The following is a 115343-nucleotide window of genomic DNA, read 5'->3' as shown; positions in this document are numbered from 1 at the left end:
AATGCTAAAGGTGAAGTAGATCGATGGGGTTCAAAATATGAGTTAATCATATTGCCATTCATTGGAATGTTTGTTTTATTGTTAACATCTCTTTTTGAAAAAGCTCCCCATATGTATAATTATCCGGAAAGAATCAATGAATCAAATGCAGAAAAATTTTATTTAAATAGCCGAAAGATGTTAAATATTATAAAAAATATTTGCATGATCCTTTTTGCATTGATTAATTTTCAAATTGTACAAATCGCATTAGGTAAAACCGAATTTCTTTGGATTTGGTTTATTCCGGGGATTATCGTTTCCCTCATTATTACAATAGGTATTGGTATATATAAACAATCCAAAATTAAATAATCATTTTCCACACTTCTATACCGAATGACACGAAATGTTGAAATATGGGAGTTGATTTGATTGGAAATACGGAAAGAACTATTAGAACTGTCTGAACAGAAGTATCAATTGTTTCAAAAAACATTAATACCGAATCAAGAAAATATTCTTGGGGTTCGCATTCCGAAGTTAAGAGCATTAGCAAAAGAAATTTCAAAAAGCGACTGGGAAGATTTTTTATTGAATGGAACAGAGGAATATTTTGAAGAAATTATGCTAAAAGGCATGGTGATCGGGCAAGTAAACATTCCATTAGAGGAAAGGCTCAAGTGGATTAAGTGGTTTGTACCTAAAATAGATAATTGGTCTGTATGTGATAGTTTTTGTGTCGGATTAAAATTTACAAAAAAGCATCGGGAAGAAGTGTGGAATATCCTTTCCTCCTATTTCCATTCAGAAAACGAATTTGAAATACGTTTTGCCATCGTGATGTCCCTTAGTTATTTTATTGAAGAAAAGTATATTGAAGAATTATTTCAAATATGGGATGACATCAAGCATGACGGCTATTATGTTAAAATGGCAGTCGCTTGGGCGATATCCGTTGCCTATTTAAAGTTTCCCAAAGAAACAACATCATTTTTACAAAAAAATTCTTTAGATGATTTTACTTATAATAAAGCGTTACAAAAAATAATTGAGTCTCATCGTATCAGCAAAGAAGTGAAGGAAAGCATACGAAAAATGAAAAGATCAATAAGGAATACCTTCTAAATCTAATAATCGTTTTTTTTCATCCAGTCCACCGCTATAACCAGTAAGACTTCCGTTTTTACCTATGACGCGGTGGCAAGGGATGACGATGGATAATGGATTGCTTCCAATTGCTCCTCCTACTGCACGGACTGCTTTTGGATTTCCAATATTCGTTGCCACTTCAGAATAGGTAGCAGTTTTGCCAAATGGAATTTTACATAATTCATTCCACACTTGTAGTTGGAAAGGAGTTCCAGAAATATCAAATGGTAATGTAAATTGTTTGCGTTTACCATCTAAATATTCAATCAATTGGGAAGAATAGGGCGAAATGAATAGATCATTTTCAACTACTTCACAATGTGGATATTGTTTTTGGCAATACTGTTTTAATTCTTCCATAGAAGAATGTTGAGCCCCTACAAAAACTAAACCTTTGTCCGATGCGGCAATATATAAGTCCATATATGAATGGTTGATGGATGATGCGTAAATGCTTTTTTGTTTCATAACATAACCCCTTTCTCGTTTTCCTAAATGAAATACTAAATTAAGTAAACTGTAACATACTTTTTCTTCCGATTCTTCATCTGAAAAAAATAAAGTATTTAAATTAATATTATAATAAAAAGATAAATCAAAATAGCGATGTATTATAGGAATAAATTTAATAGTTAAAAATATTGTTACTTTTCTTTATATATTCAATTATTATAATATTAAAATACTAATAAAGGTGGATAAATGGGGGAAGAACATTGATACAGTTAAAAAATGTAACAGTGAAACGAAATGGCAAAATCCTTTTGAAAGAGATTAATTGGAATATAGATAAAGGGGAGCATTGGTCCATTATCGGATTAAACGGAGCGGGTAAAACTTCATTGCTCAATATCATCACCGGCTATCTATACCCTACTTCAGGAACAGTAAAAGTGTTAGGTCAAGAATTTGGAAAAACAAATATTCCTGAATTGCGTAAAGAAATTGGCTTTATCAGTTCTTCTTTAAAAGAGCAGTTAAGAGAATTTGATTCTGTGTTAAGCATTGTGCTAAGCGGAAAATTCGCATCGATCGGTCTATATGAACCGGTAGAAAAAAAAGATGTGGAAATCGCACATATGCTTATGAAACAATTAGGAATTGAATATTTGGAAAGTTCCCAATATGGCCTGCTATCTCAAGGTGAAAAACAAAGGGTGTTAATTGCTAGAGCATTAATGACCAATCCGAAAATATTAATATTAGACGAACCTTGTAATGGATTAGATGTTATTGCAAGAGAGGAATTTCTAGCGTTTTTAGGGAATCTTGCACGACAGGAATATTGTCCAACATTAATCTATGTCACTCATCATGTAGAAGAAATATTGCCTTGTTTTTCTCATACTTTGTTGCTAAAAGATGGGGAAGTATATGCAAAAGGATTAGCAAATGATCTATTAACCGAGCAAAACTTATCTCAATTTTTTGGTCGCGATCTATCCGTACAAGAACAGCAGAATCGTACATGGATTGCATTTAAATAATTGGACAATTTTAAGTCGTTTACGAGGAGCAGGATAAATGAAGGGAAATAACATTCGGAAAGAATTGCTATCTTGGTTTTTTGTTTTCGTTTCGGGAATTACCATTGCTTTAATCTGTAGGGAATATATTTTTTCTCCCGTTGTTGTAAATGGTGCTTCAATGTCACCTACATATGAAAATGAAGATGTCATTATTGTTAGCAAAATAAGTAAAATCCAACGATTTGATCACATTGTTTTTAAAGCACCTTATGAAGATGAATATTATATTAAACGGGTCATAGGATTGCCTGGAGATACGGTTGAAATGAAAGATGATGTATTAATTATCAATGGAAAAGAATTTGAAGAACCATATGTAAAACGAAATGCTGAGTATCAAATTCGCATGACTGAAAATTTTACATTGGAAGATTTGACGGGTGAAAAGAAAGTGCCAGATGGCTATATATTTGTATTAGGAGATAATCGTTTGAATAGTTATGACAGTCGGCATTATGGTTTAATACCAATAGAGGATGTTTTTGGAGAATCTAAATTGAGAATTTATCCACTACAAAACATGAAATATTTTTCTAATCCATATGAATAAACATGTTGCAAAATAAATCTTAAACATTATTAAGAAGAAGAGAGGGTGTTTAGAAAGCTTTCGACTTTCTAAACACCCTTTTTCAACAACTTTCCAATTATGATAATGCAAATACAATAAAAAATTAGTCATTACGTAGGAAAGATAAGAATACAGTATATTAAAAATTCAAAATGCCTCAACAGGTATTATATGGTTGCTCTATTTTTATTTGATGATTGTTTTGACGTTTTTTTAGTTCTTCTCGAATTTCATTTGTCCACACACCTTCTTCTAAATGATTTGCAATTTCTATTAATATTTCAACATCATGAAAGGAATATTTTCGAATACCTGTTTTTGATCTTTCGGGGAAAATTAATTTTCTAGATTCATAATAACGTATCTGCCTATGGGACAAACCTGTAAGCTCACTAACAGTGCCGATTGATATAACCTTTTTATATTTATATGCATGATTTTGTAGAGGCATCAAGCATTACCCACTTTCCGATAGTCTTATATGTTTAACTCTATATCTATTTATTAAACCGCTCGAAAAAAAATACCAAACTAACATCATATTTATAGTGAATGTTTCTACAAGAAATCTCATTAATCGACATGTAAAAAAGTTGCAAGTTTAATAAAAAAAGTATGTAAGGAGTTCTTACAAAGATGATGTTCACAAAATTGTAAAAAAATATACTAAAATTAGCATTATTTTCAAGAGAACAATTTATCAAAAGGAGGAGATGTATGAAAAAATTACTTGTTGTTTTTGCCAGCGCTTTATTGTTGGTAATCCTTTCAGCCTGTTCACAAAGTTCCAGTAATCAATCCGGTCAACAAACAACAACAGAACAAACTGGAGCTAATTCCAATGTTATAAAAATTGCAACCCATACACCGTTATCCGGTGGTAATGCAATCATTGGTGAAGCCATTAAACTTGGTGCTCAAATGAAATTGGAAGAAGAAGCATCACGATTTGAAGAAATGGGCTTTACACTGCAATTGGAACCTTATGATGACCAAGCAGATCCAAAAAAAGGCGTATCGAATGCCAACTTAATAGGAGCAGATGATGCAATTTATGGAGTAATTGGTCACTTTAACTCAGGGGTTACGATTCCTTCTTCAGAAATATACGAGAAATACAACATAACAATGGTGAATCCTGGAAGTACTGCGACAGATGTAACGGATCGTGGGCTAAAAACTGTGAATCGTATTGTTGCCCGTGATGATTTCCAAGGACCAGCTGGTGCTCAATTTGCAGTCAATGAATTAGGAGCAAAAAGAATTTTCGTGATTCAAGATAAAACAGCCTATGGTACAGGAATTGCTGATGCGTTTGTTGCAGAAGCGGAAAAATTAGGTGCTGAAATCGTTGGATATGAAGGAATTACAGTTGGTGAAAAAGACTACAATGGTGTCATCAATCAAGCATTAAATAAAAAACCTGATTTAATTTTCTTTGGAGGCATTTATAGTGAAGGTGGAATTATTATAAAACAAGCACGTGATAAAGGAATAAATGTACCAATTATGGGTGGCGATGGAATGGACTCCTCAGGTTTAGTTGATATTGCTGGGGAAGCAGTGAAGAATGTGTACATTACATCGGTTGCTGGAGATACAAGTTCAACCCCTGAAGGAAAAAAATTCATGGATGATTATAAAGCAAAATTCAATAAAGAAGCAGAAGCATTTTCGGCTTATGGATATGATGCAATGGGCGTATTTTTACAAGGTTTAGAGAATGCTATTAAAGCAAATGGGGGCAAACTTCCTCCGAAAGAAGCAGTTGTAGAAGCTGTAAGAGCAATAACTGATTATCAAGGAGTCATCACAGATGTTTCTTTCGATGAAAAAGGAGACAACAAGAATGCAAAAGTATATTTATATAAATTTGAGGAAGCAAAATATCCAGCATCGTATGTAGGTGAAGTAAGCCAATAAGCTGACAGAAAGGGGATGTCTAGAAAGCCGGACACTAGACATCCTTCCTATCTAATAATAAAAATTATTGCTACTATGGTTCTCAATATAATTTGTCACTAACCTCGTCGAAGGAGGACGTCTTAAATTGCCTTTACAGACGTCTCTTTTTTTCTAAAAGAGAGGGAATAAAACAGCACGAGTTTAATTTACAACGGATTGGAGGAATTTTATGTTTCAAGAGATGCTCCAAACTTTACCTCAAGTGATAATTGATGGTTTAACACTCGGAAGCGTTTATGCTGTTGTAGCACTAGGGTATACGATGGTTTATGGCATTTTACAATTAATCAATTTTGCTCACGGTGAAATTTTTATGACGGGTGCTTATATTGGAACAGCTGTTCTGCTCATCATTCTTGGAATGGGATTTGGTTCATCGATACCGAGTCTTTTATTATTAATCATTGCATTAGTTATAACAGCACTATGTACAGGTTTACTTGGAATGGGTATTGAAAGAGTTGCCTATCGTCCGGTGAGACGAGCCCCTCGATTAGTTGCCTTAATTACAGCTGTCGGTGTATCTTTCATTCTTCAAGATGTTGTTCGAATAGTTGCTGAAATCTTGACTGGAAATTATATTGTGACAGGACCGTCTTTATTTTCCAAACAAATTACAATACCAGTATCATCATTTTTATCAGTTTTTAATGATGCAAGTTTAAAAGTTTCATTTTTTATAGTGCTCATTTGTGCCATTGGTATGATGATTTCTCTAGATTTCTTTGTCAATAAGACGAAATGGGGAACTGCGATTCGTGCCGTTTCAATGGATCGGGAAACAGCAGCTCTAATGTCTATTAATGTAAATAAAGTGATCGCCATTACCTTCTTTATTGGTTCTTCATTAGGAGGAGCAACAGGAGTGCTTTTTGCCATACAATACGGTACGATTGACCCTTACATTGGATTTATTTTAGGGATTAAAGCTTTTATAGCCGCAGTAATGGGTGGAATTGGAAATATTCGTGGAGCGATGTTTGGAGGCTTTTTATTAGGATTAATCGAAATGTTTGCTTCTGCAAATCTTTCTTTATTAACAGGTGGCATTTTTGGAGCAGAATATAAAGATGTATTTGCTTTTGCAATTTTAATTTTAGTACTGCTCTTCAAGCCTGAGGGATTGTTAGGAAAAGCAGCAACAGAGAAAGTGTAGGTGATGGAAATGAAAGAAAAATTATCGATGTTATTGCAAAAGAAATCTGTTCAAATTACTTTGTTTACCCTTTTCATCATCGTGACTTCATCCGCATTATACTTCTCTCAAAAATCCGTTGTTTCATTCTTATTATTACTGTCTTCACTATTAATTCTCTATTATATGAATTTAAAGGTCGTGACGAAATGGTTAATAGCGTTAGGGTTATTATTCATTCTTATACCATTTGCGTCTAGCGGTGGACCAGCCTTCCATTCTTATATGGAAGTAGCAACAATGGTGGGTATTTATATAGCGATGGCGCTTGGATTAAATATCGTCGTTGGGATGGCGGGATTATTAGATCTTGGCTTTGTTGCGTTCTTCGCGGTTGGCGCGTATTCGTATAGTATTTTTGCAACTTCACAGGCATCCAACTTTATGCCCTTCGGTGAATATCCATTAAGTGGTAGTACTTTCTGGGGTTTTTTAATTATCGGTGGTATTATGGCAGCAATTGCCGGAGTGTTAATTGGTGTTCCTGTGCTACGGGTAAAAGGAGATTATTTAGCTATAGTTACTCTTGCTTTTGGTGAGATCATCCGAATTATTTTCAATAATTTAGATAGACCAATTAACTTTACGAACGGTGCTATGGGGATTGCATCCATCACACCACCAAATCTGTTTGGATTGGAAATTATTTATCCAAATCAATACTACTTTATTGTCCTCTTCATCTTACTATTTACGATTTTTGCAGTAAATCGTTTGGAACATTCAAAAATAGGTCGTGCATGGAAGGCTGTTAGAGAAAACGAAATTGCTGCACAAGCGATGGGTATTCCGTTAGTGAAAACAAAATTACTCGCCTTTGCCTTAGGTGCTTCTTTTTCGGGTATCATGGGCGTTGTATTTGCAGCTAAGCAACAATTTATAGATCCAACAAGTTTTACACTACTAGAATCATTTACGATTTTAGTAATGGTTGTATTAGGTGGAATGGGTAGTGTTCCGGGAGCCATTTTAGGGGCAGCATTAGTAACAATTTTAAATTTGCAAGTATTAACGGAGTTGACGAATTGGCTGAATCAATTAAGTTTACAAGGTGTGATTACAATTCCTGATGCATTAACACCTGCAAAACTTCAACGATTCATTTTTGGGGTGCTACTAGTTATTTTTGCTATCTATCGAACAAAGGGATTAATTCCTGCAAAGAATAAAAAGTTTGACGTAGAACAAATAAAAGAAAGAGCTCAGAAAAAAGCTGCAATATCCAATATAGGTTCGAATGATACAGATCGAGTGCAAGCCTAGGGGGTGTAGCAATGAATATATTAGAAGTTTCCAATTTAACTAAGAAGTTTGGTGGATTAACGGCCAATTCCAATATTTCAATGGCTGTTAAACAAGGTTCCATTACAGCGGTAATTGGTCCAAACGGTGCTGGAAAAACGACATTTTTTAATATGATTACAGGAGTTTATCAACCTACTGAAGGGGAAATTTTACTAGAAGGCAAGTCTATTGTTGGATTAAAGCCAGATCAGGTTGCTAAACGTGGTATCTCCAGAACCTTCCAAAATATCCGTCTTTTCGGGGAAATGACGGTCATCGAAAATGTATTAGTTGGAATGCATACCCATTTAAGAGGAAATCTATTAGGAATTTTTCTTAATCTACCTAATACAAGAAAAGAAGAGTCAGAGGCGGAAGTGGAAGCTTATCGACTTTTGGAATATTTTAATCTGGAACCATTTATAAACGAAAAAGCGAGCAGTCTAAGTTATGGGAACCAAAGAAAGTTGGAAATTGCTCGTGCTTTAGCAACGAAACCGAAATTACTTTTACTGGATGAACCAGCAGCAGGAATGAACCCAAGAGAAACGCGGGAATTAACCGAAGTAATTCAACGGATGGGAAAAGAATTCAATGTAACGGTCATTTTAATTGAACATGATATGAAATTAGTTATGGAAATTTCTGAGCATATTGTCGTTCTTGACCATGGCGAAAAAATTGCGGAAGGTAATCCAGATGAAATAAGATCGAATCCAAAAGTGATAGAAGCCTATTTAGGAAAAGCTGCTTTGGAACTACAAAAGAGGTGAGTGGAATGACTGTTTTGGAAGTGAACAATATTGAAACCTACTACGGAGCAATTCAGGCATTAAAAGGGGTAAGTTTTCAAGTAGAACGTGGAGAAATCGTTACTTTAATAGGGAGCAATGGTGCGGGAAAATCAACGACATTAAAATCAATAAGTGGTTTAGCAAAAGTGAAAAAAGGAGCGATACTCTACAATGGACAAGATATCACAAACAAACAAGCCCATGAAACAACATTGATGGGAATTAGTCACGTACCAGAAGGTAGAAGAATTTTTGCCAATTTAACAGTGAAAGAAAATTTGCTTATGGGAGCATTTTCTGTAAAAGGAAAAGCAGTAATCGAAGAACGTATGGAAAATGTCTTTACTTACTTTCCAAGATTAAAAGAACGAATAAATCAGAAGGGTGGAACAATGAGTGGGGGCGAGCAACAAATGCTTGCAATCGGTCGAGCATTGATGATGCAGCCTAATTTATTAATGCTTGATGAACCTTCTATGGGACTTGCTCCAATTGTCGTTGAACAAATATTTGAAATCATACTTCAATTGAATGAGATGGGCATTACAATTTTGTTAGTCGAACAAAATGCATATCAGGCATTAAGCATTGCACACCGAGGTTACGTTATTCAAAATGGTGAAATTGTCTTAACGGGAACAGGAAAAGAACTTGCTGAAAATGAAGAGGTAAAAGAAGCATATCTTGCATAAATAAAGATAGTTATTAGTTCAAAAATACATCATTTTTCAATAAAGAAAAATGGTGTATTTTTATATTTAATAATGAATTTTAGGTTATAGTAATAAACAAAATTTAAAAGAATGATTATATAACAGAGGAGGTCAATCATGTATTATCCAATCATGATGAATATAAAAGGTAAAAATGTTGTCGTAATCGGTGGGGGACGTGTTGCTTATCAAAAACTAATAGGATTAGAGGGAACAGAAGCAAACTTAACGATAATTAGTCCAACCATTATTCCAGAAATTAAGGAATGGATGGAACATAATAACGCGAAATGGATTGAAAAAACTTTTGAACCTATAGATATTGAACAGGCAAATATCATTATTGCTACAACAAATGATTCAGCTACAAATCATGAAATACGAATCCATAAAAAAGAACATCAACTTTTGTTGCTTGCAGATAATCCGAAAGATAGTGACTTTATTACACCAGCAACCATAAAGAGAGGGAAACTTAACATCTCCATTTCTACTGGCGGTGCTAGTCCTAGTTTAGCAAAAAAAATTAAAAAAGATCTCGAACAACAATTTGATGAAAAATTTGAGGATTATATAGAATTTTTAGATTACGCTCGTCATATCGTTTTAAATCAAATTGCTGATCGTTCATTAAGGAAAAAACTTTTAACCCAATTATTGGATTCTAAATTTTACAATCTTACGGTTGAAGGAGATGTAATAAAAAGAAATGAAATATTTAAGGAAATGTTGCAGCAAGTAAAAGGACAATCGTTTTAATATAGAAATAAATATATTATGTAAACTAACTAACAAGTTTCAGGTTGTTCTAAACCAATAGTAGACAGACTTGATTGATTAAACATTTATTTTACATGAGTTGCTCTCTAAAGATTTCTTAAATAGCCCACACAGCCAATTAACTGAATAGAAGCATACAATGGGGTAAGAAAGGGGGCAAATCGTGTTTGAAAAAATAAAATATTTAATCGGTCAGCCCATCGGTGTTTCGTTTAAAAATGGATTAAGTGTCTCAGGGGTATTATGCAGTGCAAATGAGCATGAAATCTCCTTAATGGAATACTTATATCAAGAAAAATTTATACAAAGACATTATGATTTTCATATGATACAAGGAATATATATGTTCCCAAGCTGTTCGGATGAATATCTAAATTAAACAATCCTCTAGAGATTTTCTAGAGGATTTTATTTTTTGTAGCAACGATTCAGAACCTTTTTTTGAACTAAGCAATTTTCTGATACTAGCCCTTTCTCTCATTTTATCAACTAGTTTGAAAGCTGTATTATTTAATTTTTATCAAATTATGAATAAAAATGTAAATATTTGGACAATACTTAGTTCGTATTAACAAAAAGTGAATTGCAAGTTTGTTTGTTAAGGAGGACTAAGTATGAAAAAAATTGTAGCATATATGCTTTTATGTTTGACATTGTTTACAACATCATTGACATATGCAAAAGAAACATCAGTGGAAAAAGGGGAAATCGACTTTGTCACCAACATTTTAGGTAATGGAGTGGTGGAAGATGCAATTACTCGCCAACTTGCTTTTATGAAAGCCCCACTATTTACTATATACACTGTGAAGGAAGGGGACAACTTGTTCCGCATTGCATTAAATCATGAAGTACCATTAGATTTATTAATGGAATGGAACGATTTAGATAATACATTGATTCATCCAGGTAAGAAATTGATTATTTACAATGACGAAAAATACAAAAAAGAATACAAACCGATTTCTATTGTAGCTGACACAACGGGAGGCTTCTTGCCGAAAAGAGAAACGAAAGCATCACCTACTACCACTCAGCAAGTGATAAAAGAAGATGAACCGTCATCATTAAAAGAAATGACTGTTACAGCAACAGCATATACCGCATACTGTGAAGGATGTTCTGGTACTACTGCTTATGGGATAAATTTACGAGAAAATCCACATATGAAAGTAATTGCTGTTGATCCTAACATTATCCCACTCGGTACAAAAGTATGGGTGGAAGGCTACGGTTATGCAATTGCTGGTGATACTGGAGGAGCCATTAAAGGAAATAAAATTGATGTATTCATCCCTTCCCATGATCAAGCAATGCAGTGGGGAGTAAAAAAGGTAAAAATTAAAATTTTAGATTAACATTTCATATCATGATGAAAAAGTAACTCATAAAAAATACACTTCACTTTCAATTATTTTAGAAAATGAAGTGTATTTTTTATTATATTGTCAATCAAATAAATTATAACAATTGGTCGACTTTTATCCCCTTAAAGTCATGTTCATTGATTGCATAAAGATGATAAAATAGCACTTCTTATAATAAAGAAAAATCTGCCGAAATTAAAAATGTAAAATAGCAATTAGTTCGTACGAAAATGTTTTATCTAAATAATATTTCTATTATTATACAAAAAGTAACATGGAAAACACTTCTTTTGCTTTTTAAACCTATTTCAGCTATATTAAAAAAGGCAAAGATTAATTCCTATTAATAAAATAGGAATTTTAAATAGATTTAGTTGAATTAGGTGATGAATATTGAAAAATCTACTATTAAATAAGAATGACATTTTGCTTAAAAAAATGCAGTTAATTTCATATAAAGAAAATGAGCAAATTTGTCTTGTTGGCCCAGTAAAACTCCCTGTAAAACAAGATAATTTTGAAGCCACATTCCAGTGGTATACTTGGTTGAAGCTAGATGAACCCATTTCAACAAAGGAAGAAGTGTTAAATTATATTTTAAGTGCGAACTTGCAAGAATCTCAACAATCATCTGTATTGGTTTACGGAGATTTTGAAAATGATGAGGAAGCGCTTATTCGTATGCACAGCATTTGTCATACTGGAGATATTTTCGGAAGTCAACGGTGTGATTGCGGTTATCAATTACATGAATCGATGAAAATGATTGTTGAACATGGATGTGGTGCAATCTTTTATTTAGCGAATCATGAGGGCCGTGGGATTGGATTATTTTCAAAATCATTAGCTTACTTATTGCAAGAAGAAGGTTATGATACAGTAGAAGCCAACCATGCACTTGGTTTTGAAGATGATACAAGGTCCTATGAAGAAGCAATTAAAGTATTAGAGACTCTTCGCAATAAACCTGTAACTTTAATTACAAACAACCCTAAAAAACTGGAAGCGTTAAAACATCATGGTCTATTAGCTGATAAACATATTCCACTTTGGGGCGGCTTAACTGAAACAAATCGTTATTATTTAGAAACGAAAATTAAAAAGGCAGGTCACATACCAGAGAAACAATTGTTTTAGGAGGGGTCATTGTGTTAACGGATCGTGATTACATGGAATTAGCATTAAATTTAGCGCGAACGGCAAAGGGCAAAACAAATCCAAATCCTGTTGTTGGGGCGGTCATAGTAAAAGATGGGGTTATCGTAGGAACAGGAATACATCGTAAAGCTGGAGAAGCCCATGCAGAAGTTCATGCATTTCATATGGCAGGAGAGCATGCAAAAGGTGCCACTTTATATGTCACGCTAGAGCCATGTTCTCATTATGGCAAAACCCCTCCTTGTGCAAATTTAGTGAAAGAGTCTGGTGTTAGCAGAGTGGTAGTGGCGACACTTGATCCAAATCCTCTCGTTGCGGGTAAAGGTGTTGACATCATTCGAAAAGCAGGAATTGAGGTAGAAGTAGGCTTATTAGAAAATGAAGCGAGAAAATTGAATGAACGATTTATTCATAATATGTTGACAAATCGTCCTTTCGTTATTTCAAAATTTGCCATGACATTAGATGGGAAAATCGCAACGCATACTGGACATTCAAAATGGATTTCCGGTGAAGCAGCCCGCCTTGAAGTTCACAAATTACGCAATGAAGTTGATGCGATTTTAGTAGGAATAGGAACCGTTTTAAAAGATAATCCGCTATTGACGACACGATTGCCCAATCAAAAAGGGAAAAACCCAATTCGAGTTATTTTAGATAGTCATTTACAAATTCCGATGGATGCAAATGTTTTAAATGACGAAGCTGAAACAATTATTGTGACAACTACCGGTGCGGATCCAATCAAAATAGCGGAACTTAAAAAGAAAAATGTACATTTTATATACTGTTCTAAAAATCAAAAGGGTATCTGCTTAGATGAAATGTTGGAACAATTATATAAACATGGAATAACAGATGTGTTAGTTGAAGGTGGAGGAGAAATAAACGCCTCGTTTATCAGAGCTGGACTTGTAAATAAATATATTATTTACATTGCACCAAAAATATTAGGAGGGCGCCACTCCATTACCCCGGTAGCTGGTGATGATGTTGATAATATGAATTTAGCGGCAAAAGTAGAAATTGACTCATTCGATAAAGTTGGAGAAGATTTACGAATAATTGCTTATCCAAAACTAGGTGATCAACATGATATTCACTGATATATTGATTGTGGGTGCTGGACCGAGTGGCTCACTACTTGCACTGCTATTAGCAAAGAAGGGGATTTCTGTCACCCTTCTTGAACAACATAAGGAAATTGCAAGGGAATTCCGAGGTGAACATTTGAATGAAGATGGAGAAAATATTTTAAAGAAACATAATCTGTATTCAAAAATTGAAAAACTCGGATTGTTAAAAATGAAAGTTATTGAATATTGGAAAAATGGAAAACTCTTTAAAACAATTCAACCTGAGAAACAAGTTGGCCATTTAGGAATCCATGTTCCGCAAGCACATCTATTATCAGTAATTATCGAAGAAGCAAAAAAATACGAAAATTTTTCTCTCATGACAAATACAAAAGTGATTGATTTACTTAAAGATGAAAATGGTCATTTCATTGGGATTAAAGGGAAAAGAGGTAAGGAAGAAATCCTTATACATAGTTCGATGATTATAGGGGCTGATGGAAGATATTCCACTGTCCGAAAAAAAGCAGGTATTGAAACAATAACACGTAAACATGGCTATGACTTACTTTGGGCAAAAATACCGGCACCAGACAATTGGCAACCATCCATAAAAATGGCTGAAGTAGATGGTTTCCAATTATCATTATTTACCCAAGCTAAGGGTTATGTGCAAATTGGCTGGAACATTGCACAGGGATCCTTTTCGAAAATCCGCAAACAATCTATACAACTGTTTATAGATAAATTGATTCAAGCATTTCCTGAATTAGAAGAATCGGTTCGAAAACATATTACTACTTGGGATGATTTTGTCTTATTAGATGTCTATAGTAATCACACAGAAATATGGAGAAAAGACAATATACTGTTAATAGGTGATGCATGTCATGCGATGACACCAACTGGAGCCTTTGGATTAAACAGTGCTTTAAAAGATGCAGATCGGTTATCTGAATGTATTGATCCCGGAAATATAAATGAATTACGTTTATCCCAATGTGAGAAACAAAGAAAAGAAGAAGTAAAAAAATTACAAAAATTGCAAATAGAAAAGGAAAAAAACTTTTCTACCCAGTTTATTATCATTGGTTAAGAAAGTAGGGGAAAAGTGAAAATCGGTTTTGATATAGATGATACATTGATTAACTTACGAGAACATGCTTTTCATCTTTATAATAAAAAATTAGGAAAACAGATTGATATTGCTCTTTTTTATCAATTAAAAAGAGTGGAAATTCATGAACTTTTCGGGTTAGACGAAGATGAAGGTCATGTAATGTGGAATTCGTTAATGGAAGAAATTTACTTTACAGACTGTCCAGTTTTTGAAGGGGCAATTGATTTTATCCGTAAACTTGAAAAAGAAGGGCATTCCATTTTTTATATCACATCGAGACCGAAAACATATTGTGAAAAAACTCGACAATGGATGAAAAATCGAGGTTTTCCGGTCATTGATGAACATTTTTATTGCGGAATGAAGGATCACGAAAAGATGGAGATCATTCAGAAGCTTAATTTGGATGTTTATTTTGATGATAAACCCGCTGTACTGGAGACATTAACAGATTCCAATACAAAAGTTTATGTAAAGCATCAATCTTATAATGGACATGTTCCTTTCCCTAGAGTATATGATTGGAAAAACTTTAAACTAGAATAATATTTCCTAAAAACATACAATGGAAAATTTTCATTGTATGTTTTTTTATGGTATTTTAATAATAGGTATATACAGTTAAGAAATATTTTGTCGATATTATGAAGTGTATAGGTAAAAACTCACAATTATACACATTTTTGTAACTTTTTCTACTAATATACGTTTAAATAATATAGAAGATATCAATGAAAATGTATCAATACATAAATGAAAAGGGGTAATATAAATGAAATTTAAGAAAAAAATTGCCGCATCCATTGCCGCCTGTTTAATCGCTGCTGGTGCTATGTCCGCCAGTGCTAATGAACTTCCATTTAAGGATATTAAAGCAGATGATTTCTATATTGAGCCACTGAAAAAATTTTTAAAGTTTGATTATGTTAAAGGTTTTGATGACAACACATTCAGACCATATCAAAATGTGAATCGTGCACAAGCAGCTTCTTTCGTTGCGAGAACGATGGGGCTTGATTTGGAAAATGTAAAAGACCCTGGATTTAAAGACGTACCAAAGCAATATGGGGATGTTCCTAATCCTCACTATGGAGCAATAGCAAAATTGACTGAGCTCGGTGTATTTGATAAAGGGAAATATTTTAAACCTGGTGAGGAAATCACTCGTGCTGAAATGGCAAAAATTTTAGTAAAAGCTTATGAATTGGAAGCTCCAACATTAAAACGATTTTCTGATGTTCCAGAAAATGATGAAAACTATTCTTACATTGGAACAATCGGATCATTAGGAATTACAGTTAATGAAGGTTTATTTAAACCGAATGATGGAGTAGGTCGTGCTCATCTAATCACATTTATTGCTCGTACAATCGATTTAAAACGTTCTGATGACAAAGAAGATTATTGGGACACATTAAAAGGTTGGGACGATAACGAAGACTCAAATGAAAACAATGAAGAAAATAATAATGACAATGGAGATCAAGGTGGTAATGAACAAGTAGACGATTATATACAACTAGAAGTTTTGAAAAAAGAGATTGAGTTTCACATTACCGATTTAAGAGATGCGAGAAAAGAAGTAGATAAACAACTAGAAAAACTCAATGAAGTGAAAAAAGATATAGGAGATATTGAAGAAATTGAAGAAGAAATCGAATATTTACAAAAGCAAATAGATAAAAAGAAATCAGAAAAAGAGAAAGAAGAAAAACGGAAAGAAGTAGACAAACAGAAAATTAGAGATATCGAAAGAAAAATTGATGAACTCGAAGATGAATTAGAAGACCTTGAAGATTTAATCGACGAGTATGAAGTACAAAAAAATAAATTATCACAGGCTTTGAAAAATCTAGATTCGATAATGAATAATGCAGAAAAGATATTACAGACTGCTAAAGAAAAATATCAAAAAGAATTAGATCAAACAATTATTTCTTTTGCATATGATATAAATAGAGCTAAAAGGGACCACGCCTCTGCATATGCAAAGACTTTTGATAAAGACTATTACGAAGAATTGGGAAAAAAGACAAAAAAAGATTTGGAAAAAGTAATTGATAAAGGAAAAAAAGTATTGAAATCTAACGTTTCGTTAAACGAGTTGAAAAGCAAACTGATAGATTTAAATGAAGCAATCATGAAAGCAGAAGACGCTTACGATTCTATGAAAGATGCTGGAGTGGACTTAAAAACTTTAGAAAATGAATTAAAGGATTTAATCAAAACGGCAAGAAGTCTTTCCAATGACATTGAAAAGGAAATTGATAAAAAAGAAGATAACCGTGAAGATTATTTTAAAGCTGAATTAAAAGATGCAATTGATGAATTAGAGGATGCAATTAAAGAATTGGAAAGGGCAGTTAAGGATAAAAAAGGCGTTACTAAAGCTCGTGGAAATGTATCCGATGCTATTGAAGACGCGGAAAAAGTGCTGAAAAATTATCGAGATTCTGGACTAAAGAGCTTACAAAAATACGAAGATCAATTAAAAGATTTAATTAAAAAAGGAAATGATCTTTTTAAATCTTCAAAAGAATTACAATAATTAAAAACGAATGGTCAATAATGGCCATTCGTTTTTTACATTTTGAAGGGGTATTTTTAAAAGGTCAAAACCAAATTAAACTAATTTTAATAAATTTGCGTTCAATAAGCGATGTCTAACGAGAATTCCTACCCAAGCAGCAATGACACCTTTCATCATTTCTAACAGTATAAATGGCGCTGCTCCTGCCATGAATGCCGCATACAATGACATATCGGCAACGAATTTTAACCAAATAGTACCAAAGGCAAGCGTGATCATCATTCCCGAAACGTTTGCAATCAAGCCATGGATATAAGTATATCCGAATTTATTTAAATACCATCCCATGAATAAAGCAGTTGGAATAAAGCCAATAATATAGCCACCTGTAGGTCCAACGAGTATTGATAACCCACCAGACATTCCTGTAAATACTGGTAAACCGATAGCGCCTAGTAAACAATAAACAAGTACGCTAAGGGTACCATATTTTAATCCTAATATTGTTACAATAAGCCCGATTGCTAAAGTTTGACCAGTAATTGGAACTAAAGGAAGTGGGATTGTAATTTGAGCTAATACAGCAATGATTGCTGCACCAAAAGCTGTTAATACAAGTCCATAAGTTTTTGTTGAAGTCACCGTCTTCTCCCCTTTGTTAACCTGTTTATATAATTGGTTTACAAAAAGAATAACCAACATTATTACAAAAGTCAATACGAATTTATCTATGAAAATAATAATTTAAAGTGAAATATAAGAAAAAGAGGAATGGAATAGTTTATGATAAAATATTGCAGAAAGGAATATCTTTGGAGGTGAGATAATTTGGCAAGAGTGATTTTTCATGTTGATATGAATAGCTTTTATGCTTCAGTTGAACAAGCCTATCATCCTGAACTGAAAGGAAAACCCATTGCCATCGCTGGCAATCCGAAAGAACGGCGCGGCATTATTGTAACTAGTTCCTATGAAGCGAGAGCAAAGGGGATTTATACGACGATGAATGTAGCTGAAGCATTAAAAACTTGTCCAGAGCTAATCATCTTACCTCCAGATTTTCCAAAATATCGTGAAGCCTCCAAAGCAATATTTACGATTTTAAAAAGTTATACAAATCTTGTTGAACCGGTTTCAATTGATGAAGGATATATGGATGTAACAGAAGTTTCGAAGGAACGGCATCCATTAGAACTCGCAAAAGAGATTCAACTTCGAATTTTCAATGAGTTAGATTTGCCATGTTCCATCGGCATAGCGCCAAATAAATTCTTAGCAAAAACAGCTTCAGACATGAAAAAACCCATGGGCATTACGGTATTAAGAAAAAGAGAAGTACGAGAAAAATTGTGGCCTTTACCCGTATTAAAAATGCATGGGATAGGGGAGAGTACCGCTAAAAAACTCCATACACTCAATATTTATACAATTGGAGACTTAGCAAAAGCCGATGAAAGGTTACTAAAACAAAAATTGGGTAAAAATGGAGTTAGACTAATAAGAAGAGCAAATGGGATTGACACAAGGGAAGTGGATCCAAATGCAATTTATGATACAAAAAGCGTTGGAAATTCCACTACATTACCATATGACATCATCGAAATGAAAGATATCGAAACAACTTTTCTTAAACTATCTGAAAAAGTTGCAGAAAGATTGGAAGCAAAAAATTTATGCGGTTCCACTATTACGATTCAAATTCGGGACTGCCATTGGAAAAATCAATCGAAAAGTAAAACTGTACAAAATCCAATTTATTTAGAAAAAGATATTTTCCGCGAAGCAATGGAATTATTCTCGAAAGCATGGGATGGTACACCAATCCGCCTTCTTGGAGTGACCGTGTCTAACGTAATCGATAAAAAACATTTTGCTGAACAACTGTCCATATTTAATTTTGAACAATTTGCAAAAGAAGAGCCTATTTATGAAATTATTCATTCAATGGAAAAGAAGTTCGGAAAAGGTATTGTACAAAAAGGGATTGATGTCAAGAAAAAAAGTTATGCATCCAAAACAAGTTTTAGCAAAGATTTCTTTGACGATTTAATCGATAAATAGTAGGAATGGAGATTCAACATGGAATTACAGTTTTTAGGTACAGGGGCGGGAATGCCTTCAAAAGAGCGAAACACAAGTTCTCTTGCATTAAAATTATTTGAAGAAAGAGGAACGATTTGGTTGTTTGATTGTGGAGAAGCAACGCAACACCAAATTTTACATACAACTATTAAACCAAGGAAAGTTGAAAAAATTTTTATTACCCATTTACATGGAGATCATATTTTTGGTTTACCAGGTTTTCTTAGTTCCCGTTCCTTTCTAGGAGGAGAGGAAACTTCACCGTTGACCCTTTACGGACCCTGTGGATTAAAAGATTGGGTTATATTCACGTTGCAACTAACAAAAACGCATTTAAACTATCCTTTACATTTTGTAGAAATTCATGAAGGGATAATATTTGAAGATGATCAATTTATTGTGACTGCAAAACAACTTGAGCATGTCATACCATGCTATGGTTTTCGTGTTGAACAAAAACCGCTACCTGGTGAGCTATTAGTTGAAAAGGCATTAAAACTTGGAGTTCCAAAAGGTCCGATGCTTGGAAAATTGAAAAGTGGGGAAGATGTCACATTAGAAGATGGAACGATTGTTTATAGTAAAGACGTAACTGCACCACCCAAAAAAGGCTTTGTTGTGACAGTCTTAGGTGATACGAAATATTGTCATCAATCGATTGAATTAAGCAAAGATGCGGATATCGTGATACATGAAGCGACTTTCGATTATTCTACGAAAAAACTTGCAGCAGATTATGGGCATTCGACGAATGTGGATGCTGCGAATATTGCAAAAGAGGCTGCTGCAAAGTATCTAATTTTAAACCATATCAGCGCAAGATTTTTACCACATGATTTAGATAAGATTATAAAAGAATCAAAAAATATTTTCCCTAACGTATTTGTAGCAAATGATTTTTCTCTTTTTCATTGGAAAAATGGAAGGTTAACAGAAGGAAATGAAGATAAATAATCACCTAAAATTTCAGAAAATAATAGAATGATTGAGGATAATTATTGTATGATGTTGTTGGGAGGGGAGAGTATGAATCAACCAAAAATAAATCCGGGGTTACTGCGTTTATTTGTTGTCTTTCCTAACTTATTAGCTTGGTGCTTAATGATTGGAATCATATTTTTTGTCATTACAAACTTTGAAGAATTAAAAGCAGCTGAGGCTTTATCTTTTTGGATTATTCTATTAGCGATTTTTTTACCTATTACAATGTATACATCTTATTCGATTTTAAAACGTATTAAAAGCGGTGCGTTATAAGAAACTTGGCTATCTAGAAAGAAAAATTCTTTCTTGGTAGCCAAATTTTTTTATGTAGAATTCTGCTCTGTTACTACTCCAAAATTTCGTACTAATCCTTGTCAATAGTCTTAAGTAGCATACTCGCAATTTCATGGTAAAATGCACTTTAGTAGGTGATAAAACCCAAGTTTAAATGTCTAAATTCTTTTTGGAACCTTACATATTTCGAAGTAAATAGTCAAAAATATATATTTCGACAACATAAAATAGCAAAAAAATACATTTCCTAGGAAATAATTGATAAAAGGTTGATATTCTTTAAATATTATAAAATGCTCCGTAATCGGAGCATTTACAATGTTGATAAAGTTTGAATTTTCTTTCAATATTAACTGTAAAGTCAACTAATGGAAACGACGGAGATTTCTTTTCTAGTCAAGGGATTTTTTGATATTTTCCCAAGAAAGAATAGAACAAAAATTACTCACCCCTTGCGAGTTCTCGAGATCTTGCTTCGGCACTTTTAATACAAGCATAAATGGCTTCGTTAAATCGGAAGTTTTCCAATGCTTTTATTCCAGCTTCAGTTGTTCCACCAGGACTTGTCACTTTTCTGCGAAGAACTTCAGGTTCTTCTTTAACTTTTTGAAGCATCATTGCTGAACCAGCAATCGTTTGAACCATTAATTTTCTAACCGTTTCTTTTGATAAGCCAAATTCTACTCCAATTTTTTCCCACGCTTCTAGTAAATAATATAGATAAGCAGGGCCACTTCCCGAAAGAGCCGTGATAGCATGAAGTTTATCTTCTTCCACTTCAATGACAATGCCAATTGCTTCTAACAATTGTAGATAAATAGACTTTTGTGAATCTGTTACATATTCATTAAATGCAATCCCACTGGCTGCCATACCGATTGCTGCTGAAGTATTGGGCATGACCCTTGCAATTGGTCGAACCCCTAGAGCTTTCTCAATTGTTTCAATTGCAATTCCAGCAAGAACAGAAAGGATTGCAGTATTTTCGGAAAGATAAGGAGCAATCGATTCAAAAGCAACTTTTGCATCTTTGGGCTTCATCGCTAAAATAACTAAATCGGCATCTTTAATTTCTTCTAATTGTTCAATAATGTGAACTCCATATATATTTTTTAATTCGTGTAATCTTTCAACGTTAGAACGATTTTTTACATAAATTTGGTTAGCAGGAACAACTTCATTTTTGATCCACCCATGAATTAATGCTTCTGCCATTGATCCTGCACCCATAAATACAATTTTTTGCATTCCTTTTCCCTCCGATATATTTTATCCATAATGAACAATAAAAAATGCGTTTTCATCCTTCATTAAAAAGGACGAAAACGCATGTTTCCGCGGTACCACCTTCGTTTGCTAAAAATAGCACACCTCTAGCCCTTATTATCGCTAAGGGAAACGGTCATGTTTTCATGACTGCTCAGAAGTAGGTTCAATGAATTGAGAGGACTATGCTACTCTCACCAAATGCAGCACTCTCTGAAGTCATCAATTCATTTACTTGGCTTCATCATCGCAATACTTTGTTCAATTATTACAGAAATTATATGCATTTCGATAAAATATGTCAACTAAGTGACGTGGACTAATTAAAAAAAAAGAAGTAAAATAAAATGAATAAGTATTCATTCAGAGAGATAGAGAAACAAGGGGGAACAGACATGGAAATAACAAAAATTATCATACCTACTCCCTATGATGTTGGAGATGTCAATGCTTTTTTAGTTAAAGGTGAGGCGCTTTCTATTTTTGATGTTGGTACGAAAACACCAACTGCGTACGAAGCACTCGTTCATGGAATAAAAAATGCAGGATATCAATTAAGTGATATTGAACAAGTGATTTTGACTCACCACCATCCTGATCATGCTGGATGGATTGAGGCTTTTCCAAATGCGAGAATACTAGGGCATGAATATATCGATTATTGGATAAATAAAGAGGAATTATTATCATATCGCGATGACTTTTATGAATTGTATTTAAAAAAGCAAGCAGTTCCAGAAGAATTTATTCAAAAAATTATTCAAATCCGAAGAAGAATGGATTTATATGGGAACACGCCATTAACTCAATTTATAAAAGATCGAGATGAAATACCAGGACATCCAGGTTTAATTGCTTATTATACTCCTGGCCATGCTCAAAGCCATTTTATTTTTTATAATCAAAAATCACAAGAAGTCATAGGTGGGGATTTGTTATTAGAGAAAATCGCATCCAACCCACTTATTGAACCACCGGTGGATTTATCTTTTGATAGACCAAAATCACTTATTCAGTATCATGAATCATTAAAATTTTTAACTTCTTTAGATATAACTAAATTATATTCCGGTCACGGTAATGACATTGTTGATGTTAAAGAATTAGTCGATGTGAGAATCCAAAAAGACTTGCTTCGAACAAATCAAGTTTATGAAATTTTACATGAACCAAAAACTGTTTATGAAGTAACGAAAGAATTATACCCAAATGCTAACGATTATCAACTTGGGCTAACTTTATCAAAGACGCAAGGTTATTTAGATCTTTTAGTTAAAAATGAGCGTATTCGATGTGAGCAAGTAGGAGAATATGAGTTGTATTCAAGGCTATAACAAAAGATGTTGCATGAAAAATTGTTATTCAGACCTAGAATAATGATAAGATTACTAGGGTTAAATCATATTTATTATTCTATAAAGTAGTTGAAGTTAACATGATTGGTTTTACATACTAGTCGATTCTTAAATGAATACTGAAAAGGTTAGTAAACAAGAAATATGATGTGATATGGAAGGGGCCGTTTGAAAAGTCATTTTCAAACGGTCTCTTTATGGCAAGTATATTTGTACTCACAGAAGCAAAGATTGAAAAATATTTTAATAAAAACAAATGAGGGTGTCAGAACGTTTTCAACTTTCTAGACACCCACGAATTTATTCTTTGAGATGAATTCGGTTTGATTTGGTGGAAAATGATTTAATATTAAGCTTTGAATGAAAGCCCTGGTCCGAAGAATTCAAAGTGAATACGATCTTCAGAAACACCAAGTTCTCTTACGTATGAAATTACAGTTTCCATAAATGCTTCAGGACCACATATATATACTTCTGTATTTTCTTGAATGTATTTTGATAAATCTTCTTTTGTAATGTATCCTTCTGTATCAGAATATTTCACAAAGTACGAACCTTTTAATTCATTAATTTTCTTTTGAATTTGGTCTTGGAACACAGCTAATTTTTCATTACGAACAGATTGTATAAATGTTACGTTACGGCCAAACTCCATTGAATCAAGCATTGCATAAAGTGGAGTGACGCCAATTCCACCACCTATAAATAATACAGGGTTATCGTTTTGTTGTAGAGTAAATAAACCTGCAGGTGCACTGATTTGTATTGTGCTTCCTTCTTCAACATAATCATGTAAGTAATTTGATACAACACCCTTTGGATTATTTTCCGCTTCTCGTTTTACTGAAATACGATAAACATTTCCATTCGGTGCTTGTGATACAGTGTAATGGCGTAGAGCCGTATACTCTTCTTCAGGTGCTTTTACTTTTACTGTAATATATTGACCTGGTTGATAAGGTGGAAGCGCTTTCCCATCTTCCGGCTCTAAATAGAAGGAAGCAACAAGTTCATTTTCTTGTTCTTTCCTTACTACCTTAAAAGGTTTAAATAAACGCCATCCTCCATTAGCCTCAGCTTGTTGATAAAGCTCTTCTTCCACTTGAATGAAAACATCTGCAATAACACCGTAAGCATCTGCCCAAGCCTCAATAATCTCATCCGTTGCTGCATCACCTAATACTTCTTTAATTGCTGCTAGTAAATTTTCACCTACAATTGGATAGTGTTCGGGCAAGATACCAAGTGCTCTATGTTTATGAGCTATTAAATGCACAACCGGTAAAATGGATTCTAAATTATCAATGTTAGCGGCTGCTGCATACACAGATGCTGCAAGGGCTTGTGGTTGTCTTCCTTCTCTTTGGTTCGATTGGTTAAATACATTTTTTAATTCAGGATGGTTTGTAAACATTCTTTTATAGAAATGCTTCGTGATATCCACCCCATGCTTTTCAAGAACTGGTACTGTTGATTTAACGATGTCGATTGTTTTTTGTGATAACATATTTTCACGTCCTTTCAAGAAACACTATAAACATTAAAAAAAAAATAAGCAATATTTCAGATACATCTTTAACATTTTTGCCACAATTGATGTATATAAAATACATCTTTAAAAACGAATTTTTTTTCTTTTAAACAACTTAATTTATTGAAAAATGGTATAATGTTATGCGAATTATAAAAGGAAAAAGCGTGGTGTATAATTTTGCGGTTAACTTTATATACTGATTATTCCTTAAGGGTTTTAATATATTTAGGTCTAAAAGGGAATGACCAACTATCCACCATTCAAGAGATAGCGGATAGTTATAATATTTCAAAAAATCATCTAATGAAAGTGACTTATGATTTAGGCCAATTAGGTTTAATCGAAACAATTCGCGGTCGGGGTGGAGGAATTCGCTTAAAAGTTGCTCCGAAAGATATTAATATCGGAAAACTTGTAAGACATACAGAAGAAGATTTTCATATAGTTGATTGTTTTAATCGTGAGAATCCTCTTTGTATCATCTCTCCTTCTTGCCAATTAAAACATGTTCTGTATGAAGCCTTGCAAGCTTTTTTAAATGTGTTGGATCGATACACATTAGCAGATTTTCTACATTCGAAAGAAGAATTATCAAATTTACTTCAAATGAAGCTTGATTAATAGGGATTGTCCATTATTGGATATCCCTTTTTGTTTTGCTATTAATCATGAATAGAATACCATCATAAAAAAATTGAACAAATAAGAAAGGAATATACCGATTATGAAGAATAAAAAAATTTTTATTACTGGTGCAACAAGTGGATTAGGGAAAATGATTGCAGAATTATGCTTGAAGAGGGGACACGAAGTATATGCAACAGGCAGAAATGAGGAAGCGCTTAATCATCTTTTAAAACTTGGTGCAAAAGTGATAAAAGGGGATTTAAGCAATAAAGAAGATATTCATCGAATATGCAGCGAACTTCCTGATATCGATGTCGCCATTATCAATGCAGGGGTTGGATTTTTTGAATATGCTTTTAAACTTTCAGAAAAAGAAATTGATGCGATGATAGACATTAATGTTAGAGCTCCAATGTATTTGGTGAAAAATTTATCACCGAAAATGATAAAAAAACGCTCTGGTCACTTTATATTTATTGGTTCTCAAGCTGGGAAAGTAGCAACAAAAAAGGCGAGTATTTATGCAGCAACGAAACACGCAATTACGGGATTTGCAAACGGGTTAAGAATGGAATTAGAACCACACAATGTACAAGTATCGGCTGTTTATCCGGGACCTATTGATACTCCATTTTTAGATAAAGCTTCCTCATCATCAGCTTCATATAGAAATTCTCTAAAAGGGGTATTATTGAGTCCTGAAAAAGTAGCCAAAGAAGTTATAAAATTAATTGATCGGCCATCAAGAGAAATCAATTTGCCTCGAATATTAATTATTACAAGTAAGCTATATGCAGTCGCCCCTAGAATTGTTGAAACATTAGGTAAGAAATTCTTTACAAAAAAATAATTTTAAATCTTGCAAAAATTTAAATTTTATACAATTATATTAAGTAATAAAATGTTCTACAAACTTATAAAAATTCACTTGTATTTGAAATTATAATCTGATAACATTCATGTATAAAGTTTTATAAAATTGTATAAAAATACATTCATTATCAAAGGAGTATTTGATATGGCAAATAAAAAAGTAGTTTTAGCTTATTCAGGTGGACTTGATACATCAGTGGCGATTCCTTGGTTAAAAGAACAAGGTTACGACGTCGTAGCTGTTTGTTTAGATGTGGGTGAAGGGAAAGATTTAGAATTTATACAAAAGAAAGCTCTTCAAGTTGGGGCTGTTGAATCATATATTATTGACGCAAAAGATGAATTTGCAGAGGAGTATGCGCTTGTTTCGCTACAAGCACATACTTGGTATGAGCAAAAATATCCATTAGTCTCTGCTTTATCTCGTCCATTAATTGCGAAAAAATTAGTAGAGATTGCAAACAAAACAAACGCGGATGCGGTGGCTCACGGCTGTACGGGTAAAGGAAACGACCAAGTTCGTTTTGAAGTATCTATTAAAGCATTAAATCCGAATTTGGAAGTGTTGGCGCCGGTGCGTGAATGGGCTTGGAGCCGTGATGAAGAAATCGAATATGCAATAAAACATAACGTACCAGTACCTGCAACAATTGATTCGCCATTCTCCATTGACCAAAACCTTTGGGGACGTGCAAATGAAGCAGGAGTTATGGAAGATCCTTGGGTAGCTCCTCCAGAAGAAGCATATGGTTTAACTGTATCAATTGAAAATGCGCCAGATACACCAGAATATGTAGAAATTGAATTTGTTGAAGGTAAACCGGTAGCATTAAATGGCCAAGAAATGAAATTGGCAGATTTAATTCTAGAGTTAAATAAAATCGCTGGCCGACATGGTGTTGGACGCATTGATCATGTTGAAAACCGTTTAGTTGGTATTAAATCGCGTGAAGTGTATGAGATTCCAGGTGCAAAAGTTCTTTTAACAGCTCATAAAGAATTAGAAGATATCACATTAGTAAAAGAATTAGCACACTTTAAACCAATCATTGAACAAAAACTTTCTGAAGTGATTTATGATGGTTTATGGTTTAACCCAATTCGTGAAGCACTTTGTGCCTTTATTAAAGAAACGCAAAAATATGTAAATGGTACAGTTCGCGTTAAATTATTTAAAGGTCATGCAATTGTTGAGGGACGCAAATCTCCAAATTCTTTATACAGTGAAAAATTAGCTACTTACTCTAAAGACGATGCATTTAATCATGCATCAGCAGTTGGATTCATCGAACTTTGGGGTCTTCCAACTGTTGTCGCTTCACAAGTGAACAATAAAGAAGTAAACAGTAAATAATTATGTTGAGTGCGAAGAGGTCTAGGTATGATTATTTTAAGACAGGATTAGAGAAGAAGAGGCTTGTTCTTAAAATAAGTGCTTGAGAATGGTGGTTTCTCAAGCATACCAAGACTACTTCGCTATTCTTTTTCACATGAATTGTAACATTATTTTTAGTAAGGATAGGTGGAACAAATGACAAAACTTTGGGGAGGCCGTTTCCAAAAATCAGCAGAAAGCTGGGTTGATGAATTTGGAGCGTCCATTGGTTTCGATCAGCAATTAGTGATGGAAGATATTGAAGGAAGTCTTGCTCATGTAACAATGCTCGGTGTACAAGGTATTTTACCGGAAGAAGATGTGGAAAAAATTAAATGGGGACTAAATGAATTAAAAAAGCGTGCTGAAAATGGCGAGCTTGAATATAAAATTGAAAATGAAGATATCCATTTAAACATTGAAAAAATGTTGATTGATTTAATTGGTCCTGTTGGCGGGAAATTGCATACTGGCCGAAGCCGCAACGACCAGGTTGCGACAGACGTTCACTTATTTTTAAAGAAACGAGTAAAAGAAGTAATCGAATTAATTGAAACTTTCCAAAAAACAATTTTACAAAAAGCAGAGCAGCATATCGATACAATTGCTCCTGGTTATACGCATATGCAAAGAGCACAACCAATTAGTTTCGCCCATCATTTAATGGCGTATTTTTGGATGTTAGAGCGTGATAAAGAACGATTTAAAGAATCAATGAAGCGTATCGATATTTCACCTTTAGGGGCAGGTGCAATGGCTGGCACAACATTTCCAATTAATCGTCAATTGACTGCAGATTTGTTAGGTTTTAGTAGAATTTATGAAAATTCAATGGATGCGGTAAGTGATCGGGACTTCATTGTAGAATTTTTATCGAATTCATCTATACTGATGACTCATCTTTCCCGTTTTGCAGAAGAAATCATTATATGGTCTACTGATGAATTTAAATTTATCGAATTAGATGATTCCTTTTCTACTGGATCATCCATCATGCCACAGAAGAAAAATCCAGATATGGCAGAATTAATCCGTGGAAAAACGGGTCGTGTATATGGGAATTTAATCGGTTTACTTACGGTGTTAAAGGGAACACCATTAACATATAACAAAGATATGCAAGAAGATAAAGAAGGAATGTTCGATACTCTTCAAACAATTTTAGGATCATTAAAGATCTTTGAAGGAATGGTTCGAACAATGACTGTTAATACGGAACGATTGCACAAAGCGGTACATAGCGATTTTTCAAATGCCACAGAACTTGCAGACTATCTCGCTACAAAAGGAATGCCGTTCCGTAAAGCACATGAAGTGACTGGAAAGTTAGTTTTTACTTGTATTCAAAAAGGTATTTTCTTACAAGACTTGTCCATAGATGAGATGAAGGCGGAAAGTGAACTGATTGAAGAAGATGTTTATGAAGTACTTAAACCTGAAGCGGCTGTTTCTCGTCGTCTCTCTCAAGGTGGGACAGGTTTTGAACAAGTTCGAGTGCAAATCGAAAAAGCAAAAGCATGTTTAAATTAATTTGTTTGGGAGTGTATAGAAAGGTCGAAAATTTTCTATACACTCTCACTATTTATGATCATAATTTCTTATAAATTTGCTCCTGGGATAATCGAAACAACTTTCTATTATCAGCACCGTAAATGGGAGTCTCAATACGATTTTTCAGTGGACTCTTTTTTATGTCATTGTGTTAATGAATAGCCTCCTCAAAATAGAAAACAATAAGGAAAAGGAGGTTACCACATTGAGAATCGTCATTTCTCTTGTCTTAATTGCTTCAACAATCTTTGTTGCCAACATAATGTCCGATTCTCCCGATAGCAATGCCCAACAAACTGCACCTGCTTATGCAAAATGGGGAAGAATCGCTATGGAGAAGGTAAAAGAGAAATATGCACAAGCAAATATTATTGATTATCTCCATATCGGAAGAGAAATTGGAGATCAGACTACTACGGAAAAATTTAAACTTTGGTTAAGAGAAGGCAATCGTGAATTTGGCGTCTATGTTGATATTATTTTCGATAATGAAACGGAAGAGGTCATCGATATTCTCTATAGGGAAACAGATCGTTAAGAATTGGTGCAAAATTCTTCTATAGAATTGGACAAGTCTCCTTGTTATGTTGTTGAATCTGTTGAAAAGAACTTATATATGTCAAAATTGATAAAATAACCTATCAACACTTCATTGTATTGATAGGTTATTTTTATGATGGACTATTTATCCTCTAATTTGACCATTTCCACGTATATAATATTTCGTTGATGTTAAAGCTGGTAATCCCATTGGACCTCTTGCGTGAAGTTTTTGTGTACTAATTCCGATTTCTGCACCGTACCCAAATTCAAATCCATCTGTAAAGCGTGTGGAAGCATTTACATAGACGCTTGTTGCATCAACGCGGTTTAAGAATATTTCAGCACTTTTCTCATCATTTGTGATAATTGCTTCCGAATGTTTCGTACCATAATAATTGATATGATCTATTGCTTCATCAACATTATTCACAATCTTCACACTAATCGTTAAACTTAAATATTCCGTTGCATAATCTTCGTCTGATGCTAGTGTAGCATGTGGTAACACATCGCATACTTTTTCGTCCCCAATAATTTCAACCCCAGCATTTTCTAAGTTTGTTAATAATTTTTTTCCGTGCAGTTTAAACCAATCTTTGTGAATTAATAAGCTTTCTGCTGCATTGCAAACAGAAGGTCTTTGTGTTTTCGCATTGATAATGACTTTTTCAGCAATTTCATAGTCTGCTGATTGATCGACATAGATGTGACAATTTCCAGCTCCTGTCTCAAGCACTGGGACAGAGGCTTCTTTTACAACTAAATCAATTAATTTTTTACCGCCGCGAGGAATTAATACATCAATATATTCTTTTAAATGGAATAATTCAGAAGCTGTTTCATGTCGTGTATCTTCAATCAACTGAACCGCATCAATCGGCAATGCGGATTTTTCTAACGCACGGTGTATACATGAAACAAGAGCTATATTGGAATGTTTAGCGGATGAGCTTCCACGCAACATAACAGCGTTTCCAGTTTTTAAACATAATGTAGCTGCATCAACTGTAACATTTGGACGGGCTTCGTAAATCATGCATACAACTCCAAGCGGCACTCGTCTTTTTTCAATTTTTAATCCATTTTCTTTTGTAAAACTTTCTAACACTTCACCGATTGGATCTGGTAAGGAAATTAATTGAAATATAGCTTCACACATTGCTTGAATGCGTTGTTCATTTAACATGATTCGATCTAGTACTGCATCGGTTAAACCATTTTCTTTTCCGCTTACTAAATCTTTTTTATTTGCTTCAAGAATGGCATCTTTCTCAATAAGCAGCTGTTCCGCAATTTTTGCTAATGCGTCATTTTTTTCTTCTGTTGTTTTTACATTCATTAAATAACTTGCAAATTTCGCTAATTTACCTTTTGTTTTAACTTCGCTACCTACCATAAATTGTGTCATGAAAATACCTCCTTCATTCTAGAAAAATATTATAATTTTACCCATTTATCTCGATGAATGACTTCAATATATCCTGAGTGAAGTTCTTCGGTTTTTTTACCACAAGCAAAAGCCAATTCTTTGCTGGAATAAAGCACTTCTCCTCGACCTAACAGACCTGATTCTCCATAGACTTCCACAACATCACCGCGGTCAAATTCACCTTCAACTCGAAAAATCCCTGCAGGCAATAAACTTTTTCCTCTTAATAACAATGCTTCTTCAGCACCTTTATCGATGAATAATTTTCCTTTTGTTTCTGTAAAAGAAATCCATTGTTTTTGGTTAGGTAGTATAGCTAGATGTTCACGATCAATATACGTTCCATCACCATGACCATTTAAAATATCGAGCAATTTATTTGGTCCACTTCCTTTTCCAATAAATACTTTGACACCAGCTTTTAAAGCGGTGCGAGCAGCTAGCAATTTGGATTGCATGCCTCCCGTTCCCACTTTGGAGCCAGCACCTTTTGCTAGTTGAAGCATGTCATCCGTAATTTCAGTTAGATGACGAATCCGTTTAGCTTTTGGATTTTTTAAAGGATTATCGTCATAGAAACCGTTAATATCCGTCAAAATAATGAGTTGATCTGCATGTACTAACCCGCTTACTAGGGCAGAAAGCATATCATTGTCGCCAAAAGTAAGTTCTGTCACTGAAACAGTGTCATTTTCATTTACGATAGGCAAAATAGAACGTTCTAACAACTCACTAAAAGTTGCAAAAGCATTTTTATAACGCTCTTTATTTGAAAAATCGGTACGTGTTAGAAGCACTTGGGCTGTTGTGATTCCGTATTTTGCAAATTGATCTGCATAAAGTTGAATAAGTAAACTTTGACCAACAGCTGCAGCTGCTTGTTTTCCTTTTAAAGTGACTGGTCGAGTAGGGTAACCTAGTTTTCGAAATCCTGCCGCCACCGCACCAGAAGAAACAAGAAGAACTTCATGGCCTTCTTTGACAACTTGATAGATTGAGTCAACGTGATCTTTCATTTTAACATAGTCAATTTCACCCTTTGAATTTGTAAGCGAACTTGAACCTATTTTAACGACAATTCTTTTCTTCTCCATCAACAACCATCCTTAAAAACTTTCTACTAAAATAAAAAAACCTTTTTCGCCCTTATTTTTAGGGCGAAAAAGGAGTTTCCGCGGTACCACCTAAATTGGATTATGCCAACATAATCCCACTTTACCTCAAATAACGCTTTGAGCATGCGTCTAGTTTTAGCTAGAAGCTAGCGAAGCAGGTTCAGCAGCTCTTATTTGTACGATGTCTTTCAGCCTATGGACATCGCTCTCTTTCCAACAGTGTGCAGCTTACTAATCTTCGTTAAGCTGATTGCTATATAAACATTTAGTGGTATATTTGTTAATTAATATGCATGAAATTTTAAAAAGTGTCAACAATTAAAAAATTTCTAACGAATAAAGTGTTTTATTCATTAAATAATATACAATAATTTATAAAAATTTAAAAAATAAAGGGGCAAACTATCAATGTATATTGAAGTAGGAAATGGAGTAGACATCATAGGAGATATCCATGCATGTTTTGATGAATGGATTCAAATGTTGCATCAATTAGGTTACGAAAAAAATGAACAAGGATTATACGCTCATCCAAAAGGGAGAAAAATTATTTCTCTTGGAGATATCATGAGTAGGGGACCAAAATCGATTGATACGATGAAATTTTTTTTAAAACATTACAATGTAAACACGTATATGATTGATAGTAATCACGGTTGGAAAATTGCCCGTTGGCTAGATGGAAGAAAAGTGCAGTTAAAACATGGTGATGAAAAAGTAGAAGAAGAATTTAATCAATATGAAAAAATACATGGTATAGAAAAAACAAAAAAGTTAAAAAATCAATTCAAAGACTTACTAATGAACGTACCTTCACATTATATCTTAACAGATCAAGGGCATCCAAAAGTCGTTTGTGTGCATGCAGGTATACGAGAAGAATTTATCGGTAAAGAATCCAATAGAATCAAAAATTTTTGCCGCTATGGCGATGTTGCTGGCATGGACGAACAAGGGAAACCAATACGTCGTGAGTGGTATAAGCAATATAAAGGTTCATTGCTTGTTATTTGGGGCCATGAGCCAAAACCAGAGCCGCTAATTATGAATAATACAATTAATATTGATCAAGGAGTTGTTTTTGGAGGGAAGTTAACGGCTTATCGGTATCCTGAAAAAGAATTTGTATTTGTTCAGGCTAAAAGAGACTATTCAGGTGCAAAAGAGAATCCTTTAAAATAAAGAAAAATAATACCCATCAAACCTTATAGAAAAGGTTTTGAAGGGTATTTTTAGAAATATATAATAAACCTATATAAATAACGAATTAACTTAATGGATGATTCCTAAGTTAATAAATTATGCCGCTTGTTTTGTATACTTATTTAGTAAATAGTCTAACTGTTGGCTGCAATTTACTACTTTTGGATGGGTGAATCCTAGTTCTTGTGCTTTTCGATACATATCTTTTCTTTTTATTTCTATTACAACTTTTAACACTTTTTTATACAGCGTGTTAAACATTTTTATTCCTCCAGTAAATATTGTTCATAATTTGATATTTTTCATATATGGTGTTGAAGCTCCTTCATTGTATACTATTTAGATTAAAAAAAATGTCGGATTGTGGAGGAAAAATAGATTTTCACAAATTTGTCACAATTTAATAGGATTAACTAATAGAAAATGGGGTATATATCTTTGTTGTAGGTAATAATATAATTCAATGAAATCTCATCCAAATCCAAAGTTGAAGGGGATGAGATATTGATTATAAGTGATGAATTTAGATTAGAGAAGGGGATTTCTAAATAGGATTGGGCTCTTGAAAAGTTGATTTGAATCGCCTCTCTTTACGACTGATAGCAAAGCATACAAACTTAGAAAAATAGCGACGATTACGTTTGATGTGACCATTAAAAGGGGAAAGAATTATATTTATAAGTAATTGAGCCTGACCAAAAAGTTTTGCTCTTTTTGGCCAGGCTCTCTTTTATTAAATGACTAAATGTAAGAATACTCATTAATTTGTGAATGATAAGATTGCTTTATTTTTATATACTTCAAGTGTACGAATTGCTTCTTCTTTAGAGTCATATTCGAAACAACGGAAAGAGTCTGCATCAAAAACTGTTACAACCCACATAAAAAATGCCTCCTTAATTTACCAAGAAATAATTTATTTATAATCTATTGTCAATGACTATAACTACTCATTATTTTGTATAGGACAAGTACGCTGAATGACCGAATTTTTGAAGTGCTAATGTTGCTTCATTTTTTTCAATAAATTCAAAGATACGATAAGAATTTTTTTCAAATACAGTAAGCACCCACATCTTGGGATCAAACTCCTTCACAAAATAATTTTGTTATATAACAATTTGCTGCTTTCTAATAAACAGTTAAATTGTTATATATCAATTTCAAATTCATTGTACACCTAATATATGAGAAAGAAAATAGAAAGTGAATTATTTCACAAATTGTTCAATATGATGACGTTTTCATCAGAAATTTACAAAAATTTATGAATATACATTTTATTAATAAAATTTACTATTAGTTTAAAATCCAGCGAAAATGTAACAATTCGCTGGATTGTTGTTCAATTTATTCAAGAATTCGTTTATAAAATTCTTTTGGAAATTCAATACCCAAATTTTCGAATTCTTTTTCCGCTTCTTCAACAATTTGTTTCACTTTTTCTTTTGTCTCTTCATCTAATTGTGGTTCTTTTGGCATTTCAACGCCCAATTCCTTTAGTTTTTCTTCTGCTTGCTCTTTCGTAATGGATCCACTTTTCATTTGTTTCATAATTTCCTTTACCTTTTGCTTTGTTCCCTCATCTAGTCCATCGTAAATTTTACATTTCTCATCTTTAGGGGAGATGACGCCTAAATTATACAGTTTTTCATCTGCCTGTTCAGAAGTAATTTTACCTTCTTCTAATTCCTTAATAATTTGTTTTACTTGTTCTTTCGTTTCTTCATCTAATTGAGAATACGTTAGATGTGCATTTAAATGCGGAATTTTCACACCTAAATTCTCTAATTCAGAATGCAAATCATTTAAGATTTTATCCACTTGTTGCTTTTTTTCATTATCTAATTGTTCATATTCCTGTAAAAATTTTGAATGATAATGGGCTTCGGCTCCTAAAGGGAACAATAAAAGTCCAAAGGTTAAAAGGAAAGTGAATAGATAAAATCTTTTTTTCATGTTGATCACCTCACAAAGATTTTAGCTTTCAATATTTTTAACCTTACACTTTTATCGTTCCCAAAATTCGCAAATAAAAAAGTGACGTTTATTGGTATATTCAGCAAGAAAAAGCATAAAAAAAAGGAGCATTATTTGCTCCGAATAATGATTGCTAATATTTATGAAAATGACTTAAGCTACAAGAGTCAAGTTTGTGAAGGAAAGGATTGCTGGCAATTGTAACTCTTCCATAGCTTTAACTGCTTCTTCTTTCGTTTCGAATTCATAAATGCGGAAATTTTCTTCCTCAAATAGTGTGACGACCCACATCATTAACGCCTCCATTATATTTATATATCAACTTTGATTTGATTGTACTCCTTTTCAATCACATAAAGAAACGATTAGTGAAGTATTTCTCATTTTATTCATAAAATATTTTTCACAAAGTTAACAATTATTTTTTTAAATAATTATCAAGGGAAATAATTTTTTCATCTTCTGTAGGAGGCTGTTTTGGCATAACATCTTTAAAAAAATCGAATTTTTCCTTATGACCAATGTACATATTAAAGTTGCGGTGGGACTGGTTCATGAAAATAATTTGATTTTTATTCATTTGATAACCTCCAAATGGACAGGAGAATTAAAAAGAAAGGGTTAAATATTTTTATTTGCTTTTTGAGTTTTATCGTGATTTGTTTTATTGTTTTTATTTTTTACTTTTGAATCGAATTCTTCTGAAATTTCCATTGTTGGATCTTCTGGATTTTCAGCATGACTAGTTGTGTTTTTATGCAAGTGTTTATAAGTTTCAAATGGATTGTGAGTTCTTTCGTTAATCGTTTTCTTATTATTTTTGCTCATATTCTTCACCTCCTAGCCCTAATTTGCTCTTATCGGGTTATTTTATAATTGGAACTTACTCGTAATTTTTTTCTAAAATATAATCCATTTTTTCTAACAATTGTGATTGAATTTCAATATCTTTCTCATATTCATTTTGAAACATCTGAAAGTTCATTACATCTAGATTGGGTGGTGCGTTATACATTTTTTCAAGCAATTTTTTTAACACGTTCAATTGCTGAATAACATTTTCTTTTAATGCAATGGTATCTGGATATTGAACATTAAAATTCATTAATTCACTCTTCAACTCAACTATTTTTTGTTGCATTTCTAAATTTTCTTCCATACCTCCTTCTAATACATAAAACGTTGTAAATTGCAATTGATTCATTTTCTCTTCTGATTTACTAAGGTGATCACTAATACAATCTACTAAAGGAAAAAATTTATCGTCTAATGTTTCATACAATGCTTCAAATTCTTTAGATTGAGAATAATCCGTAAAATATCCAGGAAAAAAAATAATCAAAAGAAATATTCCAATTAAGATGATGAACAACCATTTTTTCATTTCTTTCTCCTCGCTTCTAATTTTTATTTTGCGAAAGGGAAAAATTTTTATCCTAAAATGTTGGTTTATTGGCAATAGAATCATCATATGTTTATAAATTTTGGACAACCTAATGAACAATAAGAGAGGTGAACTGACATGATGATTCAAAAATCCTCAGAATGGAAAGAGGAGTTTGCACGTCGCCTTGAAAAGGGAGGCCCTTGGGATAATTGGATGCTATACAAAATGGCTTATGAGGTCGTAAAAGATCAATTAATTACAGATTTTTCAGGTTTACAAGCTCCGAAATTTTTAACAAACATACAATTTCTCGAACATCAAATAGATGCAGCAAGAACGGTTATTGAAAAAATGAATGGAAAGGCAATATTAGCGGACGAAGTTGGACTTGGAAAAACGATAGAAGCTGGTTTAATTTTGAAGGAATATATTCTAAGAGGACTGGTAAAAAAAGCATTAATCTTAGTGCCGGCATCATTACTTACTCAGTGGGTTGATGAACTGAACGCAAAATTTTTTATTCCTGCCATTGGTTGTCGAAAAAAGAATGTTCCCTTCGAACAATATGATTTTGTTGTCATGAGTATGGATATGGCTAAACGGAGTCCATATCGGGAAAAGATTTACGAACAGAACTATGACATGATTATTATTGATGAAGCTCACAAATTAAAAAACAATAAAACGCAATCATATCAATTTGTACAAGGATTAAAGAAGAAATTTTGTTTATTGCTAACTGCTACACCAATTCAAAATAACATTTTTGAAATTTTTTATCTCGTTTCCTTATTAAAACCTGGTCACTTAGGAAATGTAGAAAGTTTCCAATCATATTTCAAAAAAGGGAAAAATGGCTTACAGGAAGATGAATACTTAAAAGAATTAGTGAATCAAGTGATGATTCGAAATCGTAGGCAAGATACGGGCATTGAGTGGGTTGGCAGACATGTTGAAACAATTCCAATTCAATTTACTGATGAAGAAAAAGAAGTTTACGAAATGATTCAACAATTAAAGGAACGCACAAGTGTATTTGCCAATTCTTTTGCTATGACAACACTATTAAAAGAAATGTGCTCGAGTAAAGAAGCAGCATATTTAACATTAGTGAAAATGAAAGAGAAGATGCAAAGTAGAGATGAAATAGATTATATAGAAGAAATTATAGAGAAAATGTCCAATTTAGAAATCAATTCAAAAGCAGAAAAAACTTATGAAATTATTCAAAAGGCAAAAGATAAAGTCATTATTTTTACCGAATATAGAGCAACACAACACTATTTACAATGGTATTTATATCAAAAAGGAATTAAAAGTGTGTTGTTTAACGGAAAGTTTAGTAAAAATAAGCGAGATTGGATGAGGCAATTATTCAAAGATTACGCTGACGTATTAATAGCAACAGAATCAGGTGGCGAGGGGATTAACCTTCAATTTTGCCATCATGTTGTAAATTTTGATTTACCTTGGAATCCCATGAAAATTGAGCAACGAATTGGCCGGGTACACCGTTTTGGTCAACAATCAGATGTATATATTTACAATTTAGCTATTCAAAATACAATTGAAGATCGCATCATCGACTTATTAACAAATAAAATCGATGTCTTTGAAAAAGTTGTGGGAGAAATAGATGATATCTTATCAAACAAAGTGGAAGAGCCAATATACAATTCTCCAAGTTTTGTGCCAAATTTCCATTTTGAAGATTTCGGGTTAGAAGATCAGTTAGGCTTCACATAAATTTTCCAATGCAAACTTCTCGAATTGGGAGGAGCAAAAGAATGATAGCTGAACAAATCCATCATTATTTACGAACATTTTTTATAGAGACAAATTGTAAAATTGAAGAGGAAACATCCGATTATTTAACTGTTCAATTAACAGCTGATATTGATAAACGTATAATGAATCGTCCTTTTTATTGGCAATTTATTGAAAGTACAAAAGGAGAGCCAAACCCATTAAAAGTAACCTTTATTACGAAACAAAAAGAGAATTTAAACATTCGTGGTGAATATATTCATTATGGGTCGATGCGAATGCATCAAATTTTTCAAGCCACGAAAGACTTAGGCTGTTTTGTTCAAATGTATGAAGATATTGAAGGAGCAAGTTTATTTCCATGGATTGGTGCTAATTTTAAAGTTTCTTATCATACAGACCAAACAAAGGAATTGCTCTTTTCTTTAGGAATTAACTTAATTCATGGCAGCGTCAAAAGTGACTTCCAAGATATATTATGTGCGTTGCAGTTAACGGATGAATTGCCAAAAAACGCATATTGCCTACCTTATATTGTTTCTCCAATGAGGGCGATTGAACGTTTGGAAACAGCAATTGAAAATTATATTGCAAATGATGATTTATCTTGGGCGGATGAGGCAAAAAAACGATGGAAAAGGGAACAAGAAATATTAGATCATTTTTATGAAGATGTAGAAAACAAACCAGAAATTTATGAAATAGAGAAAAAAGCGTTAGAAGAGCGATTTCAACCTCGAATTAAAATTGAAATCGTTAGCGGGGGACTGTTTTACTTAAAATAAATGAAATCATTCTAATTTTCGTAGTACTAACCAAAGCTATGGTAAGTACTACTATTTTTTTGCGGCTTGGACTCTCCGCTCCCCACTCATGCAAGTATGTATTTTTAATCAAGCTCTATTAAGTTTATAAACAAGGGAATGGTGCTATATAGCATGACCGAAGTATAAATCAATCATCTATTTGGTTAAGTTAAATAAAAAATGGAAAAATGGGTGGGGAATATTGATGAAGTTAAACTATTATATTGTGATTTTTTTGCTATCATTGTGCCTTGGTGTAGTTGGTTATCTATCTTATCAAAAATCAACTATTGAACAATCACCAGGAGAAAATGACTATACATTCAAAGAAGTTTCTTATACTGATGAAGAAAAAAAGATTTCAAAAGAATTAGAAGTTCATGCTTGTGAAAAAGGAACAATGCAATCACCTATACAAATTGAATACAAGAATGTACTTCTTAAAGATGCCCCAAGAATCAACATACATTATGAAAAGGAGCCTGTTGTACTAATAAAACAAAAAAATCAGTTTAAAGTAAATTCGAAATCGAATACAAGTTTTATTTCGGTTGATAATGAACAATACAAATTTCATTCCTTCCATTTCCATTTACCAAGTGAACATCAAATCGAAAATCAAAACTATGATATGGAATTACATCTCGTACACGAAAATGAAAAAGGCGACCATGCTGTAATAGCGGTATTTATAAAATCTGGAGAAGAAAACGAAGCAATTAAAGAAATATGGAAGTTTATACAAGATGAAAATATGAATGAAAAAGAAATGGATTCATTCAATTTATTACAATTAATTCCTGAAGTAAGGGAAGGGTATTACTATTCCGGTTCTTTGACGACACCTCCTTGTAAAGAAGGGGTTGACTGGATTGTATTTGAAGAGCCAATCGAATTTTCAATTGAACAAATTACAATGTTTAGAGTTGTTTTCGGTCATACGAATCGACCTATACAACCAACGAATGACAGGAAAATTTTTAAAATAACTATCAATTAAATATCCTAAAGATATTTCCTCAAACCATGTGAACGATTGACATTGAAAAGCACTTTATAAATATGTTGAATATTTTATGGTTTGATTTTTAGAATTTTAAATGGTTAAAGAAAAAGGGGCGGTATCGCTCCTTTTTGTGTTAATTAAGCTCATAAATCGTTTTATGATTACTGTTTTAAAAATGCCTCACGTTATTGAATATTTTTGTTATTAAAGGAAAAAATAACTAAAAAAGTGGTAATTTCCTTCATCCAGTTGCATAGTGAGGTGAATTGAATGATTATTAATATGTTAACTGTAATATTTGTCTTGATTTGTTGTATTGTAAGTTTTCTCCTTATGGTTTTCACAAAAAAAACTTTGTTGTTTCGATATATTCCAATAGTTATCATCACAGTTAGCTTCATCTTTATAACGATTAAATACTTCTTCTATTCATATTACTTGATAGTCACAAAATTATTTGATGGTGTAATCCTTGTTCTTTTCCTTACATTATGGTTCTTCATTATGATTGAACATGTCATTCTCGATTTCATTGAAGATTATTCAAACATCCGCTCATCTTTTCGTATCATGTATAATCGAATTAAGCGATTGAAGTTTCGTTATGTTCGATTACATTTCATAAAAAAAATTAAAAACCAAAGCCTACATTAGTGCACATATCGAATTGTTGAAGTAAACAGGAACAGGGAGGTTATATTCATGAAAATAACCATTGAATGGACGTATCATCATAAAGGATTGGAAACAACTTTTCGATCAGATGAAATGCCGCCAGTTCAAGCCCTATTGATTGCAGAAGAATTAAAGAAAACCGGAAAAGTAAAACATATGACCTTTATTGATCAATATGACAGTACATGGTCTGTTAAAGAAATAAAAAAATATTTAAAGGAAATCGAAACTGAGCCATCCAATGTGACAGTGTATTTTGATGGTGGTTATGATTTAGAAAGTCAAAAAGCCGGTTTAGGATTTGCCATATATTTTGAACAAAACGGAAAATCTTATCGAACTAGAAAAAATTTAATGCAACTTGGCTTAAAATCTAATAATGAAGCGGAATATGCGGCTTTATACGGAAGTATTCTAGAGTTAGAAATGATAGGCGTTCATCATCAAACTGTTCGATTCATTGGTGATTCACAGGTTGTTATTAATCAAATGAGTGGAGAATGGCCTATTTATGAAAAAGAATTAACAAATTGGGCGAATAAAATTGATGAAAAATTAAATCAACTAGGAATCAAATCTGAATTTAAATTAGTTTCGCGAAAAGGGAATGAAGAAGTCGATCGATTAGCAACTCAAGCATTGAATAATACCATAATTGAAGGAAAAATAGAGTTAGATTAATCGAGAAAAACTTGTGACATTCAATCTAGAATTTAAGTGATTTAGCTGTTTTATCTAGCAATCTTTTTAAATTCTATTAAATTATTTGAAAAAATAAAATGAAAATGTGTTATAATTTTCATAACAACAAAAAAATTATTAAATTTTGCAGGGGTGGCCTAAGTGCCTGAGAAGGTGATATCACCTAACCCTTAGAACCTGATGCAGCTAGTACTGCCGTAGGGAGCAAAATACCTTATCGTATGAATTTTATTATGATTATGTGTATTGTTGCTCTCCAAACTTGGAGAGTTTTTTTATTTCATATGATAATTGCAGGGGTGGCCAAGTGCCTGAGAAGGTGATATCACCTAACCCTTAGAACCTGATGCAGTTAGCACTGCCGTAGGGAGCAATGAAAGATTGTGTTCTATTTTCAAAGCTCTTTTGCGCCGTGCAAAGGAGCTTTTTTCTTTACATAAATTTTTACAATTATAGGAGGATATATATGAGCTTAATCAAAATAAGAAAAAAAAATCCATTAATTCATTGTATTACAAATACCGTTGTAACGAATTTTACTGCAAATGGTTTGCTTGCAATTGGAGCTTCACCAGTTATGTCAGATGAGCCATTGGATGTAGAAGACATGGTCGCTATTGCAAACGGATTATTAATTAATATTGGTACATTAAATAAAAATTCAGTAGAAGCAATGATATTAGCTGGCAAAAAAGCAAATGAACTAAACATTCCTGTCGTGCTTGATCCTGTCGGGGCGGGGGCTACAACATATCGTAAAGAAATTACAAAAAATTTATTAAAAGAGATTAAATTTGATTTAATCCGATGTAATGCTGGAGAATTAGCAGCAATTGCGGGAATTAATTGGCAAGCAAAAGGAGTTGATAGTGGAGAAGGAGAAATGGATATTACCCTTGTTGCTAAGGAAACTGCTCAAAAGTATGGTGCAATTGTCGCTGTATCTGGAAAAGAAGATTTCGTGACTGACGGTATAGAACACTATCCAGTTAGTGGTGGCCATGAGTTAATGACTCAAGTTACAGGAACAGGTTGTTTATTAAGTGCTATTTGTGCTGCAGCATTAACGTTGGATGGAGGAAAACTTGAAAATATTCGAAATGTATTAGCTGACTATAAAAAAGTCGCTGAAAATGCTTCGAAAGAAAAATACCTTGGTTCCTTCCAAGTTGAAATATTAAATGGATTACATCAAATTTCAAGAGGTGAATAACTGTGAATATTGTCTTGACAATTGCTGGTTCAGATAGCGGCGGGGGAGCTGGCATTCAAGCGGATTTAAAAACATTTCAGGAGCTAAATGTTTTTGGTACATCTGTCATTACCGCATTGACTGCTCAAAATACATTAGGCGTAGAAGGTATTTATCCTGCAACGTCTGAATTTGTGGAACAACAATTGAATACAGTTTTACAAGATTTTGAAGTGAAAGCATTAAAAACAGGTATGTTATTTTCTGCAGATATTATTAAAACGATTGCAAAAAATTTAATAGATAAAAATATTCAAATAGTCGTTGATCCAGTGATGATTGCAAAAGGTGGGCAAGCGTTATTGCAAGAAGAGGCCGTACAAGCGATGAAAAATGAATTATTGCCAATAGCAACCGTATTAACGCCTAATATTCCAGAAGCTGAGACAATCACAGGTATGAAAATTGAAACAGCAGATGACATTCAACAAGCAGCAGCAAAGATTTTGCAACTTGGTGTTAATTGTGTAGTAATGAAAGGCGGACATTTGGAAGGTCCATCTGCTGTTGATACGGTCTTTTTTCAAGACGGCTCTTTCTTTCAATTAAAATCAAAACGAATTGATACGAAACATACCCATGGAACAGGGTGTACTTTTTCTGCAGCTATTACAGCAAATTTAGGTAAGGGGCTTTCGTTAAAAGAGTCCGTTATCGAAGCGAAAAAATTTGTTCAAATGGCAATTGAAAATCCACTAAATATCGGACGTGGACATGGCCCAACAAATCACTTTGCTCACCGTTTTGGTGCTAAAGTAGAGGTGGAAATTGTTGAATAGAACGGATTTAGCTGTTTACTTCATAATGGGTACGGAAAATTGTAATAATGAGTCCCCGCTATCAGTGCTAGAAGATGCTTTAAAAGCAGGTATTACGATTTTTCAACTAAGGGAAAAAGGAAATGAACCGTTAATGGGAAAAGAATTAGAACAATTTGCAAGAGCATGTCGATCCCTTTGTAAGCAATATGGAGTTCCTTTTATTGTGAATGATGATGTGGATCTTGCATTAAAAATCGACGCAGATGGCATTCACGTTGGTCAAGATGATACACCGATAGAAGAAATTCGCGAAAAGTTTCAACACAAAATAATTGGTGTTTCCGTTCATAATAAAGAAGAAATGGTGAAAGCTGTCGAAGGAGGGGCAGATTATGTAGGGATTGGTCCAATTTTCGAGACGAAATCGAAGCCTGATGCCAAAAAGCCAGCTGGGGTTGATTTTTTAAAGGACGCAAGGAAAATGTATCCGAATTTCCCAATTGTCGGAATTGGAGGGATTACTCCATTCAATGCACATATGGTATTAGAAGCAGGAGCTGACGGAGTAGCAGTCATTTCCGCTATATGCAATAGCAATAATCGCAGTCAGACAGTCCAGCAATTTAAGGGAAAGTAACATCATAACAATAAGTAATTCTATCGTAACTTTTCTCAAAATAGAATAACAAAATTTAAAAATAAACTGAAAAAAAGGAATTTACATAATAATATAATTCGTTTATAATAGTAAACGTATTTGAATATGGAGCAAAACATGGTGGAGTCTGTCAACAAGGCTACCACCATGTCTTTTTTTTGCATCCATCTATTATTACAACAAGGGGGTAACTATTGTGGATGTATTTGAATTTATTTTACAAATTGTACTCGTGTTGCTCGTTGCGAAAATAGCTGGTCAAATCAGCATTCGCCTAGGACAACCATCCGTATTAGGCAAAATCATTGCGGGTATCGTTCTTGGGCCGGCTGTTCTTGGATGGATAGAACAAACGGAATTAATTCATGTGTTCAGTGAAATCGGAGTATTATTATTAATGTTCCTTGCTGGACTTGAAACAGACTTAGAAAGCTTAAATAAAAATGCCAAAGCAGCAACTCTAGTGGCAGTTTTAGGGGTCATTATGCCGATTTTAATGGGATGGGGAGCTGCACCAATATTTGGAATTCCAACTTCTGAAGGGGTCTTTTTAGGATTATTACTCGCAGCAACGAGCGTAAGTATTTCCGTTCAAACATTGCGGGAAATTGGATGGTTAAATAGTAGAGAAGGAGCTACATTACTTGGAGCAGCGGTTCTCGATGATGTAATTGTAGTAATTCTCATTGCTGTTGCAATTGGATTTTTTGTGGGCTCGGATACAAATATCGCATGGGTAATTGCTCAACAAATTATCTTCTTTATTGTCATTTACTTTGTTGGAAAATATCTTGTGCCGAAGTTTATGCATCTCTTTGAAGGATTTAAAATTACTGAACCGATTGTTACTGCGGGGTTAATATTATTGTTTGCCTTCGCTTATTTTGCTGATTTCCTTGGGGTATCAGGCATTATCGGTACATATTTCATGGGGGTTGCTATTAGTAGAACAAAATATGCAAAAGAAGTTGAACACGGTGTTTCACCAATTGCATATGGCATCTTTGTACCGTTCTTCTTTATTAACATTGGTTTACCAATGAGCTTTGATGGAATTGGAGATCAAATTGTATTTATTATTGTATTTTCTATTATTGCCGTGCTTTCAAAATTTATCGGTTGCGGTCTTGGAGCAAAAGTTTGTGGCTTTGGTTGGAAATCCTCCGCAGGTATAGGAGCAGGTATGATTTCCCGAGGAGAAGTTGCATTAATCTTAGCTTCCATTGGACTAACTGGCGGCATATTATCTCAAGAGTTTTATGGCGCAATGATTGTAGTCATCATTATTACGACTTTAGTAACTCCACCATTATTAAAGCTAATCTTCGGTAAACGGGAAGAAGCTCATCAAGTATAATAAATAATGAAATTAAAAAGGAGCTAACTGGTTTAAGTTAGCTCCTTTTATTAGTGCGCCTGGCATGGGTGTAATCTATAGGGTGTAAGTCCCGAACTGTGAAGGCAGAAGTAACAGTTAGCTTAACGCAAGGGTGTCCGTGGTGACGCGGAATCTGAAGGAAGCGAGCGGCAAACTTCCGGTCTGAGGAACACGAACTTCATATAAGGCTAGGTATCATTGGATGAGTTTGCTAAACAAAACAAAGTCCTTTCTGCCAAAGGTGGTACAGAGTAAATGAAGCAGATAGATGGAAGGAAAGATTACATTCTTACCCGGGGAGGTCTGGCGGATATGTGAAGTACGCTTCATAACCTACTTAGTGATAAGTAGCTGAACCGTCAGAAGTCAGCAGAGGTCATAGTATTAGTTGGTTTAGAACTACTAAGAAGGACCGAACAATTAAGAGAGAATAGCCCTTGGCATTCAGTGAGTCATGATGAACACAGAAAACGTAGTACCTCACTTGAGGAAGGAAGCGGTGAATCCCGTGGGAGACCTCTTGGAGGGTGGAGTGACCACTGGCATAAAGAGAACAGCTATTCACGGAAGTTATAAAGACTTGCGTCAATCATCTTAATTGAACCGCCGTATACGGAACCGTACGTACGGTGGTGTGAGAGGACGGGAGTTAATCGCTCCCTCCTACTCGATTTATATTTTAAATCTGCTTACAGTTTGAGATAATTCTTTGCTTAATTCGTTTAGTTCTTCTGAAGCTTCAGCAACAGAATGTATTGCTCTTAATTGCTCATCGCTAGCAGCACTTACTTCCTCACATGCTGCTGCAGTTGATTGTGCTGTCATGGACATTTCCTCAATGGTTTCCACAACTCGATCTTTATATTTTATGATACTATCGATTTCTTCCGTAACAGTTTTAAAAGTATGTTCCATATTTAAAATTAACGATGATAGATTTTGGAATAGTATACTTGTATTTTCAACAACTGTTCCTTGTTCTTTGAATGTATCTTGCATTTCATTCATTTGTTTAACGACGGAAATTGCTTCTTGCTGCAATTCATGTATTGTTGATTTGACATGTTCCGTTGCTTTAGCCGATTGTTCGGCAAGTTTACGTACTTCTTCTGCTACAACAGCAAATCCTTTACCATGTTCGCCTGCACGAGCTGCTTCAATACTTGCGTTTAAAGCGAGTAAATTCGTTTGTTGCGAAATTTCAGAAATTGTATCCATCACAGATTCAATCGCATGAATTTTTTCTTCCAGTGAAGACACAGAGATAGACATATTGTGTAATTCTGATTTCGAATTTTCAAAGGAATTTAATAAATTGTCCATTTTCTCTTGTCCTTCAATATTCAATTCATTCGCTTCATTTGTAATTCCTTTGAGCGCTTTCGATTGCTCAGTCATTTGATTAATTTTGTCTCCTAATTTCCCAGATGATACAGTTACTTGATCTGCGTTTTCACTTGATTGTGTGGCGCCTATAGCTATTTCTCGCACAGCATTTGTTACTTCTACACTGGAAGCATTCGTTTCTTCAGCAAGGGCGCTTAAGTGATGAGAACGATCTTCCACTTGTCTTGAAGATGACTGAACTACTCCAATGATTTTTTTCATTTCTTCAAGCATGTTATTGAAATGATTTGCTAATTCACCAATTTCATCATGTCTCTTCGTATCGATATGTACAGTTAAATCGCCTTGTGCAACTTTTTCCATAGATGTACATAAGGAATAAATTGGTTTGATAATTTTTGAAATGCTGAAATACAGTACGAAAAAGATTGCGATTAAGATGATGAATGTAAATAAAATAATCATATTTTGAATGCTATTTGCTGTACTATGTAATTGTTTTACATTGTAAACAGCACCAACTGTCCATCCTAAAGTCGGAATTTTTTCATAAACAATCACATTTTCTTGATTATCAATTGTCGTTCTTAAAATATTTTTTTGATTTTCGTCATTTAAAATCTTTTCAACAAATTCTAGATTGCTTAAATTCTCCCCCGTTAGTGTCGGGTGAACAATAGCAACTCCCGAAGAATCGAAAATAATTGGATATCCTTCAAAGCCTAAATCGATTTTCGAGATTTCCTCTGTCAAACTTGATAGTAAAATATCTACTCCTAATACACCTAGAACTTTATTTCCTTCCACTACTGCTTTTGAACCTGCAATTGCGTATTCCCCGGTTGAAGCATCTACATACGGAGGGGACCATAACACTTCATTTGGGTTTGCAATTGCTTCAGTATACCATGAACGGGTATTTACATCTAAATCAAAAATTTCATCGAAATGTGGTTCAGTGATAATTTTATTTGCATCTGTAAAGTAAATGGACGAAGCAGAGTTGTAAATGGTTAAATATTTTTTTAATTGTTCCCGAAAAGCTTGATCCGCTTCATCATTAAACGTTGTTGAGTGATTATAATAATCTAATACACCTTGGTCTGAAGCCATTTTTAAAATGCTTTTTTCATAACCATCAATAAAAGTTGAAATGGAATTCGTTAATTCTTTAACTAGTACTTCACTTTGATCGATGACTGCATTTTCGGTTTTAGATGATATTAAGATGGAACTTGCTGTTGATAGGGAACCTAGACCAATTACAATGACGAGAAATACTATCCCAATAATTTTCCATCGAATGGAAATTTTCATTTTTCAACCTCCAATTTACATATTATGACAAACTTTGGATGAAAGATTGTCGAATCTAGTAGTATTTACCGATTATATGAAACCATAAATTAATAAAAAATAATATACTACTTTATTCATATATTTTTTAATAAATTTTGGATATTTTGAAATTTCCCATCATATAATTGATAAAACTATCTTTTTGTTGCAAACATTTCAAAATTTTTACATAGAATTGAATGGGTTGAATTTTGAGAATGTTTAGGAGAATGCTATCAGAATTGTCCAAGAATTTTTAACTATTAAATGATGAAAAAAGTTTTCAAATGTATAACTTTTTAACATTACCTCCGCAAAATTTTTATATAGTAATTGTATTTATTGCTTTAATTTGGTACATTATATTAGAAATAAATATTCGTTTTTCAAATAAAATCCGTTAATATAGCATTCGCTGAGAGCTATATCACCACCTAATGTCTTTAAAAGGAGAAGACGTTTATTGGTTTCATTGAATATCTGAAACGACAAAATATGTCGAATGTTGGTGGGAACTACTATTCAGCGTAAAGGCGTCCTCAATCGGGCATCTTTACGCTATTTTGTTGTAAGGAGGATGACTATGTCGCAACAAACAAACGATTTTACAAAATGGTATATCGACACAATACAAAAAGCAGATTTAATGGATTATACGCCGGTTCGTGGGTGTATCGCATTTAAACCGGATGGCTATGAACTTTGGGAACATATCCAGTCTGAAATGGATAAACGTTTTAAAGAAACGGGTCATCGTAATGCATATTTTCCAATGTTAATACCTGAATCTTTCTTCCAAAAAGAAAAAGATCATATTGAAGGTTTCTCTCCAGAACTACCATGGGTGACAGAAGCTGCCGGTGAAAAGCTAGAAGAACGTTTAGCACTTAGACCAACTTCAGAAACGATGATTGGTCATTTATATTCCAATTGGATTAAATCCTATCGTGATTTGCCAGTACTAATTAACCAATGGGCTAACGTTTTCCGTTGGGAAAAGAAGACTCTTCCATTTATTCGTACTTCTGAGTTTTTATGGCAGGAAGGTCATACAGCTCATGAAGATGAAGAAGATGCTCGCAAAGAAACAATGCAGATGCTTAATATTTATAAAGATGTTGTAGAAAATGTATTGGCCATCCCTGTGTATGATGGACAAAAAACACCGTCTGAACGTTTTGCAGGTGCTGTTGATACGTACTCCATCGAAGCAATGATGAAAGATGGTAAAGCCGTACAAGCAGGTACTAGTCACTATTTGGGAACAAAATTTGCTGAAGCGTTCAACATTAAATACTTAAACCGAGAAAATAAACACGTACACGTCCATACAACATCATGGGGAACATCTACTCGTTTAATCGGTTCTGTTATCATGGTTCATGGTGATGAAAAAGGATTAGTTTTACCGCCAAAAATTGCACCAACACAAGTAATTTTAATTCCTGTTGGACCATGGAAGAAAAATCCTGCAATCATTGAAAAATTAGATGAAATCTTTAAGGCTCTAAAAGATAAAGGGATTCGAGTACGATTAGATGATACTGATCAATCACCAGGATTTAAATTCAATGAGTGGGAGTTAAAAGGAGTACCTGTTCGCATCGAGCTAGGACCACGTGATTTAGAAAACAACCAAGCAATCTTAAAAGCTAGAGATGAAGACGAAAAAATCACAATTTCTCTCGATTCTGTTGTAGAAGCAGTAGAGAAAGAATTACAAACAATGCAAAAACGTCTATACGATAAAGCAAAAGCTTTCCGAGATGCAAATTCTCATTTGCATATTGATACGTTAGATCAATTAAAAGAACATATTGAAAATAGCGAGAAAAACGGAACAATTCCAGGATGGATACTTGCAGGTTGGTGCGGAGATGATGCATGTGAAGCTAAAGTAAAAGAAGAAACAAAATTTACTTCACGCAATATTCCATTCAACCCACCTACAACGAAACACACTTGCATTCATTGTGGAAAAGAAGCAAAACATACAGTATGGTTCGGAAGAGCATATTAATTGCTTACGTAAGTAAAACGAGGCTGTTGAAAATTTACAGCCTCGTTTTTTAGTGCGCCTGGCATGGGTGTAATCTATAGGGTGTAAGTCCCGAACTGTGAAGGCAGAAGTAACAGTTAGCTTAACGCAAGGGTGTCCGTGGTGACGCGGAATCTGAAGGAAGCTGGAGGCAAAACGCCAACTATTTTCTATTTAAACCTGGTTCTAAATAATCCATTGATACGATAACTAATCCTCGCACCAAAAAAACAAAACACCTCAAATTAAAACACGTACTTCCTATAAAGGATTGCTAATATTTACCTGACTTATTTTTTAAAATTTAGAATAGAGGAAGTAAAATAAGTATATAAAAAGCGAATTGAGAAACCGATGTGTTTTCCAATTCGCTTTTTATAATTAATTATTTATTGATGTTTTTTTTGGAATTCGTACATGAAATCGCGTAAAGCTATGCAAGCTTCTATTGGTACGGCATTATATGTAGATGCTCGACAACCACCAACAGAGCGGTGGCCGTTTAACCCGACAAAACCAGCAGCTTTTGCATCAGCTAAAAATTGCTTTTCTAATTCCTCATCAGCTAATCGGAACGTAATATTCATAAGAGAACGGCTATTTGGTTCCGCATGTCCTTTATAAAATCCATTGCTTTCATCAATAACATCATAGATATATTTTGCTTTTTCTTCGTTGCGTTTCTGAATTGTCTCAAGTCCGCCTTGATTTTCAACCCAGTTTAAAACTTCTCCTAACATGTAAATACCAAATGTTGGAGGAGTATTATATAAAGAATTTTTATCCGCATGTGTTTTATATTTTAACATAGTCGGTATTTCTGAATTTGCTTGTTCAATTAAATCTTTGCGAATGATGACTACCGTCACACCAGAAGGTCCTAAATTCTTTTGAGCACCTGCATAAATAATGCCAAACTGATTCACATCGATCGAGCGAGATAAAATGTCGCTTGACATATCTGCAATTAATGGAACATCTCCTGTATTCGGGAATTCTTTCCATTGTGTTCCATAAATTGTATTGTTGGATGTAAGGTGAACATATGCATCGCTTGCATTAAATTGAATATCTTCAATACTTGGAATATTTCGATATTCATTGTCTTTCGTACTAGACGCTACCACTGCATTACCGAATAGTGTTGCCTCTTTCAAAGCTTTTTCTGACCAAGATCCTGTTAAAATATAGCTAGCTGTTTTGTCTTTTGTTAAGAAGTTCATTGGAATCATCGAGAATTGAAGACTTGCTCCACCTTGTAAAAAGAGAATTTCGTAATTATCAGGTATGGAAAGGAGCTTTTTCAAACGGTTGATTGCATTGTTATGAACTTCATCGTAATCTTTACTTCGATGGCTCATTTCCATAATGGACATGCCAGATCCGTTATAGTTTACTAGTTCTTGTTGTGCTTTTTCTAATACTTCTAGGGGTAATGCTGAAGGTCCTGCATTAAAATTGTATGCACGTTTGTTTGTACTCACGATAAACACTCCTTGAAATTGCAATATAGTTTGATTATATACTCTTTTCCATAAAATCGAACAATATTTTTATAAGAAATAGTGAAATATTCCGATATTCATAAAATTTATGTTAAATTGATAAAAATTCTGCAATTTCGAACTTCATTTTCTGCTATGTTATTTTTCTATTACGAATATAAAGGAGCAATTTGAATGACTAGTTATTATGAAAAAAATAAAAATCATTACATGAAGAAATTAAAAGAATTTGCGCCCGAACAGTTTAAAGCCTTTTCTAGATTTGATGGAACGGTTTTTAAACCAGGGGCATTAACGAAAAAAGAAAAGGAAATCATTGCAGTCGCCATTGCCCATGTCACAAAATGTCCCTATTGTATAGATGTTCATACAAAAAAAGCAAAGATTGCAGGAGCATGTCAAGAAGAACTTATAGAGGCAATATTTGTTGTAATGGCAGTTGAAGCAGAGACAACCTTAAATCAACATGAACATTCTTTGAATGATAAAACAGAGTCATTCAAAGCGAAACTTCAACCATACTTTAATTTTTCTCAAGTTGTCATGGGAAAAGGTTTTTTAACTGATGGATTTAAAGAACTGCTTGCTATCGCAGTTGCTCATGCAATCCACTGTACACAAAGCATCAATTCCCACACAAATAATGCAATGAAACTAGGGGTGTCAGAGGAACAAATTGCTGAAGCAATACTAGTTACAGCGGCTTTAAAAGCAGGAAGTGCTTATGCACATTTACTGCATATTTACGAAAGTTATAACGATTAATAAAGTAGTGAAAGGCATCACAATATACAATTTAATCACTAAATAGAAGATAATGGAGATAATATGTTTAGCGTGCCATATAACGTGATAAGAAAATGATATGAGACTCTACACATTTTTCTAATGTAGAGTCTCTTTTTGTAGATTATTGCAAGTTCATAAAAAATATAAAATTTTTGTATTAGAAAATGTAGCATGTGAAATTTATCTTATAAATAATGATAAAAATTCTATTGTTTTATTTCATGACCTATGAAAGAAATCAAAGGAAAGTAGGGGGATTGCTGTGACTATTATTGTATCTATACTCTTTTATGTTATTCCTGCATTATTAATCATTTGGTTTATGGTGAGTGTGGTTTCTGCATTAAGGCATAAAAATAAAATATTAGAAGCAATTTTAGAAGAAATAAAAAAGAAGAACTAATCAATTTTAATTTATAGTAAAATTATAGCTCATGAATGATAAACTATTTTTATAAATAAAATGTTAAAGGGTTGGGAGCATGTGTTTAATACATTTTCATTATCAAGAACATCCAATTTACAAATTAATTGTTGTAGCAAATCGGGATGAGTTTTATGATCGCCCGGCAAAACCTGCACATTTTTGGGAAGACGAACCAGATATTTTGGCAGGTAGAGATCTTCTTCAAATGGGTACATGGCTCGGAGTATCTAGAAATGGTCGTTTTGCAGCTATTACGAATTATCGTAATCCGAGTTTACCTGCAAAGCCTCGTTCACGCGGAGAAATTGTACGAAATTTTTTGAAGGATACGAGGCATCCAAAAGATTTTGTAGATGAGTTAGTAACAACTAAAGATTATTACGGTGGATATAATGTCATTGTTTGGCATGAGGGGCATTTATTGCACTATAATAATATCTTTAATGAAATAAATGAAATACAACCTGGGACTCATAGCATCAGTAATCATACATTAAATACTCCGTGGCCAAAAGTTGTTAAAGGAAGGGCACGCTTAGCAGAATATATACAAAATAATACCGGAAAATTAAATATCGATGAATTATTTGAAATTGTCATGGACCGTGAAATCGCTCCAGATGAGCAGTTACCAAATACAGGTGTTGGGTTAGAGATGGAAAGAAATTTATCATCTGCATTTATTCAATTACCCCATTATGGCACTCGTTGTTCAACCGTCTTATTAATAGATGAGGATGGGAATATAACTTTTGTGGAACGAACATTTGATAAAGGTAATTTTCTTTTCGAAAAAAATTTTCATATTAAAATAGAAAAAATTTAAACATTAATCTATGCACTTGTACCTATCCCATTCATCGTTTCCACATAAACTGGAGTATCGAATGATGAGGGAGGGATATCCATGGGCTATTACGGAGGATGCTATGGTGGCCATTATGGAAATAACTTTGCTTTATTAGTAGTATTATTTATCCTACTTATTATTGTAGGTACACATTTCAAACGTTGGTGTTAATTTTCTAAGAAAGACTGATTCTAAAGAATTTTTACTTTAGAATCAGTTTTTTTATTTCTAAGAAAGTTCTAATCAATTAAGATTAAGAATAAATAGAAAATATTCATTTGATTATTTTGAAATTTCAATAAAGTATCTATTTACATACCTTGTTCTTATTTTGCAAAATAGAAGTAAAGGAGAGTGAACAATGGAACTAAATTTACAAGGTAAAGTTGCCGTCGTCACAGGAGCAAGTAAAGGAATTGGTCTACATACTGCACTTCAATTAGTTAAAGAAGGAGCGAATGTTGCCATATGCGCTCGAAACAAATCGTCATTGGAAGAAGCAAAAACAGTGATAAAAAAGGAAACGGGAAAAGAAGTGCTTGCCATTGTTGCGGACGTTACAAAAGAAGAGGATTGTAAACGCTTAATTGAAGAAACTGTTAAGCAATTTGGCAAATTAAATATTTTGGTGAATAATGCTGGTACTTCTGCTGCCTATTCTTTTGAAGAAGTAGACACTGAACTTTGGGTTGCTGACTTAAATTTAAAATTGTTTGGTGCAATTCATTGTTCAAAATATGCACTTCCATATTTAAAGGAATATGGTGGCTCAATCGTAAACGTTACTGCGTCAATCGCTAAAACTCCAAGTGAAAATAGCCTTCCAACTACTGTTAGTCGTTCAGCAGGGTTTGCATTAACAAAAGCAATGAGTAAAGATTTAGGAAAATATAATATTCGAGTTAACACAGTATGTATCGGGCTTATTCGAAGTAGGCAAATTGAAGAAAAATGGAAAAGAGAAATGCCAAATTCTTCATGGGAGGAATATTCTAAAGAAATTGGAAAATCGATTCCTCTTGGTAGAATTGGCGAAACAGAAGAAGCAGCAAAAGTTATTACATTTCTTGTTTCTGATGCAGCTTCTTATGTAACGGGCACTTCCATAAATATTGACGGTGGTTCAGGAGGAACATTATAAACCTTGTTCTAGAGGTAATCACATCATTCATATGAATTAATTAGTAACTTATAGTAGAAAAGTGGGGAGAAATATGGGAATGTATGATGAACAATTATCTTATTTAGAAAAGCCAAAATTAGAAGAAATACCACCAGAATTACAAGAATATTTTGAAGAGAACATCAAAAAGCAAGAAGAAAAATTAGGAGTAGTAAACAACTTATTTAAAGTTTTGCCGTTAAATGCGATTCAATTTAAAGCCTTTTTAGATTTTAAATATTCGTTGTTTAATACGAAAAATACGTATTTAGATTTAATTGATAAAGAAATGATAGGTCTTGTTGTATCATCGGTGAACTGTTGCAACTATTGCTTGACAACTCATAGCGATACGTTACGAAGACTAACAAACGATCCAGTTTGGGTAGACACGTTAACGTATAATTACCGCAGTGCAAAATTAACAGAAAAACAAAGAGCATTATGTGACTACGCTTTCCGTGCAACGAAATATCCAGACGAAATCACAACAAAAGAAGTAGATTTGTTGAGAGAAGTAGGATTTAACGACCATGAGATTTTAGAAGCGGCTTTTGTGGTAGGTTTCTTTAATTACACCAATCGTTGGGTAAGTACAATTGGCGCAATTCCAAATCCTAAACATAATCAAAACAATCGTTAATCATTCGTAAACCACGTTCAATCAAGAACGTGGTTTTTTGAGCGCATCTTGTCCAATTAACAATTATATTGCTTTGGTTAACGAAATGAAACTTTCGTAATTCTTTAATCGTATGATTACTGTAGAAGTTAGTGTAAACTGTAAATGAAAGAGTAACATACATACAATGAAGAACGGAGGAAAGCCATGTCAGAAATGAAAAACCCTTTATTTGAAGATTTAGATGCAAAATTGAAACAAGAAAACCATGAAATTGTTGAAGCTCCTCCTCAGCTTGTAACAGAAGAAGAAAAGTCACAATTGCGTAAAAGACAGATTGAGTTAAAAAAAGATCCAGCCGTTCGTACTCTTGCTGAAAAAATAGACTGGAAAAATCAAATAGCGGTTTTAGAATTCGGGAAGGAAACCGCCAATGCCATTTCTAAGTTTTCCGATCGGATGCTTGCTTCCATCAAACAAAGTAAATTAGAAAAATCTAGTGAGCTCATCAATCATTTAAATAAAATCATGTCTCGTTTTGATCCGGAAGATTTCAAAGAAGAGAAGAAAGGTTTTCTATCTCGTCTGTTTGGAAAGGGAAAAGAGCAACTTCAAAAAATATTATCGAAATACGATACAATGAATAAAGAAATTGATGTCATTTATCAAGAAATTACGAAATACGAACAGGAATTAAAAAAAAATACGCTCGAACTTGAACAAATGTACGAACAAAACCTTGAATATTTTAAAAGTTTAAGCGAACATATCGCAGCGATTGAAATAAAACTGGAAGATTTAAAACCGGAACTTTCAAAATTAGAAATGCGAGCAAATGAAGGGGATCAAGAAGCAATTATGGATCTCGAATCCTTACAGCGAGCTATCGAATTGTTAGAACAGCGGCGCTATGATTTAGAGATGGCACAACAAGTTTCTTTCCAAGCAGCTCCGCAAATCCGATTAATGCAACAAGGCAATAATCATTTGATTGCAAAAATTAATTCCGCATTTGTAACAACAATCCCAATTTTTAAACAAGGTTTAATCCATGCAGTAACCATTCAACGTCAAAAATTAGTTTCTGACTCTATGCAAGAGCTAGATAAACGAACAAATGAAATGTTGTTGAGAAATGCGGAAAACATTCGTCGTAACAGTGTGGAAATTGCTAGAACTGCAAGCCAACCAAGTATTAAAATTGAAACGATAGAAAATACATGGAAAACAATTTTAGCCGGAATTGAAGAAACGAAACAAATTCAAGCGGAAACAATTCAAAGCCGCGAAGAAGGGAGAAAACGAATTGAACAGCTTCAACTTGAATATGAAAAGTTAAAGAAGATGTAATGAAATAAAAAAACTGCACCTCTTTGCAAGCATTATGCTGCCTTAATAGGGGTGCAGTCATTTATTATGATTTAATATCCAAATCTTCTTTGTAGAGGGAAGTACCTTGGGTTAGGATTTTCAGGGCTACCACATTGCTGAGATGTTTGATAATATTCATTCACTTCTGAATACGTTCTTGGATAATAGTGTTGATGATGATAGATATGTCGATTTACTGTTGTTGTGTGCACTGGATGGAAATGAGGAACTATTGTATTAAATACATTCGTTTTCACAACTTCTTGAGTTGGCGAAACTTGAGCAGGTGCAATTTGTGTTGGCATTACATTTGGTGGACAACAAATAGGTTGCGGTCTCATATGATGATGTTGATGTCTTCGATTAAACATTTATTTTCACCTCCTTAATAGTTATTTACTCATCCATAACATATGGAAGATTTAAAAAATAAACTAGATTAATACCTATGATGAACAAATAAAATTTTGAAATGAAAATTATATTTATTATTAGAGAGCTAGATTGAAAGGGTTTTAAAATTTTCTTCTTTGCTAATTTTGATGGATAGTAGTCATTATTGTGACATAGTGCAGCATACTCCAACTATTTATGTTGATTGAATTAGAATTTCATTGTACAATCAAATCATAGTAATCAAATAAGAATTATAAGAAAAAGGGGTTGATCCTCTATGTCCACCTTATTACCAAACACTATCCGTTATTTAAATGAAACGAATCGCCAAGTTCCGTTATACACAATGAATCCAATTGAAGAAAGATCTAGAAGGGAAAAATTTTTAAGAACAAAATGTACTGAGGGTTTAAGCAATGTAACGAAAAAAGATGTTTCAATTACGGTTAGAGATGGTCATTCAATCACGTTACGAATCTACACACCGAAAGGGAAAGGGCCATTTCCAATTATTGTTTACTATCATGGAGGAGGATGGGTGTTAAATAGCATTGAAACGTGCAATGAAACCTGTGAATTGTTAGCAGAAATAACGAAATCAATTGTGGTTTCAGTCAATTATCGTTTAGCTCCTGAATTTAAATTTCCAACGCCCGTTTTTGATGCTTATGATGCTTTTCTTTGGACAGTTGAAAATAAAAAATTTTTGAATGGAACCAATCAAATTTTAGTAGCAGGAGATAGTGCCGGAGGAAATTTAGCAACTGTCGTCACTTTATTAAACAGAGATTTACAAGGTTCTACAATTCATGCTCAAGTATTATTATATCCTGTAACAGATTTGACGTTCAGCACTGCATCCTATGAAGAATTTGCAGTTGGATATGGTCTTTTAAAAGAAGATATGGCGTGGTTTAAACAACATTATTTAAACAATGAAGATGAAACATATCACCAATATGTCTCTCCATTACTAGCTAAGGACTTGACGAACTTGCCCTCCGCTTTTATTATTGTTGCCGAAAATGATGTATTGAGAGATGAAGGGATTGCTTATGCAAAGAAATTGGAGGATTCAGGGGGAAAAGTCAAATTAAGAATTGCTCAGGGACTTGTGCATAGTTATTTCACAAAAAATGAATATTTCCAAAGTCAAATAAAGGAAACAATTAATGAAATTCAGCTCTTCATTTCATCACTTAGTTCACTAAATGAATAAACACTTCACGATGACTAACTGAATAAAGTTAGTCATTTTTTACTTTTTAAATTTATCAACTATACAGAAACGTTATTAATAAGCTATTCCCTCGAGATAACGAATTGTATTCGTATGATATTACATTTACTTCATTATTTTCCATCGCTATAATTTGTATGTAAGTTAATTCATATCATTGAAAGGTTGATTATCAATATGTTTGAAGAAAGAAAAGGCATGATTAGTGCCATGGCAGCGTATATCATTTGGGGATTCTTTCCTGTTTATTGGAAGTTATTAGAACACGTCAATAGCATTGAAATATTATTAAATCGTATTATTTGGTCGTTTATTTTTACAACTATTTTTATATTTATCATTGGTCAAAAAAGTAAACTTATTGAAGATTTAAAATGGTTATGGCAGGAAAAAAAGACATTTTTCTTACTTTTACTAGCATCCTTTGTCATTTCATGTAACTGGTTCCTATATATTTGGGCAGTAACAAATGAACATGTAGTCGAAACAAGCTTAGGATATTATATAAATCCATTAATCACCGTATTGTTTGGCCTATTCCTTTTTAAAGAGCAATTGTCTAAAGCTCAAATCGTAGCTGTTTTTATAGCATTTATCGGAGTGGCATTGATGACAATTCGTTACGGGAAAATCCCTTGGGTTGCATTGGGGCTTGCTTGTTCATTTGCCGTTTACGGTGCATTAAAGAAAAAAATTCAGCTCGATGCAACAAGGGGATTAGCAATTGAAACATTGTTTATTTTACCTTTCGCACTAGTTTATTACGGTTTTCTTATGTTTACTAACAATACGTCATTTTTGCAATTCGATTGGAAAACAGATGTTTTTCTTATGTTAGGGGGATTGGTAACAGCTTACCCATTGATTTTATTTGCTAAAGGGGCTCAAGCTTTACCACAATCTATATTAGGCTTCATCCAGTACTTTTCTCCAACTATTATTTTAATTTTGGGAACCGTTGTATATAAAGAACCCTTTACAAACATAGAGTTGATTTCTTTCGGTTTTATATGGCTAGCTATATTGCTCTTTAGTTTATCTACGGTTTTGGAAAATCGAAAAAAACGTAAGTTTGCGTAAAAGGAATTATTTAGTTTTTATCGAATTACCATAATGAAGCGTAGATTGGGAATATTTCGATTTTTTTGTTTTTTTAGCTATTGGGAGGGGATTGGTTCATGTTCATAAAAGTTGGGGATCGAGAATATCCTTTTCATCGCATTCGAATTGAACTGATTGAAACCGGCATTCAGGAACTATTTCGTTTGTTTGATAAAAAAACAATTCGTGAACTACTTCAACATAGACGATATGAACATTTAAAAGAAAAGGTTATCAAGGAATATACTGAACTTTTAGATGTTCCGGCTGGAATCGCTATTTATCAGATGAAAAAAAATCATGACCTCTTTTACAAAGAATTTTTAAATAAATATGGAGATTTAACTTATTGCCAATTTATTGTTAAAGGCAACGATTCTTTGCTAAGTAAAAAAGGTGTTTATTTAGTGATTAAGAACGATGAACTAGTTTTTGCAGGGATTTGTAACAATACATTTAAATTAAGATTTAATCAACATATTGGAAATATCTCTCCTAAGTCGTGCTTTCGAGATGGCACTGCAACTCATTGTCATATTAATGCCAATATTGCTGAACATATAAGAAAATCTACTATTTATTTTCAAATATGTCCGTTAACTGATTTAAAGGAAATGAAGCGATTGAAAAATTGGATCATCGATCGTTTTGAACCTCAATGGAACTTAAGATTTGGAAGCGATGTAAATTATTCTTATAATAATAAATAAACAAAATTTTTTCAGCATATATTATTTATTAATAATCATTAACGATGCATCAACATCATGTATTATTATTTGTTAATAATTTTTCAATTTTTAAATTAGTACTTTTTAAGCAACATTTGATATGATAGAAACATCAATTGCTAAGGAGAGACAAAGATGGCAACAAATATTAATATATTATTTGCCTTTGGTGCAGGATTTTTAAGCTTCATATCTCCATGCACATTGCCGTTGTATCCCGTATTTTTATCGTACATAACAGGTATGAGTTATGATGAAATTAAAAATGATAAAGGCATGCTGCAAAAAAGAGCAATTCTTCATACGCTCTTTTTCTTACTAGGATTTTCAATTATTTTCGTCGTTCTAGGTTTTGGTGCAAGATTATTATCAATTGAAAACTTTTTTATTAATTATCAAGATTTAATACGCCAAATTGGTGCTATATTAATTGTTCTTTTCGGACTAATGATCGTTGGATGGCTAAATATCGACTTTTTAATGAAAGATCGAAAAATACAATTTAAAAATAGACCTTCAGGCTACTTAGGTTCATCATTGATTGGCCTTGCCTTTGCTGCGGGATGGACACCATGTACTGGACCGATTTTGGCAGCAATTTTTGCTCTTGCTATGACAAATCCAAATTCGGCAATGGGGTACATGATTGCTTATGTTTTAGGTTTTTCAATTCCGTTTTTTATTCTATCATTCTTCATTTCAAGAATTGGTTGGCTACGAAAATATAGCAATAAAATTGTAAAAATCGGTGGCTACGTAATGATCGCTGTTGGAATATTATTATTCTTCGATGGCATGAATATAATTATTAGAATTTTATCGCCTATATTTGACGGTTTCACTGGTTTCTAGAATGCTGATGAAATAAAGGAGATTTGTCAATGCCTTCTGTATTAATTGTGGATGACGCATTATTTATGAGAACAACAGTAAGAAAACTATTTGTTGAATGGGGTTTTGATGTAGTAGGAGAGGCCACTAACGGTGAAGAAGCCGTAAAACTATTTCACCTCCATCAACCGGACTTAGTGACAATGGATGTGACGATGCCCATCATGTCTGGTATTGAAGCATCTAGAGAAATTCTAAGTAACTTTCCAAACGCTAACATTATTATGGTTACCGCATTAGGACAACAACGCTTGATTGTTGAAGCCCTTGAAATAGGGGTAAAAGATTTTATTACCAAACCATTCGATGCAGCACAATTAAAAATGATTGTTAATAAAGTCTTAGATACATATGAATTATAATAATGTGGTATTATTATGAAGGTACTGCCTGAATGTTAACAGGCAGTTTTTTTAAGCAAATGTGTTGAAGTTGTAATTTCTTCGAGGAGGGATTATATGTTTGAAGCAATACCTTCTCGCTATATCATTATTGCGAGTACGTTAATGGCAATATTTATGGGTACTTTCATCATGATGATGAGATTGCGTTCGCAAAAGAAACCGGTTAATGCAAAAAAAATCCTTATACCGCCCATTGCTATGTCTACGGGTGCATTAATGTTTATATTCGAGGAGTTCCGTGTACCTCCTCTTCAAATATTGGAAGCTGTTATAGTAGGAATTATTTTTTCTATTGTTTTAATTACAACTTCCAAATTTGAAATTCGTAACAATGAAATTTATATGAAACGCTCCAAAGCATTTTTTATTATTTTGGTAAGCTTGTTATTGATACGAATTGCTGGAAAAATTGTATTAACCGATTCTTTTGATCCTGGAGAATTAGCGGGCATGTTTTGGATACTTGCCTTTGCCATGCTCTGGCCATGGCGCATTGCCATGTTCATTCAGTATAAGAAAATCGAAAAATCAAACTTAGTAAATTAAGTAATAGGAAAGGGACCCTTTAGAACGAGAAGGCTCGTTTCGGATCCTTAGAAAGCGTTTCGGAACGGAAATCAATAAAAACATCATTTTCTCTTTTGAGAAAATGATGTTTTTTAGTTTGGTTCCAGCTCATTTTTATACTTCATTATTTGTTCAAAGTTTATTGATGGTTTGTACTATAATAAGGGTATTAAATATCCATCATTTTTTGCTTTCCGCAAAATATTTTTCATAAGGCGTTACATCAATATTCATTTCAGCTAATTTTTTTCGCAAAAACTTGTGATCTCTTTTTGGAGTTGCAATAATATAGCCTCGAATAATTAATTCTTGCGTAATGGTTTTGGCATGCTCTTTTAATGCAAGTTCGCCAATTTTTCCAGCAATCGACTCCTTAGCTTGCTGTCTAAATAATTCGGGAACTGGACTAACAAGTTCATTTAACAATTGCTTTGATTCGTCATTCCATAAATGCAGAGTCTTCTTGATATAGTAATCTTGCCAATCTAAATCTGATTTTCCATCCTTTTTTGGCAATGATTTTAAAAACTTTCGGAACATAAAAAACCCGCCAATGGCCATTAATACAACCATTACAAAACTCCAAAAAACGAGAAACCACATTAACCAACCTTCCAATTTGTTCACCTCTTTTTCCTCTCTAAAACATTATAACAAGGTAAAAAATTTTTTCATTAAGGTTGTCTCTATTTTTTTATGAATTCGATATATGGATAAGTGAAAGGGGGGATAAGTAATGGCAAACTTAACGTTTGAAAATGCAACATTAAAAATCGTTTATGAGACGGGGATTGATGAATATGGTGATGTTGTCTACTCTTCTAGATCTTACAAAAATGTGCGCTCGAATGTAACAGCAGAACAATTAGCAGCTGTTGTACAAGCATTCATTCAACTATCCAATTATCCAGTCGTTCATGCAACTTTGTCTACAACAGAAAAAATCGATTTATAATGAAGGAGGTAACATGTCATGACATCAGTGCTTGAAATGAAATTTGAGGCAGCTAATGGAAAGATTTTAACCCTCTCATTGAACGACCCAAAACCAAATTTAACTTCAACAGATGTATCCAATGCTATGCAAATGATAATTAATCAAGATGTTTTTCATTTGGATGGAGCACCACTTGCGGGCGTTAAACAAGCACGGCTGATTGATAAAACGATAACAGATATTCTTTAATTTTCATGAAAATCGGCAAAGTCCTTACTGGATTTTGTCGATTTTTCTAATCAATATATTAAAAAAGGGGATTATATAGATGGAACAATGGATCACATTAATTCAAGAACTTGGTTTTCCTATTATCATTTCTTTTTATTTGTTACATCGAATCGAAGCTAAGCTTGAAGCCATTTATTCTGTTCTCGTATCATTGAAAAACATCAATGGGGAAAAGTATTTGAACGATAGAAAGTGAAAAATATTTCACAAATTTGTTAAAAACCTTTCAAGCGGAAAAGCTTTTACTATTATACTACTTTCCTATATGATAAACATAGTATTCCAAGGGAGTTGAGGCTTTATGAAGATTATAAAAAAAAGGAATTTTATTATTATTTCTATCATGTTGATTGTTAGTATAGTGTTAAGTGCTTGTAGCAATTATAATTTTAAACCGACAATCGAGTACCAAATTGAAGATTTTAAGATGATTGACCATCGAGGAGAAACAGTTACATTAGACAGCTTAAAGGGACAACCTTGGATTGCTATGTTTATTTTTACAAATTGTAACACGATTTGTCAGCCAATGACGTTAAATATGTCAATCGTACAAGAAAAATTAAAAGAAAAAGGATTAGAGGACTATAAAATCGTTGGGTTTTCAGTAGACCCAGCAAGAGACACTCCAGAAGTGCTTTCGAAGTATTTAAAATTCTTTACTGTACCCGATGAATCAAAATGGCATTTACTAACTGGTTATGATCAAAAATTCATCGAGCAATTTGCATTAAAATCGTTTAAAACTCTAGTAAAAATGCCTGAAGACGGCGATCAAGTAATCCATGGTTCCTCATTTTATTTGGTTGATGAAAATGGTGTAGCTGTAAAATTATATTCAGGTTATTCAGAAGAGGAAAATTCCGGTCAAGCTGTCCCATATGATGAAATAGCAATCGACATTGAGACACTAATTAACAACATGAAAAAGAAGTAATTAAAATTAACCATTAAAAACTCTTGAAAAATTATCTTACGCACAAAACAGATAAAGAAAACCGAACTATTCCGCATCATTTTTTCAAGAATTGAATAGTTCGGTTTTTTGTTGAGCAAAAATTTATTGTTCTTCTCTTAATTGATTAAATACTTGTTTTAAATCTGCAATAATATCTTCTGCATTTTCTAAACCTACGGAAAAACGTAGCAAACAATCATCAACTCCTCGAGCAACACGCTCTTCATAAGGAATGTCAGCATGTGTTTGGGTAGCAGGGTAAGTAATAAAGCTTTCTGGACCGCCTAAACTCTCAGCAAAAGTAATCAGCTTCATTTTTTTTAAAAAAGGATTCACTAAATCCGATTTTTGTAATTTAAATGAAAGCATTCCGCCTTTACCTGTATATAACACATCCGTTACTAAAGGTTCTTCTTTCAAAAATTTAACGACTCTTTTTGCGTTTTCATCATGTTGTTTCATTCGTAGATGTAGTGTTTTTAATCCACGTATTACTAACCAACTATCAAAAGGAGAAAGTACAAGACCCATACTATTTTGAATATATGCTAATTTTTCGCTTAACTCTTTTCCTTTTGAAACAACAAGACCAGCTAATGTATCATTATGTCCAGCAATATATTTTGTACCACTATGCATTACTATATCGGCACCATGTTCTATTGGGCGTTGAAAATAAGGCGAGTAGAACGTATTATCAACAATAAACATTAAATTATGTTTTTTACAAATTTGATTAAAGTAATCTAAATCAAATTCAATCATTAGTGGATTTGTAGGAGTTTCAAGGAAAATGGCTTTTGTTTTTTCATTAATCAACTCTTCTACTTGTTCCGCATTAGAAAAATAAACAGGTCGAATATTATACAACTCGTTATATGATTTCAATAAACGATAAGTGCCTCCATACACATCTTCCGGCAAAATGATTTCATCACCAGGTTTAAATATTGAAAGTATTAATTGGATAGCGGCCATTCCGGAACTACAGGCAAATCCTGCATCTCCACCTTCCAATTCTGCAATTCCATTTTCTAAAATTTCCCGAGTTGGATTTTTTGTGCGAATATAATCATAACCTGTTGATTCTCCAATCCCGGTGTGTTTGTATGCTGTAGATAGATAGATTGGGGGATTTACAGCTCCAGTTCTAGGGTCACTTTGATTTCCTAATTGAACTAATTTTGTTTCGATTGAATTTTTCGTCATGTCTGTCACTCTTTCCTTGAAAATACTAAATAATTTTAGTTATCTAACAATTTAACATGGTCTAAATTTAAAAACAATAGTTTCAGAAATTAACATGATTTTTCTTAGTTATTTAATAGAATTAATTAAATATTTATAAATTTGTTTTCTAACTTTCATCAAACTTTAATGGTTTTTTAAAATTAATTTTTATTATATTTTTAGGATATAATCATTATTTAGGGGAGAAAAAACAACATTATGATTTAGGGGGAAATTATGTCGAAAAAGAAGAAAAAGAAAAGAACATTAATAAGCCCCGGAATGAAGCTATTCCTCATTATATTACTCATTCCTGCATCTATAATCATATATTCCATTGCATATTTAGCTTGGGAAGATTTAAAATCACTATCTTTATTTAATTCTAATGAAACAACTGAAATTGAAAAAATACAAGAGGACTTTGATTTAAAAATTCCAGCAGAATATATACCAATTTATATGAAAGCCGGTGAACAATATAATGTTCCTTGGACATTACTTGCTGCACATCATCGAGTTGAAACGAGATTTTCAACAATGAACACATTAATTTCACCCGTAGGAGCAGAAGGCCATATGCAATTTATGCCATGTACATTTGTAGGATGGAGTCATCCAACTTGTGATGGACTTGGGAAGGGAAATATTCCGGAATCAGAAAAAACCGATCCGAAAGTCATAGAAAAATATGGCGGCTATGGAGTTGATGCAAACGGGGATGGGGTGGCAGATCCATTTGATATTGAAGATGCAATATTTAGTGCTGCCAATTTTTTATCTCAAGCCGGGGTAAGGGAAGGGAAAATGGAAAAAGCGATTTATCATTATAACCATAGCAATGATTATGTGAAGAAAATTTTATATTATTATGAGCAATATGAGCGTGTTAGTCCTCTTTTAGAAAAAGAAGTGATAACAGCCACAAATAGTAATTCAAGCTAAAAAAGTGGTCCATAGTAAAATGATCATCCCTGTATTGGATGATCATTTTACAAGTGAATCAGTATTTTAATCCGTCGCTTTTCTAAACCCTTTCATGATTAAACTTACAATAAATACTAATACAACGGATCCAATCAAAGCTGGAAATACATAAAAGTTTGAAACTTCCCAGCCCCAGTTTCCTAAAAATGCACTACCGATCCATGATCCAACAATGCCGGCTACAATATTTCCGATAATACCACCAGGGATATCTTTGCCGACAATAACCCCAGCCAGCCATCCAATTACTCCACCAATAACTAAATACCAAATAAAATTCATGAATAATTCCACTCCTTTTATGATGCATCTTCATTATGTTAGTGTGCTCAAATGCTTTTGAGATATGCAAACAAACTAGTCTAAATGAAATAACGAAAAAATATTTTTTGAATATTTTGCAAAATGATGAAAAATGTCATATAATGTTCACAAAGAAGACAAAATTAACGGGGGATGGGGTGGATCTATATGAATATGACAAGAAATTTAGATCGACAGGGGATTATATTTGCTATCATTCACACAATCGTATTTTTCAATTTAGCAATCGATTTTGCGATTGTTCCAATAGGTTAATAGAAAAGGGAGGAGTCTGAAAAGTCTTTTGAGGCACTTCCCCTTCGTCTGGTGCTAACGCTTTCATGATGAGGGATAGTTGGATGTGACGACCACAAGAGCAAAAAAACATTAAAATATTGATTTGATTATTTAAACCTGACCAATAAGTTAACTTATTGGTCGGGTCTTTTTTTGTTTTTCATTGAAGAAGTTCTATTTACACCACTTTTCACGAATTACTCAAAATGAAATCCGATTATTATTCCCAATAATAATTGTTGGATCTAAAAAATTTTAATTTTATTAAATTCAGAAAAAAAATGAAAGTATAAGAATAATTCCAACAAAACGTAGAAAGAAAACGTTTGCAATAAAATTGAATTTTTGAAATTTTATAAAAAATTTAAAAAATATGGTTGACGAAAGGGTCATTTATGTACTATTATGACAACAATTTCACCGACACTTTTTCCAAAGAACTTGAACAAATTATTATAATCATTAGTCGGAGAAATGATTATTACCCGTAATCGCTACATTGGAAATATTAGTATTTGTGAGGGGCGTTTGAGAGTATGAGAAGTGATATGATTAAAGTAGGAGTTGATCGTGCTCCTCACCGTAGCTTGCTATATGCTACGGGGAAAGTAAAACCTAAAGACTTAGGTAAACCATTTATCGGTGTTTGTAACTCTTACATCGATATTATTCCTGGTCACGTACACTTACGTGAATTTGCTGAAGAAGTTAAAGAGGCAATCATTGAAGCAGGAGGAATTCCATTTGAATTCAACACAATTGGTGTTGATGATGGAATTGCGATGGGTCATATCGGAATGCGCTACTCTTTACCTAGCCGTGAACTCATTGCTGATTCTGCTGAAACAGTGATTAATGCTCACTGGTTTGATGGCGTCTTTTTCATTCCAAACTGTGACAAAATCACGCCTGGAATGTTAATGGCTGCAGTTCGCACAAACGTTCCTTCAATATTTGTTTCCGGTGGACCAATGGAAGCGGGAAGAAGTTCTACAGGAAAACAACTTTCATTATCTTCAGTATTTGAAGGAGTAGGTGCGTATAAGTCAGGTCAAATGACTGAAGAAGAATTTAAAGATATTGAAATGAATGCTTGCCCAACTTGCGGATCTTGTTCAGGAATGTTTACGGCAAATTCTATGAACTGTTTAATGGAAATGCTCGGAGTTACTCTTCCCGGCAACGGTACAATCGTTGCTACGAGTGAACAAAGAAAAGAACTTATTCGTGAAGCAGCAAGACATTTAATTCGCATGATTGAAGAAGATATTCGTCCTCGCGATATTATTACAAAAGAAGCAATTGACGATGCTTTTGCTTTAGACATGGCTATGGGCGGTTCTACAAATACAGTATTACATACGTTAGCCATTGCTAATGAAGCGGGAATTGATTATAACTTAGAAGACATTAATAAAATTGCTGAACGTGTTCCATATATTGCAAAAATCATGCCAGCATCCGATATTTCGATGGATGACATCAATAAAGCTGGTGGAGTAAGTGCCATCATAAACGAATTAACAAAAATCCCTGGCTGCATTCATCCAAATCGTCCTACAGTTGCAGGCAAAACAATAGGTGAACTAGTTCAAGGCTATGAAATAACAAATACAAATGTAATTCGAACGAAAGATAACCCATATAGTCCGGTTGGCGGTTTATCAATTCTATATGGAAATCTAGCACCTGAAGGCTCTGTCATTAAAGTAGGAGCTGTTGATCCATCAATAAAAGTGTTTACAGGCGAAGCAATTGTTTTTGATTCTCAAGAAGAAGCTTTAGCTGCTATTGATGAAGGCAAGGCAAGGGAAGGGCATGTTGTAGTTATTCGCTATGAAGGACCAAAAGGTGGTCCTGGTATGCCTGAGATGCTTGCTCCAACTTCTGCTATAGTCGGCAGAGGACTTGGAACGAAGGTTGCTCTCATTACAGATGGACGATTTAGTGGTGCATCACGTGGTATTTCCATTGGGCATATTTCACCTGAAGCAGCTGAAGGTGGACCAATTGCTTTAGTTAAAAATGGTGATATAATCGAAATCGATTTACCGAACCGAACAATCAACTTAAAAGTTTCAGAAGAAGAATTAGAAAATCGGCGTAATCAACTAAAACCATTTGAACCAAAAATTAAATCCGGATGGTTAGCAAGATATTCAAAACTTGTGACAAACGCTTCTAAAGGCGGCATTATGAAAATATAATTTTCTTAAAATTGCGATAAATATGAACATTAAAAAATATACAAATAACTGTTTAATTCAATGATGAGGTTAAAGGATATAGAGCATTGTATCTACCAGAGAGTCGGTATTGGTGGAAGCCGATGATACAACTATATCCGACATCCCCTCGGAGTGAGCTATTAAACGCGTAATGCTATTAGATAGCTCCGGGCACTATTTCGTGCACCGTTACCAATGAATAGCTTTCCCATCTAAGTTGCCGTTGAAGATTTATTTCTTCAATGAGATGGGATGTTACAGCTATTCGCAGAGGTAGCGATTTCGCTACGAAAAAGGGTGGTACCATGAAAAGTCTTTTTCATCCCTTCGCAAAAGGTCTTCTTTTGCGTTGGAGAAAAAGGCTTTTTTATTTTAGAGATTTAGAAGGAGGATGTATATACAATGACTGCGAATGCGTCAACAAACGCAAAAATTGATGCCACACCAGCAGAAATGCAAAAAATTGAAAACAAACCTAAAAATGGTGCAGAAATTTTAATTCAAGCATTGCAAGAGCAAGGTGTTGATATCGTCTTTGGCTATCCAGGTGGTGCAGTTTTACATTTATATGATGCAATGTATAAAAATCCGATACGACATATTTTAACTCGTCATGAACAAGGAGCAATCCACGCAGCAGAAGGATATGCGCGTGTTTTAAATAAACCAGGGGTTGTCATCGCAACAAGCGGTCCAGGTGCAACGAATTTAGTAACAGGAATCACCGATGCGATGATTGATTCCATTCCATTAGTCATTTTTACAGGGCAAGTGGCAACAAATGTAATTGGTTCTGATGCATTCCAAGAAGCGGATATTATCGGAATTACAACACCAATTACAAAACATAATTATCAAGTCCAAGATGTTAACGACATTCCACGAATTGTAAAAGAAGCTTTTCATATTGCAAACACAGGTAGAAAAGGGCCAGTGCTCATCGACTTGCCAAAAAATATTTCAAACGCAATTTTTGATGAATCAAAAGCGAATGTGCCAGATGAAGTTTATTTGCCAGGTTATCAGCCAACTTATAAACCGAATTATTTGCAAATTCAGAAAGCTATTCAAGCAATCAGTGAAGCAAAAAAACCAGTTGTTCTTGTTGGAGCAGGGGTACTATTTGCGAACGCTAGTGAAGAACTCGTAGAATTTGTCGAAAAATACAAACTTCCAGTTGTTACTACGCTACTTGGATTAGGAAGTATTCCGGGCAATCATGAGCTAAATTATGGCATGGGTGGAATGCACGGTGCAGTCGTAGCTAACAATGCTATCACGGAGTCAGATTTAATTATTAATATCGGTTCTCGATTTGATGATCGATTAACAGGTGATACATCACGATTTGCTCCGAAAGCAAAAATCATTCATATCGATATCGATCCAGCTGAAATTGGCAAAAACATTCGTACAGACATTCCAATTGTTGCTGATGCAAAAGAAGCATTGAAATCTTTATTGAAAAATGATTTTAAAGCGCCAGATACGGCAGGTTGGATTGACTATTTAAACAATATGAGAACAGAGTATCCATATTGGTATGTGGAAGATGAAAAAGAAATGTTACCACAGCAAGTAATCGAGATGATTCATACCATTACAAATGGTGATGCTATTGTTACGACAGATGTAGGGCAACACCAAATGTGGACTGCTCAATACTATCTTCAAAATCATAGCCATCAATGGGTGACATCTGGCGGCTTAGGAACGATGGGATTCGGTTTCCCAGCTGCTATTGGAGCTCAATTTGCCAAGCCGGATAAAAAAGTAATCTCCATCGTCGGAGATGCCGGTTTCCAAATGACAGCCCAAGAACTTGCATTATTAAAAGAATTCAACCTACCAGTAAAGGTAATTATCATAAACAATGCAGCGCTCGGCATGGTACGTCAATGGCAAGAATTATTCTATGAAAGCCGCTACTCACAAAGTTTAATGCCAGTTCAACCAGACTTTGTTAAACTAGCTGAAGCCTATGGACTAAAAGGATATTGCATTAGAAATATGGATGAAGCAGAAAAAATCTTAACTGAAGCGATTAATTCCGATGAACCGGTGGTTGTTGATTGCCGAGTAAAACAATTAGAAAATGTATATCCAATGGTGCCATCGGGTAAGGCGCTTCATGAAATGGTAGGGGTGAAAAGAATTTGAAACGAGTAATTACTGTAAATGTTATCAATCAAAGCGGCGTACTGAACCGCGTAACAGGATTGTTAATGAAAAGACAATTCAATATTGAATCCATTACAGTTGGTCATACAGAACAGCCAAATATCTCAAAAATGACGCTAGTAGTTAATATTGAAGATGATGTCAAACTGGAACAGCTCATTAAACAATTATCTAAACAAATCGATGTTTTAAAGGTGAATGACATTACTGACAAAGCGATTGTTCTACGCGAATTGGCACTTGTAAAAGTTGTTTCACCGCCGAATTTAAGGCTGGAAATGAATGCAATTGTTGAGCCATTTCGACCTCAAATTGTGGATACCTCTAAAAATGTAGTCACATATCAAGTGATTGGACATCCGGATAAAATCGATGCTTTTATCGAACTTGTTCGACCATATGGCATCAAAGAATTAACTCGAACAGGTGTTACTGCTACAGTACGAGAAGTACAACAAAACTTCTATGATCAACCAACCCTTTCACTTTTAAAATAAAGCGAATAAAGTGGTCTTAACGTCACAATGCAAAGTTAGTTTTCAGAACTATCTTTGACATTGAAATAATATAAATCTTTAGAAAATTAACAATTATTAGGGGGAAATTAAAATGACAAAAATGTACTATCATAACGAAATCGATGAAACAGTATTAAGAGAGAAAAAAATCGCAGTAATCGGATACGGTTCTCAAGGGCATGCACACGCTCAAAACTTAAAAGAATCTGGTTTTGATGTACGCGTAGGTATTCGCCCAGGTAAATCTGCAGAACAAGCAAAAGAAGATGGCTTAGCAGTAAAAACTGTTGCTGAGGCTTCAAAAGAAGCGGATGTCATCATGATTTTGCTTCCAGATGAAGTTCAAAAAGCAGTGTATGAAGCAGAAATTGCTCCAAACTTAGAGCCAGGAAATGCACTAGTATTTGCTCATGGATTTAATATTCACTACCAACAAATCGTACCTCCAGCTGATGTGGACGTATTCTTAGTGGCACCAAAAGGACCTGGTCACTTAGTTCGCCGTACTTACACTGAAGGTGCGGGTGTACCAGCATTAATTGGTGTATATCAAGATGCTACTGGCAATGCGAAAAATCTTGCTCTTGCTTGGGCAAAAGGAATTGGTTCTGCTCGTGCAGGCGTTCTTGAAACAACGTTCAAAGAAGAAACGGAAACTGACTTATTCGGTGAGCAAGCAGTACTTTGCGGTGGGGTAACTCACTTAATTAAAGCTGGTTTTGAGACATTAGTTGAAGCTGGATACCAACCAGAAAGTGCATATTTCGAATGTTTACATGAAATGAAACTAATCGTTGACTTGATTTACGAAGGTGGATTCTCTAACATGCGTTACTCAATTTCAGATACAGCTGAATGGGGTGACTATGTATCAGGTCCACGGGTAATTACCGAAGATGTAAAAGCTAACATGAAAAAAATACTTGAAGATATTCAAAGTGGTAAATTTGCAAAAGAATGGTTAGAAGAAAATGCAAATGGTCGTCCACAATACAACGAATACAAACAAAAAGAGAAAGAGCATCAAATTGAAAAAGTGGGCGCTGAGTTGCGTCAAATGATGCCTTTCATTAACGCTGGAAATCGAAAGGTAGTGATTAAATAGTGAGAAAGATTGATATTTTTGATACAACTTTACGCGATGGTGAACAATCACCTGGCATTAACTTAAATACCGCAGAAAAAATTGAAATTGCAAAACAATTAGAACGCCTTGGGGTAACGATTATAGAAGCAGGTTTTCCTGCTTCTAGCCCCGGTGACTTTGATGCAGTGAACAAAATCGCAAGCACTGTAAAAAACTCAATCGTCACAGGTTTAGCTCGCTGTGTACAACATGATATCGATCGTGCTTGGGAAGCATTGAAAGTTGCTGAACAGCCACATGTACACGTATTCTTAGCAACAAGTCCAATCCATATGGAATACAAATTGAAAAAAACACCTGATCAAGTCGTGGAACAGGCGGTAGAGGCAGTAAAATATGCGAAAAAATTCTTCCCACTTGTAGAATGGTCAGCAGAAGATGGTTTTCGCTCTGATCGTGAATTTTTAGTTCGCATTATAGAAAAAGTTATTGAAGCTGGCGCCACAACAATTAACATTCCCGATACAGTTGGCTATGCTACACCTCAAGAATATGGTGAATTATTCAGATATTTAAAAGAAAATGTTCGAGGTTCAGAGAGAGTAAAATTCTCAGCCCATTGTCATGATGACTTAGGAATGGCTGTTGCCAATTCATTAGCAGCAATGCAAAATGGTGCAGATCAAATCGAATGTACTATTAACGGAATTGGTGAACGTGCAGGAAATGCTTCTTTAGAAGAAATTGCGGTAGCCCTTCATATTCGAAATGATTATTATCAAGCTGAAACGGGCATCAATTTAAAAGAAATAAAAAGAACATCTCAATTAGTTAGTCGTTTAACAGGATTCTTAGTGCCTCCAAATAAAGCGGTTGTTGGTAAAAATGCCTTTGCCCATGAATCTGGAATTCATCAAGATGGCGTGTTAAAACATAAAGAAACGTATGAAATTATATCTCCTGAATTAGTTGGAGAAGGAGAAGTTCCACTTGTTCTCGGTAAACACTCTGGTCGCGCTGCATTCCGTGATCGAGCTGAAAAAATGGGCTTCGAATTATCGGATGAAAAATTAAATAAAGCTTTTGAAGAATTCAAAAAGCTTGCAGATCGCAAGAAAGAGATTACGGAAGAAGATTTAATTACATTACTAACTGAACAATCCGTTTCAATTGAAAATATCGCAAAATTTGAATTAAATAGCGTTCAAGTATCTTATGGTACAGATAATATTCCAACGGCAACTGCTTCTGTCACTACTCCTGAAGGGGAAACTAAGACACTTGCAGCAACAGGAGCCGGATCAGTTGAAGCGATATTTAATACGCTTGAACAATTAGTTGATACAAAAGTAAATGTATTGGATTTCCAAGTAAAATCTGTTAGCAAAGGACGAGATGCTTTAGCAGATGCCGTTGTTAAAATTCGTTATAATGACGTCACTACAACAGGTCGCGACTCAGCTCAAGACGTTCTTGAAGCAACTGCTAATGCATTTATTGACGCAATTAACAGACATATCATTCACGAAAACTTCGTAAAGAAACATGTAGCTCAAATATAAAATTATTAAATCTAGTAATGTATTAACATACATTTCGTACGCCATCAAATAACCAAAAATTTGATGGCGTTTGTTAAACATTGGGTTTTCCTTTACTCTTTAAATCTCTTTATAGAAAGGTGTTTTATAACATGGAAAAGAAAATTACGGTTCTTCCTGGTGATGGTATTGGTCCTGAAGTCGTTGCAGCAGCTGTTCGGGTACTTCAAGCTATCGGGAAAAGATATAAACATGACTTTCAATTAGCTTATGCATCAATCGGAGGATCTGCGATTGATCAATTTAACACTCCACTTCCAGAAGATACGATTGAACTTTGTAAACAAAGCGATGCTATTTTACTTGGTGCTGTAGGTGGTCCGAAATGGGATAACAATCCTCCTGAATTAAGACCAGAAAAAGGATTATTGCAAATTCGCAAAACCTTTGACTTATTTGCAAATTTGCGACCTGTAAAAGCTTTTCCAAGTTTACTTGATTCATCTCCTTTGAAAAGAGAAGTTGCAGATAATGTTGATTTATTGATTGTCCGTGAATTAACTGGGGGAATATACTTCGGAGAAAAGAAACGTACAGAATCAGAAGCAAGTGACTTAAGTATATATACTCGTAAAGAAATTGAACGAATTGTAGATAATGCATTTGAACTTGCAAAATTAAGACGAGGTAAACTTTGCTCGGTAGATAAAGCAAATGTTCTTGAAACATCACGTTTATGGCGTGAAGTGGTTGAGGAGAAAAAGCATCAATATCCAGAAGTTGAAGTGGAACATAACTTAGTAGACTCCGTTGCCATGAAGCTTATCACAAATCCAAGCCATTATGATGTCGTTGTTACGGATAATATGTTTGGAGATATTTTAAGCGATGAGGCATCTGTTATTACCGGATCATTAGGGGTGCTACCATCTGCATCCATCCGGGGAGATTCTTTTGGTCTATACGAGCCGGTTCACGGATCCGCTCCTGAAATCGCAGGTTTAGGTATTGCAAATCCAGCAGCAGCGATTCTTTCAGTGGCAATGATGCTTCAATATTCCTTTGGTTTAAAAGAAGAAGCTGCAGAGATTGAACGTGCAGTAAATGCTGTATTCGAAGATGGTTACTTCACAATGGATTTAGCGAAGGATAAAGAACATGCTTTAACAACTGATGAATGGACTGACAAAGTCATCGCTGAAATCGATACAAGTTTTGTAGCTGATAGTATCATGGAATCATATATTTAAAGGTTGGTGGTTAAGATGGCGAAAAATATTATTGAAAAAGTTTGGGAATCACATGTTGTACATCGAGAAGAAGGGAAACCAGATTTATTATATATCGATCTTCACTTAATACATGAAGTAACTTCTCCACAAGCCTTTGAAGGATTAAGACTTGCTGGTCGAAAAGTTCGTCGTCCAGATTTATGTTTTGCAACGATGGATCACAATGTCCCTACGAAAGATATTTATACAATCAATGACCCTATTGCGAAAAAACAAATTAACACATTAGCAAAAAACTGTGAAGAATTTGGAATTCAACTCGCTGATATCGGCCATCCAGATCAAGGAATTGTTCATGTAATCGGACCTGAACTAGGTTTGACACAACCAGGGAAAACAATCGTTTGCGGCGACTCCCATACTTCCACACATGGTGCGTTTGGCGCATTAGCATTTGGTATCGGTACTTCAGAAGTAGAACATGTTCTTTCAACTCAAACATTATGGCAAAATAAACCAAAAACTTTGGAAGTTCGTGTAAATGGAAAACTAGGTTTTGGTGTCACTGCAAAAGATATCATATTAGCCATTATTGCAAAATGGGGAGTTGGCTTAGGTACAGGTCATATTATTGAATTTACAGGGGAAGCCATCCGTAATCTTTCAATGGAAGAGCGCATGACAATCTGTAATATGTCCATTGAAGCTGGAGCAAAAGCAGGATTAATCTCACCTGACGAAAAAACGATTGAGTATTTACGTGGTCGTCGTTTTGCACCGAAAGAAGAATTTGAAAAAGCAGCTGAATACTGGTTAAGTTTAGCATCTGACCCAGGATGCACCTATGATAAAGTTCTTGAAATTGATGCAAGTAAAATCGAACCGGTTGTAACTTGGGGTACAAATCCATCGATGGGTACAGGTGTAACAAAAAATGTACCGACTGCAGATGATTACGAATCCGAAACAGATAAGCAAGCTTTAAGAAAAGCACTAGAATATATGGGATTAGAAGAAGGGCAACCAATTACATCCATTGAAATTCAGCACGTCTTTATCGGTTCTTGTACAAATTCCCGTTTATCAGATTTGCGCACAGCAGCGAGCATTGTAAAAGGGAAGAAAGTGGCACCGGGCGTTCGAGCAATCGTTGTTCCAGGTTCTCACTCAGTGAAAAAAGCTGCTGAAGCAGAAGGCTTAGATAAAATCTTTATTGAAGCTGGTTTTGAATGGCGCAATTCCGGATGTTCCGCTTGTCTTGGCATGAACGAAGACATCATTCCATCAGGAGAACGTTGTGCATCCACTTCCAACCGAAACTTTGAAGGGCGTCAAGGAGCTGGAGCACGTACGCACTTAGTCAGTCCAGCAATGGCAGCAGCTGCTGCAATCGAAGGTCGTTTCGTCGATGTCCGAGAATATTTGAAACAAAAACAAGAAGCATAGTTGAAAGGCGGGTTAAAAATGGAGCCAATTAATATCATCAAAAGTGTCATAGCACCATTGGATCGAAAAAATGTTGATACAGATCAAATCATTTCAAAGGAATTTTTAAAACGTATTGAACGTACTGGATTTGGTAAATATTTGTTTTACCATTGGCGTTACGACGAAAATGGAAATGAAATTTCAGACTTCGTATTAAATAAACCCGAATATAAAGAAGCAAAAATTCTAGTAGCACAGGATAACTTTGGTTGTGGTTCGTCCCGGGAACACGCACCATGGGCGATATTGGATTACGGATTTAGAGTGATTATCGCTCCAAGCTTTGCAGATATTTTCCATAACAACTGCTTCAAAAATGGAATTTTGCCTGTTAAATTAAAAGAAGTAGAAGTGGACGAAATATTGGAGAAAGGACTCCAAAAACCTTATATAGTGGAAGTAAATCTATCTGAACAAACTGTCACAGGGGAAGATGGAGCAGTTTACCACTTTAACATCGACCCATACTACAAAGAAATGTTGTTAAATGGTTGGGATGAAATTGCTTTAACATTTAAATATGAAGATAAAATTAAAGAATATGAAGAAAAACGAATTGTATTTAAATAAATTTATTAAAAAAGGGCGTCATTTCGGACGCTCTTTTTAATGTAATAAAATACGGTTGAGAATTGTTCTTAAAAAGCTCTAATAAATACACTATATATTCTCGTTTAAACCGTTTATATATTGTCATCAGTCTTTAATGCAGGAGTTTTATCTCGAAAATTTTTCTAATTAATTATATTGATTAATAAGGAAGTGGAAAGTTTTGTTGGCATCCAAAAAACTTCACTATTGGTGTAATTTAAAAAAATGATGCGGCTCCAAAAAAGAGACCGCATAAAACTTCATCTTGTGAATTTTTGTCTCAAATGAGAAAATTCATGAAAGTGCTACAATCGCTACAATATTACCAATGCATGGGAACCTAACTGTTTATAAGTACGGAAAAATGTTTTTTCATCAATTTTCTCGATACCTGTTAATGGATTCATAATCGTCACTTTTCCATTTTGATAACCAGTCAACACTACTGCATGTAAATTCTTATAAACCCCATGCTTTTGATTTGTTCCTTCAATTACCCAATGACTAAATTTGCGTGGTTCTTTCCAATCGATTGTTACCCATGTTAATACAGGAACACCAGATTTAACATAGTCAATTAGTTCTTGTTTCGTGGCATTCGTTATATCTAATGCTCGGAATTCCAAATTGTTTTCTGCTAATACTTTATTTGCAACATCTACCAATGGTGGAGCATATACATAATAACCGCCATCTTTTTCTTTCGGATCCCCAGCATAAGCTTTATTTGGATCTGGCCCATATGTGACGCCATTTTTTGTATATACTTTTGATTTAGGTAAATATTCATTCATTTGAAGCTTATCCATTTTGATGCCATAGTAATTTAAAATGGCAGTCAATGATGTAATTTCACAACCGTTTGGTAATTCAGGATTTTGCAGTACCACTGGCACCTTTAAACTGTCTTTAGGTGAAACATTGAACGTTTCAATTTGTATAATTGGTTTTGAAGGATTAAATACAATACTTTCTCGAGATTGCTCCATCCATTCTCCATGATCCGTAATGCGATAAATAACAATATCATAAAGTACTTCGGGAAATACTTGCTCAAAATGAACCATTCCGTTTTGGTCAACAATTCCTCGCTCAATCTCTTGCTTTGTTTCAAAATCAAATAATGCAACCCCTAATTTGGCCACGCTTTCTTTGCTAGAAAATTCCACCGTTTGAACCGTCAACACTTCTTGTGATTCCATAGAAAGCTGCATTGGGCTATATTGTTGATTGCTCGATAACTTTAATTCTTCACTCTCAATCATACTTCCACAACCAGTTAGTAATGCGATGGACATACCGAATAAAATTGCTGATTGATTTTTTATCTTCATGATGCCACCTCTAATGTAATTCTCAAAAAACGTTATCGCTTTTTTACTATTAATTCCTAAGCGTATTTTCCTACAAAACTTTATATTATTTTTACATTTATCAAAAAAAAAATACTAACATTTCTGTTTTTCCAAAAAACGAATAAGTTCAAATGACTAATTTGTAAAAAAACCGTGAGCATCTTTTCTTATTTTCACTTTAGATACAATTTCCAATAAAAGAAACCATATATAATTATACTATATAAAAGGATAAAGGATTGATTCGATGATTGGAAAAAATAGTTTTTTAACAAAAACCAATAACGGATTCACTGAGAAATTAAAAACACTTTCTTCAAAAGTAGAAAAAAATGCGTATATAAAATATACTTCCAATAAATTAAAACAACTGATTGAAGATGCTGAATCTCCATATATCGTATTATTTATTGGTAAGGAAAAAGCAGGAAAAACTTCACTAATCAATGCACTCATTGGTAGAAATATACTGCCTGAAGGAAACAGAACGCATGTAAATACTTTGATTCGGTACGGAAAAAAAGAAAGAATAAAGGCAATATTTGTAGATGGAACAATTGTTCATTTCGATATGAAACATTTACATCTATTCATTGATACAAATACACTTGTTGGGGATATTCTCCGAAAATATTTGAGTTATATAGAGATTTATATTGACTGTGAAATACTAAAGAACGTCATATTTATTGATTCGGCACCGTTGGAAGCAGGGCAAAAAGGGGATTTATATATATCTGAAACGCTTATACAGCGAGCAGACGATGTGTTTTGGGTATTGAATCATGACACAGTGTTATTACAAGAAGAATTAGATCAATTAAAGAAGATTCATCAAATGGGGAAAAAGCCATTTTTTATTTTGAACACTAGCAAATATGAAGACAAAATTATAGAAGATTTTATCGCATCTGAAAAAAAACGCTACGGTGATTTCGTCGAAGAATTTATTGGTGTTTCCATCCAACAAGCGATGGAGGCAAAAAAATCCCATAATATGCAGCTTTATATTGATAGCCATATTAACGTCTTGCATACTAAAATAAACCATTTATCGAAGCAAAACATAAAAAGGGCTAAAAACATTGCCTTTCGATTTAAACAGTGGATTGAATTATTCGAAAGGGAAGTAAAGTTAATACCGGAACGCGAACCTTATTTGTCCGCTGCAAATTATATGAAAAATCTAGCAACATTCAATAATACGATAGAACGTTCAAGCTATGAAAGAGATTTAAAAATCTTATCTGAATATGAAAAAGAATATGCTCATATTAGCCAAATATTTAAAAATATTCAAACGCTATACCAGTTACTACAAGTTCTTGAATTTGAAAAATATTTAAAAGACGACAGAGTTGATCTATTTGTTACACTTGCAATAAAGTATCATGAAAAAGTGCGAGAATATCGAAAACTTCATAGTGAATATATGCTGGAATATCAATATTTTGAAAAACAAGAAAAGAAGCTTTTACGTAAAAAGTTTGTAAAACCATTAATTCAAGACAATTCTAATGAAATCAATTTATTATTAAAGAAGGCAGAACATCTGAATCAATTACAGTGTAAGTGTAAAGATGCATATAATTCTATTAAAAGACTTGAACTTGATTTACTTAACGATTTATATAATACCCAAGATCATATTAATGATTTAACTCAACAACAACTTGAAAAAATAATGAATAAAGCTCATTTATTAAATAGCAACAGAAAAAAACAGCAGAGGAATATAGAAAAATATGTAAATAAATTAAATGAGTTTCAATGTATACGTGAAATACAAGAATTTCTTCAGCAAGAAATGAAACCATTATTAGAAAATGAATCTTTGCCATATTCACAAGAAGAACTTCATCATGTTTTATCAACAATCGATCATATTTCAAATGTTGATTTTTCAACCGAAGCATTATTATCTAATATTACGATTGACTCAATAGAACAGAATCTCACTATATCTGTAGATTTTGAAGAAAAATATTCATTTTATCCTTTAAATTTAACAGAATCAGATATAGTATCCGAAATTCCTCCAATTCCGATGGCAATCGATTTTCAACAGATTTTGAATTTCGATCATTAATCACAAAATTGTCGGCTGAAAAAGACGGTCCCTTTGTAACTGTGGCGCAACTTTAGTCCAATTTATTTGCGATGAGGATATTAGAAACTTGTTTCGACTACCGCAGAAGCAAAGATTTATGTTCATTAAGTAAAATGGTGTCTAGAAAGCTTTCGACTTTCTAGACACCATTTTTATTTCTTAGCTGAACCACTTTCAAATGTTACATTAGGATAATACATGTTTTTCACAAGCACATTAGGGCCTAAACATTTCACAGCTGGACAATGGCAATTTAATGATTTTGCTAAAGGTGTATCCAACCACTTATCAAAGATTTCTACTAATGAATCTGATTGAATATTTCCAAGAGGAGGAGTGTCACCAAAATCAGTGACAATAACGTCTCCTGTAAAGATATTGACGTTTAAACGAGAACGGCCATCCGGATCATTGCGCAACGTCACATTTTTTGCTTCTTTTAATCGTTTTAACAATGCTAAATCTTCTTCTTTCTTACTGCAATGATAAAACGGAAGTGTACCAAATAGCATCCACGTATTTTCATCTCGAATGTCGAGTAAATGGCGAATGGCATCGCGTGTTTCATCCAATGAAAGACTTGTTAATGACGAAGCGAAATCGGATGGGTACATTGGGTGTATTTCGTGCCTTTTACACTTCATTTCATGAACTACTTGATGATGAATCTGTTCAATGTATGGAACCGTTTTTTTGTTCAACATCGTTTCCGCCGAAACCATGACACCTTGTTCACTTAAAGCGCGAGCATTTTCAATCATACGTTCAAACAATTTCGCTCTCTGTTCATAAGTTGGTTTTCTATCCATCATCGCAAAGCCCGTTTCAACGAATTCATCAATCGTACTCCAATTGTGAGAAATATGGAGCACATCAATATAAGGCGCAATTTCCAAATATCTTTCTAAATCAAGGGTTAAATTCGAATTAATTTGCGTACGAATTCCTCGTTCATGGGCATATTGTAAAATTGGTTTCACATAATGTTGAATTGATTTTTTGCTAAGCATTGGCTCTCCGCCAGTTATACTCAAAGACCTTAATGTTGGAATTTCGTCCAATCGTTTTAACAGTAATTCAAGAGGTAGTGCATCTGGATCTTTTGTTTGTAAAGTGTATCCAACCGCACAATGAGCACAGCGCATATTGCATAAATAAGTTGTTGTAAACTCAATATTCGACAATACAAGTTTTCCGTATTGCATAACATCTAAATAACTTTCCCACGGATCATAATTTGGAGTAATTTTTTCTAAAGTAGTCATATCTTTCGAATCTCTTCCTTTCCAACTAACTATTTTCTCATAGTTTGCTAGTTTCGAAAACTAAAATTGCAGCAAATAGAACATTTTTCATAATATATCAGTAAACATTTAGCTAAACTACAACAAAAAATTCCATCAATAATCGGAATTATTGATGGAACTATTATTTTCGCTATAGTACACATCACCGTATTTATTTTCAACGATGGTTTTGACGATTTCAATTTTTGAATTGTTTAATGCTTGCACATTATAGCGATATTTGTCATTGCGAATAATGCTATTTTCTACATAGATTTTTGATTGATTTTGCGCATGTAAATCTGAATGCGCTCCATCTGTTAATTGCACACTCATGAGCTCTAATATGGATTCGTAATCAATCCAAATTTGAGCTTGTAAATGTTTCGAAATAAAACTTTCTTGAATATACACTTCACTGTGGTTTTGAATAAATAAAGCATTTCGTTTCCCTTGATAAATCTCAGAATTATTCAATATAACGGAACTATCATTGACAACAATTTGAGCTAAATCATGTTGGAAGATTTGACTATGATAGAAAAAGAAGTTTGAATCTTTCAAAACCTTTACTCCATAGGATTTTCCATTATATATTTGGCAATGTTCGAATTTTGCAGTGGAATGATCATTTATTTCAATTTGTACATTCATACTATTATGAAACTTCGTGTGAATTGCGTAAATCTCACAACGATGTAACAGAAATATACTTTTACCACGTTGAAAATCCGAATTGCTTAAATAAATTTTTACCTTTGATTTACATGCAATATGGGGCATTTGGTTGTAATAAAAGTTGCACCCGTCTACTTCCACCAATGAATTTGTCACTGCCAATATTCCGTTTCCGTTATTTTCTGAAATTTCACAGCGGTATACTCTCATGATTCCGCGATCAACATTAATAGCGGAATTGTTGTTTTGCGTAATTTGACATTGGAGGAGCATACACTCAGATTTTTTTTCTACATATATTCCAACGTGTCGGCCATTTACAATTAAACAATCTTTCATAGAACAAAACGACTTTTCGGTGATTGCCACTTGAGCGGATAAATGATCTTTAATAACCGTTTCATTACAATTGACTATAGATTCTTTACTTATTAATAATCCATTTTCATGTCCTGAATGAATTTCACAACGCTCAATTTGCATTTTAGATTTTTTTCTTGCTTGAACATTGATATTATGATGATTTGAAATCTCACAATGGGATAGTGTTCCATCACTATTTTGCAAGATGACACCGCATTCATTTCCATGTTGAATTGTGCATTGCTTTCCATTCAATACACTATTGTCAACAAAGAGTTGAGTAGCATTATGGGAGTAAAGAATGGTTGAATGTAAAAAAACATCTGAAGCTTCTTCGACTACAATTCCAAATCCTTCACCACGTTCAATTGAACTATTAAAATCCATGTATGTTGATCTTTCCACTGAAATTTGTCTTTCTGCGTGATGGTGCAAATGGCATTTCTTTGTTTGCATAAAAGATTGATCTGTGATCCAAAATCCTTTCAAAGCATTTGAACATTCACATGATTCTAAAAAAGCTTTTGAGTTTTTTGCAAAAAGCTGCATTTTTCCATTATGATGAAACTTGCAGTTGATAAATACACCATTACTATTATTTAGGAGTGCGATTCCTACTTCTTTTGCTTTTCTAAAATTGCTATTAACACCTTTTAAATATCCTCCGTTTACTGTAATGAGTACATCCACATTTCCTTCGATGATGCAGTGTTCAAAAATCGCTTCACCCTCAACATATAATTGGGCAGTCGGTGAAACTTTCATTTTTTTAAACGTAATACGAACGTTCTTGGGAATGATAAACATTCCTTCAATAACGGTTTGACCATTCCCATCACCAATGAGTGTCATATCTTTTTCAAATTGAATTGATTCTTTATATTTTTTAGGTAACAGCTGTACTGCTTCACCGTTACTCGCTTTAGCTAATGCACCTTTTAGTGTTTTATATTTTGAAAACATCAAATTGTAAAACAAACGAATTACCATTTAACCCCTCCTAAAAACTTACATATAACTATTCTCACTAAAAAATTGGAATTCTAATCCTTTTTTAATGAAACTAAGTAAAAAAATGATGTCGTTATAAGGGGTCTTCGTTAAAATGGTATAAGGATTTAATTCCTTCTTCAGTAAGGACAGAGGAGTAAAGTGGTCATTTCCTTGAATAAGTGTATAAAAGCCATTTGGGGTTGTGGTGAGAAGTATTGAAATTTAAGTCATAATGGTGAGTACGCTTCATTTTATGAAATGTTAAATTTTTATATTAAAGGTTTTCTCAAATAAGGACGCAATGAAAATTAAAGAAGGGAAGAAAATACATGAGAAGCAGGTTTACAAGGGCGGTATTATTTGCAGCATTAATCATAATTCTGGCCTTTTTGTTCCAACAGATTACAATTCAATTTTCAGGTGAAGGGTTTGACACGCCGCAAGAAGCATTGCCAAAAGATGCAGAGTATGAGTGGATTGAAGGGCCGAAAACAGAAAAAGAACATCGATATTTCTTTTTGTCCAATGGAAACTATTTTGGTACGGGTGTAGTAAAGAAAAATTTGAAAGGATGGTCAAGCGGTAACGGTGTATACGCAAAGCTGCCAAAGCGTTTAAATGAAAATGAAATCACTTCCGCTCATTCTGATGGAAAAATTCTATATGGATTAATAAATAAAGAAGGACAAGTAGAAGTGATCGTAAATGGTGAAAAAGCAACATTGCTCAATCTTTCAACATTACCAAAAGAAACAATTGATTTATATAAGGTAAATGATTATTTCATTTGGTATGTTGATTTGGAAAAACTCCAAGATTCCGAACATTTTCATATAGTAGTCAAAAATGATAAAGATGAAATCTTAAGTGAATTATCAATATAATAACTGACTAGAAATAGGGAATAATTAATAGAAAATCTCTCTTTAATTTTTTTATTGTTAAGTATAAACTATAATTAGCATTATCCAAAATATTCATAGAATTCATGAATGTAGCATTTTTATACACATCGTTGAATTCTTGAATCTTTTGGAATAAAATTTAATTGCCCAAATGGGTCATAAAAATCTCTAATGACAAAACATAATTTTAATGTAATTTACTTATGAAGATAAGTGAGTTATGATTGGTCATGGAGAAAAGAACTAGCAAGCCTTTTCAAAATTTATATAGGGGGATTACATATGACAAAGAGCAACTTACACAACAGTCGTGCTTCTTTTGAGTTAAATGGTAAAACGTATTATTATTACCGTTTAGCTGCTTTAGAAGAAGCAGGCATTGCAAAAGTTTCACGCCTACCTTATTCAATCAAAGTATTATTAGAATCTGTTCTACGTCAATATGATGACTATGTAATCAAAGAAGAACACGTAAATAATCTTGCAAAATGGGCAGAAGGTGCAGATCCAGAAGGAGAAGTACCATTCAAACCTTCTCGCGTAGTTCTACAAGACTTCACTGGAGTACCAGTAGTAGTAGACTTAGCTTCTTTACGTTCTGCTATGAAAGAATTAGGTGGAGACCCATCAAAAATCAATCCAGAAATTCCTGTTGACCTTGTAATTGACCACTCTGTACAAGTTGACAAATACGGTTCTCCAACTGCTTTACAAGCAAACATGGATTTAGAATTTGAACGCAATGCTGAACGTTACAAATTCTTAAAATGGGCTCAAACTGCATTCGATAACTTCCGTGCTGTACCACCTGCAACTGGTATCGTACACCAAGTAAACTTAGAGTATTTAGCACCAGTTATTCACGTTAAAGAAAATGAAGATGGCACATTCGAAGCATTCCCAGATTCAGTAGTTGGTACTGACTCCCACACTACAATGATTAACGGTCTTGGCGTTCTTGGTTGGGGTGTTGGTGGTATCGAAGCTGAAGCTGGTATGCTTGGTCAACCATCTTACTTCACAATTCCAGAAGTTATCGGTGTTAAATTAACTGGTAAACTTCCAAACGGTGCTACTGCAACGGACTTAGCATTAAAAGTAACTCAAGTATTACGTAAACGCGGTGTAGTTGGTAAATTCGTTGAGTTCTTCGGTCCAGGTGTAGCTACATTGCCACTTGCAGACCGTGCAACAATTTCTAACATGGCTCCAGAATATGGTGCAACTTGCGGTTTCTTCGCAATTGACAATGAATCACTAAACTACATGCGTTTAACTGGACGCGATGAAGAACACGTTCAAGTTGTTGAAAAATACTTAAAAGAAAATGATATGTTCTTTGATCCAAACTTCGATCCAGTTTACACAGACGTATTAGAAATCAAATTAGACGAAATCGAACCAAACCTTTCTGGTCCAAAACGTCCACAAGACTTAATCCCGCTTTCTGAAATGAAAAAACGTTATCGTGAAGCGGTTGTAGCTCCAATGGGCGTACAAGGTTTCGGCTTAACAGAAGATGAATTTGCTAAAACTTCAACAATTAAATTTGAAGATGGCGAAGAATTAGAAATGCCTACAGGTGCTGTAGCAATTGCTGCCATCACATCTTGTACAAATACATCAAACCCTTACGTATTAATCGCTGCAGGTCTTGTTGCGAAAAAAGCGGTTGAACTTGGTATTAAACCACCAAGATGGGTAAAAACATCTTTAGCACCTGGTTCTAAAGTTGTAACAGGTTACTTAAAAGATTCTGGTTTACAAGATTACCTTGACCAAATCGGATTCAACACTGTAGGTTACGGATGTACAACATGTATCGGTAACTCTGGTCCATTACTTCCAGAAATCGAAGAAGCAATTAAATCAAAAGACTTATTTGTAACATCTGTTCTTTCTGGTAACCGTAACTTCGAAGGTCGTGTTCATCCATTAGTAAAAGCTAACTACTTAGCATCACCACCACTTGTTGTTGCTTATGCTTTAGCTGGTACTGTAGATATCGACCTACAAAAAGATCCAATTGCGAAAGACAAAGATGGTAAAGATGTTTACTTCAACGACATCTGGCCATCATCTGAAGAAGTATACGGCATCTTAAATAAAGTCGTTACACCTGAATTATTCAAGAAAGAATACGAAACAGTATTCACTGCAAACGAAAAATGGAATGCAATTGAAACATCAACTGAGTCTCTATACACATTTGATGAAAATTCAACTTATATCCAAAACCCACCATTCTTCCAAGGTTTATCTAAAGAACCAGCTCCAATTCAAGAGCTTAAAGGCTTACGCGTAATTGCGAAGTTTGGTGACTCTATTACAACTGACCACATTTCACCAGCTGGTGCAATTGGTAAAGATACACCTGCAGGTAAATACTTACAAGAAAAAGGTGTAGCAATTCGTGACTTCAACTCTTACGGTTCACGCCGTGGTAACCATGAAGTCATGATGCGTGGTACATTTGCAAACATTCGTATCCGCAACCAAGTAGCACCTGGTACAGAAGGTGGATTCACAACTTACTGGCCAACAGGCGAAGTTGAATACATTTATGATGCAGCAATGAAATATCAAGAACAAGGTACTGGCTTAGTAGTTCTTGCTGGCAACGATTACGGTATGGGATCTAGCCGTGACTGGGCTGCAAAAGGTACTTACTTATTAGGTATCAAAACAGTTATCGCACAAAGCTATGAACGTATCCACCGTTCTAACCTAGTAATGATGGGTGTATTACCACTTCAATTCATGCCAGGTGAAAACGCAGATACTCTTGGCTTAACAGGTAGAGAAGAGATCTCTGTAAATATCACTGACGATGTAAAACCTCGTCAAATTTTAACAGTAACTGCTAAATCTGAAGACGGAACAGTGAAAGAATTCCAAGCTTTAGCTCGTTTCGACTCAGAAGTAGAAGTAGACTACTACCGTCATGGCGGTATCCTACAGATGGTATTAAGAAATAAATTGGCTGGTAAATAATTTCTAGCTTAGTAAGCAGGTTGACTTGTTCAACCTGCTTTTTTAATTGACTGTTGGAGAAAGATGCTTTGGCAAATATGTTGTTAAATTCGACTATTATCGCGAAACGTTTGACTATTAATTACTTCACTTTGACTAATATCTTAACTTTCAGCATTTAATTTCAATTAATTGGCTATTAAGTTCATCATGTTGACTATTATTTATAGCAGTTTGACTATTATGAGATTGATTTTGACTATTATCCAATATTTCTGAAACTGTTTTTTTACAGTTGGCAATTATGTTCACAGTTTTGACTATTATCTTTCGTAGAGTGACTATTATGGAGCAAAGGTTGACTAATATCTTAACTCAGAAATAGAAGTAGATAAGTAGGAAAATCACGTCTAAAAAGAGAAGGGGAGGGGTTTTTCAACAAAAAATCATCCAACTACTTCATCGTAGTTGGATGATTAGAGATTAAAAATTTGGTTATCGTAGAATTATAATAGTTCTTTTCTTAAATCTTCTGGAGATTTAGGAGATAGTAAGCCAAATGGAATATCAAACACTGTTTTAGCACCTTTATCTCCATTTTGACTTAATCGATATGCAGCACGTGCATAAGCTACCAGAGCGCTAGAAGTAAACATCGGATTGCTTTCAAGATTCAAACTAAATTCAATAATTTGTTTATGACCTTCGTCGCTTTTACCGCTTCGAATAACAAATCCACCATGAGGCATTCCGCTATGATTCTGCTTTAATTCTTCTTCAGAAATAAAGTGTACAGTTGTATCATATTCATCAAAATAATTTGGCATTGTTTTGATTTCATGCTCTACTTTTGCAGGATCTGCTCCTTCTTCTAATACGACAAAACATTCTCGAGCATGTTTTTCACGTGTTGAAAGTTCAGGATTTTCACCACTGCGCACACGATTTACCGCTTCATCAATAGGAATTGTATATTGTACAGCATTTTTTACACCTTGAATTCGGCGGATTGCATCAGAATGCCCTTGGCTTACACCTTTTCCCCAGAACGTATATGTATTTCCTACAGGTAATACAACTTCACCGAGAAGGCGATTTAAAGAGAATAATCCTGGGTCCCAACCAACTGAAATAATTGCAACTTTTCCGGATTGTTCAGCTGCAGCATTGACAGCATCAAAATAATCAGGAATACGTGCGTGTGTGTCAAAACTATCAATTGTATTAAAATATTGAGCAAAATATGGTCCCTGTTCTGGCAAATCTGTTGCAGAACCACCACATAATATCATCACATCGATTTCATCTTTATAAGATTGTGCATCGTCCACATGAAGAACTTTCACATTTGATTTAACAGCCACTGTTTTTGGATCTCGGCGCGTAAACACCGCCACTAATTCCATATCTGGATTTTGTTGAATCGCCGCTTCTACTCCCCGACCTAAATTTCCGTAACCAACAATCCCAATTCTAATTTTACTCATAACTTCTCCTACCTCCTAAAACAACAAAAAATATATTTTTTATATTACCTCTTTGAACATCATTGTACAATAAATTTTTATACAATTCTTTGCATGAATAATAATCTTATCATTATTGTAATAAAACTATTAAGAAATAATCATTAGGTTTATATAATATTATTATGTATACTAAAATGTAATTATAAAATTAAAATATGTATTTAGTTTGTTCACAATCATGATTTTGATATACTGGTAGTGTATGACATCAATAGATGTAAATAGGAGGATTTAAAATGAAAAAACTTTCAGCCATTGTACTTGCATTTACATTAGTTTTCTCTAATGTTGGTACAGTTGTATTTCACGATAGTGGGGACATCACTGTTGAAGCCAAATCTTACAAATCAGGTAAAAAAGGTTTTAGCGGCAATAATGGTGCAACAAAAAACCGCATGACAAATGATGATGCTAGTACAAATGGTAGCGTTAACAAAGCAACAACAAATAAAAACGACAATAATACAGCTTCTTCCACGAAAAAGGGTGGTTTTTCTTCCGGTGGATTAATGAAAGGTCTTATGATCGGTGGACTTGCTGGATCATTGTTTGGAAGCCTATTTGCTGACATGGGATTACTAGGAAATCTCTTAGGCTTAGTTATTAATCTCGGTGCCATTTTATTGATTGCATATTTAATCATTAAAATTTATTTCATGATTAAACGAAAAAGTGAAAAAGAGGTTACGGAAAATTGGAGAAGATAACGTTATCTGAACAAGAGATCATTGATGCCGTTTGTCTATTCCACGCTAAATTTAAACATGTCAATCCAGAAGATGTGGAAGTAGAGTTGATGTATGATGATGCTAGTGGTTTTACAGCTGAAGCGTATGTAAACGGCGAAATGGAACCTTATAACACTGTTAATTTCATTACAGCAATTCGACTTTACATTGAGGAACAATTGCATCGAGATGCAATGGCAGCCCGAATTGTTTTAGATCTTCACGATGAAGAAGGAATTATTGCAAATATTGATTGGATCGAGTAGGAGGGAGCGATTAACTCCCGTCCTCTCACACCACCGTACGTACGGTTCCGTATACGGCGGTTCAATTAAGATGATTGACGCAAGTCTTTATAACTTCCGTGAATAGCTGTTCTCTTTATGCCAGTGGTCACTCCACCCTCCAAGAGGTCTCCCACGGGATTCACCGCTTCCTTCCTCAAGTGAGGTACTACGTTTTCTGTGTTCATCATGACTCACTGAATGCCAAGGGCTATTCTCTCTTAATTGTTCGGTCCTTCTTAGTAGTTCTAAACCAACTAATACTATGACCTCTGCTGACTTCTGACGGTTCAGCTACTTATCACTAAGTAGGTTATGAAGCGTACTTCACATATCCGCCAGACCTCCCCGGGTAAGAATGTAATCTTTCCTTCCATCTATCTGCTTCATTTACTCTGTACCACCTTTGGCAGAAAGGACTTTGTTTTGTTTAGCAAACTCATCCAATGATACCTAGCCTTATATGAAGTTCGTGTTCCTCAGACCGGAAGTTTGCCGCTCGCTTCCTTCAGATTCCGCGTCACCACGGACACCCTTGCGTTAAGCTAACTGTTACTTCTGCCTTCACAGTTCGGGACTTACACCCTATAGATTACACCCATGCCAGGCGCACTAAAGAAGAAGGCGTCTTGAGAGATTTTTCAAGACGCCTTCTTTTCATAAGTCGCTTTCTCCATTACTCCAAATATATTGGAATGCAAATTGACTTATAAGCAGTAAGCCTGTCCAAAAGTACAATTGTCGGACAGGCCCTTTCAATTTCATGTCGCCAACTAAAAATCCGTATTTTATTAATTTTCATAAAAATCAACTATTTTGTTTTCATTTGTTTTATGTTATGTTCAAAAAGAGATTTGAAATGAAAGTGGGATTCATATGACAATGGATGCTAGAAAAGTGTATAACGGAATTGTTTTACTAACAGGATATCTCCAACGATTATATGTATTTGAAAATATTCACCATGAATTAAACCTTCCTCATGATTCAGAACGAATTCAAAAGGTGAAGGAATTATTTGATGATACCCTTGCAATGTTACCTATTTTTGAACAAGCAAAAGAACTCGCTCCAACCCAAGTTAATAAGTTAAAATCTGTAACTAATGAAGTAGAGAGTTTAATGGCAAGTTATTTTAAAGATGAACCTGTCTCATTTCAAGAAAAGTTGGCTTATGTTGGGTCAAGCCTTTATGCTGAACAACATGTAAATTTAGGAATCATCCGCCTTGGTAAAGTATTTCAGGTGGAAGTGAATAGAGATTTCGAAATGCGTACGAAGTTTTATGAAGAGCGAACTAAATTCATTGATACGATTGTTTCTTTAATTAAGAAAAATCAACAAATTGAAGATAAAGCGATGGAAATCATTGAATCTTGGTATACAAATGTCAAAAACAATAAAGAAAATATTCTCAATGATCTCAAATTGATCAATACATTAATTGGTTTTTAAGACAAAAACTGATGGAAGGATATAGTCCATTCACATCAGTTTTTTCATTTTAATATAATATTTAATTATCCAGAGGCTGCCAATATATCGCATTAGAAGCTTTATATTCATCGTATCTCACTATCCAATTTTTGTAGAGTAGGCAAATCGTATAAGTATCAGTATTATTTCCAAAAAACTCCCCAAATATAGATGGAAAAAATTGATATATCTCGCATCTCTCATTTGCACGATTATTTCATTGAGGTATACTGTTTTAGAGGTGATATCATGTTTTTCAGCGAAAAAGAAGTAGAAATCCGCTATGCGGACACCGATCAAATGGGGGTTGTCTACCATGCAAACTACCTTATTTGGATGGAAATGGGCAGAACCCAACTCATTCGTGATTTAGGGTTTAACTACGCAAAATTAGAAGAAATGGGTTATGTTTCGCCAGTCATCGATTTATCCATCCAGTATAAAAAATCAATGAGATATGGACAAATTGCTAAAGTACGTACATGGGTAGAACAACATGACAAATTGCGGACTACATATGGTTATGAAATTTTACACGAAGATGGTTCTGTTGCCGCAAGTGGCACGACTGTAAATATCTTAGTAAAAAAAGACGATTTCAAACCTGTTCCACTTCGAAAAGTTGATCCTGAATGGGATTCAAAATATAACGAAATTGCTCGAACAAAAAAAGAAAAAACTTCTTAATAAAATGAATGACTAGTTTTATGGCTAGTCATTTTCCTTTTTAACGATAATTCTATATTGGATGAATCATTTTTGATATAATGACGATTGTGAGTAAAAAGGAGGGATGTTCATGGTGCAAACTGTAGAATTAACAAAATGTTTTATCGTCTTAACAAACACAGCCCGAGAAGCGATTAAGGAACATTTTACCGATGAACATGCCTTTTTTAGTTTACAATCATCATTTTTTGTTTTTTTAGAAAAACAATCGATAGAAGAAACATCCCTATCCCTTACGATTTATTTTGACAATCGTCGAAATGAAAAATTATCGAAAAAAATGAACGAACGCGTCGTGATTTTAGACTGTGTATTTGATATAAAAAATGGCCTTATAGCGAAAAGTTTCCGAACAAAGGGTAAACATACACCCGTTGATACAAACAGACGAAAGGGCATGCGAATCCATTTCGTCCCTTCTAGAATCAATGGCCATTCTTACTCAGAGCACTTTATAAAAACCATCGCTCAATTACCTGTAGCACAAGAAAAATACGACTATGTAAATAAACGGATTTCAAGCTGGGAAGGTTATTTAAAAGTTTTATATAAAAATGCCAACATCGATGACATCGAGGCAAATATCCAATCCATTTCTTACAGTTCAGACTTTTCAACGGTTTCATTAAAGGTACGTGGTATTCACGATAAAGAGTGGAAATCGTTAAAAGGGATGAACGCTTATGTTCATGGCATAAAAAATGAAATTGGGGAAATTGTCAAAACAAATATTCAACATCAAACCATCGAAATTGAATTAGCTCCTCAAATAAGTAAATTAGCAAAAGAAAATGTTTTTGATTTTCATACGGATTCCATCACCTTTAGCAATGCCTCGACAAAATCTCAGTTAAATCGTCTTTTAAAAGGCTTCGATCGACTAAAAGAAGGACTTGCCGCAAATCCTAATCTAGAAAACTTTTTATTTGAAGATGTTCCAAACGTAGCACAACGCAATAACCATCTTGATATTGAATTCCATAACAATTTAAACAAATATCAAAGAGAAGCGGTAAGGGGTGCGCTAGAAGCTGAAGATTTATTTGTCATTCAAGGCCCGCCTGGCACAGGTAAAACAACCGTTATTTCTGAAATTTGTTATCAAAACGTCAAAATGGGGCTAAGAACGCTTATTGCCTCCCAATCAAATTTAGCTGTTGATAATGCCCTTGGAAGACTACTAGCAAATAAAGATATTCGAATTTTACGATACGGTCGTACAGAAAGCATTGAAGAAGAAGGCAAAAAATTTATTGAGGAAAATGTTGCAGAATATTGGAAAACACAAACCTTTGATGCCATTTCGAAGGAAATTAACCAACATGAGCATAAAGAAGAATTATTACAAAAAGAAATAGAGGATTACAAAACGCAAATTGAACAGCTAACAGAAAAAGTAGCTCAACTTGAACGTGATATTTTGCGAAAAAAGGAAGCCGAGAAAGAATTAAAAGGTATATTTGAGTCGATTGCTGAGCTAAAGAAACAAATTATCTCTAATAATAAAGAAAAAGAAAAAACCGAAAAATCAATCGAAACATTGCAAAACTCTTTAAACGAACGGACAGAAAAGCTCAGAGAAATCGAAGAAACGATAGCAAGCAAAGGTCTTAATCAAATTCAGCAAGAAATTAAAGACGCACAAAAACACATTCGAGAAAGTGAAAACTTAATCCACTATGTTCATGTGGAACAAAAATTGAATGAAGCACAAGCTGAATGGCAACGAGTAGTAGATGAAATCACAATATTGAAAAGAAAACAAGAGGAATTCAGCGATACGTTTAACCAATTGCAATCTTATAAAAAATTAGAAGAAGTAGAAGGATTTATTGAAACTCATGGAATCAAAAGAGGGTTTGTCATTAATCAGTTGCTGCTTGATATGGACAAAATTTATCAACAAATATTGAAATTAAAACCCGCGAAGCAAATTTCTGAACGGATTGAAAAAGCCATTGAATACAATGAAAAAACATTAAAAATTCAAATAGAGCCCGTTCAGCTGCCGCCAAATCATCAATATTCTTTACATGAAGTGAATGAGTTTCTAGATAAATTAGCGCTTGCTTTTAAACAACAAAAAATCAATCGCCAAAATGGAATTCCTTCTATACGCGGCCTATATATCAGATGGCTTTATGTCAATGAGCTATTATTGCAATTCAAAGGATTAGCAGAAGAATCGAAAAGCGTTTTTGAAAAATTAAAAATGGAAGTTGCGGAACAATATTCACTACAATTAGGGCTTAGCGAACAACATATTCAATCGTTAAGCCAAAAAGAGATGCAACTGCAACAATTGATTCAACAATATCATCAAGAACTAAAGAATTTCCAAATAGAAAACACAGATTTCATACCATCTATTGACGAGTTACAAGTTATCATCGACGCATTAAATGAAAAGATTTCTTCACTAACTGAACAACAAGCCAATTATCAAACATATGAACATGAAAAAGCTCAAATCAATCAAGAGATTGCCACAATTGAAAAAGAACTTTCCAATGGTGGAGAATTATTATCGACCATACATAAAGAATTAAAAGAATTACATCGACAAGGCATTGTTTTAGAGAAAAAAGCTGAACAGTTGCAACAACTCATAAAACAAAATCCTGAGTTCGAACTGGAACAAACGAAAGAAAAAATTAAGGATTTCCAATTAAAAATTGAAAAATTACATCAACAAATTGAACTGTTGCCAATCACAAAGGAAATTCAAAAAGAATGGTTTTCATTACTAAATAATTCTACTGAACACGATTTAGATGAAATCCGAAAACTATATGTGAAACATGCAAATGTGATTGGTACAACTTGTGTTGCTTCCGCAAATAAAGATTTTATGGACAATTATCCTATTTTTGATGTCGTCATTATTGATGAAGTATCAAAAGCAACACCGCCTGAATTATTACTTCCAATGTTAAAAGGGAAAAAAATTATTCTTGTCGGTGACCACCATCAGTTGCCACCATTAATCGGTGACGATACATTTGAAGAAACATTGGAAGTAGTTATGAAAGAAAGCGACACTTTTGAAGAAAAAAGGGAACTCGAGAAGCTTTTGGAAGAATCATTATTTGAACGCCTATATAAAAATTTACCTAGCACAAATAAGAAAATGCTAGGAATTCAATACAGAATGCATGAAAAGATTATGCAAACCATCACTCCATTTTATAGGACCGGCAACGAGTCCTTACATTGTGGTTTAGATAATTCTGATGAAGCAAGAGATCATAAATTAAATGGAAATTATGTAAAACGCCATGAACATTTATTATGGTTCGATCTACCAAACGAGCCACATTACTTTGAAGAAAGAATGAAGGAAGGCGCTAGTTTATTTAACTCTTCCGAACTAGAAACAATACGGAAACTATTAATCGATTTAAACGAAGCAACTGCAAAATCAAAAGAACAAGGCTTACTTGAAAATGATGCTTTAAAATCCGTTGGTGTGATTAGTTTCTATCGAGAGCAAGTAAATCGAGTTAATTTGTTAATAGAAGAGTTGAATTTGTCCCATTTACATATTCGGACAGGCTCTGTCGATAAATTCCAGGGTATGGAAATGGACGTTATACTACTAAGTATGGTTCGAAACAATCCACATGGAGAAATCGGTTTTGCAAAAGATTACCGCCGGTTAAACGTTGCATTATCGAGAGCAAGAGAATTACTGATGATTATTGGCAGCTCAGAAATGTTCATGAATCGACCAAAAGCAAAGAACACTAAAGAAATGTATCAATATCTATATGAAGTAGTGGAAAAACAACAAGGTATTCGAAAAATAACAAAGGAGACGTTCTTAACATAAACATGGAACTCCATCAAATACAGCAACAATTAATAAAAAAGCTTGAAAAAGAAAAATCTGGTTTAATCATTCATACCGATATTTGGTGTATTCCGATGCATACGTATGAAATCACTTATCAGCCAGTTCGAAAGAGGACGATGGATATATTAATGAAAATCTTACTTTTCTCTTGCCAAAAATCAACTTTCGAAAGGGCTGAACAGCTCAGTGAAATTTTACTGGTAGAGCCACTATTTATAGAAGATTTATTACGGAAAATGCAAAAAAATGGGTTGTTGATACGGGAAAATAACTATTATCAACTTACCGAAAAAGGAATGAAACAATTTTCTCTAGGAGTATTTGAAGAGGAATTAGAACCCGTAGCAATAGAGCTACTATATAGCCCTGTACATCATCAAATCGTAGAAGGCGATATTGAGGAAGTATTAGACTTTGATGATTTTCCGGAACAAATCTATCGTTATATACGTAATGAAGAGGGGCCAGTAAGTGCACCTTTTATGATGAAAGCAATACAAAACATGCAAGCGACGGAACTGGAAGAAGATCATCAAGAAATCAAATCCATACTATCAATGGAAAATACTCAAGTAAATGATGTCCCTTGTATCGAATTCATTATTTGGAACGCTGAAAACAAGGAATTATTTATCCGCGTATGGAATACATTATTTAATAGTTGGGATCAACAATTAGAACAAGAATTGAATGAGAAAGAGAGCTCGGAATGGCTAACAAAAATGCAGAGTAAAATAAAATAACCTAATATTGCAAATCCCTATTAAATGTGTTAGGATTATCTTAATTTTATAAGGATTCAAAACTTTCTTATCAAGAGAAGCGGAGGGACTTGGCCCAATGAAGCTTCAGCAACCTCTAACGATTGTTAGAAAGGTGCTAATTCCAGCAAGGCTATGCCTTGGGAGATAAGAGAGTGCGTACATGAAATGTTTGTACCCTCTCATTTCCTATGCTGGAATGAGAGGGTTTTTTAATAATTAAATGTAGAATTGGGGGACATGAGAAATGCCAATTAATATTCCGAAGAATTTACCAGCTGGAGAAATTTTAAGAAATGAAAAGATTTTCGTCATGGAAGAAGACCGTGCGTTATCACAGGAAATCCGACCATTAAATATTTTGGTTTTTAACTTGATGCCTGAAAAAGAAAAAGCAGAATTACAATTATTGCGTTTACTCGGTAACACTCCTTTACAAACAAATGTAACATTTTTAAATACAGCTTCATATGAGCCAAAAAATGTGTCAAAAAGCCATTTAGAGATGTTTTATAAAACTTTTGATGAAATCAAGCATCGCCGTTTTGATGGAATGGTCATTACCGGGGCACCAGTAGAACGGTTGGAATTTGAAGAAGTTAATTATTGGAAAGAATTAACTGAAATTTTAGACTGGGCACAAGACAATGTGACATCGATAATTTATATATGTTGGGCGGCACAAGCAGCACTATATTATCACTTCGGAATAGGGAAATTTGAGTTGCCGAAAAAATGTTCTGGTATCTATTCACACACTATAACAGACTTAACAAACGATTTAGTTCGTGGTTTCAATGATGAATTTGTGGCACCTCATTCTCGATACACGTCAGTTTCCTTAGAGGAAGTGCAACAACATCCTGATTTACAATTGTTGAGCTATTCTGAAGAAGTAGGACCTTTTATCATTCAATCAAAAGATAATAAACACATTATGATTACAGGACACTTGGAATATGATGCAACAACCCTTGCCGAAGAATATGAGCGTGATGTAAAGAAAGGATTACCAATAGACATTCCAGCAAACTATTTTCCTAACAATGACCCAACAAAAAAACCAAAAAATAGTTGGAGAGCACATGCCCACCTATTATTCTATAACTGGTTGAACTACTATGTTTACCAAGAAACACCTTACGACTGGCATTTTGTCGATGGTTACGAACCAATTGATTATCATATTTAATGAAAACTGTAAAAATTCTTCTTCCACGGAAGAATTTTTACAGTTTTTTTATTAATAAAACAATTCATACATATGAATGACAATAGCGAGTGCAAAATGAAGTTCTTGAACAAATAAAGAATTCATAATTGGAAATACTCAATAATATGTAAAGGGGGTAATGAAATGTCCGAACAGCTACATTATGGTGATGATTATAAATTTATTCCCGTCACTTCTATATTAAGTGGGGTAGGGCTAAACATTACAGAGGATTTATATCATTTTACAATCCAAGTAGTCAATGTTTGCTTTATTGGTGATCCAGATAAAGACAATCAATGGGTTTTAGTTGATGCGGGAATGCCGAAATCAGCTAATGCAATCATTGAAGAAGCTGAGCAGCGTTTCGGTCAAAATGCCCGCCCAAAAGCGATTCTTTTAACCCATGGACATTTTGATCATGTTGGCGCAATTGTTGATTTAGTAAAACATTGGAATGTCCCAGTATATGCCCATGAAGAAGAAATCCCATTTTTAATAGGAGAACAAAGCTATCCAAATCCAGATCCTACGGTAGATCGTGGACTCGTTGCGAGAATGTCACCATACTTTCCTAAACAGCCAATACAGTTAGATTCTTTTGTTCATGCACTGCCGAAAAATGGAACAATCCCGATGTTACCTGAATGGAAGTGGATTCCAACACCGGGACATTCACCAGGTCATATCTCTCTTTTTCGTGAACGCGACCGTGCGCTAATTGCTGGTGATGCGTTCGTTACGGTGAAACAAGAGTCTTTGTTTAAAGTTTTTGTACAAGAAAAGGAAATCTCTGGCCCACCTAAATATTTTACAACGAATTGGAAATTAGCAAGAGAAAGCGTTACAAAACTCGCTTATCTTCGTCCAAGAGTGGCACTATGTGGACACGGTGTTCCAATGTCGGGTGAAGAATTGGAAAATGGATTAGCCCAATTAGTTCATCACTTCGATGAATTGGCAATTCCGAAAGATGGAAGATACGTTGATGGTTTTGAACATTAACTCACAAAAGCATATAAATAAAGAAAGAAACCGCAACGTTTGTTATACGGTTTCTTTCTTTATTTATATTAAAAACATCGCAACAATTGTCGTCACAAATAATCCAATTACTACTGGAATTAAGTTTCTTCTAGCCAACTCAAATGGACTGACATTACAGATTGCTGCTGCTGGAATTAAAGCCCATGGTACTAAAGTTCCACCACCAACATAAATGGCTGCAATTTGACCTAATGCTGTAAGAGTAGCAGTTCCTTCACCAATCACTGTACCAAATAGATTAGCAATCGAACCTACTAACGAAATACCAGAAAATCCGGAGCCATCTAACCCTGTAATTGCGCCAACTCCTGCAACTGTCACTGCAGCAATTTCAGCGGTTAAAGGCACAACCGCTGCTAGTGCGACCCCTAAATCATTAATGATGCCTTGAGATCCTTCTGGTAAATGATTGCCGATGATTTGAGTAAATCCAGAATCTCCTAAATAGAAGAATGCGGCAATTGGAATAACAGGACCAAACACTTTAAAACCAAATTGGAAACCTTGAATTAAATAACTTGTCGTTTTTTCTAGTCCAGCATTTTTATGGGCAAACATTGAAAGGAGTAATAGAAGTGCTAACGTTGTTCCACCAATTAATGCTGTCGCATCTCCACCAGTTAAATCAAATATAGACATAGCCACTACATTTAATAAGAAGGCAATTGGTATCAATATCGCAAATATTCGCTTTTGTCTCATCGATAAAAGATTTGTGTCAACCTCTTCTTGTTCCTGAGTTTCACCATCAAAATTTCCAATCATGTCAATCGTACCGCGCTTCATATCCCGTTTTAACAATAGAAATGCTACAACTGTCGTAACAATCCCCATCACAATCACTAGAGGAATGCTTGCAGAAATGACTTCGTGAACCGGAAGTCCAGCTGCATCGGCTGTTAATTTCGGCGCTCCTTGAATAACAAAGTCACCAGAGAGGGCAATACCGTGGCCAAACAAGTTCATTGCCATCGCAACACCTAGAGCGGGGAGTCCAGCACGAATAGCAACAGGCAACAAAACAGCACCAAGTAATGCAACAGCTGGGGAAGGCCAGAAAAACCAAGAAATTAGCATCATTAAAATTCCGATTGTCCAAAACGCTAAAGTTGGATTCTTTATAATTTTTGCAAATGGGGAAACCATCACTTCATTAATGCCCGTTTTCAGTAAAACGCGGCTCATGGCAACAATGACACAAATGATGATGATGGTCGATAATAACTCGGTGATGGCATAAATGAAGCTTGAAAACACTTTGCTGATGGAAGCAACGAAATCTCCGGTTGCTGTAATAGACAGCAAAAAAATACCCACTATACAAATTAATGTAGTGTCCCTGCGTTTCACCATAAAGCCGATAATCAATACAATAAACACAACATAGATCCAATGCAGTGCCGTCAACTCAATTCCCATAGTTCACTTCCCTCAATTTATTTTTTGTCTAGAATATGAGGCAAATGACTAATGGGTGTGTGCTTAGAATATTCATTCGATATATTTTGTCTTATATATGTTTTGTGTAAACAAATTAAATAGAAATGGAATTTATTGATAAGGAATCAATAAATGAGCAGTTAGGATATTGATAACCATTCAGAAAATTTTCATGAATTCTCTTTAGTTTCATTTTTTGTATGACTGTTCTATAATTAAATTATAAGTAAAAAATTGGAACAACAAACATTGAAAATGCCATCATAATCAACTAATAGAATGTAACATTAAATCTAAAGATGAAAACGGTTACATAGCTTTGCAATTAAAAAGGAACTATTAAGGTATTTTTGAATATTATACTGTTTATCATATTACTCCTCTCATAGAAGTTCAGCAATCTCCTAGATCATTAAAAATTGAAAGCATATTATTGTTGTTATGCATATCTTTTTTAAAAACTTCTTGTGGTAAGTTTATGCGAAGTCCATAGTTAGATGTTCAGCAATGTTATTTGGAGTCATAACTAAAAACATTTCACTAAGGAGGAAAACGATGATTTACTATGAGGTAATTTGTTCTAGCTGCAAACAAAAATTTAATTTATATGAGGGGTCTTTAAAATATCAATTATTTAAGGAAAATAAGAGTAAAATTTTCCGCTGCGAAGAATGTGAGAGAAGATTACGAATGGATGCAATAAAATTTATTTATTATTCATAGTAGTAAAATTTTGTGAAGTCATTGCTCCTGCTGTAGAAAGTGAAGGGTGTCTGGAAGTATTCGCCTTTCTAGACACCTCATTCAAAAAATTTCCCAACGTTTTGATTTCTCATCGCTTCTTGCTTTTGCTTATTATTCACGTGCGTATAAATTTGGGTTGTACTCAAGTTTGTATGTCCCATTAATTCTTGTACTGTAACAAGATCAACTCCGCCGCGCACAAGTCTAGTCCCGAAAGTATGCCGCAATTTATGAGATGATAACTTTTTGTTTTGTAAGTAAGTGAAATCAGGTAAACTTTTTAACGAAGCAAAAGTATCTTCTGCAATCATTTGTATTCTTCTTCTTGAAATTCTTTCTCCGCGTTTCGAAACAAAAAAAGCATTTTGATGTTCAGGTTTTGGTAAAGGTCTATACATTCGTTCGTACTCTAAAAGTAAATTAAACAAAGGAGTAGGTAAGGGAATATATCTGGATTTATTTCCTTTTCCTAATACTTTAATCCCTGGCTCATCTTCATCTCGAATAAGATCTGTTGTATTCAGATTATGTATTTCTATGACACGTAATCCAGCTAGACTCATAAGCATTAAAATGCATTTATTGCGTATATAGTATTGATCATGCTTAATACATTTAAAAAGCAGTCGAAGCTCATCATCATTTAAATAGGTAGGAAGAGAATTCTTTTCTGTTTTCGCTAAATCAACTTCTGCTGCTGGGTTTACGGTTAATTCTTCCGCTTTCACAAGAGATTTAAAAAATGTTCGTAAAGACATTAATCTTCGGTTGCGAGTTGTTTTGGCTTTGCCTTTTTGTGTTTTCCTCAAATACGCTTGAATATGCTTCGATCCAACCTCATCGAGTGGAACACATTGATCATCTTTTTCATGAAGAAACAATAGAAAAGATTGTACATCAGACAGATAGCATTTTATCGTGTGAGGCGAATAACCTAAATCCTCCATATACGTATAAAAAATATCTAATTCATCTTCATAATAGTCCAATTGATTTTTTGCTTCCTGTGTATTCATCTTAAAACCTCCTTTCATCTAAAAAATGGAATAGGGAAGAGTAATTAACACGAAATCGTATTCGTTTAAGGCGAATGCGATTTTTTTAAAACGTGCGAATGTACCGATTCAATAAAAATACTTTTTCCATGAAAAAAATCTAACTGCATATAATATACATTATATGCAGTTAAAAGTAAAATAAAGGAATAATTTTCATTATTAAATACGTGCTGTATAAACGATTTACAGCTCATTTTGAAGGGAGTTATTCATTCAATTAGATTTCGATGCGTCTGAGAGTGCATGGTTTTAATGAAAAAATGGGTGAAAATCCAGTAGTATCAACGATTTGAAGTGGATTTATTGCGAAAATTTTCGTCGATGAGGATGATTCCCTTAACTATAGAGATAAATTTGAAATAGTGAGTTTGTTAAGCAGCACAATTTTTTCATGCTAAGTATAGAAACTTGATTTAGTGGCTATACTTAGTTTTTTTCATTTGTCATATCCTTTTATTCATTTGGACATTCTAATTGTACAGTGTATCGATTAGTATGGAGCAATCCATCACAATTATGTCAATGAAAGGAGTGAAGTAATGCCGATTCATTTATATATCGAACAGTACTTCCAACAACATCCGGATGCAAGGAAAACGGGGATTAAAGTAAAAAATCCACCTTTAGAAAAACGTCCAAAAGTATTTCAAGTGGAAGATCGAATTGTTCAAGTAGGGAATTCTGAGATTCCCATTCGCATTTATACACCAAATGAAGCGGAAAAACATCCTATTTTCATTTTTTTCCCCGGAGGAGATTTTATTCCGGGTGGTGTTGAAAGCCATGATGTTAGTTGTCGAATGATTTGTTCTTTAACTGGCTACAAAGTGATTGCAGTCGATTATGATACGAATTCGGATAAAGCATCAATGCTTCAACGTTGTTATAACGTAACAAAATGGATTATAGAACACGCTGAAGAATTAGGAGGCCATTCGGATCATATTGCAATAGGCGGTCCAAGTTTGGGCGCACATTTTGCCATCAGTATTGTTCTTGATTTCACTATTCAGCAAAATTTCCAATTTAAAAAGCAAGTGTTACATTATCCAATTATTCAATTAGACCAACATATAAAGAACAGTCCCCATATTTCAAGAATGCTTTTTAATGGAAAGTACGGAATTGATTTAACATTGCATTCTTTGAATATCTCCAATCTTGAGGATACATCTATTTCCTATTATGCCCCCCTTCACACAAATAATATGTATTTAGCTCAAATGCCACCCACTTTAATTTTTGTTTCGGAATACGATCCTTTATGTGATGAAGGAGAATATTTTGCAGAGATATTAAAAAATACTGGTGTTGATGTAAAACTTGTTCGCTTTGATGGAAACGTTCATGGTTTTATGCAAAGTTTTCCGGGTTCACCAGATTACATGCGGGGATATGAAATAACTGCGGAATTTTTACTACGATGATGAACAAAAGTCTGTGCCTGTTAAGTAATGTTGGCACAGACTTTTAATTATTAACTGAACAAGAGTAGGCTTCATCAGCTCGAACTTGTATGCATCTGCACAAGTGATGTATTTATCTGCACGAGTAATATCTTCATCCGCACAAGGGATATATTTATCTGCACAAGGGATATATTTATCTGCACAAGCGACATATTCATACGAACAAGCGTTTTATCTATCCGCACGAGCAGATATATAAACTGTACGATAAAGCATTTTAATGGATTCACTACTTCCATCGCACTTTTTTATTTTCTTCTTGGAAAATTTATGAGATAAATATTGATAAGGATAAGAGAGAGGAGTGGGGGATTTGAGCCAAATACAAACAGTTGTTGAATGGATTCGTTCATCGAAAAAAACAATTGTATTGACTGGTGCGGGTATGTCAACAGAAAGCGGTGTACCCGATTTTCGTTCTGCATCTGGTTGGTGGACAAAAACTGACCCGCAGCAAGTTGCAACAGTTGACGCTATAGAATCCAATTATCCGTTGTTTCATGAATTTTATTCTATGAGAATTAATTTACTGGACAAATGTTCTCCCCATGAAGGACATTATATTCTTGCGAATTGGGAGAAAAGAGGAATCCTTCAACACATTGCTACTCAAAATGTCGACGGATTCCATTCAAAAGCAGGCAACACCCAAGTAGAAGAGTTGCACGGATCCATCTATACATTTCGTTGCCATTCGTGTGGAAGAAGCGCTTCAAAAGAAGCTTTTTTAGCCAAGGAACATTGTGCTCATTGTCAAGGAAACTTAAGACCAAATGTTGTGTTATTTGGTGAAATGCTTCCTGAAAGAGCATGGCACAATGCATTATTAAATATTCAAAGTGCAGATTTAGTCATCGTTATTGGAACAAGTTTGGAAGTATATCCGGTAAACCAACTTCCTAAGATGACCAAAGGAAAAAAAGTGTACATCAATAAAGAAATTGCACATCATTCAACCTACTTTGATTGTATAATAGAAGGAAAAGCCAAGGAAGTTTTAATCAATTTACAAGAGCGATTAGAAAAAAATTATTAATATTGTTTTATGTACTGGACCCTTCTCCATTGGTTTGAGGTGGGTCCATTCTATTTGAGTTATCATTATAGCAAATAACATAAGGTAGAAAATATGGTGAAAATAAAGAAAATTATTGATTGAAAAATCATTGAAATTTTCAATGTATAGAACCTAAAATAGAATGAATTAAATTTTGCAAGAGGTGCTTACTTATGTGGGTCGGGGCAGCATTGTCTACCATGTTTTGTTTTGGTGCAAATAATATGATTTTTAAATGGAGTACTACTAAAGGGTACTCAAAAATACATATTCAACTTTATTTTTATTTGATTGCTTTTATTTTAACAATGATTTATGGATTAATTGTTGGATTACATAATTTTAACTTTGCTTCGGTTGTACTTGGAGCGATAATCGGAATATTAAATACAAACGGCAATATTCAAATGTCTAAAGCCTTTGAAAAAGGACCAGCAAGCATCACCAGTTCATTAATTAGTATGAATGCAATCATTCCTATTTTAAGCGCAGCATTAATTTTTCATGAACATATTACGCTCCTGCAATGGATTGGCATTATCATCATGATTTGTTCAGCCGTTTTGATTCAATATTCTCCTTCCAATCATATGCATATAGAATATTTACCTTGGATGATGAGAATTAGCTTTGCCATTCTCTCACTTGGTGTTCTCGGTATATTGATGAAAGCATCTACATATTTGCACATTCAGCCACTCAACATGTTAATTTGCATGTACGGCGGAGGTACCGTCTATTTAATGATTAACAGCTTCATTCAAAAAGAGAAATGGCAGACACCGGAAGCAAAAATTGGTTTTGTGGTAGGAATAATTAGTGTAATTGGATATAGTTGTTATTTCTTTGCTTTACAAACGGGAATTGCAAGTATAGTATTTTCCATCGTATCATTAAGCTGCTTAGTCGTAGTTTGTGGAAGTTTTGTCGTATTTCATGAAAAACTAAAATTGTATCAAATCGTTGGGATAATCACGGCATTGATGGGCATTATCTTTACAAAGATATGAATTCAGTGAGGGTCAAATGCGGCCCTCATTTTTCATTTCTATGAACAATTGTTGCTACATTTCAATATATATAAATAGTGGAAACACTAATAGAAAAGAGGTACGGAAGTGGTTACTTATCATTGGGGTGTTGATTCATCACAAAAAGTGACGACAGACCTTTACAATTGTGTTTTAAATAATTATGGGAAACCTGAGTTTTGGGGGAGATATTTAACACGTGTAGAAGGAGCTTCTGACGGTTTAGATCGCGAAGAAATTGAACTGCTCCACAATAGCGGAACAAAGATACTCCCAATATATAACGATTTTAAAAGAGCAGTTGGAGAGAACGAAGGAAGAATGGTTGCAATGTTTGCTTCTTATCATGCAAAACGGCTCGGTATTCGAAAGGGAACTCCGATATTTGCAAATGTTGAACGGTTTTTTGAAGTAGACAGCAATTGGATTCGTGGTTATGTCAATTATTTGTATAACACTGATTTTAAACCGGGCTTTTATCATGATCCGACGGAAGGAAACTTTGCAAATGCTTATTGTCAAGCTGTCAGCGATGATGAACTCGTTGCCAATCAAGCTATATTATGGAGTGCAGAACCAGCACCTGGCGTAACGAAAGCACAATTAGCACCGAAATTCGATCCAACAAAAGTATCATGTAAAGGAAATGTATGGATATGGCAGTATGGTAGAGATTCAAAAGTATGCCCAATCGATACGAATATTGCGGACAGCCGTTTATTTGAAATGTTGTATTAACTTTTATTTATAAAATCGATTGTTAATTTGGTTTACAAAACAATTTATGAACAACATTATTAAAATCATATTCAAATACGTTTGTGTTGTTTATAAGGAGAAAAATCTGCTCAGTGCAGAATTTTCTCCTTTTTTAGAAAATTATGTTAGAATAATAGAAAAAATGAACATAAATTACAACCATTAAATTACTATTAAGTTATTTATTTCTAATCGTTTTAGTTATATAATAAATTGAAAAATCTAAAAATTATATTTATTGGGAGAGGGTTCATTTGGGGGAAATTAAAAGTTTACATGCAAAGTATAGCATTAAAAAGAAGTTTATCGGTTGGTTTTTACTGGTTTCAGTGCTTCCATTAATTCTAGTTTCATTTGTTATTCAAAACATGAATAGTAAAATTACTGTCAAAAAAGAAGAAGAAGCAATGCACAATCTTTTGTTAAGTAAAGCGGAATTTGTCAATCAATGGTTTTCCGCACAGATGGGAGAAATGCAAGTTGCAGCAGAAAGTGATGTTATGAAATCGATGGATTCTGAAAGTATGATTCCATATTTACAAACTCTTGAAGCGCGATCAAAAGTATTTGAAACGATGTTTGTGCTTAATACTGATGGAACCGTTATAGCTCATTCAAAACCTGAAAGTATTGGATCTGATTATTCCGATCGTAGTTATTATCCAATTGCTTTAAAAGGAGAAAGTACATATTCTGAAGTATTAATATCTAAAGCTACCGGTAATCGAATCATCGTAGGGGCGACACCCATTAAAGATGACAACGGTAATATAATAGGAATTATGTGTGGCTCTGCAAATTTTGAAATATTGGTCGACACACTATTAAAAAATGATGAAGATGTTTCTTCTAATTTAGTTTTAATTGACAATTTAGGATATATCCAAGTTGCTAATAATGAAGAAATAATTGGCAAACATATTGATGAGTCTAATCTTGAACAAGAAACAGTCAATATTCTAAAAGAGAGCTTGAATAGTTCGGGCATTTCTTCTCTTCGTATAAATGGTGAACAATACATATTTGCACATGCTCCTATTGAATCAGTTGGCTTTGGATTAATTTTAGAAACGCCGGAAAAAATTGTATTAAATGAAGCGAAAACGATTCAGCATACTGTATATATCATTATTGGAATTTCAGCAATTTTTATTATCTTGTTCAGCATCATGATTGTTCAAACGATTACTAAACCAATATTGCGAGTTGCAGCAGGCATGAACGAAGTTGCAGCAGGGAACTTAAATATCGAAAAAATTCAATGTAAAAATAAAGATGAAATAGGCCAATTAACAGAACATTTCAATGATATGGTTCATAATGTTAAACTTTTAGTAGCAGAAATTAAGAAGGCTACTGAACAAGTACAAGCTTCAAGCGAAGAATTTACAGCAAGCTCAGAAGAAACATTGCTTGCTACAGAACAAATTTCCGCATCCATTCAGACAATTTCAGCTAGTACTGATGAACAAACAAGTTTTATGGAAAGAGGTAACCAACTTATTTCCAATATATCAAATCGTGTTCATGCGATAACAGAAAACATACAACAAACGAATAATAATGTAGATGATGCAGTTATGGCTGCTATGACAGGTACTGAAGTCATTCAAGAAACAATCAACCAAATGAAAGCAATCGAAGGTAAAACAAACACTGCAACAAAGGCAATTAATTTACTTGGGAAAAAATCGAATGAAATTAATGAGATTGTTTCAGTAATCACAGACATTGCAGATCAAACAAATTTATTAGCCTTAAATGCAGCGATAGAAGCAGCTCGAGCAGGTCAATATGGAAAAGGGTTCGCCGTGGTAGCAGATGAAGTTCGAAAACTTGCAGAGCAATCTAGTGATGCTTCTCGACAAATTAGTAAATTAATACAAGAAATTCAAAGCGAAATTTCAGATTCTGTTCTTGCAATGAACGAAGGAAATAATGCGGTTCAGGATGGAATGAAATATGTCGATAAAGCAGGAAATGAGTTTTCGAATATTACGATTGCTGTCAAAAAAGTCTCCACTCAAATGAATAAAATTTTAGATGAAAGTTCAACAATTAAAGAACATGTTGAAAGAATTGTACATCACATTAATGAAGTATTAAATAGCTCAATGCAAACATCAAGCAGCATTCAAGAAATTGCTTCGGCATCAGAACAGCAACATGGTACAATGCAAGAAATTGCTTCGGCAGCAAATGAATTAGCAAAAATGGCAGAAACATTAAACGAAACAGCGCAAAAGTTTAAATTTTAAATAATTTTCCTTGTTTATTTACTTAGGGTGTCGAGAGAAATTCTTGACACCCCTACTTCTTCATAACAATTAACTTATATAAATCTCTCCTCCTCCGACAATCAATGCAAGTTTCCCTCGCTGCAAAATTAATCTGTGACTAAAACGTACATGACAATCAGCCATCCAAAATGATTTTTCAGACTGCTCATTTTTTGTATGAGTCCGTACAAATAGGGAAACATAATTATAAAAATATTGATTAGGTTGTGTTGATAGTTGATGAAGAAGTTATTTGTATTTTTCAGTTTATTAATGTTTCTGAACCAGACTTTTGTGAATGCTTCCACGATTGATTTTCCTTTTTCTAATAATCAATCCATCAACATCGAGATAATTGATCCCGAATCAAAGGAGATAGTCCATTCCTTTCATCCGTATGATTATGACATCGAATTAGACTTAAATATCTTCAAAAGTGAAGTGGAACGATGGATTCATGAAATTGAACCATATTACTACAAAGAAATGTCCCTTGATCGAATTGATGAAGATGGTGAAATTATTAAAGGTTCCCCAAGAATTGAAGTCAATACTACACAGTTGTTAGATGAAATATTAAAGCGCTCATTTACTGGTGGAAAGATTGAAATCCCATTAAAGATTACTGATAGCAACTATCGACTTACTGATGTTCCTCATTTAAAAGAAGTTGTACTCGCTTCCTTTACTACATTCTTTAATCCAAATAAAGCAGGGAGAAGTAAAAACATCGAGATTTCAGCTGCAGCTATTCATAACATCATTGTTGGCAGCGAAGATACATTTTCCTTTAATGCAGTCGTTGGACCTAGAGAAATTGCTTACGGTTATCAAATAGCACCTGAAATCGTGAATGGAAAATTGGTAATGGGAATTGGTGGAGGCATATGTCAAACATCTTCCACATTATTTAATGCTGTTGATCAGCTTCCAATTAAAATTATCGAAAGACATCATCATTCCATGGATGTTGGATACGTTCCAAAAGGAAGAGATGCTACGGTTTCATTTGGAGGCTTAGACTTCCAATTCCAAAATACAACCGGAATCCCTTTTCTCATTCAAGCTTATTACAGACCTGGGGCGATTACGGTTGAAATCAGAACTTCAAAAGAATATGAGGAATTATTGAAAAATGAATTAATGGAATCGGAACCAAATTCTTAAGCAATCCCAGATGCATATTTCATATTATTCGATTCACACTAATACTGAATTTTTTGAAGGAGGAGGAGCATTCAATGGCAAATCGAAAACCGAATCCAGACAATCGTTCAAACAACGTAGAACGATTACAAACAATGGTGAAAAATACAATTAAAAATATTCATGAAGCAGAAGCAAGTATGGAATTTGCAGGTCCTGAAGAAAGAGAAAAAATTAGAGAAAAGAATGAGCGTCGCCGTAAAGCAATCGAAGGTTTCCGTGAAGAAATTAAAGATGAAGCTGCTGTTCGTAAAAGAGGAGAAGTATAAATTCGTGAGAAACTGGCAAAAGGCCAGTTTCTTTTTTATTTGAATATGATTGCTTTTTTTATTTACTTGTACTAGATTTTATGCTATTTACATTTAATTTTGATAAAATAATGAAGTGGATAATAGTTAAGTATGTTGGGGAGGGACATTGCATATGAATATGGTTGAAACGCTCGTAAATCAAAGCCGTAATGTAATGGATCTAATGAAACAATTAAAAAAAATTGCTTCAGTCAAAGGAAAAAAACGTACCGAATTAATTGAAAAATTTACTGCTAACCAGCATTCATTTAATGTTTATACATATGCAAGTGAGGAAGCGAGACAATCGCAACAAGTAGAAACTCTTAAAGTGAAATTAAATGAATTTAGTAGCCAATTTGATGCTGCACGCTATGAGATGGATGGAGAAGTAAATGAAGAACAGGTAAACCTATTATATAATGAAGTGTTAAATGCATATAACGAAATGGTAATAGCACTTGGATACGAAAAAGAAGTTATCGATATAAAAAAATTTTAAGTAAAAAGGAAGTGGATTTTTTGATCCACTTCCTTTTTTTATTTTTTATAGTCGTAAATTAATTCATCCGTTTTTGAATCAATAGAAACATATAAGTCATGATTATTGAAAAACCATTCATCATCTTTTTCAACATAAAAATGGATGCCATCTACAACCGTTTCAACCCCAATATTATGAGGCTTTTCACGGTTCATTCCTAAAGAAAAAGCTTCATGGAAAGGGGAAGAACCACCGTAACGAGCGTAAAACCTTATGTAATCACCTGATTCTACTTCCATTTCTTCTTTGAACCAAGCCAACGCTTCATCCGAAATAATAATTTTCATTTACGCCAAATCCTTTCGAAAAACATTATAACCACTTAACTTTCGGTTCCGTACCTTCTTTGATGCGTTTGATATTGGATTTATGTCGATAAAATATAAAAGTTGCTAAAATCAATACTAAGATAAATAATGCGTAATCACCAGTAAGTAACCAGTAAATAATGCTATAAATCACGGCTATGACAGATACAACCATTGACGATAAACTAACAATTTTCGTCAGTTTTAAACTGATGAAGAAGCCGATGATTAAAATTATAAAAAACGGCCATGAATAACCTAACAATACACCGCCTGATGTTGCCACAGCTTTTCCGCCACGAAAACCTGCAAAGATTGGGAACATATGTCCAACCGCGGCTATTGCTCCTAAAATAAGAGGATGTACTATCGTATCACTGAAAAACGGAAACATTGGTAGTATCGTTGCTACTGTACCTTTTAAAATATCCATGATGGTAACAACCATTCCAGCTTTTTTTCCTAATACGCGGAATGTATTTGTAGCACCTAAGTTACCACTTCCAAATTCTCGAATATCCGTTTTATAAAAAATTTTTCCAATCCATAATCCAGACGGAATCGAACCGATTAAATACGCACAAATGACTGCTATTACATTAATCATACCAAGATTCCTTTCAAAATAAACGTTTTACTATTAGCGATAATCATTTTACACTTTTTCTCTTATAAGAGAAAGGTCATTTTCGCTTTTTTCTATTATTCGCGAAAAAATATAGTACAGTGGAAGGAAATCATATGTTTAATCGTGAATCAAAGAAATGTCTTCATTTATTATATATGTTATCCTTTGTAAAATAAATAAAGCGATTGTGTTGGCAAGTATATTTATTAGGCAATCTTTTATTTTTAAGATGAAAACAGTACAAAGTACACTTTATGAAAAATTTTCTTTTTTCTTTTCAAAAATTTGTTAAAATGAAAAGGATGCTCGAATGTACTAGTGATTGACAGATGGAACGATTCTCTGTACGATTAGTGATACAGAACGGATGTTTGTATTTGGAGGGATTTAATTTGGCAATAAATCAAACAGGGATCACATATGATGCCGATGCCATTCAAGTATTAGAAGGCTTGGATGCTGTACGGAAACGTCCAGGGATGTATATTGGATCCACTGACAGCCGAGGTCTTCATCACTTAGTTTATGAAATTGTAGATAATGCAGTGGATGAAGCCCTTGCTGGATTTGGTTCACATATCATCGTCAAAATCCATAAAGATCATTCCATTAGCGTTCGAGACTACGGTCGTGGAATGCCAACAGGAATGCATAAATTAGGTAAACCAACACCTGAAATAATATTCACTGTGCTTCATGCTGGTGGAAAATTTGGTCAGGGTGGATATAAAACAAGCGGTGGTCTACACGGTGTGGGATCATCCGTTGTAAATGCTCTATCTAAGTTTCTTGAAGTAACGATTTATCGTGATGGTCAAATTCATCGCCAACGCTTTGAAAATGGTGGAAAACCGGTAACAACCCTTGAATTAATTGGGACGACAAAAGAAACTGGAACACTCGTTCACTTTTTACCGGATGATACGATATTTTCCACAACAAAATTTAATTATGATACATTAGCTGAACGATTACGTGAATCAGCTTTTCTCTTAAAAGGTTTGACAATTGAACTGATTGATGAAAGGGAAGAAGGAAAGCGGGAAGTATTTTGCTATGAAAACGGAATTCAAGCATTTGTTGAATATTTAAATGAAGAAAAAGATGTCATCCATCCAGTAAAATATGTGGAAGGCACTCATGATGATATAGAAGTAGAATTTGCCTTCCAATTTAATGATGGGTATTCCGAAACTATTCTTTCCTTCGTCAATAATGTTCGTACTCGAGATGGCGGGACTCATGAAACTGGTGCCAAGTCTGCATTAACTCGTATCTTTAATGAGTACGCACGAAAAGTCGGTTTATTAAAAGAAAAAGATAAAAACCTTGAAGGTACCGATATAAGAGAGGGACTTTCCGCCATCATTTCCGTTCGAATTCCAGAAAGGTTATTACAATTTGAGGGCCAAACAAAAAGTAAACTCGGAACTCCCGAAGCCCGCACTGCTGTAGAATCTGTTTTATCAGAAAAATTGTTATATATTTTAGAAGAAAATGCAGAATTATCCGCATCTCTTGTTCGGAAAGCAATTCGAGCTGGACAGGCAAGGGAAGCAGCGAGAAAAGCTAGGGAAGAAGCACGAAACGGTAAAAAGGGCAAAAAAGCTAAAACAATTCTTTCTGGGAAGTTAACACCTGCCCAATCTCGCAATCCCGAAAAAAATGAATTATACCTCGTGGAAGGTGATTCTGCAGGGGGATCTGCAAAACAAGGTCGCGATCGCAGGTTCCAAGCGATATTGCCACTCCGCGGTAAAGTTATTAATACAGAAAAAGC

At 34.0% G+C, this 115343-nt stretch carries 114 protein-coding genes, 3 riboswitches and 1 other annotated feature (2 of these 118 only partly in view); of the genes, 84 read left to right on the top strand and 30 right to left on the bottom strand.

Annotated features, from left to right (window positions below; translation table 11 throughout):
* A protein-coding gene (locus NST00_RS10785; RefSeq protein WP_340434700.1) for a DUF1648 domain-containing protein crosses the window boundary here: on the top strand, positions 1–354 show its 3' portion. It extends 153 nt beyond the left edge of the window; only the last 354 of its 507 coding nucleotides appear in the window; the start codon falls outside the window, past its left edge; it ends in the stop codon at positions 352–354.
* A 60-nt stretch (positions 355–414) separates the two neighbouring features.
* Positions 415–1107 carry a DNA alkylation repair protein gene (locus NST00_RS10780; protein ID WP_096551017.1) on the top strand — a complete coding sequence of 231 codons (693 nt, stop codon included), beginning with the start codon at positions 415–417 and terminating at the stop codon, positions 1105–1107.
* On the opposite strand, the gene NST00_RS10775 is transcribed toward NST00_RS10780, so the two are convergent.
* The gene (locus tag NST00_RS10775; RefSeq protein WP_340709953.1) at positions 1087–1599 is read right to left on the bottom strand and encodes a methylated-DNA--[protein]-cysteine S-methyltransferase; all 513 of its coding nucleotides are present in this window, start codon (positions 1597–1599) and stop codon (positions 1087–1089) included. The genes NST00_RS10780 and NST00_RS10775 overlap by 21 nt on opposite strands.
* 248 nt (positions 1600–1847) lie before the next feature.
* Between NST00_RS10775 and NST00_RS10770 the strand changes: the two genes are divergently transcribed.
* Complete coding sequence (locus NST00_RS10770; protein WP_016837797.1) at positions 1848–2618, top strand: ABC transporter ATP-binding protein; 771 nt, start codon at positions 1848–1850, stop codon at positions 2616–2618.
* A gap of 37 nt (positions 2619–2655) precedes the next feature.
* A complete protein-coding gene (gene lepB / locus NST00_RS10765; protein WP_016837798.1) occupies positions 2656–3210 on the top strand; it encodes a signal peptidase I in 555 nt (184 codons plus the stop codon).
* Between the two features lie 178 nt (positions 3211–3388).
* On the opposite strand, the gene NST00_RS10760 is transcribed toward lepB, so the two are convergent.
* Entirely contained in the window at positions 3389–3682 is a 294-nt protein-coding gene (locus tag NST00_RS10760) for a MerR family transcriptional regulator (protein WP_016837799.1), read from the bottom strand.
* A gap of 266 nt (positions 3683–3948) precedes the next feature.
* On the opposite strand from NST00_RS10760, the gene NST00_RS10755 reads away from it, so the two are divergent.
* From NST00_RS10755 to NST00_RS10695, 13 genes are all read left to right on the top strand, one after another.
* A complete protein-coding gene (locus NST00_RS10755) occupies positions 3949–5154 on the top strand; it encodes a branched-chain amino acid ABC transporter substrate-binding protein (protein WP_016837800.1) in 1206 nt (401 codons plus the stop codon).
* Between the two features lie 211 nt (positions 5155–5365).
* On the top strand, positions 5366–6352 hold the full coding sequence (locus NST00_RS10750) for a branched-chain amino acid ABC transporter permease (RefSeq protein ID WP_016837801.1): 987 nt from the start codon (positions 5366–5368) through the stop codon (positions 6350–6352).
* 9 nt (positions 6353–6361) lie between these two features.
* A complete protein-coding gene (locus NST00_RS10745; protein ID WP_040764502.1) occupies positions 6362–7654 on the top strand; it encodes a branched-chain amino acid ABC transporter permease in 1293 nt (430 codons plus the stop codon).
* Between the two features lie 11 nt (positions 7655–7665).
* Positions 7666–8448 (top strand): ABC transporter ATP-binding protein, encoded by a 783-nt coding sequence (locus tag NST00_RS10740; RefSeq protein WP_096551023.1) that lies wholly within the window; start codon positions 7666–7668, stop codon positions 8446–8448.
* 5 nt (positions 8449–8453) lie between these two features.
* Positions 8454–9161, top strand: coding sequence for an ABC transporter ATP-binding protein (locus NST00_RS10735; RefSeq protein ID WP_016837804.1), 708 nt, complete (start codon positions 8454–8456; stop codon positions 9159–9161).
* 138 nt (positions 9162–9299) lie between these two features.
* Complete coding sequence (locus NST00_RS10730; protein ID WP_340709952.1) at positions 9300–9941, top strand: precorrin-2 dehydrogenase/sirohydrochlorin ferrochelatase family protein; 642 nt, start codon at positions 9300–9302, stop codon at positions 9939–9941.
* 184 nt (positions 9942–10125) lie between these two features.
* The gene (locus tag NST00_RS10725; protein WP_016837806.1) at positions 10126–10341 is read left to right on the top strand and encodes a hypothetical protein; all 216 of its coding nucleotides are present in this window, start codon (positions 10126–10128) and stop codon (positions 10339–10341) included.
* 235 nt (positions 10342–10576) lie between these two features.
* The gene (locus NST00_RS10720) at positions 10577–11320 is read left to right on the top strand and encodes a 3D domain-containing protein (protein WP_340709951.1); all 744 of its coding nucleotides are present in this window, start codon (positions 10577–10579) and stop codon (positions 11318–11320) included.
* A 447-nt stretch (positions 11321–11767) separates the two neighbouring features.
* Positions 11768–12466, top strand: coding sequence for a GTP cyclohydrolase II (locus tag NST00_RS10715; protein WP_050988840.1), 699 nt, complete (start codon positions 11768–11770; stop codon positions 12464–12466).
* A gap of 11 nt (positions 12467–12477) precedes the next feature.
* Positions 12478–13593 carry a bifunctional diaminohydroxyphosphoribosylaminopyrimidine deaminase/5-amino-6-(5-phosphoribosylamino)uracil reductase RibD gene (ribD, locus tag NST00_RS10710; RefSeq protein WP_016837809.1) on the top strand — a complete coding sequence of 372 codons (1116 nt, stop codon included), beginning with the start codon at positions 12478–12480 and terminating at the stop codon, positions 13591–13593.
* Positions 13580–14659: an FAD-dependent monooxygenase gene (locus tag NST00_RS10705; RefSeq protein ID WP_016837810.1), complete on the top strand. Its 1080-nt coding sequence runs from the start codon at positions 13580–13582 to the stop codon at positions 14657–14659. The genes ribD and NST00_RS10705 overlap by 14 nt, the downstream gene beginning before the upstream one ends.
* A gap of 15 nt (positions 14660–14674) precedes the next feature.
* Positions 14675–15229, top strand: coding sequence for a 5' nucleotidase, NT5C type (locus NST00_RS10700; protein WP_339288527.1), 555 nt, complete (start codon positions 14675–14677; stop codon positions 15227–15229).
* A gap of 226 nt (positions 15230–15455) precedes the next feature.
* Positions 15456–17231 (top strand): S-layer homology domain-containing protein, encoded by a 1776-nt coding sequence (locus tag NST00_RS10695; protein ID WP_340709950.1) that lies wholly within the window; start codon positions 15456–15458, stop codon positions 17229–17231.
* 75 nt (positions 17232–17306) lie between these two features.
* On the opposite strand, the gene NST00_RS10690 is transcribed toward NST00_RS10695, so the two are convergent.
* Complete coding sequence (locus NST00_RS10690) at positions 17307–17855, bottom strand: biotin transporter BioY (RefSeq protein ID WP_016837813.1); 549 nt, start codon at positions 17853–17855, stop codon at positions 17307–17309.
* A 186-nt stretch (positions 17856–18041) separates the two neighbouring features.
* On the opposite strand from NST00_RS10690, the gene NST00_RS10685 reads away from it, so the two are divergent.
* The 3 genes from NST00_RS10685 (at position 18042) to NST00_RS10675 (ending at position 20552) form a co-directional block, all read left to right on the top strand.
* Positions 18042–19274, top strand: coding sequence for a DNA polymerase IV (locus NST00_RS10685; RefSeq protein ID WP_016837814.1), 1233 nt, complete (start codon positions 18042–18044; stop codon positions 19272–19274).
* A gap of 18 nt (positions 19275–19292) precedes the next feature.
* Positions 19293–20249, top strand: a complete 957-nt coding sequence (gene rnz / locus NST00_RS10680; protein WP_168412190.1) for a ribonuclease Z — start codon at positions 19293–19295, stop codon at positions 20247–20249.
* A 72-nt stretch (positions 20250–20321) separates the two neighbouring features.
* On the top strand, positions 20322–20552 hold the full coding sequence (locus NST00_RS10675; RefSeq protein ID WP_340709949.1) for an acyl-phosphate glycerol 3-phosphate acyltransferase: 231 nt from the start codon (positions 20322–20324) through the stop codon (positions 20550–20552).
* A 462-nt stretch (positions 20553–21014) separates the two neighbouring features.
* Here the strand turns inward: NST00_RS10675 and proC are convergent, their stop codons facing one another.
* Complete coding sequence (gene proC / locus NST00_RS10670; protein ID WP_340703975.1) at positions 21015–21821, bottom strand: pyrroline-5-carboxylate reductase; 807 nt, start codon at positions 21819–21821, stop codon at positions 21015–21017.
* Between the two features lie 64 nt (positions 21822–21885).
* Positions 21886–22096 (bottom strand) — a binding site (T-box leader).
* Positions 22097–22234: 138 nt separating this feature from the next.
* On the opposite strand from proC, the gene NST00_RS10665 reads away from it, so the two are divergent.
* Entirely contained in the window at positions 22235–23173 is a 939-nt protein-coding gene (locus NST00_RS10665; protein ID WP_340709948.1) for an MBL fold metallo-hydrolase, read from the top strand.
* A gap of 370 nt (positions 23174–23543) precedes the next feature.
* On the opposite strand, the gene hmpA is transcribed toward NST00_RS10665, so the two are convergent.
* Positions 23544–24701 (bottom strand): NO-inducible flavohemoprotein, encoded by a 1158-nt coding sequence (hmpA, locus tag NST00_RS10660; protein WP_016837819.1) that lies wholly within the window; start codon positions 24699–24701, stop codon positions 23544–23546.
* A 204-nt stretch (positions 24702–24905) separates the two neighbouring features.
* Here hmpA and NST00_RS10655 point away from each other — a divergent pair, with 204 nt between their 5' ends.
* The 5 genes from NST00_RS10655 (at position 24906) to NST00_RS10635 (ending at position 29692) form a co-directional block, all read left to right on the top strand.
* The gene (locus NST00_RS10655) at positions 24906–25349 is read left to right on the top strand and encodes an RrF2 family transcriptional regulator (RefSeq protein ID WP_016837820.1); all 444 of its coding nucleotides are present in this window, start codon (positions 24906–24908) and stop codon (positions 25347–25349) included.
* Positions 25350–25452: 103 nt separating this feature from the next.
* Entirely contained in the window at positions 25453–26205 is a 753-nt protein-coding gene (locus NST00_RS10650; protein WP_096551039.1) for an SDR family NAD(P)-dependent oxidoreductase, read from the top strand.
* Between the two features lie 168 nt (positions 26206–26373).
* Positions 26374–27582 carry an argininosuccinate synthase gene (locus NST00_RS10645; protein ID WP_096551041.1) on the top strand — a complete coding sequence of 403 codons (1209 nt, stop codon included), beginning with the start codon at positions 26374–26376 and terminating at the stop codon, positions 27580–27582.
* A 177-nt stretch (positions 27583–27759) separates the two neighbouring features.
* Positions 27760–29133, top strand: coding sequence for an argininosuccinate lyase (gene argH / locus NST00_RS10640; protein ID WP_016837823.1), 1374 nt, complete (start codon positions 27760–27762; stop codon positions 29131–29133).
* 226 nt (positions 29134–29359) lie between these two features.
* Positions 29360–29692 (top strand): YqzG/YhdC family protein, encoded by a 333-nt coding sequence (locus NST00_RS10635; RefSeq protein ID WP_016837824.1) that lies wholly within the window; start codon positions 29360–29362, stop codon positions 29690–29692.
* A gap of 147 nt (positions 29693–29839) precedes the next feature.
* On the opposite strand, the gene NST00_RS10630 is transcribed toward NST00_RS10635, so the two are convergent.
* Together NST00_RS10630 and proB are read right to left on the bottom strand one after the other, a co-directional pair.
* Positions 29840–31105, bottom strand: coding sequence for a glutamate-5-semialdehyde dehydrogenase (locus NST00_RS10630; protein ID WP_016837825.1), 1266 nt, complete (start codon positions 31103–31105; stop codon positions 29840–29842).
* A 29-nt stretch (positions 31106–31134) separates the two neighbouring features.
* On the bottom strand, positions 31135–32220 hold the full coding sequence (proB, locus tag NST00_RS10625) for a glutamate 5-kinase (RefSeq protein ID WP_096551045.1): 1086 nt from the start codon (positions 32218–32220) through the stop codon (positions 31135–31137).
* A 429-nt stretch (positions 32221–32649) separates the two neighbouring features.
* On the opposite strand from proB, the gene NST00_RS10620 reads away from it, so the two are divergent.
* The gene (locus NST00_RS10620; RefSeq protein WP_016837827.1) at positions 32650–33423 is read left to right on the top strand and encodes a metallophosphoesterase; all 774 of its coding nucleotides are present in this window, start codon (positions 32650–32652) and stop codon (positions 33421–33423) included.
* 117 nt (positions 33424–33540) lie between these two features.
* On the opposite strand, the gene NST00_RS10615 is transcribed toward NST00_RS10620, so the two are convergent.
* The 8 genes from NST00_RS10615 to NST00_RS10580 all read right to left on the bottom strand — a co-directional run bounded on the left by NST00_RS10615 (position 33541) and on the right by NST00_RS10580 (position 36808).
* Positions 33541–33705 (bottom strand): aspartyl-phosphate phosphatase Spo0E family protein, encoded by a 165-nt coding sequence (locus NST00_RS10615; RefSeq protein ID WP_016837828.1) that lies wholly within the window; start codon positions 33703–33705, stop codon positions 33541–33543.
* A gap of 499 nt (positions 33706–34204) precedes the next feature.
* Entirely contained in the window at positions 34205–34327 is a 123-nt protein-coding gene (locus NST00_RS10610; RefSeq protein ID WP_016837829.1) for a hypothetical protein, read from the bottom strand.
* A gap of 70 nt (positions 34328–34397) precedes the next feature.
* Complete coding sequence (locus NST00_RS10605) at positions 34398–34520, bottom strand: hypothetical protein (RefSeq protein WP_016837830.1); 123 nt, start codon at positions 34518–34520, stop codon at positions 34398–34400.
* Between the two features lie 274 nt (positions 34521–34794).
* A complete protein-coding gene (locus NST00_RS10600; protein ID WP_016837831.1) occupies positions 34795–35403 on the bottom strand; it encodes a hypothetical protein in 609 nt (202 codons plus the stop codon).
* Between the two features lie 174 nt (positions 35404–35577).
* Positions 35578–35718, bottom strand: coding sequence for a hypothetical protein (locus tag NST00_RS10595; RefSeq protein WP_172597785.1), 141 nt, complete (start codon positions 35716–35718; stop codon positions 35578–35580).
* A 124-nt stretch (positions 35719–35842) separates the two neighbouring features.
* Entirely contained in the window at positions 35843–36004 is a 162-nt protein-coding gene (locus tag NST00_RS10590; protein WP_016837833.1) for a hypothetical protein, read from the bottom strand.
* Between the two features lie 41 nt (positions 36005–36045).
* Positions 36046–36252: a hypothetical protein gene (locus NST00_RS10585; RefSeq protein WP_016837834.1), complete on the bottom strand. Its 207-nt coding sequence runs from the start codon at positions 36250–36252 to the stop codon at positions 36046–36048.
* Between the two features lie 55 nt (positions 36253–36307).
* Positions 36308–36808 carry a hypothetical protein gene (locus NST00_RS10580; RefSeq protein WP_016837835.1) on the bottom strand — a complete coding sequence of 167 codons (501 nt, stop codon included), beginning with the start codon at positions 36806–36808 and terminating at the stop codon, positions 36308–36310.
* A 138-nt stretch (positions 36809–36946) separates the two neighbouring features.
* Between NST00_RS10580 and NST00_RS10575 the strand changes: the two genes are divergently transcribed.
* From NST00_RS10575 to NST00_RS10535, 9 genes are all read left to right on the top strand, one after another.
* Positions 36947–38557: a DEAD/DEAH box helicase gene (locus tag NST00_RS10575; RefSeq protein WP_050988838.1), complete on the top strand. Its 1611-nt coding sequence runs from the start codon at positions 36947–36949 to the stop codon at positions 38555–38557.
* A 41-nt stretch (positions 38558–38598) separates the two neighbouring features.
* Positions 38599–39363 (top strand): YqhG family protein, encoded by a 765-nt coding sequence (locus NST00_RS10570; protein ID WP_340709947.1) that lies wholly within the window; start codon positions 38599–38601, stop codon positions 39361–39363.
* Between the two features lie 226 nt (positions 39364–39589).
* Positions 39590–40384, top strand: a complete 795-nt coding sequence (locus tag NST00_RS10565) for a carbonic anhydrase (protein WP_340710174.1) — start codon at positions 39590–39592, stop codon at positions 40382–40384.
* Between the two features lie 708 nt (positions 40385–41092).
* The gene (locus NST00_RS10560) at positions 41093–41746 is read left to right on the top strand and encodes a reverse transcriptase-like protein (RefSeq protein WP_016837840.1); all 654 of its coding nucleotides are present in this window, start codon (positions 41093–41095) and stop codon (positions 41744–41746) included.
* A gap of 139 nt (positions 41747–41885) precedes the next feature.
* Positions 41886–41988, top strand: a riboswitch (TPP riboswitch).
* A 64-nt stretch (positions 41989–42052) separates the two neighbouring features.
* Positions 42053–42154: riboswitch (TPP riboswitch) on the top strand.
* Between the two features lie 79 nt (positions 42155–42233).
* Positions 42234–42980: a hydroxyethylthiazole kinase gene (gene thiM, locus NST00_RS10555; protein ID WP_016837841.1), complete on the top strand. Its 747-nt coding sequence runs from the start codon at positions 42234–42236 to the stop codon at positions 42978–42980.
* Between the two features lie 2 nt (positions 42981–42982).
* A complete protein-coding gene (thiD, locus tag NST00_RS10550; RefSeq protein ID WP_096551053.1) occupies positions 42983–43798 on the top strand; it encodes a bifunctional hydroxymethylpyrimidine kinase/phosphomethylpyrimidine kinase in 816 nt (271 codons plus the stop codon).
* Positions 43791–44417: a thiamine phosphate synthase gene (thiE, locus tag NST00_RS10545; RefSeq protein ID WP_016837843.1), complete on the top strand. Its 627-nt coding sequence runs from the start codon at positions 43791–43793 to the stop codon at positions 44415–44417. Before thiD ends, thiE begins: the two co-directional genes overlap by 8 nt.
* A 217-nt stretch (positions 44418–44634) precedes the next feature.
* The gene (locus NST00_RS10540) at positions 44635–45795 is read left to right on the top strand and encodes a cation:proton antiporter (protein WP_340709946.1); all 1161 of its coding nucleotides are present in this window, start codon (positions 44635–44637) and stop codon (positions 45793–45795) included.
* Positions 45796–46270: 475 nt separating this feature from the next.
* Positions 46271–46414 carry a hypothetical protein gene (locus tag NST00_RS10535; protein ID WP_172597779.1) on the top strand — a complete coding sequence of 48 codons (144 nt, stop codon included), beginning with the start codon at positions 46271–46273 and terminating at the stop codon, positions 46412–46414.
* Between the two features lie 74 nt (positions 46415–46488).
* On the opposite strand, the gene NST00_RS10530 is transcribed toward NST00_RS10535, so the two are convergent.
* On the bottom strand, positions 46489–48480 hold the full coding sequence (locus tag NST00_RS10530) for a methyl-accepting chemotaxis protein (RefSeq protein WP_340709945.1): 1992 nt from the start codon (positions 48478–48480) through the stop codon (positions 46489–46491).
* A 604-nt stretch (positions 48481–49084) separates the two neighbouring features.
* On the opposite strand from NST00_RS10530, the gene proS reads away from it, so the two are divergent.
* Entirely contained in the window at positions 49085–50521 is a 1437-nt protein-coding gene (gene proS, locus NST00_RS10525) for a proline--tRNA ligase (protein ID WP_096551059.1), read from the top strand.
* 407 nt (positions 50522–50928) lie between these two features.
* Here the strand turns inward: proS and serC are convergent, their stop codons facing one another.
* Positions 50929–52026 carry a 3-phosphoserine/phosphohydroxythreonine transaminase gene (gene serC / locus NST00_RS10520; protein WP_340710172.1) on the bottom strand — a complete coding sequence of 366 codons (1098 nt, stop codon included), beginning with the start codon at positions 52024–52026 and terminating at the stop codon, positions 50929–50931.
* Positions 52027–52218: 192 nt separating this feature from the next.
* Here serC and NST00_RS10515 point away from each other — a divergent pair, with 192 nt between their 5' ends.
* The 7 genes from NST00_RS10515 to NST00_RS10485 all read left to right on the top strand — a co-directional run bounded on the left by NST00_RS10515 (position 52219) and on the right by NST00_RS10485 (position 57244).
* Entirely contained in the window at positions 52219–52809 is a 591-nt protein-coding gene (locus tag NST00_RS10515) for a carboxymuconolactone decarboxylase family protein (protein WP_016838034.1), read from the top strand.
* Positions 52810–53095: 286 nt separating this feature from the next.
* A complete protein-coding gene (locus NST00_RS10510) occupies positions 53096–53236 on the top strand; it encodes a hypothetical protein (RefSeq protein ID WP_016838037.1) in 141 nt (46 codons plus the stop codon).
* Positions 53237–53315: 79 nt separating this feature from the next.
* Positions 53316–54086: an NRDE family protein gene (locus tag NST00_RS10505; RefSeq protein ID WP_340709944.1), complete on the top strand. Its 771-nt coding sequence runs from the start codon at positions 53316–53318 to the stop codon at positions 54084–54086.
* An 81-nt stretch (positions 54087–54167) separates the two neighbouring features.
* Complete coding sequence (locus NST00_RS10500) at positions 54168–54281, top strand: YjcZ family sporulation protein (RefSeq protein WP_016838041.1); 114 nt, start codon at positions 54168–54170, stop codon at positions 54279–54281.
* Between the two features lie 190 nt (positions 54282–54471).
* Entirely contained in the window at positions 54472–55251 is a 780-nt protein-coding gene (locus NST00_RS10495) for an SDR family NAD(P)-dependent oxidoreductase (RefSeq protein WP_096551063.1), read from the top strand.
* Positions 55252–55330: 79 nt separating this feature from the next.
* Positions 55331–55915: a peroxidase-related enzyme gene (locus NST00_RS10490; RefSeq protein ID WP_232019831.1), complete on the top strand. Its 585-nt coding sequence runs from the start codon at positions 55331–55333 to the stop codon at positions 55913–55915.
* A gap of 186 nt (positions 55916–56101) precedes the next feature.
* The gene (locus tag NST00_RS10485) at positions 56102–57244 is read left to right on the top strand and encodes a toxic anion resistance protein (protein ID WP_340709943.1); all 1143 of its coding nucleotides are present in this window, start codon (positions 56102–56104) and stop codon (positions 57242–57244) included.
* A 71-nt stretch (positions 57245–57315) separates the two neighbouring features.
* Here NST00_RS10485 and NST00_RS10480 read toward each other — a convergent pair whose 3' ends face one another.
* Positions 57316–57636, bottom strand: coding sequence for a CotD family spore coat protein (locus tag NST00_RS10480; protein ID WP_339288496.1), 321 nt, complete (start codon positions 57634–57636; stop codon positions 57316–57318).
* 302 nt (positions 57637–57938) lie between these two features.
* Here NST00_RS10480 and NST00_RS10475 point away from each other — a divergent pair, with 302 nt between their 5' ends.
* The 6 genes from NST00_RS10475 (at position 57939) to NST00_RS10450 (ending at position 62574) form a co-directional block, all read left to right on the top strand.
* A complete protein-coding gene (locus NST00_RS10475; RefSeq protein WP_016838048.1) occupies positions 57939–58880 on the top strand; it encodes an alpha/beta hydrolase in 942 nt (313 codons plus the stop codon).
* A 198-nt stretch (positions 58881–59078) separates the two neighbouring features.
* A complete protein-coding gene (gene rarD / locus NST00_RS10470) occupies positions 59079–59981 on the top strand; it encodes an EamA family transporter RarD (protein ID WP_096551069.1) in 903 nt (300 codons plus the stop codon).
* A 98-nt stretch (positions 59982–60079) separates the two neighbouring features.
* On the top strand, positions 60080–60712 hold the full coding sequence (locus NST00_RS10465) for a hypothetical protein (protein ID WP_168412113.1): 633 nt from the start codon (positions 60080–60082) through the stop codon (positions 60710–60712).
* 156 nt (positions 60713–60868) lie between these two features.
* A complete protein-coding gene (locus tag NST00_RS10460; protein ID WP_340709942.1) occupies positions 60869–61585 on the top strand; it encodes a cytochrome c biogenesis CcdA family protein in 717 nt (238 codons plus the stop codon).
* Positions 61586–61614: 29 nt separating this feature from the next.
* A complete protein-coding gene (locus NST00_RS10455) occupies positions 61615–61986 on the top strand; it encodes a response regulator (RefSeq protein ID WP_016838052.1) in 372 nt (123 codons plus the stop codon).
* Positions 61987–62082: 96 nt separating this feature from the next.
* Positions 62083–62574: a CcdC family protein gene (locus NST00_RS10450; protein ID WP_016838053.1), complete on the top strand. Its 492-nt coding sequence runs from the start codon at positions 62083–62085 to the stop codon at positions 62572–62574.
* A gap of 201 nt (positions 62575–62775) precedes the next feature.
* Here the strand turns inward: NST00_RS10450 and NST00_RS10445 are convergent, their stop codons facing one another.
* Complete coding sequence (locus NST00_RS10445) at positions 62776–63198, bottom strand: DUF2621 domain-containing protein (RefSeq protein ID WP_040764545.1); 423 nt, start codon at positions 63196–63198, stop codon at positions 62776–62778.
* A gap of 133 nt (positions 63199–63331) precedes the next feature.
* Here NST00_RS10445 and NST00_RS10440 point away from each other — a divergent pair, with 133 nt between their 5' ends.
* The 4 genes from NST00_RS10440 to NST00_RS10425 all read left to right on the top strand — a co-directional run bounded on the left by NST00_RS10440 (position 63332) and on the right by NST00_RS10425 (position 64760).
* Positions 63332–63550, top strand: a complete 219-nt coding sequence (locus NST00_RS10440; RefSeq protein WP_016838055.1) for a DUF1659 domain-containing protein — start codon at positions 63332–63334, stop codon at positions 63548–63550.
* A gap of 18 nt (positions 63551–63568) precedes the next feature.
* Positions 63569–63781, top strand: a complete 213-nt coding sequence (locus tag NST00_RS10435) for a DUF2922 domain-containing protein (RefSeq protein ID WP_016838056.1) — start codon at positions 63569–63571, stop codon at positions 63779–63781.
* 79 nt (positions 63782–63860) lie between these two features.
* Positions 63861–64019 carry a YvrJ family protein gene (locus NST00_RS10430; protein ID WP_340709941.1) on the top strand — a complete coding sequence of 53 codons (159 nt, stop codon included), beginning with the start codon at positions 63861–63863 and terminating at the stop codon, positions 64017–64019.
* A 105-nt stretch (positions 64020–64124) separates the two neighbouring features.
* The gene (locus tag NST00_RS10425; RefSeq protein ID WP_016838058.1) at positions 64125–64760 is read left to right on the top strand and encodes an SCO family protein; all 636 of its coding nucleotides are present in this window, start codon (positions 64125–64127) and stop codon (positions 64758–64760) included.
* A gap of 123 nt (positions 64761–64883) precedes the next feature.
* On the opposite strand, the gene NST00_RS10420 is transcribed toward NST00_RS10425, so the two are convergent.
* Positions 64884–65990 (bottom strand): methionine biosynthesis PLP-dependent protein, encoded by a 1107-nt coding sequence (locus NST00_RS10420; protein ID WP_016838059.1) that lies wholly within the window; start codon positions 65988–65990, stop codon positions 64884–64886.
* 258 nt (positions 65991–66248) lie between these two features.
* Here NST00_RS10420 and NST00_RS10415 point away from each other — a divergent pair, with 258 nt between their 5' ends.
* Positions 66249–66956 (top strand): lytic transglycosylase domain-containing protein, encoded by a 708-nt coding sequence (locus NST00_RS10415; RefSeq protein ID WP_168412115.1) that lies wholly within the window; start codon positions 66249–66251, stop codon positions 66954–66956.
* A gap of 66 nt (positions 66957–67022) precedes the next feature.
* Here the strand turns inward: NST00_RS10415 and NST00_RS10410 are convergent, their stop codons facing one another.
* Complete coding sequence (locus NST00_RS10410) at positions 67023–67280, bottom strand: GlsB/YeaQ/YmgE family stress response membrane protein (protein ID WP_016838061.1); 258 nt, start codon at positions 67278–67280, stop codon at positions 67023–67025.
* An 854-nt stretch (positions 67281–68134) separates the two neighbouring features.
* On the opposite strand from NST00_RS10410, the gene ilvD reads away from it, so the two are divergent.
* The 8 genes from ilvD to leuD all read left to right on the top strand — a co-directional run bounded on the left by ilvD (position 68135) and on the right by leuD (position 78443).
* The gene (gene ilvD / locus NST00_RS10405; RefSeq protein ID WP_340709940.1) at positions 68135–69805 is read left to right on the top strand and encodes a dihydroxy-acid dehydratase; all 1671 of its coding nucleotides are present in this window, start codon (positions 68135–68137) and stop codon (positions 69803–69805) included.
* Positions 69806–70228: 423 nt separating this feature from the next.
* The gene (ilvB, locus tag NST00_RS10400) at positions 70229–71986 is read left to right on the top strand and encodes a biosynthetic-type acetolactate synthase large subunit (RefSeq protein WP_168412116.1); all 1758 of its coding nucleotides are present in this window, start codon (positions 70229–70231) and stop codon (positions 71984–71986) included.
* On the top strand, positions 71983–72504 hold the full coding sequence (gene ilvN, locus NST00_RS10395; protein ID WP_016838065.1) for an acetolactate synthase small subunit: 522 nt from the start codon (positions 71983–71985) through the stop codon (positions 72502–72504). The genes ilvB and ilvN overlap by 4 nt, the downstream gene beginning before the upstream one ends.
* A gap of 112 nt (positions 72505–72616) precedes the next feature.
* On the top strand, positions 72617–73630 hold the full coding sequence (gene ilvC / locus NST00_RS10390) for a ketol-acid reductoisomerase (protein WP_016838066.1): 1014 nt from the start codon (positions 72617–72619) through the stop codon (positions 73628–73630).
* A complete protein-coding gene (locus tag NST00_RS10385; protein ID WP_016838067.1) occupies positions 73630–75174 on the top strand; it encodes a 2-isopropylmalate synthase in 1545 nt (514 codons plus the stop codon). Before ilvC ends, NST00_RS10385 begins: the two co-directional genes overlap by 1 nt.
* Positions 75175–75305: 131 nt before the next feature.
* Positions 75306–76403, top strand: coding sequence for a 3-isopropylmalate dehydrogenase (gene leuB, locus NST00_RS10380; protein ID WP_016838068.1), 1098 nt, complete (start codon positions 75306–75308; stop codon positions 76401–76403).
* A gap of 15 nt (positions 76404–76418) precedes the next feature.
* Positions 76419–77831, top strand: coding sequence for a 3-isopropylmalate dehydratase large subunit (gene leuC / locus NST00_RS10375; RefSeq protein ID WP_340709939.1), 1413 nt, complete (start codon positions 76419–76421; stop codon positions 77829–77831).
* A gap of 18 nt (positions 77832–77849) precedes the next feature.
* Positions 77850–78443 carry a 3-isopropylmalate dehydratase small subunit gene (leuD, locus tag NST00_RS10370; RefSeq protein WP_016838070.1) on the top strand — a complete coding sequence of 198 codons (594 nt, stop codon included), beginning with the start codon at positions 77850–77852 and terminating at the stop codon, positions 78441–78443.
* Between the two features lie 335 nt (positions 78444–78778).
* Here the strand turns inward: leuD and NST00_RS10365 are convergent, their stop codons facing one another.
* Positions 78779–79798, bottom strand: a complete 1020-nt coding sequence (locus NST00_RS10365) for a C39 family peptidase (protein ID WP_016838071.1) — start codon at positions 79796–79798, stop codon at positions 78779–78781.
* Between the two features lie 268 nt (positions 79799–80066).
* Between NST00_RS10365 and NST00_RS10360 the strand changes: the two genes are divergently transcribed.
* Positions 80067–81908, top strand: a complete 1842-nt coding sequence (locus tag NST00_RS10360) for a dynamin family protein (protein WP_168412117.1) — start codon at positions 80067–80069, stop codon at positions 81906–81908.
* 173 nt (positions 81909–82081) lie between these two features.
* Here NST00_RS10360 and yfkAB read toward each other — a convergent pair whose 3' ends face one another.
* Together yfkAB and NST00_RS10350 are read right to left on the bottom strand one after the other, a co-directional pair.
* Entirely contained in the window at positions 82082–83194 is a 1113-nt protein-coding gene (yfkAB, locus tag NST00_RS10355; protein ID WP_016838073.1) for a radical SAM/CxCxxxxC motif protein YfkAB, read from the bottom strand.
* A gap of 135 nt (positions 83195–83329) precedes the next feature.
* The gene (locus NST00_RS10350) at positions 83330–85246 is read right to left on the bottom strand and encodes a right-handed parallel beta-helix repeat-containing protein (RefSeq protein ID WP_016838074.1); all 1917 of its coding nucleotides are present in this window, start codon (positions 85244–85246) and stop codon (positions 83330–83332) included.
* A gap of 332 nt (positions 85247–85578) precedes the next feature.
* Here NST00_RS10350 and NST00_RS10345 point away from each other — a divergent pair, with 332 nt between their 5' ends.
* Together NST00_RS10345 and acnA are read left to right on the top strand one after the other, a co-directional pair.
* Positions 85579–86133 (top strand): hypothetical protein, encoded by a 555-nt coding sequence (locus tag NST00_RS10345; RefSeq protein ID WP_016838075.1) that lies wholly within the window; start codon positions 85579–85581, stop codon positions 86131–86133.
* A gap of 303 nt (positions 86134–86436) precedes the next feature.
* On the top strand, positions 86437–89148 hold the full coding sequence (gene acnA / locus NST00_RS10340; RefSeq protein WP_339288486.1) for an aconitate hydratase AcnA: 2712 nt from the start codon (positions 86437–86439) through the stop codon (positions 89146–89148).
* Between the two features lie 485 nt (positions 89149–89633).
* On the opposite strand, the gene NST00_RS10335 is transcribed toward acnA, so the two are convergent.
* Positions 89634–90614: a diaminopimelate dehydrogenase gene (locus NST00_RS10335; protein WP_016838077.1), complete on the bottom strand. Its 981-nt coding sequence runs from the start codon at positions 90612–90614 to the stop codon at positions 89634–89636.
* Between the two features lie 278 nt (positions 90615–90892).
* On the opposite strand from NST00_RS10335, the gene NST00_RS10330 reads away from it, so the two are divergent.
* Both NST00_RS10330 and NST00_RS10325 read left to right on the top strand, forming a co-directional pair.
* The gene (locus NST00_RS10330; RefSeq protein WP_340709938.1) at positions 90893–91363 is read left to right on the top strand and encodes a hypothetical protein; all 471 of its coding nucleotides are present in this window, start codon (positions 90893–90895) and stop codon (positions 91361–91363) included.
* A complete protein-coding gene (locus NST00_RS10325) occupies positions 91351–91650 on the top strand; it encodes a YxcD family protein (protein ID WP_340709937.1) in 300 nt (99 codons plus the stop codon). The genes NST00_RS10330 and NST00_RS10325 overlap by 13 nt, the downstream gene beginning before the upstream one ends.
* A 65-nt stretch (positions 91651–91715) precedes the next feature.
* Here NST00_RS10325 and NST00_RS10320 read toward each other — a convergent pair whose 3' ends face one another.
* Entirely contained in the window at positions 91716–91859 is a 144-nt protein-coding gene (locus tag NST00_RS10320; protein ID WP_172597779.1) for a hypothetical protein, read from the bottom strand.
* A 685-nt stretch (positions 91860–92544) separates the two neighbouring features.
* Between NST00_RS10320 and NST00_RS10315 the strand changes: the two genes are divergently transcribed.
* The 6 genes from NST00_RS10315 to NST00_RS10290 all read left to right on the top strand — a co-directional run bounded on the left by NST00_RS10315 (position 92545) and on the right by NST00_RS10290 (position 100708).
* Positions 92545–93123, top strand: coding sequence for a transcriptional regulator (locus NST00_RS10315; RefSeq protein ID WP_096551096.1), 579 nt, complete (start codon positions 92545–92547; stop codon positions 93121–93123).
* A gap of 270 nt (positions 93124–93393) precedes the next feature.
* Complete coding sequence (locus NST00_RS10310) at positions 93394–93831, top strand: acyl-CoA thioesterase (protein WP_096551098.1); 438 nt, start codon at positions 93394–93396, stop codon at positions 93829–93831.
* A 112-nt stretch (positions 93832–93943) separates the two neighbouring features.
* On the top strand, positions 93944–97705 hold the full coding sequence (locus NST00_RS10305; protein ID WP_340709936.1) for a DEAD/DEAH box helicase: 3762 nt from the start codon (positions 93944–93946) through the stop codon (positions 97703–97705).
* Between the two features lie 2 nt (positions 97706–97707).
* Positions 97708–98472: a hypothetical protein gene (locus NST00_RS10300; RefSeq protein ID WP_340709935.1), complete on the top strand. Its 765-nt coding sequence runs from the start codon at positions 97708–97710 to the stop codon at positions 98470–98472.
* A gap of 64 nt (positions 98473–98536) precedes the next feature.
* A riboswitch (SAM riboswitch) is annotated at positions 98537–98644 on the top strand.
* Positions 98645–98737: 93 nt separating this feature from the next.
* Positions 98738–99682, top strand: coding sequence for a homoserine O-acetyltransferase MetA (metA, locus tag NST00_RS10295; protein ID WP_016838084.1), 945 nt, complete (start codon positions 98738–98740; stop codon positions 99680–99682).
* Between the two features lie 165 nt (positions 99683–99847).
* Positions 99848–100708 (top strand): MBL fold metallo-hydrolase, encoded by an 861-nt coding sequence (locus NST00_RS10290; RefSeq protein WP_016838085.1) that lies wholly within the window; start codon positions 99848–99850, stop codon positions 100706–100708.
* A 63-nt stretch (positions 100709–100771) separates the two neighbouring features.
* Here the strand turns inward: NST00_RS10290 and NST00_RS10285 are convergent, their stop codons facing one another.
* On the bottom strand, positions 100772–102169 hold the full coding sequence (locus NST00_RS10285; RefSeq protein ID WP_096551106.1) for a hypothetical protein: 1398 nt from the start codon (positions 102167–102169) through the stop codon (positions 100772–100774).
* Between the two features lie 821 nt (positions 102170–102990).
* Positions 102991–103950, bottom strand: a complete 960-nt coding sequence (locus NST00_RS10280; protein ID WP_016838088.1) for a tyrosine-type recombinase/integrase — start codon at positions 103948–103950, stop codon at positions 102991–102993.
* Positions 103951–104531: 581 nt separating this feature from the next.
* Here NST00_RS10280 and NST00_RS10275 point away from each other — a divergent pair.
* From NST00_RS10275 to NST00_RS10235, 9 genes are all read left to right on the top strand, one after another.
* Entirely contained in the window at positions 104532–105419 is an 888-nt protein-coding gene (locus NST00_RS10275; RefSeq protein WP_016838089.1) for an alpha/beta hydrolase, read from the top strand.
* 85 nt (positions 105420–105504) lie between these two features.
* Positions 105505–105660 carry a hypothetical protein gene (locus tag NST00_RS10270; RefSeq protein ID WP_157782647.1) on the top strand — a complete coding sequence of 52 codons (156 nt, stop codon included), beginning with the start codon at positions 105505–105507 and terminating at the stop codon, positions 105658–105660.
* 114 nt (positions 105661–105774) lie between these two features.
* Positions 105775–106497, top strand: a complete 723-nt coding sequence (locus NST00_RS10265; RefSeq protein ID WP_016838090.1) for an SIR2 family NAD-dependent protein deacylase — start codon at positions 105775–105777, stop codon at positions 106495–106497.
* Positions 106498–106691: 194 nt separating this feature from the next.
* Positions 106692–107528 (top strand): DMT family transporter, encoded by an 837-nt coding sequence (locus tag NST00_RS10260; protein ID WP_016838091.1) that lies wholly within the window; start codon positions 106692–106694, stop codon positions 107526–107528.
* A 108-nt stretch (positions 107529–107636) separates the two neighbouring features.
* Positions 107637–108287 (top strand): glycoside hydrolase domain-containing protein, encoded by a 651-nt coding sequence (locus NST00_RS10255; RefSeq protein WP_016838092.1) that lies wholly within the window; start codon positions 107637–107639, stop codon positions 108285–108287.
* A gap of 275 nt (positions 108288–108562) precedes the next feature.
* Positions 108563–110566 (top strand): methyl-accepting chemotaxis protein, encoded by a 2004-nt coding sequence (locus NST00_RS10250; RefSeq protein ID WP_340709934.1) that lies wholly within the window; start codon positions 108563–108565, stop codon positions 110564–110566.
* 261 nt (positions 110567–110827) lie between these two features.
* Positions 110828–111754, top strand: a complete 927-nt coding sequence (locus tag NST00_RS10245; protein WP_340710171.1) for a VanW family protein — start codon at positions 110828–110830, stop codon at positions 111752–111754.
* 74 nt (positions 111755–111828) lie between these two features.
* The gene (tlp, locus tag NST00_RS10240; RefSeq protein WP_340709933.1) at positions 111829–112062 is read left to right on the top strand and encodes a small acid-soluble spore protein Tlp; all 234 of its coding nucleotides are present in this window, start codon (positions 111829–111831) and stop codon (positions 112060–112062) included.
* Positions 112063–112216: 154 nt separating this feature from the next.
* Positions 112217–112585 carry a hypothetical protein gene (locus NST00_RS10235; protein WP_016838096.1) on the top strand — a complete coding sequence of 123 codons (369 nt, stop codon included), beginning with the start codon at positions 112217–112219 and terminating at the stop codon, positions 112583–112585.
* Positions 112586–112623: 38 nt separating this feature from the next.
* Here the strand turns inward: NST00_RS10235 and NST00_RS10230 are convergent, their stop codons facing one another.
* Both NST00_RS10230 and plsY read right to left on the bottom strand, forming a co-directional pair.
* Positions 112624–112914, bottom strand: a complete 291-nt coding sequence (locus tag NST00_RS10230) for a HesB/YadR/YfhF family protein (protein WP_016838097.1) — start codon at positions 112912–112914, stop codon at positions 112624–112626.
* 25 nt (positions 112915–112939) lie between these two features.
* On the bottom strand, positions 112940–113542 hold the full coding sequence (plsY, locus tag NST00_RS10225; protein ID WP_016838098.1) for a glycerol-3-phosphate 1-O-acyltransferase PlsY: 603 nt from the start codon (positions 113540–113542) through the stop codon (positions 112940–112942).
* A 413-nt stretch (positions 113543–113955) separates the two neighbouring features.
* On the opposite strand from plsY, the gene parE reads away from it, so the two are divergent.
* Positions 113956–115343 carry the 5' portion of a DNA topoisomerase IV subunit B gene (gene parE / locus NST00_RS10220; protein WP_016838099.1) on the top strand. The gene runs 586 nt beyond the window's last position, so the window shows 1388 of its 1974 coding nt (coding positions 1–1388); its start codon is at positions 113956–113958; the stop codon falls past the right edge of the window.

This window comes from Ureibacillus sp. FSL K6-0165, from assembly GCF_038004285.1.
Lineage (GTDB): Bacteria > Bacillota > Bacilli > Bacillales_A > Planococcaceae > Ureibacillus > Ureibacillus thermosphaericus.
This window is presented reverse-complemented; position numbering and strand designations above follow the sequence as displayed.

Bases quoted from the DNA above. Each gene is read 5' to 3' on its own strand.
- NST00_RS10775 (WP_340709953.1), bottom strand. From the start codon at position 1,599: ATGAAACAAAAAAGCATTTACGCATCATCCATCAACCATTCATATATG.
- lepB (WP_016837798.1), top strand. From the start codon at position 2,656: ATGAAGGGAAATAACATTCGGAAAGAATTGCTATCTTGGTTTTTTGTT.
- NST00_RS10760 (WP_016837799.1), bottom strand. From the start codon at position 3,682: ATGCCTCTACAAAATCATGCATATAAATATAAAAAGGTTATATCAATC.
- NST00_RS10755 (WP_016837800.1), top strand. From the start codon at position 3,949: ATGAAAAAATTACTTGTTGTTTTTGCCAGCGCTTTATTGTTGGTAATC.
- NST00_RS10750 (WP_016837801.1), top strand. From the start codon at position 5,366: ATGTTTCAAGAGATGCTCCAAACTTTACCTCAAGTGATAATTGATGGT.
- NST00_RS10745 (WP_040764502.1), top strand. From the start codon at position 6,362: ATGAAAGAAAAATTATCGATGTTATTGCAAAAGAAATCTGTTCAAATT.
- NST00_RS10740 (WP_096551023.1), top strand. From the start codon at position 7,666: ATGAATATATTAGAAGTTTCCAATTTAACTAAGAAGTTTGGTGGATTA.
- NST00_RS10735 (WP_016837804.1), top strand. From the start codon at position 8,454: ATGACTGTTTTGGAAGTGAACAATATTGAAACCTACTACGGAGCAATT.
- NST00_RS10730 (WP_340709952.1), top strand. From the start codon at position 9,300: ATGTATTATCCAATCATGATGAATATAAAAGGTAAAAATGTTGTCGTA.
- NST00_RS10720 (WP_340709951.1), top strand. From the start codon at position 10,577: ATGAAAAAAATTGTAGCATATATGCTTTTATGTTTGACATTGTTTACA.
- NST00_RS10715 (WP_050988840.1), top strand. From the start codon at position 11,768: ATGCAGTTAATTTCATATAAAGAAAATGAGCAAATTTGTCTTGTTGGC.
- NST00_RS10705 (WP_016837810.1), top strand. From the start codon at position 13,580: ATGATATTCACTGATATATTGATTGTGGGTGCTGGACCGAGTGGCTCA.
- NST00_RS10695 (WP_340709950.1), top strand. From the start codon at position 15,456: ATGAAATTTAAGAAAAAAATTGCCGCATCCATTGCCGCCTGTTTAATC.
- rnz (WP_168412190.1), top strand. From the start codon at position 19,293: ATGGAATTACAGTTTTTAGGTACAGGGGCGGGAATGCCTTCAAAAGAG.
- NST00_RS10675 (WP_340709949.1), top strand. From the start codon at position 20,322: ATGAATCAACCAAAAATAAATCCGGGGTTACTGCGTTTATTTGTTGTC.
- proC (WP_340703975.1), bottom strand. From the start codon at position 21,821: ATGCAAAAAATTGTATTTATGGGTGCAGGATCAATGGCAGAAGCATTA.
- NST00_RS10665 (WP_340709948.1), top strand. From the start codon at position 22,235: ATGGAAATAACAAAAATTATCATACCTACTCCCTATGATGTTGGAGAT.
- hmpA (WP_016837819.1), bottom strand. From the start codon at position 24,701: ATGTTATCACAAAAAACAATCGACATCGTTAAATCAACAGTACCAGTT.
- NST00_RS10650 (WP_096551039.1), top strand. From the start codon at position 25,453: ATGAAGAATAAAAAAATTTTTATTACTGGTGCAACAAGTGGATTAGGG.
- NST00_RS10645 (WP_096551041.1), top strand. From the start codon at position 26,374: ATGGCAAATAAAAAAGTAGTTTTAGCTTATTCAGGTGGACTTGATACA.
- argH (WP_016837823.1), top strand. From the start codon at position 27,760: ATGACAAAACTTTGGGGAGGCCGTTTCCAAAAATCAGCAGAAAGCTGG.
- NST00_RS10630 (WP_016837825.1), bottom strand. From the start codon at position 31,105: ATGACACAATTTATGGTAGGTAGCGAAGTTAAAACAAAAGGTAAATTA.
- proB (WP_096551045.1), bottom strand. From the start codon at position 32,220: ATGGAGAAGAAAAGAATTGTCGTTAAAATAGGTTCAAGTTCGCTTACA.
- NST00_RS10620 (WP_016837827.1), top strand. From the start codon at position 32,650: ATGTATATTGAAGTAGGAAATGGAGTAGACATCATAGGAGATATCCAT.
- NST00_RS10615 (WP_016837828.1), bottom strand. From the start codon at position 33,705: ATGTTTAACACGCTGTATAAAAAAGTGTTAAAAGTTGTAATAGAAATA.
- NST00_RS10610 (WP_016837829.1), bottom strand. From the start codon at position 34,327: ATGTGGGTTGTAACAGTTTTTGATGCAGACTCTTTCCGTTGTTTCGAA.
- NST00_RS10605 (WP_016837830.1), bottom strand. From the start codon at position 34,520: ATGTGGGTGCTTACTGTATTTGAAAAAAATTCTTATCGTATCTTTGAA.
- NST00_RS10600 (WP_016837831.1), bottom strand. From the start codon at position 35,403: ATGAAAAAAAGATTTTATCTATTCACTTTCCTTTTAACCTTTGGACTT.
- NST00_RS10595 (WP_172597785.1), bottom strand. From the start codon at position 35,718: ATGATGTGGGTCGTCACACTATTTGAGGAAGAAAATTTCCGCATTTAT.
- NST00_RS10590 (WP_016837833.1), bottom strand. From the start codon at position 36,004: ATGAATAAAAATCAAATTATTTTCATGAACCAGTCCCACCGCAACTTT.
- NST00_RS10585 (WP_016837834.1), bottom strand. From the start codon at position 36,252: ATGAGCAAAAATAATAAGAAAACGATTAACGAAAGAACTCACAATCCA.
- NST00_RS10580 (WP_016837835.1), bottom strand. From the start codon at position 36,808: ATGAAAAAATGGTTGTTCATCATCTTAATTGGAATATTTCTTTTGATT.
- NST00_RS10575 (WP_050988838.1), top strand. From the start codon at position 36,947: ATGATGATTCAAAAATCCTCAGAATGGAAAGAGGAGTTTGCACGTCGC.
- NST00_RS10570 (WP_340709947.1), top strand. From the start codon at position 38,599: ATGATAGCTGAACAAATCCATCATTATTTACGAACATTTTTTATAGAG.
- NST00_RS10565 (WP_340710174.1), top strand. From the start codon at position 39,590: ATGAAGTTAAACTATTATATTGTGATTTTTTTGCTATCATTGTGCCTT.
- NST00_RS10560 (WP_016837840.1), top strand. From the start codon at position 41,093: ATGAAAATAACCATTGAATGGACGTATCATCATAAAGGATTGGAAACA.
- thiM (WP_016837841.1), top strand. From the start codon at position 42,234: ATGAGCTTAATCAAAATAAGAAAAAAAAATCCATTAATTCATTGTATT.
- NST00_RS10535 (WP_172597779.1), top strand. From the start codon at position 46,271: ATGATGAACACAGAAAACGTAGTACCTCACTTGAGGAAGGAAGCGGTG.
- NST00_RS10530 (WP_340709945.1), bottom strand. From the start codon at position 48,480: ATGAAAATTTCCATTCGATGGAAAATTATTGGGATAGTATTTCTCGTC.
- proS (WP_096551059.1), top strand. From the start codon at position 49,085: ATGTCGCAACAAACAAACGATTTTACAAAATGGTATATCGACACAATA.
- NST00_RS10515 (WP_016838034.1), top strand. From the start codon at position 52,219: ATGACTAGTTATTATGAAAAAAATAAAAATCATTACATGAAGAAATTA.
- NST00_RS10505 (WP_340709944.1), top strand. From the start codon at position 53,316: ATGTGTTTAATACATTTTCATTATCAAGAACATCCAATTTACAAATTA.
- NST00_RS10500 (WP_016838041.1), top strand. From the start codon at position 54,168: ATGGGCTATTACGGAGGATGCTATGGTGGCCATTATGGAAATAACTTT.
- NST00_RS10495 (WP_096551063.1), top strand. From the start codon at position 54,472: ATGGAACTAAATTTACAAGGTAAAGTTGCCGTCGTCACAGGAGCAAGT.
- NST00_RS10490 (WP_232019831.1), top strand. From the start codon at position 55,331: ATGTATGATGAACAATTATCTTATTTAGAAAAGCCAAAATTAGAAGAA.
- NST00_RS10485 (WP_340709943.1), top strand. From the start codon at position 56,102: ATGTCAGAAATGAAAAACCCTTTATTTGAAGATTTAGATGCAAAATTG.
- NST00_RS10480 (WP_339288496.1), bottom strand. From the start codon at position 57,636: ATGTTTAATCGAAGACATCAACATCATCATATGAGACCGCAACCTATT.
- NST00_RS10475 (WP_016838048.1), top strand. From the start codon at position 57,939: ATGTCCACCTTATTACCAAACACTATCCGTTATTTAAATGAAACGAAT.
- rarD (WP_096551069.1), top strand. From the start codon at position 59,079: ATGTTTGAAGAAAGAAAAGGCATGATTAGTGCCATGGCAGCGTATATC.
- NST00_RS10465 (WP_168412113.1), top strand. From the start codon at position 60,080: ATGTTCATAAAAGTTGGGGATCGAGAATATCCTTTTCATCGCATTCGA.
- NST00_RS10460 (WP_340709942.1), top strand. From the start codon at position 60,869: ATGGCAACAAATATTAATATATTATTTGCCTTTGGTGCAGGATTTTTA.
- NST00_RS10455 (WP_016838052.1), top strand. From the start codon at position 61,615: ATGCCTTCTGTATTAATTGTGGATGACGCATTATTTATGAGAACAACA.
- NST00_RS10450 (WP_016838053.1), top strand. From the start codon at position 62,083: ATGTTTGAAGCAATACCTTCTCGCTATATCATTATTGCGAGTACGTTA.
- NST00_RS10445 (WP_040764545.1), bottom strand. From the start codon at position 63,198: ATGTGGTTTCTCGTTTTTTGGAGTTTTGTAATGGTTGTATTAATGGCC.
- NST00_RS10440 (WP_016838055.1), top strand. From the start codon at position 63,332: ATGGCAAACTTAACGTTTGAAAATGCAACATTAAAAATCGTTTATGAG.
- NST00_RS10435 (WP_016838056.1), top strand. From the start codon at position 63,569: ATGACATCAGTGCTTGAAATGAAATTTGAGGCAGCTAATGGAAAGATT.
- NST00_RS10430 (WP_340709941.1), top strand. From the start codon at position 63,861: ATGGAACAATGGATCACATTAATTCAAGAACTTGGTTTTCCTATTATC.
- NST00_RS10425 (WP_016838058.1), top strand. From the start codon at position 64,125: ATGAAGATTATAAAAAAAAGGAATTTTATTATTATTTCTATCATGTTG.
- NST00_RS10420 (WP_016838059.1), bottom strand. From the start codon at position 65,990: ATGACGAAAAATTCAATCGAAACAAAATTAGTTCAATTAGGAAATCAA.
- NST00_RS10415 (WP_168412115.1), top strand. From the start codon at position 66,249: ATGTCGAAAAAGAAGAAAAAGAAAAGAACATTAATAAGCCCCGGAATG.
- NST00_RS10410 (WP_016838061.1), bottom strand. From the start codon at position 67,280: ATGAATTTTATTTGGTATTTAGTTATTGGTGGAGTAATTGGATGGCTG.
- ilvD (WP_340709940.1), top strand. From the start codon at position 68,135: ATGAGAAGTGATATGATTAAAGTAGGAGTTGATCGTGCTCCTCACCGT.
- ilvB (WP_168412116.1), top strand. From the start codon at position 70,229: ATGACTGCGAATGCGTCAACAAACGCAAAAATTGATGCCACACCAGCA.
- ilvC (WP_016838066.1), top strand. From the start codon at position 72,617: ATGACAAAAATGTACTATCATAACGAAATCGATGAAACAGTATTAAGA.
- leuB (WP_016838068.1), top strand. From the start codon at position 75,306: ATGGAAAAGAAAATTACGGTTCTTCCTGGTGATGGTATTGGTCCTGAA.
- leuC (WP_340709939.1), top strand. From the start codon at position 76,419: ATGGCGAAAAATATTATTGAAAAAGTTTGGGAATCACATGTTGTACAT.
- leuD (WP_016838070.1), top strand. From the start codon at position 77,850: ATGGAGCCAATTAATATCATCAAAAGTGTCATAGCACCATTGGATCGA.
- NST00_RS10365 (WP_016838071.1), bottom strand. From the start codon at position 79,798: ATGAAGATAAAAAATCAATCAGCAATTTTATTCGGTATGTCCATCGCA.
- NST00_RS10360 (WP_168412117.1), top strand. From the start codon at position 80,067: ATGATTGGAAAAAATAGTTTTTTAACAAAAACCAATAACGGATTCACT.
- yfkAB (WP_016838073.1), bottom strand. From the start codon at position 83,194: ATGACTACTTTAGAAAAAATTACTCCAAATTATGATCCGTGGGAAAGT.
- NST00_RS10350 (WP_016838074.1), bottom strand. From the start codon at position 85,246: ATGGTAATTCGTTTGTTTTACAATTTGATGTTTTCAAAATATAAAACA.
- NST00_RS10345 (WP_016838075.1), top strand. From the start codon at position 85,579: ATGAGAAGCAGGTTTACAAGGGCGGTATTATTTGCAGCATTAATCATA.
- acnA (WP_339288486.1), top strand. From the start codon at position 86,437: ATGACAAAGAGCAACTTACACAACAGTCGTGCTTCTTTTGAGTTAAAT.
- NST00_RS10335 (WP_016838077.1), bottom strand. From the start codon at position 90,614: ATGAGTAAAATTAGAATTGGGATTGTTGGTTACGGAAATTTAGGTCGG.
- NST00_RS10330 (WP_340709938.1), top strand. From the start codon at position 90,893: ATGAAAAAACTTTCAGCCATTGTACTTGCATTTACATTAGTTTTCTCT.
- NST00_RS10320 (WP_172597779.1), bottom strand. From the start codon at position 91,859: ATGATGAACACAGAAAACGTAGTACCTCACTTGAGGAAGGAAGCGGTG.
- NST00_RS10315 (WP_096551096.1), top strand. From the start codon at position 92,545: ATGACAATGGATGCTAGAAAAGTGTATAACGGAATTGTTTTACTAACA.
- NST00_RS10310 (WP_096551098.1), top strand. From the start codon at position 93,394: ATGTTTTTCAGCGAAAAAGAAGTAGAAATCCGCTATGCGGACACCGAT.
- NST00_RS10305 (WP_340709936.1), top strand. From the start codon at position 93,944: ATGGTGCAAACTGTAGAATTAACAAAATGTTTTATCGTCTTAACAAAC.
- NST00_RS10300 (WP_340709935.1), top strand. From the start codon at position 97,708: ATGGAACTCCATCAAATACAGCAACAATTAATAAAAAAGCTTGAAAAA.
- metA (WP_016838084.1), top strand. From the start codon at position 98,738: ATGCCAATTAATATTCCGAAGAATTTACCAGCTGGAGAAATTTTAAGA.
- NST00_RS10290 (WP_016838085.1), top strand. From the start codon at position 99,848: ATGTCCGAACAGCTACATTATGGTGATGATTATAAATTTATTCCCGTC.
- NST00_RS10285 (WP_096551106.1), bottom strand. From the start codon at position 102,169: ATGGGAATTGAGTTGACGGCACTGCATTGGATCTATGTTGTGTTTATT.
- NST00_RS10280 (WP_016838088.1), bottom strand. From the start codon at position 103,950: ATGAATACACAGGAAGCAAAAAATCAATTGGACTATTATGAAGATGAA.
- NST00_RS10275 (WP_016838089.1), top strand. From the start codon at position 104,532: ATGCCGATTCATTTATATATCGAACAGTACTTCCAACAACATCCGGAT.
- NST00_RS10260 (WP_016838091.1), top strand. From the start codon at position 106,692: ATGTGGGTCGGGGCAGCATTGTCTACCATGTTTTGTTTTGGTGCAAAT.
- NST00_RS10245 (WP_340710171.1), top strand. From the start codon at position 110,828: ATGAAGAAGTTATTTGTATTTTTCAGTTTATTAATGTTTCTGAACCAG.
- tlp (WP_340709933.1), top strand. From the start codon at position 111,829: ATGGCAAATCGAAAACCGAATCCAGACAATCGTTCAAACAACGTAGAA.
- NST00_RS10235 (WP_016838096.1), top strand. From the start codon at position 112,217: ATGAATATGGTTGAAACGCTCGTAAATCAAAGCCGTAATGTAATGGAT.
- NST00_RS10230 (WP_016838097.1), bottom strand. From the start codon at position 112,914: ATGAAAATTATTATTTCGGATGAAGCGTTGGCTTGGTTCAAAGAAGAA.
- plsY (WP_016838098.1), bottom strand. From the start codon at position 113,542: ATGATTAATGTAATAGCAGTCATTTGTGCGTATTTAATCGGTTCGATT.